Origin of the sequence: Mycobacterium sp. PSTR-4-N (assembly GCF_022348085.1) — a bacterium.
Lineage (GTDB): Bacteria > Actinomycetota > Actinomycetes > Mycobacteriales > Mycobacteriaceae > Mycobacterium.
This window is the reverse complement of record NZ_JAKRFN010000004.1, coordinates 1-112,831: the sequence shown is the minus strand read 5'-3', so window position 1 is coordinate 112,831 and position 112,831 is coordinate 1. Positions and strand designations below refer to the sequence as shown.

Annotated in this window: 106 protein-coding genes (1 of these 106 cut by a window edge); 49 read left to right on the top strand and 57 right to left on the bottom strand. The window is 67.3% G+C overall.

Annotated elements, in window-relative coordinates; genetic code table 11:
* Nucleotides 1–3,344, bottom strand: partial view of a TIR domain-containing protein gene (locus tag MHN84_RS07375; RefSeq protein ID WP_241203988.1) — the 5' portion only. Its footprint begins 835 nt before the window's first position; only the first 3,344 of its 4,179 coding nucleotides appear in the window; the start codon lies at nucleotides 3,342–3,344; its stop codon lies beyond the left edge, outside the window.
* Nucleotides 3,345–3,463: 119 nt separating this feature from the next.
* Here MHN84_RS07375 and MHN84_RS07370 point away from each other — a divergent pair, with 119 nt between their 5' ends.
* Nucleotides 3,464–3,880, top strand: coding sequence for a VOC family protein (locus MHN84_RS07370; RefSeq protein ID WP_241203987.1), 417 nt, complete (start codon nucleotides 3,464–3,466; stop codon nucleotides 3,878–3,880).
* Here the strand turns inward: MHN84_RS07370 and MHN84_RS07365 are convergent.
* Nucleotides 3,877–4,722, bottom strand: a complete 846-nt coding sequence (locus MHN84_RS07365) for an LLM class flavin-dependent oxidoreductase (protein ID WP_241203986.1) — start codon at nucleotides 4,720–4,722, stop codon at nucleotides 3,877–3,879. The two genes, MHN84_RS07370 and MHN84_RS07365, sit on opposite strands and share 4 nt — an antisense overlap.
* 142 nt (nucleotides 4,723–4,864) lie before the next feature.
* Between MHN84_RS07365 and MHN84_RS07360 the strand changes: the two genes are divergently transcribed.
* Nucleotides 4,865–5,446, top strand: coding sequence for a TetR/AcrR family transcriptional regulator (locus MHN84_RS07360; protein ID WP_241203985.1), 582 nt, complete (start codon nucleotides 4,865–4,867; stop codon nucleotides 5,444–5,446).
* Between the two features lie 14 nt (nucleotides 5,447–5,460).
* On the opposite strand, the gene MHN84_RS07355 is transcribed toward MHN84_RS07360, so the two are convergent.
* Nucleotides 5,461–6,201, bottom strand: coding sequence for a LysR family substrate-binding domain-containing protein (locus tag MHN84_RS07355; RefSeq protein WP_241203984.1), 741 nt, complete (start codon nucleotides 6,199–6,201; stop codon nucleotides 5,461–5,463).
* Between the two features lie 29 nt (nucleotides 6,202–6,230).
* On the opposite strand from MHN84_RS07355, the gene MHN84_RS07350 reads away from it, so the two are divergent.
* Complete coding sequence (locus tag MHN84_RS07350; RefSeq protein WP_241203983.1) at nucleotides 6,231–6,617, top strand: DUF5997 family protein; 387 nt, start codon at nucleotides 6,231–6,233, stop codon at nucleotides 6,615–6,617.
* A gap of 72 nt (nucleotides 6,618–6,689) precedes the next feature.
* Here the strand turns inward: MHN84_RS07350 and nrdE are convergent, their stop codons facing one another.
* From nrdE to MHN84_RS07330, 4 genes are all read right to left on the bottom strand, one after another.
* Entirely contained in the window at nucleotides 6,690–8,858 is a 2,169-nt protein-coding gene (gene nrdE, locus MHN84_RS07345; RefSeq protein ID WP_241203982.1) for a class 1b ribonucleoside-diphosphate reductase subunit alpha, read from the bottom strand.
* Nucleotides 8,825–9,271 (bottom strand): class Ib ribonucleoside-diphosphate reductase assembly flavoprotein NrdI, encoded by a 447-nt coding sequence (gene nrdI / locus MHN84_RS07340; protein WP_241203981.1) that lies wholly within the window; start codon nucleotides 9,269–9,271, stop codon nucleotides 8,825–8,827. The genes nrdE and nrdI overlap by 34 nt, the downstream gene beginning before the upstream one ends.
* Nucleotides 9,272–9,310: 39 nt before the next feature.
* A complete protein-coding gene (gene nrdH, locus MHN84_RS07335) occupies nucleotides 9,311–9,553 on the bottom strand; it encodes a glutaredoxin-like protein NrdH (RefSeq protein ID WP_241203980.1) in 243 nt (80 codons plus the stop codon).
* 440 nt (nucleotides 9,554–9,993) lie between these two features.
* A complete protein-coding gene (locus tag MHN84_RS07330; RefSeq protein WP_241203979.1) occupies nucleotides 9,994–10,560 on the bottom strand; it encodes an NAD(P)H-dependent oxidoreductase in 567 nt (188 codons plus the stop codon).
* A gap of 98 nt (nucleotides 10,561–10,658) precedes the next feature.
* Here MHN84_RS07330 and MHN84_RS07325 point away from each other — a divergent pair, with 98 nt between their 5' ends.
* From MHN84_RS07325 to MHN84_RS07315, 3 genes are read left to right on the top strand one after another with little or no spacing between them, the layout of a single operon-like run.
* A complete protein-coding gene (locus tag MHN84_RS07325) occupies nucleotides 10,659–11,267 on the top strand; it encodes a TetR/AcrR family transcriptional regulator (protein WP_241203978.1) in 609 nt (202 codons plus the stop codon).
* Nucleotides 11,264–12,349, top strand: coding sequence for a DNA polymerase IV (locus MHN84_RS07320; RefSeq protein ID WP_241203977.1), 1,086 nt, complete (start codon nucleotides 11,264–11,266; stop codon nucleotides 12,347–12,349). Before MHN84_RS07325 ends, MHN84_RS07320 begins: the two co-directional genes overlap by 4 nt.
* An 11-nt stretch (nucleotides 12,350–12,360) precedes the next feature.
* The gene (locus MHN84_RS07315) at nucleotides 12,361–13,524 is read left to right on the top strand and encodes an AAA family ATPase (protein ID WP_241203976.1); all 1,164 of its coding nucleotides are present in this window, start codon (nucleotides 12,361–12,363) and stop codon (nucleotides 13,522–13,524) included.
* 3 nt (nucleotides 13,525–13,527) lie between these two features.
* Here MHN84_RS07315 and MHN84_RS07310 read toward each other — a convergent pair whose 3' ends face one another.
* Entirely contained in the window at nucleotides 13,528–14,391 is an 864-nt protein-coding gene (locus MHN84_RS07310; protein WP_241203975.1) for an SDR family oxidoreductase, read from the bottom strand.
* Between the two features lie 28 nt (nucleotides 14,392–14,419).
* Entirely contained in the window at nucleotides 14,420–15,055 is a 636-nt protein-coding gene (locus tag MHN84_RS07305; protein WP_241203974.1) for a TetR/AcrR family transcriptional regulator, read from the bottom strand.
* Nucleotides 15,056–15,182: 127 nt separating this feature from the next.
* Between MHN84_RS07305 and MHN84_RS07300 the strand changes: the two genes are divergently transcribed.
* Nucleotides 15,183–16,664, top strand: coding sequence for a cytochrome P450 (locus MHN84_RS07300; protein ID WP_241203973.1), 1,482 nt, complete (start codon nucleotides 15,183–15,185; stop codon nucleotides 16,662–16,664).
* A 10-nt stretch (nucleotides 16,665–16,674) separates the two neighbouring features.
* Here MHN84_RS07300 and MHN84_RS07295 read toward each other — a convergent pair whose 3' ends face one another.
* On the bottom strand, nucleotides 16,675–17,166 hold the full coding sequence (locus tag MHN84_RS07295) for a homocitrate synthase (RefSeq protein WP_241203972.1): 492 nt from the start codon (nucleotides 17,164–17,166) through the stop codon (nucleotides 16,675–16,677).
* A gap of 451 nt (nucleotides 17,167–17,617) precedes the next feature.
* Here MHN84_RS07295 and MHN84_RS07290 point away from each other — a divergent pair, with 451 nt between their 5' ends.
* On the top strand, nucleotides 17,618–18,376 hold the full coding sequence (locus MHN84_RS07290; protein ID WP_241203971.1) for a sulfite exporter TauE/SafE family protein: 759 nt from the start codon (nucleotides 17,618–17,620) through the stop codon (nucleotides 18,374–18,376).
* A gap of 10 nt (nucleotides 18,377–18,386) precedes the next feature.
* On the opposite strand, the gene MHN84_RS07285 is transcribed toward MHN84_RS07290, so the two are convergent.
* Nucleotides 18,387–19,439 carry a phosphotransferase family protein gene (locus tag MHN84_RS07285; RefSeq protein WP_241203970.1) on the bottom strand — a complete coding sequence of 351 codons (1,053 nt, stop codon included), beginning with the start codon at nucleotides 19,437–19,439 and terminating at the stop codon, nucleotides 18,387–18,389.
* A 196-nt stretch (nucleotides 19,440–19,635) separates the two neighbouring features.
* Here MHN84_RS07285 and MHN84_RS07280 point away from each other — a divergent pair, with 196 nt between their 5' ends.
* The 4 genes from MHN84_RS07280 to MHN84_RS07265 all read left to right on the top strand — a co-directional run bounded on the left by MHN84_RS07280 (nucleotide 19,636) and on the right by MHN84_RS07265 (nucleotide 25,316).
* Nucleotides 19,636–21,159, top strand: coding sequence for a molybdopterin-dependent oxidoreductase (locus tag MHN84_RS07280; protein WP_241203969.1), 1,524 nt, complete (start codon nucleotides 19,636–19,638; stop codon nucleotides 21,157–21,159).
* 52 nt (nucleotides 21,160–21,211) lie between these two features.
* Nucleotides 21,212–22,744, top strand: coding sequence for an ATP-dependent DNA ligase (locus MHN84_RS07275; protein ID WP_241204200.1), 1,533 nt, complete (start codon nucleotides 21,212–21,214; stop codon nucleotides 22,742–22,744).
* Between the two features lie 128 nt (nucleotides 22,745–22,872).
* On the top strand, nucleotides 22,873–25,179 hold the full coding sequence (locus MHN84_RS07270; protein WP_241203968.1) for a carbon starvation CstA family protein: 2,307 nt from the start codon (nucleotides 22,873–22,875) through the stop codon (nucleotides 25,177–25,179).
* The gene (locus MHN84_RS07265) at nucleotides 25,179–25,316 is read left to right on the top strand and encodes a YbdD/YjiX family protein (RefSeq protein ID WP_374238334.1); all 138 of its coding nucleotides are present in this window, start codon (nucleotides 25,179–25,181) and stop codon (nucleotides 25,314–25,316) included. Before MHN84_RS07270 ends, MHN84_RS07265 begins: the two co-directional genes overlap by 1 nt.
* Nucleotides 25,317–25,335: 19 nt before the next feature.
* Here MHN84_RS07265 and MHN84_RS07260 read toward each other — a convergent pair whose 3' ends face one another.
* On the bottom strand, nucleotides 25,336–26,376 hold the full coding sequence (locus MHN84_RS07260) for a TIGR03857 family LLM class F420-dependent oxidoreductase (protein ID WP_241203966.1): 1,041 nt from the start codon (nucleotides 26,374–26,376) through the stop codon (nucleotides 25,336–25,338).
* A gap of 65 nt (nucleotides 26,377–26,441) precedes the next feature.
* Here MHN84_RS07260 and MHN84_RS07255 point away from each other — a divergent pair, with 65 nt between their 5' ends.
* On the top strand, nucleotides 26,442–28,106 hold the full coding sequence (locus MHN84_RS07255) for an acyl-CoA synthetase (RefSeq protein ID WP_241203965.1): 1,665 nt from the start codon (nucleotides 26,442–26,444) through the stop codon (nucleotides 28,104–28,106).
* 75 nt (nucleotides 28,107–28,181) lie between these two features.
* Here the strand turns inward: MHN84_RS07255 and MHN84_RS07250 are convergent, their stop codons facing one another.
* The 3 genes from MHN84_RS07250 to MHN84_RS07240 form a co-directional block, all read right to left on the bottom strand.
* Nucleotides 28,182–30,539: a hypothetical protein gene (locus MHN84_RS07250; RefSeq protein ID WP_241203964.1), complete on the bottom strand. Its 2,358-nt coding sequence runs from the start codon at nucleotides 30,537–30,539 to the stop codon at nucleotides 28,182–28,184.
* A gap of 142 nt (nucleotides 30,540–30,681) precedes the next feature.
* Nucleotides 30,682–31,797 (bottom strand): sulfotransferase, encoded by a 1,116-nt coding sequence (locus MHN84_RS07245; protein ID WP_241203963.1) that lies wholly within the window; start codon nucleotides 31,795–31,797, stop codon nucleotides 30,682–30,684.
* A complete protein-coding gene (locus MHN84_RS07240; protein WP_241203962.1) occupies nucleotides 31,798–32,823 on the bottom strand; it encodes a 3-oxoacyl-ACP synthase III family protein in 1,026 nt (341 codons plus the stop codon).
* 373 nt (nucleotides 32,824–33,196) lie between these two features.
* Between MHN84_RS07240 and MHN84_RS07235 the strand changes: the two genes are divergently transcribed.
* Entirely contained in the window at nucleotides 33,197–33,571 is a 375-nt protein-coding gene (locus MHN84_RS07235) for an NYN domain-containing protein (RefSeq protein WP_241203961.1), read from the top strand.
* Nucleotides 33,572–33,581: 10 nt separating this feature from the next.
* Here the strand turns inward: MHN84_RS07235 and MHN84_RS07230 are convergent, their stop codons facing one another.
* Genes MHN84_RS07230 through fabG form a run of 4 tightly spaced genes read right to left on the bottom strand, consistent with a single transcriptional unit; the run spans nucleotide 33,582 to nucleotide 37,415 of the window.
* A complete protein-coding gene (locus MHN84_RS07230) occupies nucleotides 33,582–34,250 on the bottom strand; it encodes a GntR family transcriptional regulator (RefSeq protein ID WP_241203960.1) in 669 nt (222 codons plus the stop codon).
* 2 nt (nucleotides 34,251–34,252) lie between these two features.
* A complete protein-coding gene (locus MHN84_RS07225; RefSeq protein WP_241203959.1) occupies nucleotides 34,253–35,446 on the bottom strand; it encodes an acyl-CoA dehydrogenase family protein in 1,194 nt (397 codons plus the stop codon).
* Nucleotides 35,443–36,675 (bottom strand): acetyl-CoA C-acetyltransferase, encoded by a 1,233-nt coding sequence (locus MHN84_RS07220; protein ID WP_241203958.1) that lies wholly within the window; start codon nucleotides 36,673–36,675, stop codon nucleotides 35,443–35,445. Before MHN84_RS07220 ends, MHN84_RS07225 begins: the two co-directional genes overlap by 4 nt.
* Nucleotides 36,675–37,415 carry a 3-oxoacyl-ACP reductase FabG gene (fabG, locus tag MHN84_RS07215; protein WP_241203957.1) on the bottom strand — a complete coding sequence of 247 codons (741 nt, stop codon included), beginning with the start codon at nucleotides 37,413–37,415 and terminating at the stop codon, nucleotides 36,675–36,677. The genes MHN84_RS07220 and fabG overlap by 1 nt, the downstream gene beginning before the upstream one ends.
* 80 nt (nucleotides 37,416–37,495) lie before the next feature.
* Between fabG and MHN84_RS07210 the strand changes: the two genes are divergently transcribed.
* On the top strand, nucleotides 37,496–38,680 hold the full coding sequence (locus tag MHN84_RS07210; RefSeq protein ID WP_241203956.1) for an acyl-CoA dehydrogenase family protein: 1,185 nt from the start codon (nucleotides 37,496–37,498) through the stop codon (nucleotides 38,678–38,680).
* Here MHN84_RS07210 and MHN84_RS07205 read toward each other — a convergent pair whose 3' ends face one another.
* Nucleotides 38,681–39,133 (bottom strand): MaoC family dehydratase, encoded by a 453-nt coding sequence (locus MHN84_RS07205; protein ID WP_241203955.1) that lies wholly within the window; start codon nucleotides 39,131–39,133, stop codon nucleotides 38,681–38,683.
* An 829-nt stretch (nucleotides 39,134–39,962) separates the two neighbouring features.
* On the opposite strand from MHN84_RS07205, the gene MHN84_RS07200 reads away from it, so the two are divergent.
* The 3 genes from MHN84_RS07200 to MHN84_RS07190 all read left to right on the top strand — a co-directional run bounded on the left by MHN84_RS07200 (nucleotide 39,963) and on the right by MHN84_RS07190 (nucleotide 44,722).
* Nucleotides 39,963–40,709, top strand: a complete 747-nt coding sequence (locus tag MHN84_RS07200; RefSeq protein ID WP_241203954.1) for a hypothetical protein — start codon at nucleotides 39,963–39,965, stop codon at nucleotides 40,707–40,709.
* A complete protein-coding gene (locus MHN84_RS07195; RefSeq protein WP_241203953.1) occupies nucleotides 40,706–42,871 on the top strand; it encodes an Rv1355c family protein in 2,166 nt (721 codons plus the stop codon). The genes MHN84_RS07200 and MHN84_RS07195 overlap by 4 nt, the downstream gene beginning before the upstream one ends.
* Nucleotides 42,872–42,940: 69 nt before the next feature.
* A complete protein-coding gene (locus MHN84_RS07190) occupies nucleotides 42,941–44,722 on the top strand; it encodes a putative bifunctional diguanylate cyclase/phosphodiesterase (RefSeq protein WP_374238339.1) in 1,782 nt (593 codons plus the stop codon).
* Nucleotides 44,723–44,740: 18 nt separating this feature from the next.
* On the opposite strand, the gene MHN84_RS07185 is transcribed toward MHN84_RS07190, so the two are convergent.
* Nucleotides 44,741–45,493, bottom strand: a complete 753-nt coding sequence (locus tag MHN84_RS07185; protein WP_241203951.1) for a hypothetical protein — start codon at nucleotides 45,491–45,493, stop codon at nucleotides 44,741–44,743.
* 204 nt (nucleotides 45,494–45,697) lie between these two features.
* Here MHN84_RS07185 and MHN84_RS07180 point away from each other — a divergent pair, with 204 nt between their 5' ends.
* Nucleotides 45,698–46,930 (top strand): acyl-CoA dehydrogenase family protein, encoded by a 1,233-nt coding sequence (locus tag MHN84_RS07180; protein ID WP_241203950.1) that lies wholly within the window; start codon nucleotides 45,698–45,700, stop codon nucleotides 46,928–46,930.
* A 22-nt stretch (nucleotides 46,931–46,952) separates the two neighbouring features.
* Nucleotides 46,953–48,086 (top strand): acyl-CoA dehydrogenase family protein, encoded by a 1,134-nt coding sequence (locus tag MHN84_RS07175; protein ID WP_241203949.1) that lies wholly within the window; start codon nucleotides 46,953–46,955, stop codon nucleotides 48,084–48,086.
* Here MHN84_RS07175 and MHN84_RS07170 read toward each other — a convergent pair.
* Nucleotides 48,083–48,964 carry a universal stress protein gene (locus tag MHN84_RS07170; protein WP_241203948.1) on the bottom strand — a complete coding sequence of 294 codons (882 nt, stop codon included), beginning with the start codon at nucleotides 48,962–48,964 and terminating at the stop codon, nucleotides 48,083–48,085. The two genes, MHN84_RS07175 and MHN84_RS07170, sit on opposite strands and share 4 nt — an antisense overlap.
* A gap of 130 nt (nucleotides 48,965–49,094) precedes the next feature.
* Nucleotides 49,095–49,859, bottom strand: a complete 765-nt coding sequence (locus MHN84_RS07165) for an endonuclease/exonuclease/phosphatase family protein (protein ID WP_241203947.1) — start codon at nucleotides 49,857–49,859, stop codon at nucleotides 49,095–49,097.
* A 46-nt stretch (nucleotides 49,860–49,905) separates the two neighbouring features.
* On the opposite strand from MHN84_RS07165, the gene MHN84_RS07160 reads away from it, so the two are divergent.
* Both MHN84_RS07160 and MHN84_RS07155 read left to right on the top strand, forming a co-directional pair.
* Nucleotides 49,906–50,529, top strand: coding sequence for a hypothetical protein (locus MHN84_RS07160; RefSeq protein WP_241203946.1), 624 nt, complete (start codon nucleotides 49,906–49,908; stop codon nucleotides 50,527–50,529).
* A 31-nt stretch (nucleotides 50,530–50,560) separates the two neighbouring features.
* The gene (locus MHN84_RS07155) at nucleotides 50,561–51,346 is read left to right on the top strand and encodes a PE-PPE domain-containing protein (RefSeq protein WP_241203945.1); all 786 of its coding nucleotides are present in this window, start codon (nucleotides 50,561–50,563) and stop codon (nucleotides 51,344–51,346) included.
* A 1-nt stretch (nucleotide 51,347) separates the two neighbouring features.
* Here the strand turns inward: MHN84_RS07155 and MHN84_RS07150 are convergent, their stop codons facing one another.
* Nucleotides 51,348–51,965, bottom strand: coding sequence for a TetR/AcrR family transcriptional regulator (locus tag MHN84_RS07150; protein ID WP_241203944.1), 618 nt, complete (start codon nucleotides 51,963–51,965; stop codon nucleotides 51,348–51,350).
* A 110-nt stretch (nucleotides 51,966–52,075) separates the two neighbouring features.
* Here MHN84_RS07150 and MHN84_RS07145 point away from each other — a divergent pair, with 110 nt between their 5' ends.
* Nucleotides 52,076–53,185, top strand: coding sequence for a P1 family peptidase (locus MHN84_RS07145; RefSeq protein WP_241203943.1), 1,110 nt, complete (start codon nucleotides 52,076–52,078; stop codon nucleotides 53,183–53,185).
* 65 nt (nucleotides 53,186–53,250) lie between these two features.
* Nucleotides 53,251–54,588, top strand: a complete 1,338-nt coding sequence (locus MHN84_RS07140; RefSeq protein ID WP_241204199.1) for an APC family permease — start codon at nucleotides 53,251–53,253, stop codon at nucleotides 54,586–54,588.
* On the opposite strand, the gene MHN84_RS07135 is transcribed toward MHN84_RS07140, so the two are convergent.
* The gene (locus MHN84_RS07135; RefSeq protein WP_241203942.1) at nucleotides 54,577–56,175 is read right to left on the bottom strand and encodes a PucR family transcriptional regulator; all 1,599 of its coding nucleotides are present in this window, start codon (nucleotides 56,173–56,175) and stop codon (nucleotides 54,577–54,579) included. The two genes, MHN84_RS07140 and MHN84_RS07135, sit on opposite strands and share 12 nt — an antisense overlap.
* Before the next feature lie 80 nt (nucleotides 56,176–56,255).
* On the opposite strand from MHN84_RS07135, the gene MHN84_RS07130 reads away from it, so the two are divergent.
* The 3 genes from MHN84_RS07130 (at nucleotide 56,256) to MHN84_RS07120 (ending at nucleotide 61,062) form a co-directional block, all read left to right on the top strand.
* Nucleotides 56,256–57,746 (top strand): CoA-acylating methylmalonate-semialdehyde dehydrogenase, encoded by a 1,491-nt coding sequence (locus MHN84_RS07130; RefSeq protein WP_241203941.1) that lies wholly within the window; start codon nucleotides 56,256–56,258, stop codon nucleotides 57,744–57,746.
* Nucleotides 57,747–57,843: 97 nt separating this feature from the next.
* Nucleotides 57,844–59,223: an aspartate aminotransferase family protein gene (locus tag MHN84_RS07125; RefSeq protein ID WP_241203940.1), complete on the top strand. Its 1,380-nt coding sequence runs from the start codon at nucleotides 57,844–57,846 to the stop codon at nucleotides 59,221–59,223.
* 96 nt (nucleotides 59,224–59,319) lie between these two features.
* Entirely contained in the window at nucleotides 59,320–61,062 is a 1,743-nt protein-coding gene (locus MHN84_RS07120; protein ID WP_241203939.1) for a chloride channel protein, read from the top strand.
* Here the strand turns inward: MHN84_RS07120 and MHN84_RS07115 are convergent.
* From MHN84_RS07115 to MHN84_RS07100, 4 genes are read right to left on the bottom strand one after another with little or no spacing between them, the layout of a single operon-like run.
* Entirely contained in the window at nucleotides 61,016–61,510 is a 495-nt protein-coding gene (locus tag MHN84_RS07115) for a hypothetical protein (RefSeq protein ID WP_241203938.1), read from the bottom strand. The two genes, MHN84_RS07120 and MHN84_RS07115, sit on opposite strands and share 47 nt — an antisense overlap.
* Nucleotides 61,507–63,276 carry a glycoside hydrolase family 15 protein gene (locus MHN84_RS07110; protein WP_241203937.1) on the bottom strand — a complete coding sequence of 590 codons (1,770 nt, stop codon included), beginning with the start codon at nucleotides 63,274–63,276 and terminating at the stop codon, nucleotides 61,507–61,509. The genes MHN84_RS07115 and MHN84_RS07110 overlap by 4 nt, the downstream gene beginning before the upstream one ends.
* The gene (locus tag MHN84_RS07105; RefSeq protein ID WP_241203936.1) at nucleotides 63,276–63,758 is read right to left on the bottom strand and encodes a hypothetical protein; all 483 of its coding nucleotides are present in this window, start codon (nucleotides 63,756–63,758) and stop codon (nucleotides 63,276–63,278) included. Before MHN84_RS07105 ends, MHN84_RS07110 begins: the two co-directional genes overlap by 1 nt.
* A gap of 10 nt (nucleotides 63,759–63,768) precedes the next feature.
* Nucleotides 63,769–64,788 carry an SDR family oxidoreductase gene (locus MHN84_RS07100; protein WP_241204198.1) on the bottom strand — a complete coding sequence of 340 codons (1,020 nt, stop codon included), beginning with the start codon at nucleotides 64,786–64,788 and terminating at the stop codon, nucleotides 63,769–63,771.
* Between the two features lie 195 nt (nucleotides 64,789–64,983).
* On the opposite strand from MHN84_RS07100, the gene MHN84_RS07095 reads away from it, so the two are divergent.
* Nucleotides 64,984–65,781, top strand: coding sequence for a SigB/SigF/SigG family RNA polymerase sigma factor (locus MHN84_RS07095; RefSeq protein WP_241203935.1), 798 nt, complete (start codon nucleotides 64,984–64,986; stop codon nucleotides 65,779–65,781).
* Nucleotides 65,782–65,792: 11 nt separating this feature from the next.
* Here MHN84_RS07095 and MHN84_RS07090 read toward each other — a convergent pair whose 3' ends face one another.
* The 3 genes from MHN84_RS07090 to MHN84_RS07080 are packed head-to-tail and all read right to left on the bottom strand — an operon-like array spanning nucleotide 65,793 to nucleotide 71,645.
* Entirely contained in the window at nucleotides 65,793–68,708 is a 2,916-nt protein-coding gene (locus MHN84_RS07090; RefSeq protein ID WP_241203934.1) for an FAD-binding and (Fe-S)-binding domain-containing protein, read from the bottom strand.
* Between the two features lie 15 nt (nucleotides 68,709–68,723).
* Entirely contained in the window at nucleotides 68,724–69,833 is a 1,110-nt protein-coding gene (locus MHN84_RS07085; RefSeq protein WP_241203933.1) for an enolase C-terminal domain-like protein, read from the bottom strand.
* 18 nt (nucleotides 69,834–69,851) lie between these two features.
* A complete protein-coding gene (locus tag MHN84_RS07080; protein ID WP_241203932.1) occupies nucleotides 69,852–71,645 on the bottom strand; it encodes a thiamine pyrophosphate-requiring protein in 1,794 nt (597 codons plus the stop codon).
* A gap of 173 nt (nucleotides 71,646–71,818) precedes the next feature.
* On the opposite strand from MHN84_RS07080, the gene MHN84_RS07075 reads away from it, so the two are divergent.
* From MHN84_RS07075 to nrfD, 5 genes are all read left to right on the top strand, one after another.
* Nucleotides 71,819–72,328: a MarR family winged helix-turn-helix transcriptional regulator gene (locus tag MHN84_RS07075; protein ID WP_241203931.1), complete on the top strand. Its 510-nt coding sequence runs from the start codon at nucleotides 71,819–71,821 to the stop codon at nucleotides 72,326–72,328.
* A gap of 76 nt (nucleotides 72,329–72,404) precedes the next feature.
* Nucleotides 72,405–73,889, top strand: coding sequence for a phytoene desaturase family protein (locus MHN84_RS07070; RefSeq protein ID WP_374238333.1), 1,485 nt, complete (start codon nucleotides 72,405–72,407; stop codon nucleotides 73,887–73,889).
* A 127-nt stretch (nucleotides 73,890–74,016) separates the two neighbouring features.
* The gene (fdh, locus tag MHN84_RS07065; RefSeq protein WP_308192921.1) at nucleotides 74,017–77,268 is read left to right on the top strand and encodes a formate dehydrogenase; all 3,252 of its coding nucleotides are present in this window, start codon (nucleotides 74,017–74,019) and stop codon (nucleotides 77,266–77,268) included.
* Nucleotides 77,269–77,270: 2 nt separating this feature from the next.
* The gene (locus MHN84_RS07060; protein ID WP_374238332.1) at nucleotides 77,271–78,173 is read left to right on the top strand and encodes a 4Fe-4S dicluster domain-containing protein; all 903 of its coding nucleotides are present in this window, start codon (nucleotides 77,271–77,273) and stop codon (nucleotides 78,171–78,173) included.
* The gene (gene nrfD / locus MHN84_RS07055) at nucleotides 78,173–79,204 is read left to right on the top strand and encodes an NrfD/PsrC family molybdoenzyme membrane anchor subunit (RefSeq protein ID WP_241203929.1); all 1,032 of its coding nucleotides are present in this window, start codon (nucleotides 78,173–78,175) and stop codon (nucleotides 79,202–79,204) included. The genes MHN84_RS07060 and nrfD overlap by 1 nt, the downstream gene beginning before the upstream one ends.
* An 18-nt stretch (nucleotides 79,205–79,222) precedes the next feature.
* On the opposite strand, the gene MHN84_RS07050 is transcribed toward nrfD, so the two are convergent.
* Genes MHN84_RS07050 through coxB form a run of 8 tightly spaced genes read right to left on the bottom strand, consistent with a single transcriptional unit; the run spans nucleotide 79,223 to nucleotide 87,343 of the window.
* Nucleotides 79,223–80,887, bottom strand: a complete 1,665-nt coding sequence (locus tag MHN84_RS07050; RefSeq protein ID WP_241203928.1) for a ubiquinol-cytochrome c reductase cytochrome b subunit — start codon at nucleotides 80,885–80,887, stop codon at nucleotides 79,223–79,225.
* Nucleotides 80,884–81,741, bottom strand: a complete 858-nt coding sequence (locus MHN84_RS07045; RefSeq protein ID WP_241203927.1) for a ubiquinol-cytochrome c reductase iron-sulfur subunit — start codon at nucleotides 81,739–81,741, stop codon at nucleotides 80,884–80,886. Before MHN84_RS07045 ends, MHN84_RS07050 begins: the two co-directional genes overlap by 4 nt.
* Nucleotides 81,738–82,493: a c-type cytochrome gene (locus MHN84_RS07040; RefSeq protein WP_241203926.1), complete on the bottom strand. Its 756-nt coding sequence runs from the start codon at nucleotides 82,491–82,493 to the stop codon at nucleotides 81,738–81,740. The genes MHN84_RS07045 and MHN84_RS07040 overlap by 4 nt, the downstream gene beginning before the upstream one ends.
* Nucleotides 82,490–83,377 carry a cytochrome c oxidase assembly protein gene (locus MHN84_RS07035; protein ID WP_241203925.1) on the bottom strand — a complete coding sequence of 296 codons (888 nt, stop codon included), beginning with the start codon at nucleotides 83,375–83,377 and terminating at the stop codon, nucleotides 82,490–82,492. Before MHN84_RS07035 ends, MHN84_RS07040 begins: the two co-directional genes overlap by 4 nt.
* Nucleotides 83,365–83,763, bottom strand: coding sequence for a hypothetical protein (locus MHN84_RS07030; protein WP_241203924.1), 399 nt, complete (start codon nucleotides 83,761–83,763; stop codon nucleotides 83,365–83,367). The genes MHN84_RS07035 and MHN84_RS07030 overlap by 13 nt, the downstream gene beginning before the upstream one ends.
* Nucleotides 83,764–84,378: a heme-copper oxidase subunit III gene (locus tag MHN84_RS07025; RefSeq protein WP_241203923.1), complete on the bottom strand. Its 615-nt coding sequence runs from the start codon at nucleotides 84,376–84,378 to the stop codon at nucleotides 83,764–83,766.
* Entirely contained in the window at nucleotides 84,375–86,312 is a 1,938-nt protein-coding gene (gene ctaD, locus MHN84_RS07020) for a cytochrome c oxidase subunit I (protein WP_241203922.1), read from the bottom strand. The genes MHN84_RS07025 and ctaD overlap by 4 nt, the downstream gene beginning before the upstream one ends.
* Nucleotides 86,309–87,343: a cytochrome c oxidase subunit II gene (coxB, locus tag MHN84_RS07015; RefSeq protein WP_241203921.1), complete on the bottom strand. Its 1,035-nt coding sequence runs from the start codon at nucleotides 87,341–87,343 to the stop codon at nucleotides 86,309–86,311. Before coxB ends, ctaD begins: the two co-directional genes overlap by 4 nt.
* Nucleotides 87,344–87,523: 180 nt before the next feature.
* Between coxB and ccsA the strand changes: the two genes are divergently transcribed.
* The 7 genes from ccsA (at nucleotide 87,524) to MHN84_RS06980 (ending at nucleotide 93,874) form a co-directional block, all read left to right on the top strand.
* Nucleotides 87,524–88,222: a cytochrome c biogenesis protein CcsA gene (gene ccsA / locus MHN84_RS07010; RefSeq protein WP_241203920.1), complete on the top strand. Its 699-nt coding sequence runs from the start codon at nucleotides 87,524–87,526 to the stop codon at nucleotides 88,220–88,222.
* A gap of 85 nt (nucleotides 88,223–88,307) precedes the next feature.
* A complete protein-coding gene (locus MHN84_RS07005; RefSeq protein WP_241203919.1) occupies nucleotides 88,308–88,715 on the top strand; it encodes a cytochrome c maturation protein CcmE in 408 nt (135 codons plus the stop codon).
* The gene (locus MHN84_RS07000) at nucleotides 88,712–90,634 is read left to right on the top strand and encodes a heme lyase CcmF/NrfE family subunit (RefSeq protein WP_241203918.1); all 1,923 of its coding nucleotides are present in this window, start codon (nucleotides 88,712–88,714) and stop codon (nucleotides 90,632–90,634) included. The genes MHN84_RS07005 and MHN84_RS07000 overlap by 4 nt, the downstream gene beginning before the upstream one ends.
* On the top strand, nucleotides 90,631–91,188 hold the full coding sequence (locus MHN84_RS06995) for a TlpA disulfide reductase family protein (protein WP_241203917.1): 558 nt from the start codon (nucleotides 90,631–90,633) through the stop codon (nucleotides 91,186–91,188). Before MHN84_RS07000 ends, MHN84_RS06995 begins: the two co-directional genes overlap by 4 nt.
* Complete coding sequence (locus MHN84_RS06990; RefSeq protein WP_241203916.1) at nucleotides 91,185–92,027, top strand: cytochrome c-type biogenesis protein CcmH; 843 nt, start codon at nucleotides 91,185–91,187, stop codon at nucleotides 92,025–92,027. Before MHN84_RS06995 ends, MHN84_RS06990 begins: the two co-directional genes overlap by 4 nt.
* 130 nt (nucleotides 92,028–92,157) lie before the next feature.
* Nucleotides 92,158–93,378, top strand: a complete 1,221-nt coding sequence (locus MHN84_RS06985; RefSeq protein WP_241203915.1) for a sodium:proton antiporter — start codon at nucleotides 92,158–92,160, stop codon at nucleotides 93,376–93,378.
* A 16-nt stretch (nucleotides 93,379–93,394) separates the two neighbouring features.
* A complete protein-coding gene (locus MHN84_RS06980; RefSeq protein ID WP_241203914.1) occupies nucleotides 93,395–93,874 on the top strand; it encodes a YetF domain-containing protein in 480 nt (159 codons plus the stop codon).
* Nucleotides 93,875–93,884: 10 nt separating this feature from the next.
* Here MHN84_RS06980 and MHN84_RS06975 read toward each other — a convergent pair whose 3' ends face one another.
* Nucleotides 93,885–94,298 (bottom strand): hypothetical protein, encoded by a 414-nt coding sequence (locus tag MHN84_RS06975; RefSeq protein ID WP_241203913.1) that lies wholly within the window; start codon nucleotides 94,296–94,298, stop codon nucleotides 93,885–93,887.
* A gap of 34 nt (nucleotides 94,299–94,332) precedes the next feature.
* A complete protein-coding gene (locus MHN84_RS06970) occupies nucleotides 94,333–95,130 on the bottom strand; it encodes a sigma-70 family RNA polymerase sigma factor (protein WP_241203912.1) in 798 nt (265 codons plus the stop codon).
* A 254-nt stretch (nucleotides 95,131–95,384) separates the two neighbouring features.
* On the opposite strand from MHN84_RS06970, the gene MHN84_RS06965 reads away from it, so the two are divergent.
* Both MHN84_RS06965 and MHN84_RS06960 read left to right on the top strand, forming a co-directional pair.
* The gene (locus tag MHN84_RS06965) at nucleotides 95,385–95,894 is read left to right on the top strand and encodes a hypothetical protein (RefSeq protein WP_241203911.1); all 510 of its coding nucleotides are present in this window, start codon (nucleotides 95,385–95,387) and stop codon (nucleotides 95,892–95,894) included.
* 27 nt (nucleotides 95,895–95,921) lie between these two features.
* On the top strand, nucleotides 95,922–96,305 hold the full coding sequence (locus MHN84_RS06960) for a hypothetical protein (protein WP_241203910.1): 384 nt from the start codon (nucleotides 95,922–95,924) through the stop codon (nucleotides 96,303–96,305).
* Nucleotides 96,306–96,314: 9 nt separating this feature from the next.
* Here MHN84_RS06960 and MHN84_RS06955 read toward each other — a convergent pair whose 3' ends face one another.
* From MHN84_RS06955 to MHN84_RS06945, 3 genes are all read right to left on the bottom strand, one after another.
* Nucleotides 96,315–97,709: an acyl-CoA desaturase gene (locus MHN84_RS06955; protein ID WP_241203909.1), complete on the bottom strand. Its 1,395-nt coding sequence runs from the start codon at nucleotides 97,707–97,709 to the stop codon at nucleotides 96,315–96,317.
* 15 nt (nucleotides 97,710–97,724) lie between these two features.
* Entirely contained in the window at nucleotides 97,725–98,822 is a 1,098-nt protein-coding gene (locus MHN84_RS06950) for a ferredoxin reductase (protein WP_241203908.1), read from the bottom strand.
* Nucleotides 98,823–98,972: 150 nt separating this feature from the next.
* A complete protein-coding gene (locus tag MHN84_RS06945) occupies nucleotides 98,973–99,461 on the bottom strand; it encodes a hypothetical protein (protein ID WP_241203907.1) in 489 nt (162 codons plus the stop codon).
* A gap of 380 nt (nucleotides 99,462–99,841) precedes the next feature.
* Here MHN84_RS06945 and MHN84_RS06940 point away from each other — a divergent pair, with 380 nt between their 5' ends.
* The 3 genes from MHN84_RS06940 (at nucleotide 99,842) to MHN84_RS06930 (ending at nucleotide 103,691) form a co-directional block, all read left to right on the top strand.
* Nucleotides 99,842–99,985, top strand: coding sequence for a hypothetical protein (locus MHN84_RS06940; protein WP_241203906.1), 144 nt, complete (start codon nucleotides 99,842–99,844; stop codon nucleotides 99,983–99,985).
* A gap of 976 nt (nucleotides 99,986–100,961) precedes the next feature.
* Entirely contained in the window at nucleotides 100,962–102,452 is a 1,491-nt protein-coding gene (locus MHN84_RS06935; protein WP_241203905.1) for an HNH endonuclease signature motif containing protein, read from the top strand.
* 585 nt (nucleotides 102,453–103,037) lie between these two features.
* Nucleotides 103,038–103,691: a hypothetical protein gene (locus tag MHN84_RS06930; protein WP_241203904.1), complete on the top strand. Its 654-nt coding sequence runs from the start codon at nucleotides 103,038–103,040 to the stop codon at nucleotides 103,689–103,691.
* A 17-nt stretch (nucleotides 103,692–103,708) separates the two neighbouring features.
* Here the strand turns inward: MHN84_RS06930 and MHN84_RS06925 are convergent, their stop codons facing one another.
* The gene (locus tag MHN84_RS06925; protein ID WP_221355396.1) at nucleotides 103,709–103,966 is read right to left on the bottom strand and encodes a DUF3297 family protein; all 258 of its coding nucleotides are present in this window, start codon (nucleotides 103,964–103,966) and stop codon (nucleotides 103,709–103,711) included.
* A gap of 208 nt (nucleotides 103,967–104,174) precedes the next feature.
* On the opposite strand from MHN84_RS06925, the gene MHN84_RS06920 reads away from it, so the two are divergent.
* From MHN84_RS06920 to MHN84_RS06905, 4 genes are all read left to right on the top strand, one after another.
* Nucleotides 104,175–104,414: an AlpA family transcriptional regulator gene (locus tag MHN84_RS06920; RefSeq protein ID WP_241204195.1), complete on the top strand. Its 240-nt coding sequence runs from the start codon at nucleotides 104,175–104,177 to the stop codon at nucleotides 104,412–104,414.
* A gap of 4 nt (nucleotides 104,415–104,418) precedes the next feature.
* Nucleotides 104,419–104,685, top strand: a complete 267-nt coding sequence (locus MHN84_RS06915) for a hypothetical protein (RefSeq protein WP_241203903.1) — start codon at nucleotides 104,419–104,421, stop codon at nucleotides 104,683–104,685.
* A gap of 484 nt (nucleotides 104,686–105,169) precedes the next feature.
* Nucleotides 105,170–105,877, top strand: coding sequence for an SLATT domain-containing protein (locus MHN84_RS06910; protein WP_241203902.1), 708 nt, complete (start codon nucleotides 105,170–105,172; stop codon nucleotides 105,875–105,877).
* 91 nt (nucleotides 105,878–105,968) lie between these two features.
* Entirely contained in the window at nucleotides 105,969–106,505 is a 537-nt protein-coding gene (locus MHN84_RS06905; RefSeq protein ID WP_241203901.1) for a hypothetical protein, read from the top strand.
* A gap of 102 nt (nucleotides 106,506–106,607) precedes the next feature.
* Here MHN84_RS06905 and MHN84_RS06900 read toward each other — a convergent pair whose 3' ends face one another.
* The 11 genes from MHN84_RS06900 to MHN84_RS06845 form a co-directional block, all read right to left on the bottom strand.
* The gene (locus tag MHN84_RS06900) at nucleotides 106,608–107,408 is read right to left on the bottom strand and encodes an HNH endonuclease (protein WP_241203900.1); all 801 of its coding nucleotides are present in this window, start codon (nucleotides 107,406–107,408) and stop codon (nucleotides 106,608–106,610) included.
* 33 nt (nucleotides 107,409–107,441) lie between these two features.
* Nucleotides 107,442–107,606, bottom strand: a complete 165-nt coding sequence (locus MHN84_RS06895; RefSeq protein ID WP_241203899.1) for a hypothetical protein — start codon at nucleotides 107,604–107,606, stop codon at nucleotides 107,442–107,444.
* Nucleotides 107,607–107,615: 9 nt separating this feature from the next.
* Nucleotides 107,616–107,879, bottom strand: coding sequence for a hypothetical protein (locus MHN84_RS06890; RefSeq protein ID WP_241203898.1), 264 nt, complete (start codon nucleotides 107,877–107,879; stop codon nucleotides 107,616–107,618).
* Nucleotides 107,880–107,954: 75 nt separating this feature from the next.
* Nucleotides 107,955–108,395, bottom strand: coding sequence for a hypothetical protein (locus MHN84_RS06885; protein ID WP_241203897.1), 441 nt, complete (start codon nucleotides 108,393–108,395; stop codon nucleotides 107,955–107,957).
* Nucleotides 108,392–108,610, bottom strand: a complete 219-nt coding sequence (locus MHN84_RS06880; protein ID WP_241203896.1) for a hypothetical protein — start codon at nucleotides 108,608–108,610, stop codon at nucleotides 108,392–108,394. The genes MHN84_RS06885 and MHN84_RS06880 overlap by 4 nt, the downstream gene beginning before the upstream one ends.
* The gene (locus MHN84_RS06875; protein WP_241203895.1) at nucleotides 108,610–108,912 is read right to left on the bottom strand and encodes a hypothetical protein; all 303 of its coding nucleotides are present in this window, start codon (nucleotides 108,910–108,912) and stop codon (nucleotides 108,610–108,612) included. The genes MHN84_RS06880 and MHN84_RS06875 overlap by 1 nt, the downstream gene beginning before the upstream one ends.
* The gene (locus MHN84_RS06870; RefSeq protein ID WP_241203894.1) at nucleotides 108,909–109,217 is read right to left on the bottom strand and encodes a holin; all 309 of its coding nucleotides are present in this window, start codon (nucleotides 109,215–109,217) and stop codon (nucleotides 108,909–108,911) included. The genes MHN84_RS06875 and MHN84_RS06870 overlap by 4 nt, the downstream gene beginning before the upstream one ends.
* 78 nt (nucleotides 109,218–109,295) lie before the next feature.
* The gene (locus MHN84_RS06865) at nucleotides 109,296–110,378 is read right to left on the bottom strand and encodes a hypothetical protein (protein ID WP_241203893.1); all 1,083 of its coding nucleotides are present in this window, start codon (nucleotides 110,376–110,378) and stop codon (nucleotides 109,296–109,298) included.
* Entirely contained in the window at nucleotides 110,378–111,676 is a 1,299-nt protein-coding gene (locus tag MHN84_RS29970; RefSeq protein WP_374238331.1) for a peptidoglycan-binding protein, read from the bottom strand. Before MHN84_RS29970 ends, MHN84_RS06865 begins: the two co-directional genes overlap by 1 nt.
* Nucleotides 111,677–111,742: 66 nt before the next feature.
* Nucleotides 111,743–111,997 carry a hypothetical protein gene (locus tag MHN84_RS06850; protein ID WP_241203892.1) on the bottom strand — a complete coding sequence of 85 codons (255 nt, stop codon included), beginning with the start codon at nucleotides 111,995–111,997 and terminating at the stop codon, nucleotides 111,743–111,745.
* Entirely contained in the window at nucleotides 111,994–112,590 is a 597-nt protein-coding gene (locus tag MHN84_RS06845; protein ID WP_241203891.1) for a PE-PPE domain-containing protein, read from the bottom strand. The genes MHN84_RS06850 and MHN84_RS06845 overlap by 4 nt, the downstream gene beginning before the upstream one ends.
* Nucleotides 112,591–112,831: the final 241 nt, after the last annotated feature.

The window sequence follows — 112,831 nt, the reverse complement described above, 5'->3', positions numbered from 1 at the left end:
GCCAACGCGTACAACGGGACTCCGACATCGAGGGGTCGGCCCAGCAGCTGATGGCTGACGGGATCCCACAGCCGGACGGTGCCGTCCTCGCTCGCGCTGGCCAGGAATTCGCCGTCGGGGCTGTAGCCGATGTCGCGAACTGCGGCGGTGTGCCCCAGCAGCGGTTGGCTTTTCATCGGGTCCCAGATGCGCACCGTGCCGTCGCGGCTGGCGCTGGCGATGTGTCGACCGTCGGGGCTGAAGCGGATACCCCAGACTCTGCCTTCGTGGCCGAACAGGGCGTTCCATTCGAATGCCCCGGTCTCGGCGTCCCACAACCGCAGTGAGGAGTCGGCGCTGCCGGTGGCCAGCACCTGGCTGTCGGGACTGAACGACACCGCCGTCACCGAGTTGAAGTGACCTTCCATCGGTTCACCGACAGGTTCGCGCGTCTGGGCATCCCAGAGCATGAGTGAATCGCCGCCGCTGGCGAACCGACGGCCGTCGGGCCGAAATGCCACATCGTTGACCAAGCCCCCGGCGTCGATTCGTGGCCCCACCGCCGTTCCTGTCGCGGCGTCCCACATCTGCAGGGTGCCGTCCTCACTTCCGGAGAGCAGTTGGCGGCCGTCGGGGCTGAATGCGAGCGCACTCACGTACTCGCCATGCCCGCTCGGGATTTCGCGTACTGCGGAACCGCTGGCCGTATCGATGATCTGGATCACCCGATTCTCGCCCACGGTGGCGAACCGATCACCGTCCGAGGTGAACGCGATCGTGGTGAGAATCTCGGTGTCGCTGTCGATCTCGTGTGTCAGTGACAAGCCGTCCGCTGCGAAGATGCGTATGGTCCCGGCCCCGTCGACCGTCACCAGGGAATCACCGTCCGGGCTGTAGGCCACATGCGCCATGCCGGTGTGATCGGGCATCGGATCACCGATCGGCTGCCCGGAATCGGCATCCCAGACTCGCACGTATCCGTCGACCCCCGAAGCGGCGATGCGTCTGTTGTCGGGACTGTAGGAGACATCGACCATGAGCCCCTGTGCAGGGATGATCTTGGCGGTGTTGCCGTCCTGTTCGACGATGGTCGTCAGCGCATAGTCATCAGGTGTAGCCGCCAGCTCGCGTGCGACCAGCAGCTGCTGCAGTGCCCGGGTGTCGGTGCCCCCACGGGTGCCTTGCATCATCGCCAGGGCGTCGCTGGTCAACCGGGCACTCGTCGCTTCGCGGAACTGCCGCTGCGCTTCGTTGCTGGCGGAGTTCGCCCTAACGAAACCGATCGCGGCGATCACCGCGACGATGGCGGTGACCGCCACCACGGCACGCAGTACGCGGCTGCGCTTGCGCAGAGTTGCGGTGTGGCGCTCGGCCACCGCCTGCTGCTCCTGGGCGTAGCGGGCTCGTTCCTGGGCTGCGGCCAGCTCATCCTGACGGCGGCGCTCCTCGGCCTCGCGGCGTTGCGCCTCGCGCGCATGGGACGCATCGAGGTAGTCGTGGATCTCGGCGAGTCGTTGCCTGAACTCCGGTTTGTTCGCCAGCACGGTGGCGTCTGCGAGCCGGGTGCCCTCCAGCAACCAGGCGGGGTCGTGTCCGCTCGTTCGCCAGGACTGGGCGCTGCGGATCACGTCGTCGGCGTCGCGCAGGTCCTTGTGCTCCTCGCGGAGCCAAGCCGCAAGCTGCCCCCACTGTCGCAGGAGGCTTTCCAGGGCGACCTCGACCACCGGGGTTCCACCACGAACGTCTTTGACCATCAACCGTTCTGCGACCATCGCGTCGATCAGCGGGCGGCTCTGCGGTGGCAGATCCGACACCTTCGCCACCCGCCGCATGGGCTGCCCGCTGTCGGGGTTGATCGTCGCGAGCCATGGGATGAACGCCTGCCGCAGGATCTGAAGTTGTCGGGTGCGCTCGTTCGGGTCACGCGACAGGACCTGGTCGATCTCGGTTTCCACCACGCGCAGCATCCCGCCCAGGCTGTCGTAGTGACTGGAGGTCAGTTCGCCTGTGCTCCCGTAGTCGGCGTAGAGGCGCGCGAGGGTCAACGCCAGCATCGGCAGGGTGTCTGCGCCGACTCCGGCGTCCGTCAGCAACCGATCCACCAGCTCGGGATCGATCCGTAAGGGCCGCCCGTTGCCGCTGGCGCGTTCCGCGGGTCCGACGATGACCTCTTTGAACTGGGTGGGCGGCATCGGTTTGAGTTCGTCGAACAGGGCGGTACCCAACCCGCTCAATTGCGGGTGCGTCTGCAGGGTCTCGAATCGGTCCGTGCGGATCGTGGCCGCGACGAGGAGCCCGAGGTCGGCGCGGTTGACGCTGTCGATCACCTGCCGCAGCAGAGCCAGGAACCTCTCCCCGCTGTCGCTGGTCTCGGCGTTGAACAGTTCTTCGGCCTGATCCAGCGGCAGCACCAGCGTGGGAGCCGAAGCGTCCCTGTCGTCACCGCGCTCGAGCAGTCTGTCGGCCGCGACCTGCCGAATCTCGGACACCCATTGCGCGACCGCAGCCGCATCGCCCGCTGCGCAGGCCGCCTTGATCTCACCGAGGCTGGGCGCTGAGAGACCGAGCTGGGCGCGGGTCGAGCAGATCGATGCCGCGAAGCCCGCGTCCCCGGAGAGCACGTCACGTTCGGGGCGCACGATGTCCATCACGACGAATCTGCGGTCTTCGCGCCGCAACCGCGGCAGCAGTCCGGCGCGCAGGAAGGACGACTTGCCGGTGCCCGACGGTCCCAGGACCACGAACAACGACGTCACGGCGGACAATCGCATACCGCGCAGGGTGTCCAGGGCGCGCACGATCTGGGCGTCGCGGCCGAAGAACACCGCTGCGTCGGCTTCGTCGAGCGGTTCCCATCCGCGGTAGGGCGCCCGGCCGGGATCCCCCGGTGGCGGCCACACGAACGAGTCCGCTCCGATGCCGGCGCCCCGGATTCCGTCGCGCAAGCGATAGAGCCCCGCGGTGGAGAACTCGACCGGGTCGCCGTCACCGACATCGATCGACGTCTTGGGCCCGTCGCCGAAAAGGTCGCAGCGTTGCCATTCTGACGTGAGGTCGTTCCCCGTGGACGGTTCGAGACGCACGACGAAGATCTGCTTGTTGAGATTCTCGGCGGTGCGGTATTCGACCTTGCACTCGTGGGAGGCTTCCCAGTTGCGCGAGAGCAGGCAGACGACCGCCTCACACCTGTTGTTAGCTTGCCGTAGCGCGTCTTTCCAGCGCGTGCCTGTCTGAAGACCTGTCTGGGCATCGACATCGAGAAAGATCTCGTTTGCCAGTGGGGGCGCCTGGTCGACCAGCCACTGCTTGAGTGCGATCGCCTCGCGGGTGTCTCGACTCGAATGACTGAGAAAGATGCGTGACACGTGCTCGCCCCCCCGACAGGATTTGACGTTCAGGTAAGGCTAGTGCAGTCGTCGTTGCTGCGATCGATGATCGAGGTGCGAAAGCTGGTCCTGTCGGGGTGCGGCGTTACCGTCGCGACATGGAGCAACGCATCAGCTTGATCACGCTCGGTGTCGACGATCTCGCGCGGGCCCGCCGGTTCTACGAAGACGGCCTGGGCTGGCAGCCCCACGACGCCCCCGAGGGCGTGGTGTTCTATCAGCTGCCCGGTATCGCGTTGGCGTTGTTCGGCCGCGCTGATCTCGCCGAGGACGCCCACCATCCCGTCGACGGCCGGTTCAGCGGCATCACCATTGCGATCAATCAGCGCTCCGAAGCCGACGTCGACGCCGTGCTCGAGCAGGCCGTCGCCGCGGGTGCGACGCTGCTCAAGCCGGCCGAACGAGTGATCTGGGGTGGCTACTCGGGCTACTTCGCCGACCCCGACGGGCACGTCTGGGAGGTGGCACTCAACCCGGCGTGGACGATCAACACCGACGGCACGCTGACGATCTAGCGCACCGAGGCACCGATGATCTCGTCCGCCACCCAGCGCGCGACGCCCTGCGGGTAGGGCGCCGAGAGCATCAGCACGAGGTGCTCGAAGCCGGCATCGACCGCTTCGACGATTGCTTTCCGGGTGTCCGCGGGGCGCTCGTAGGACACCGGCAACGCGATGGAGCGGCGAATCTCGGCCGGGTCCCTCCCGATGTCCGCGCAGTAGCGATCCAGCATCGCGCTACGGTCGGCGGCGTCGGCGATGTCACCGCCTGGAATGTTCCAGATGTCCGCGTGCTCGGCGACCACCCGCAGTGTCGCAGCGGCTCTGCCACCGATGACGATCGGCGGGTGGGGCCGCTGGACGGGCTTCGGGTTGCCGAACGCTCCGGTCACCCGGTGGTGGGCGCCGGCGAAGTCGAATGGGGCATCAGCGGTCCACAGCCGTCGCATCATGGCGCAGGCCTCGGCCAGGCTCGCCACCGCATCGTCGGCGTCTGAGTACGGCAGGCCGTGCGCGTCGTATTCACGCCGAGCGAGGGGGTGGCTGGGCCGCGAACCGGCGCCGATCCCGAAGTCGAGCCGCCCGGCGGACACCACGTCGACCGTCGTCGCGATTTTCGCGAGCATTGCCGGAGGCCGGAAGCGGTTGCTTGTCACGAGCAGCCCGACCCGTAATCGCTCGGTCTGCGCGGCAAGCGCCGACAACAGAGTCCATCCCTCGAAGATCGGGCCGTCGAGGCTGCCCGCGATCGGCAGGAGGTGGTCGAACAACCACGCCGAGGCGATGTCGGGCACGCCATCGGCCTCGAGCCACACCCGCAGTACGTCGCGGTAGTCGACCTGTTGCGGGGCGGTCATGAGTCCGAACTCTGGGTGCGACACGGCGTCGGTCCTTTGTCTCGTGGCCCGGTCGGGCTGGCATGATCGGAAACGGAACACTGTTCCCGTTCGAACGATACGGAGCGATGTTCCGTTTTCGCAACCCCGACGAGGGAGGGCCATGGCCGAGGCAGAGGGGCCACGCAAGCGGGCCGATGCGAGGCGCAACGAGCGCACCCTGCTCGACGCCGCCGCAGCGGCCTTCGTCGAGTCCGGCGTCGAGGCACCCGTGCGGGCCGTCGCCGCCCGCGCCGGTGTCGGCGTGGGCACCATCTACCGCCATTTCCCCACTCGGGCAGACCTGGTCATCGCCGTCTTCCGGCATCAGATGGAGGGCTGCGCTGTGGCGGGAAGCGCTCTGCTACAACAGCATTCGCCATATACGGCGCTGCAACTGTGGATCGACATGTTCGTCGACTTCCTCGTCACCAAGCACGGCCTGGCAGCGGCCCTGCAGTCGGACAACGCCCAGTTCGAGGCTCTGCACACCTATTTTCTCGACCGTCTACTGCCCGTCGCGACCCGACTGCTGGAGGAGGCAGCCGTCGCGGGCGAGATCCGGGCAGACGTCGATGCGTATGAATTCCTGAGGGGCGTCGGCAATTTGTGTGTCGGAGCGGAGAAGGATGAGCGGTATGACGCACGCCGGGTGGTCGGCTTGCTCGTCGCAGGCCTCACCGCGTCGCGCGCGCCGATGGTCTGAGTGCGCGCCCGACGTCAGCGACCCCGGCGGCCCGGCTTGCCGGGCTTGCCCGGCTTGACGGGCTTGTCGGGCTTGCGGGCGACCTTGCCCGCAGCGGCCCGCGCGGCTTGCTTGGCCAAGGTCTTCTCGCGCGCGGTCCGCTTGGGGGCCGGCTCCGTCTGACCGCGCGAGGAGCCCGGCTTGCGGCCGCGAACGACGCCGATGAAATCGTCGACGAGTGCCGATTGCGGCCCCTCGGGCACGGCGAGCGCGACGGCACAGGTGGGCGCGTCGGCGATGGGCCGGAAGGTGACGTCGCGGCGGTGGTGCAGCCGCGCCAGCGATTGCGGGACTATCAGCACGCCCGTTCCGGCGGCGACGAGTTCGATTGCCGCTGCGGTGTTCTCGGGTCGATGGGCGGCGGGGTCACCGGGTGCGTCGGGCCAGTCGACGACGTCGTCGTGAGGCACGAGCCGTGGTTCGTCGGCGAGGTCGGCGGCGGTGATCTCGTCCGCGGCGCTCAGCAGGTGATCCGCTGCGACGACGGCCACGGTGGTCTCCTCGTAGAGCGGAATGACCGCGAGCCCTACGGTGTCGGTGGGCAGGCGGAGCACCGCGACGTCGACGGCACCGGCGCGCACCGCGTCGGCGGCGTCGGCCGCGGGGATCGTCGTGAGCTCGAGCCGGACTCGCGGATGGCGCTGCGCCCACTTACGAGCCCATTTCGCCGGCGTCCCTCCTGGGACGTAACCGACGGTGAGCGAGGGCGGATGCACGGCCTCAGGCTACCGATACCCTGAGCGGCATGAGCAGGCCCAATTCGCAGTCGATGAAGCCCGCCACGGCGGCCAAGAAGTTGGACGTCTACCTGCCGGCGACGCCCGAGGACTTCCAGAGCAGCGCCATCACCCGCGACGAGCTCGCGGCGCTGCAGGCCGATCCACCGCCATGGCTGCAGGAGCTGCGCAAGAACGGCCCGCACCCGAAGAACCTGGTGGCGGCCAAGCTCGGTGTGTCGATCGCGGGGCTGGCCCGCGGCGGGGTCACCGAGGCGCTGACCACCGAGCAGATCGACGCGTTGCTGGCCGACAAGCCGGACTGGCTGGTGGCCGAACGCGAGAGCTACCAGAACGTGCTGCGCGAGGAACGACGGCTCAAGGCGTTGCGCGCGGAGCAGGCCGCCGGCGATTGACCGCCGAAAGTGAAGTGTCATACGCCCGTCGCGGCGTGTCGCGTATGACACCGCACTGTGGTCGGGCGTCAGCTACAGCATGCAGCTGACGCAACCTTCCACCTCAGTGCCCTCCAAGGCCATCTGCCGTAGCCGGATGTAGTAGAGCGTCTTGATCCCCTTGCGCCAGGCGTAGATCTGCGCCTTGTTCACATCGCGCGTGGTGGCGGTGTCCTTGAAGAACAGCGTCAGGCTCAGCCCCTGATCCACGTGCTGCGTGGCCGCGGCATAGGTGTCGATGATCTTCTCGTATCCGATCTCATAGGCATCCTGGTAGTACTCCAGGTTGTCGTTGGTCAGATACGGCGCCGGGTAGTAAACGCGACCGATCTTGCCTTCCTTGCGGATCTCGATCTTGCTCGCCACCGGGTGGATCGAGCTGGTCGAGTGGTTGATGTAGCTGATGGACCCGGTCGGCGGAACGGCCTGCAGATTCTGGTTGTAGATGCCGTGCTCCTGCACCGACTCCTTGAGCCGCTTCCAGTCGTCCTGGTTCGGGATCCGGATGCCGGCGTCGGCGAAGATCTGCCGCACCTTGTCGGTGGACGGCTCCCACACCTGGTCGGTGTACTTGTCGAAGAACTCCCCCGATGCGTACTTGGAGCGCTCGAACCCGCCGAACGCCCGACCCCGTTCGATCGCAATGCGATTCGATGCCCGCAGCGCGTGGTAGAGCACCGTGTAGAAGTACATGTTGGTGAAGTCCACGCCTTCTTCGGACCCGTAGAAGATCCGCTCGCGGGCCAGATACCCGTGCAGGTTCATCTGCCCCAGACCGATGGCGTGGGATTCGTTGTTGCCCTGTTCGATCGACGGCACCGACGTGATCGACGTCTGGTCGCTGACCGCGGTCAACGCGCGAATCGAGACCTCGATGGTCTGCGCGAAGTCCGGCGAATCCATGGCCTTGGCGATGTTCAGCGAGCCGAGGTTGCAGGAGATGTCCTTGCCGACCTTGGAATACGAGAGGTCGTCGTTGAACTCCGACGGCGTGGACACCTGCAGGATCTCCGAGCACAGGTTGCTGTGGGTGATCTTGCCGTCGATCGGGTTGGCCCGGTTCACCGTGTCCTCGTACATGATGTACGGGTAGCCGGATTCGAACTGGAGCTCGGCGAGGGTCTGGAAGAACTCGCGTGCCTTGATCTTGGTCTTGCGAATCCGCGCGTCGTCGACCATCTCGTAGTACTTCTCGGTCACCGAGATGTCGGCGAAACCGACGCCGTAGACCTTCTCCACGTCGTAGGGCGAGAAGAGGTACATGTCCTCGTTCTTCTTCGCCAGCTCGAACGTGATGTCGGGGATGACGACACCGAGCGACAGCGTCTTGATGCGGATCTTCTCGTCGGCGTTCTCGCGCTTGGTGTCGAGGAACCGGTAGATGTCGGGATGGTGGGCGTGCAGGTACACCGCACCGGCGCCCTGGCGGGCACCCAGCTGATTGGCGTAGGAGAACGAATCCTCGAGCAACTTCATGATCGGGATGACGCCCGAGCTCTGGTTCTCGATGTTCTTGATCGGCGCGCCGTGCTCGCGAATGTTGCTCAACAGCAACGCCACTCCGCCACCGCGCTTCGACAGCTGCAGTGCCGAGTTGATGGAGCGACCGATCGACTCCATGTTGTCCTCGATGCGCAGCAGGAAGCAGCTCACCGGCTCGCCGCGCTGCTTCTTGCCCGAGTTCAGGAACGTGGGGGTGGCCGGTTGGAAGCGGCCGTCCATGATCTCGTCGACCAGCTTCTCGGCCAGCGTGGTGTCGCCGGACGCCAGCGTCAGCGCCACCATCACCACACGGTCCTCGAAGCGCTCGAGGTAGCGCTTCCCGTCGAACGTCTTGAGCGTGTAGGAGGTGTAGTACTTGAACGCGCCCAGGAACGTCGGGAACCGGAACTTCTTGGCGTACGCGCGGTCCAGCAGCGTCTTGACGAAATTGCGCGAGTACTGGTCGAGCACCTCGCGCTCGTAGTACTCCTTCTCGATCAGGTAATCGAGCTTCTCGTCCTGACTGTGGAAGAACACCGTGTTCTGGTTGACGTGCTGCAGGAAGTACTCCCGCGCCGCCTGCACATCCTTGTCGAACTGGATCTTGCCGTCGGCGTCGTACAGATTGAGCATCGCGTTCAGGGCGTGGTAGTCCATCTCGCCCGGAAGCGCGTGCACGCCGGTGGTTACAGGTTCTGCAGCTGTGACGGTTGGTGGCACGTCTGGTCCTTCCAGAAGTCTTGTAATCCTGCGCGAACGGCGAACACATCGTCCGTCGTCCCCATGAGTTCGAACCTGTAGAGAAACGGGACGCCGCACTTACGTGAGACGACGACCCCGGCGTAACCGAATTCGGCGCCGAAATTGGTGTTACCCGCGGCGATGACGCCGCGGATCAACGACCGGTTGTGTTCGTTGTTGAGAAAAGCGATCACCTGTTTGGGGACGTATCCCCCGCAATCGGGATCGGGGCCGTTGGCGTGCCCGCCGCCATAGGTGGGCAAGACCAGCACGTACGGCTCGTCGACCTGGATGCGCTCCTTGAGAGGGATCCGGATGGCGGGCAGTTCCAGCTTCTGCACGAACCGATGCGTGTTCTCCGACACGCTCGAGAAGTAGACGAGGTTGCTCACGCCTCTGCTCCTCTCGGTCGATTCGTCGGACAGGGGTCTCTAGGCGGTGACGGCGGATGCGCCGGCGAGCGCCTTGATGCGGTCGGGACGGAACCCCGACCAGTGGTCGTTACCGGCCACGACGACCGGCGCCTGCAGGTAGCCGAGGGCCATCACATAGTCCCGCGCTTCCGAATCCACGCTGATGTCGACCACGTCGTAGGCCACGCCCGCCTTGTCGAGTGCCTTGTACGTGGCGTTGCACTGCACACAAGCCGGCTTGGTGTACACGGTGACAGTCATTTGCGGGCTCCCTCAGCGAAAGTTTTCATCAACAACGGGCGTTTTCCTGGTCACTACGCACCCCAGCCGGCCGGGCGATTCACCCTCCCTGGTCTCAACGTCGATCCGGGAGGGGAACTTCCCCCCGGAACCCCGCCGAGCGCAGATCGCGTCTCTCGTCGCTCTCCACCCTAGGGCACTAGATGTTGTGCCTCGTTAGTAGAGCACACACAAGATGATCGTAATAACACGTTTGGAATTTTGCCTGGTCACCGCGGTGTGTCGCGGCGATTCTGGCGTGTCGCAGATCACATGAAGGGCCTAGCGCATCCATGCGACAGGTCTACCAGCACCCACCGACAACACCGGCATTTCCGGAGCAAGGCCGACGACACTTCAGCAAACGACGCCGCCCGGCTTTGCATAGGGAGCAAAGCCGGGCGGCGTCGGTGACGTGTGACTCAGCCGATCTCGGCGACCAGCTTGCCGACGATGTCGCGCAATTTGGCCACGACCTCTGCACTCTCCCGCGGATGCTTGCCGTCGAGCGACGCCGCGGGCAGCGACAATTCGAGATCCTCCACGACGCGCGGCCCGGCGATCCCGAACGACTTGCGCGTCTCGTCGTGGGCCCACACGCCCCCGTACTGGCCCAGAGCGGCACCGATGACAGCGACCGGCTTGTCCTTGAGGGCGCCGTTGCCGTACGGCCGCGACAGCCAGTCGATCGCGTTCTTGAGCACGCCCGGGATGCTCCCGTTGTACTCGGGGGTGACGACCAGTGCCGCGTCCGCACCGGCCGCCGCCTCCCGCAGCGCCGCGACCGGCTCCGGCACCGGCACCGGCACCGACTCAGGCTCCGATGCACTGTCGATGTCCTCGTTGTAGAACGGCAGCTCGCCGAGACGATCGAACCGCTGCAGCGTGACCCCCTCGGGTGCCGTCTCGGCCGCCAGATCGGCCAGCTGCCGGTTGATCGACTCCTTCCGCAAGCTGCCCACCAGGACCAGAACCGTGCTCGGCGCCATGTCATCTCCTTTGAGTTCTCGGTGATCGTCGACCTCGATACTTGCGCAGTGTAACCGGACCACGGTCCGATTAATTCCCGCTGAGTTAGAGTTGCCAGGTGAGCGGCTCTGATGGGCTGACGACGCTGTCGGTCAGCGATTCCGGCCCCCCTGAGCGGGGTGACGCCGCGCGGAACCGCGCGTTGCTGCTGGATGCTGCACGTCGCCTGGTGGCCCAGCACGGCGCCGAGGCCGTCACCACCGACGACATCGCCGCGGCCGCCGGCGTCGGAAAGGGGACGCTGTTCCGCCGGTTCGGCAGTCGCGCCGGATTGATGATCGTGCTGCTCGACGAGGACGAGAAGGCCCAGCAGCAGGCCATCCTGTTCGGTCCGCCGCCGCTGGGTCCCGGCGCCGCCCCGCTGGACCGGTTGATCGCCTACGGCCGCGAACGGCTGTGCTTCGTCAACAGCCACCACGCCCTGCTCTCCGACGTCGGCCGGGACCCCCAGATGCGCTTCAACGCGCCGATGATGTTGCACCATCGCCACGTCCGCGTACTGCTCGAGGAGGCCGGCACCACCGGTGACCTCGACGCCCAGGCCACCGCGCTGCTGGCACTCCTCGACGCCGATTACGTCCGCCACGAAACCACCGACCGTGGCCGCACGCTGGACCAGCTGGGCGACTCATGGGAGACGCTGGCCCGCAAGATCTGCGGGACATGACCGTCCGGGGACGATCCGGTGGGTGGATTCTGCACGTGGACGCCGACCAGTTCCTCGCCTCGGTCGAACTGCAGCGCCGCCCCGACCTGGTCGGGCTGCCCGTCATCGTCGGGGGCAACGGCGATCCGACAGAGGCCCGCAAGGTGGTCACCTGCGCGTCGTACGAGGCGCGCGCGCACGGCGTGCGCGCGGGGATGCCGCTGCGGGTGGCGGCGCGACGCTGCCCCGGGGCCACGTTCCTGCCGTCCGATCCCGATGCCTACGACGCCGCCTCCGAGCGGCTGATGACCGCGCTTCGCGATCTCGGCCTCCCTGTCGAGGTGTGGGGTTGGGACGAGGCCTACGTCGACGCAGGGCAGGCCGACCCGTTCGCGCTGGCCCGACGCATCCAGGAGACGATCGCCGCCGAGACCGGGCTGACGTGTTCGGTCGGCATCAGCGACAACAAGCAGCGAGCCAAGGTGGCCACCGGCTTCGGCAAGCCCGGCGGGATCGCGGCACTCACCGACGAGAACTGGATGGCGACGATGGGCGACCGACCCGTCGACGCGCTGTGGGGCATCGGTCCCAAGACGGCCAAAAAGCTTGCTGCGATGGACATCACGACTGTCGCCGAGCTGGCGGCGACCGACGCCCAGGTTCTGACCGCGACCTTCGGCCCGACCACCGGCCTGTGGATCCTGCTCCTGGCCAAAGGCGGTGGCGACACGACGGTCAGTGCCGCCCCGTGGATACCGCGCTCCCGCAGTCATGTCGTCACCTTCTCCGAGGACCTCACCGATCGGTCCGACATGGCCGCCGCGATCACCGACCTCGCGCAGCAGACGCTGGCCGAGATCGTCGAGCAACAGCGGGTGGTGATCCGGGTGGCGGTGACGGTGCGGACCGCGACGTTCTACACCCGCACCAAGATCCGCACGCTGCCGGCACCGACCGTCGACTCCGACACCGTGGTCGCCACCGCGCTGGCCCTACTGGGCGACTTCGACCTCGAGCGCCCGGTGCGACTCCTCGGCGTCCGCCTGGAGCTGTCGATGAGCGACATGGCAACCGGCGGAGCCCCTGTCGGTGCCGGGAACTAGCGTCGGTTCCGATGTTGCAGACCGTCGCGGTTCGCGGATACCGCTCACTTCGAGATCTCGTACTGCCCCTGCGTCGGCTGACCGTCGTCACGGGCGCCAACGGCACCGGCAAGTCCTCGCTCTACCGGGCGCTGCGTCTGCTGGCCGACTGTGGTCGCGGCGAGGTGATCGGCTCCTTCGCCCGGGAGGGCGGCGTCGAATCGGCGCTGTGGGCCGGGCCTGAACATCTCGCCGGCGCGCGACGCACCGGCGCCGCCCAGGGTGGGCCGCGCACCCGCTCGGTGTCCATCGAACTGGGTTATGCCGCCGATGATTTCGGCTACCTGGTGGATTTCGGCCTGCCCCAGGCGGTCGATTCGGCGTTCACCCGCGACCCGGAGATCAAACGCGAGTTGGTCTTCGCCGGCCCGGTCGCCCGCCCGACCACGACACTGGTGCGTCGCGTGCGAGGGATGGTCGAGGTCGCCTCCGACGACAGTCGCGGCTTCGACGAACTGTCGCGTAACCTGCCCGCGCACCGTAGCGTGCTCGCCGAATGGGCCGGCGCCGCACCCGAACTCGTCATGGTTCGGGAACGGCTGCGGGACTGGCGGTTCTACGACGGTTTCCGCGCCGACGCCAACGCCCCCGCACGGCGGCCCCACGTGGGAACACGCACCCCCGTCCTCGCCGATGACGGCTCGGATCTGGCAGCGGCGATACAGACGATCGCGGAGACCGGCGTCGACGACCTCGATCACGCCGTCGCCGCCGCGTTCGACGGCGCGACGGTCTCGGTATCGGTCACCGACGGACTGTTCGACCTCCGTGTGCACCAACGCGGCATGCTCCGGCCGCTGCGCAGCGCCGAGATCTCCGATGGAACACTGCGTTTCCTTCTCTGGACAGCTGCGCTGTTGAGTCCGCAGCCGCCGTCGCTGATGGTGCTCAACGAACCCGAGACCTCACTGCACCCCGACCTGCTCCCCCCGCTTGCCGATTTGATCTGCGCAGCCGCCGCGACGACCCAGGTGATCGTCGTGACCCATTCCGCAGCACTTCGAGAGCGGCTCGCCGCGGCGTCGGTCGGCGAAGACGAGACCACCGAAATAGAACTCGTGAAGGACTGGGGCGAGACCACGATCGACGGCCAGGACCTGCTGACCACTCCGCCGTGGGACTGGGGGCGCCGCTGAGGCTCAGCGGCGCCGGGCCGGCGGCCGCAGCGCCCGGGTGAACAGCACGTTCACCCGTGTCATCGCAAACGCGTACGGACCGAAGAAGAATCGCTTGGCGAAGTACAGCGCGCGGATGTCCACCGACGTGTAGATCAGGTACTGGTTGCGCACCACGCCTCGCAGGATCTTGTCGGCCGCCTTCTCCGGTGACACCGCATGCCCGCCGAAGCGGTCTGTCCACCACTGCACCCGCGGATCCTCACGGTCCACGCCGACGATCTGAACCGACTGCACCAGAGGGGTTTTCACGGCGCCGGGCACCACCACGGACACACCGATACGGTGGCGCGCCAGGTCGAAGCGAAGCACCTCGGACAGGCCGCGCAAGCCGTACTTGCTGGCCGAGTACGCCGCGTGCCACGGCAGGGCCACCAGACCGGCCGCCGACGAGACGTTGACGAGGTGGCCACCGCGCCCGGCCGCCACCATCGGCGGCACGAATGTCTCGATGACGTGGATCGGCCCCATCAGGTTGACGTCGATCATCGACTTCCAGTGCTGATGGGTGAGCTTACTGACAGTGCCCCACGCGGATACACCCGCGATGTTCATCACGACGTCCATGGCGCCGTGCGCGGTGTGGATGTCGGTGGCGAACGCCGTGACCGCGTCGAGGTCGGTGATGTCGAGCGCGCGGTGCGCCGCGACGACCGCACCCAGCGCCCGGGCATCGGAGACGGTGGCGGCCAATCCGTCGGCATTGCGGTCGGTGAGGTAGAGCTCGGCGCCCTGGGCGGCCAGTTTCAGTGCGGTTGCGCGTCCGATTCCGCTCGCCGCACCGGTGAGCAGGCACCGCTTGCCGGCAAAACCGTCGCCGAATCCCATGGCACGGACCTTACCGGCGGAGTCGGCCTCACCGATCCGACAGGTCGTCTCCGCCCCACAGTCCGTGACGCCACAACCGCTCGGCGATCTCCACAGCGCGGCCCGGCTCCGTGTCGCGTCCGACGAAAGCACTGTCGCGAGCGAGCGTCATCGAAGTGACGGCGACCAACGTCCGCACCAGCGCGGTCAGATCGTCGGACACGGGCCGCCGCCCCGCATCCTGTTCGACCAGTCCGACGATCTTGTTGACGACGGTGTCCTGGAAGTCGTCCATGATCTCGCGGATCTGCGCGTCGGTGCTGCGGGCGAGGTTGCACGCACTCATGATCGGGTCGTTCGACGCGAACACCGCTGCGGCGTACCCGACCATTCGCTTGGCGAAGGCCGACGGCGACTCCCCCGGCTCGCGCGGAGCGAAGTCGTGGGTGAGCTGGTCCAGTTCGGCCATCGCCTCGGCCACGATCACGGCGAGCACGGCGTACTTGGAATCGAAGTAGAAGTAGAAGCCCGACCGAGCCACGCCGGCGCGCTCACTGATCGTACTGACGGACAGATCGGCGAACGACCGTTCCTGCAGCAGCTGACGCACCGCGGAGATGATGGCCTCCCGCTGGCGGTCACCGCGAGTTCGGCGGGGATCGCTGCTGACAGGATCGGCGGTCATGGCCAACAACCTTGGCATCGCGATGCGCAGGACACAAACTCCGCCAAACTTGACAGCCGTCAAGTGGGTCCGACAGGATGGTCTGCAGTGATATCGACCACAGTCACCCTCATTCAGGAGTGCCAGGATGCCGACGATCAGCGCCACCGAATACTGGATCGACCAGGCCAAACGACGTCTGAAGCCCACGCCCGTGACGATGCCGGGAATGGGTGCTGTCGAGAAACGCCTCAAGAACAAGGAATGGGACCGCTTCGTCTTCGCCGAGCCGCCGGCGGGTAGCGGGCTGAAGGCCATCACCGGCGACTCCGGCCTGCCGATCATCGGTCACATGATCGAGACGTTCCGCGGCGGACCGGATTTCATCGTCGAGCAGTACCGCAAGCACGGTCCGATCTTCTACTCGCAATCCCCGGCGCTGTCCGCGGTGATGGCCCTCGGCCCCGATGCCACCCAGGCCGTGTTCACCAACCGCAACAAGGACTTCTCCCAGCGGGCCTGGGACCCCATCATCGGACCGTTCTTCGACGGCGGGCTGATGCTGCTGGACTTCGACGAGCACCTGTTCCACCGCCGCATCATGCAGGAGGCGTTCACCCGCACCCGGCTCTCCGGCTACGTCCCCCACGTCGACTCGGTGGCCACGCGCGTACTGAGCAACGACTGGGTCGCCGACGACCCGCGTTTCCTGTTCTATCCCGCCATCAAGGAGCTCACCCTCGACATCGCGTCGGAGGTCTTCATGGGCCACCCCGCCGGCACCGACCGCGAACTGGTCACGACGATCAACCAGGCCTTCACCACCACCACCCGCGCCGGCAATGCGATCGTCCGCAAGCCGGTGCCCCCGCTGACCTGGTGGCGCGGCATCAAGGCACGCGAGACCCTCGAGCGCTACTTCACGAGCCGCATCGGTGAGAAGCGCCGCTCGGAGAGCACCGACATGTTCAGCGTGCTGTGCCATTCGCAGGACGAGGACGGCGCCAGCTTCACCGACGATCAGATCGTCAGCCACATGATCTTCCTGATGATGGCGGCCCACGACACGTCCACCTCGACGATGACCACGATGGCCTATCACCTGGCTGCCAACCCCGAGTGGCAGGATCGCTTGCGCGAGGAGTCGCAGCGCATCGGTGACGGCCCGCTCGACATCGAGGCGCTGGAGAAGCTCGAGACCTACGATCTGGTGGTCAACGAGTCACTGCGGATGCAGACACCGCTGCCGTTCAACTTCCGCCAGACCGTCCGCGACACCGAGCTGCTCGGCTTCTACCTGCCCGCCGACACCCCCGTGGTGACGTGGCCGTCGATCAATCACCGGCTGCCCGAGCTGTGGACCGATCCGGAGAAGTTCGACCCGGCGCGCTTCTCGGAGCCCCGCAACGAGCACAAGCGGCACCGCTACGCGTTCGCCCCGTTCGGCGGCGGTGCGCACAAGTGTATCGGCATGGTGTTCGGACAGTTGGAGATCAAGACCGTCATGCACCGGCTTCTCACCCGGTACCGTCTCGAGCTCCCCAAGTCCGGGTACACGCCGCGCTACGACTACGGCGGCATGCCCGTGCCCCTCGACGGGATGCCGATCGTGCTGCGCCCCCTGCGCTGAGCCCGTCCCGTCAGGCCAGAAGGCGGTTCGCGCAGGCGACGACGGCCCGCAGGGCCGACTGCACGGGATCTGGTGCCACGCCCAGAGCCCACTCGACGCGGGTGCCGTTGCCGCCCTGGATGAACGTTGCGATGTCGCTGCCCGCGGCGCGCTGGTGGAACGCGGTCATCTCCACCGCGACGCCGCGCTCGTGGAGCATGGCGGTCAGCGCCGCGACGGGACCGCAAGCGCTCGCCTGCGCGGTCGCTATGCGGTCGCCCAGCGCCAGGGTGGCCCGGTAGGTCTGTGCCTGTGGTCCCCACCGGGTCGAAGGGCGGTCCGCCTCGGCGCAGGCCCACTGGCCCAGCCGGACCGGGCCGGTTGTCGGCGCGAACTCCGCGACGAAGTCGTCGTAGCTGCGGTTGTCTGCGCTGGTGCGCAGCGGCGCTGGAACGCGACCCGCCACGTGGGCGGCGAACGAGGACGCGTCGCGCGGTGCGATCGTGGCGATCGGAGAGTTCATGATGTGCCGGCCTTGTGGTCGAGGAGAGCGACCGACGAACGAGCAACGACCCACAGCGGGGGGTCGGTCTGGATCAGACCCCGCTGCGGGTTGCTACTACGAGTCGTTTCGGCACGTCGGCGATAGTAGCCCGGTGCGCTGCGCAGCGGCAAGCAGTATGAAGTCGGAGTTTGCCGTACCAGGTTCTGCCGCAACGTCGGCGAAATGCGCACCGCGAAATTACATACCGGCCATCCCAGGGATGGCGGTTATTCACACCGACGGTGAAAATCCGACTAGCAGAACGCATTAGCGTGTCCCAGCTCGACGACGGCCCAGCATCGGCGTCGCGTGCAGTAAACATCCTCGGACATGGCAGCAAAGTCAATTACCTACGCAATTATCAGAATGCCATTTGCTTGCAGAGGAGGTGCCGTCATGGAGCCACAGGGTCTGATGCACAATGGGCCCAATGTTGTGGTCGCAGACGCTGCTTCTCGTCGCGGCCGGCATCCTCGGCGGACTCACGGGGAGCATCGCTGGTCTGGCCTCGGTGGCCACCTATCCCGCGCTTCTGGTTGCAGGGCTGCCCCCGGTGACCGCCAACGTCACCAACACCGTCGCCCTGGTGTTCAACGGCATCGGGTCGATCCTGGGGTCGCGCCCCGAACTGGCGGGTCAACGCCGGCGCGTGACCCGACTGCTGCCGTGTGCGGTGCTCGGAGGTGTGGCCGGGGCGGTGTTACTGCTCTCCACACCAGCCGAGGGATTCGAGAAAGTGGTGCCGTTGCTGCTGGGCATCGCGTCACTGGCCATCCTGGCCCCGAGGAGACCTTCCTCGGACATGGGGACTGCCGCCCCTGGCCGCACGTCCCGCAGATTCGCCGAAGCCGTTGCCGTCGGCGGGATCTGCATCTACGGCGGATATTTCGGTGCAGCGGCCGGAGTGCTGCTACTCGCGATGCTGTTGCGTTCCGGCGCAGCGAATCTGGCCCACGCCAACGCCACCAAGAACGTCGTGCTCGGCGCGGCCAACCTCAGCGCCGCGGTGATCTTCGCGTGCGTGGCCCCGGTGCAGTGGACGGCGGTCGCGGCGCTGGGTCTGGGATGCCTTGTCGGGTCCCGCCTGGGTCCCGTCGTCGTCCGTCATGCACCTCAGACACCGATGCGGGTGGTCATCGGGGTGGCGGGCCTCGCCTTGACGATCAAGCTCGGCCTCGACGCCTACTAGCCGCCGGCGATCACAGGAACACGTTGTCGCCCTGGGTGACTCGAGTGCCCAACCGGATGAGGTTCTCCGCCGAGGTGTGCAACCGTTCGCCGGCTTCGGCGCTGGCCCTGCCGGCCAGGTACCGCGACCAGGTGCCCTCGATCACGATGCCCAGTTTGAAGCACGCCATCGCGACATACCAGTCGAGCTTCTCGGTTGTCCTGCCGCCGGCGTCGCGATAGGCGCCCAGCAGCTCGCCGCGACTCGGCAGGCCGCCGAGGTCGGCCAGCGCCGCGCCGGCCTGGATCGGGTTCGGACCGTCCGGCCAGCACACCAGCAGCCAGCCCAGATCCAGCAGCGGGTCGCCGATCGTGCACATCTCCCAGTCGATGAACGCCGCCAGTTCGGGCTTCTCGCGACGCAACAACACGTTGTTCAGATGGCAGTCGCCGTGCATCACGCCCGGCTCCGTCTCGGGCGGCAGGTTGGCCGTCAGCCACTGCGCGAGTCCGGCCACCGAGGGGAACGACTCCGGTGCGTACCGTTCGTGGCGGTAGCTCTCGAGCAGCCGCATGAACTGCGGAACCTGCCTGGCGACAAACGAACCCGGCCGTTTCAGCTCCCCCAGCGGGCTGCCGTGCCACGGCACCCGGCCCAGCTGCGCCAGGCTCGCCGCATAGGACAGGCCGACGTCGTGCCGCATGGTCGCATCACGCACGTAGGCCTCGTCGACGTCCGTACCGGGATTGAATCCGTCGACGCACTCCATCAGGTAGAACACCACCCCGAGGACGTCGAGATCGTGGCAGCCGGCGATCAATTCGGGATGAGGGACCGGTGACCCGGCGAGCGTGCCGAGCACCGCGATCTCGCGCCGCATGGTGTCGTCACTGGTCGGCCGGGGATGCTCGGGCGGGCGCCGCAGCACCATCGGACGCCCGTCGACCGTCAGCCGTACCACGATGTTCTGCGAGCCACCGGTCAGCGGTGCGACGTCGTCGACGGTGGACCCGAGCCCGATCCGGCGGACCCAGGCTTGCACCGCGGCGACGTCGGCGGCGGAGAGCATCACCTCGACTGGCATGCACGCCATAGTGGCAGGTGCGGCGCCCGCAGATCCGGACCTTCGACCAATCAAGAACGCGCCGCGTGACGTCGGTGGTGACGGGATCGAGCAGCTCGTCGGAACGGACGGCAGGCATCGTGCGGGCGCGGCGGATCTCGTCGATGACACCATTCGGTAAGGGTTGCCGGCGCTGGCCGCCGGTAGGTTGGGCGCCATGACCACGCAGGGCGAGAAGGCTGCCGGCGGGGTCGCCGCCGCCGCGGTGGCGGTCGGGGTGGCGCAGTTGGTCGGCGCAGCGTTCGGCCCGCAGGCCGACGTCCGCACGGCCGTCGGCTCCTCGGTCATCGAGAGGACGCCCGGCCCGCTCAAGGAATGGGCCATCCAGACTTTCGGCACGGCGGACAAGCTTTTCCTGACCGTCGCCGTGCTCGTCGTCGTCGCGGCGCTCGCCGTCATCGCGGGCATCGTGGAGACCCCGCGACGCCCCTGGGGCAGCGCGATGATTGTCGCCGCGGGCGTTCTCGGCTGCGCGGCGGTGCTGTCGCGACCGAACGCCGGCGCCCTCGACATCGTGCCCACGGTGGTGGGTGCCGCTTGCGGCGTGGCTGTGCTGCGGTTCCTGACGTCCCGCCGCTTCACGGGCCGCGACGGCGAGGGCTCCGGGGACACCCCCGACACGGGGAGGCGCCGCTCGCTGATCACGCTCGGGCTGCTGGTCGCGGGCGCGGCCAGCGGTGTCGCAGGAGTGGTGATCACCCGTCTGGCGTCATCGGTGTCGGGAGACCGCAACTCCTTCGCGCTCCCCCGCGTCGACAAGGCCGCCGCGCCGATCCCTCCTGACGTGCAGCCTCCCGATATCGCTCTGCCGTCGTTCGTCACCCGCAACGACGAGTTCTACCGCATCGACACCGCGCTGACCGTGCCGCAGCTCAGTCGCGAGGCGTGGAAGCTGCGCATCCACGGCATGGTCGACCGCGAGGTCACCGTCGACTTCGCCGATCTGGAGCGCTTCGACGTCGTCGAACGCGTGGTCACCCTGACGTGCGTGTCGAATCCGGTGGGCGGTGAACTGATCTCGAACGCCGTGTGGACCGGCTACCGCGTCGCCGATCTGCTGGCCGAGGCCGGTGTGCGACCCGACGCCGACATGGTGTTGTCGACGTCGGTGGACGGCTGGACGGCCGGCACCCCGGTCGAGGCGCTGACCGCCGACGACGCCCTGCTGGCGATCGGCATGAACGGGCAGCCGCTGCCCATCGAGCACGGCTACCCGGCGCGACTCGTGGTGCCCGGCCTCTACGGCTATGTGTCGGCGACGAAGTGGGTCGTCGACCTCGAACTCACCCGATTCGACCGCGCCGAGGCGTACTGGACCAAGTTGGGGTGGGCGGCACGCGGACCGATCAAGACCGAGTCGCGCATCGACATTCCGCGCGCCGGCGCGGATGTCACGGCCGGACCGAATCGGTTCGGCGGCGTGGCGTGGGCGCAGGACCGCGGCGTGCGGGCCGTCGAGGTCAAGATGGACGACGGCGATTGGCAGCAGGCCACGCTCGGTGCCGCGTACTCCGGCGACACCTGGCGGCTGTGGACCTTCGACTGGCAGGCCACCCCGGGATTCCACACCATCACCGTGCGGGCCACCGACAACAGCGGCTACACCCAGACGCCCGATCGCGCCGACCCGGTGCCCGACGGTGCCACGGGCTGGCATTCGATCACGTTCAACGTGAAGTGACCCCGTTGTCGGACCCTCGTGCCAGTGTGGCTGCGTGGTCGTGACAGAGGGCGTGCTCCTGGTCGATGTCGCGCAGGCGTCCGCCGACGTGGCGGCCTCGTCATCGCGGCTGGCCAAACGCGCGCGGATCGCCGAGCTGCTGAGCCGGGCCGGGAACTCCGACACGGTGGCCGTGGTGGTGTCGTGGTTGTCCGGCGAACTCACACAACGCCAGATCGGCGTCGGGTGGGCGGCGCTGCGGGCGTTGCCGGCTCCCGCCGCTGCGCCGGTGCTGACGGTGGCCGAGGTGGAGGCCACGTTCACCACGATCGGCACCACTGCCGGGAAGGGATCGCAAGCGCGTCGCGCGGAGTTGCTGCACGGGCTGTTCTCCGCCGCCACCGACGTCGAGCAGGCGTTCTTGCGCCGCCTGCTCGGCGGGGAACTGCGTCAGGGCGCTCTGATCGGGGTGATGGTCGACGCGGTCGCCGCGGCCTCCGACATACCCGTTGCCACAGTGCGCCGCGCCGCGATGCTCAGCGGTGATCTGCCGTCGGTGGCCGCCGCAGCCCTGTCCGAAGGGCGGTCCGCGCTCGAGGAGTTCACATTGCGGGTCGGCACTCCGGTCGGCCCCATGCTCGCGCAGACCGCGACCGACGTCACCGATGCACTGGCGCGGCTGGGCGGCACCGCGATCTTCGAGGCGAAACTCGACGGTGCCCGCGTGCAGATCCACCGTGACGGCGAACGGGTGTCGATCTTCACCCGCAGCCTCGACGACGTGACGTCACGCCTTCCCGAAGTCGTCGACGCGGTGCTGGCCCTGCCGGTGACCGACCTGATCGCCGACGCGGAGGCCATTGCGCTCAAACCCGACGGGCGGCCGCAGCGATTCCAGGTCACCGCGTCGCGGTTCGGGCGCCGGGCCGGCTCAGGCCCGCACGAGCAGCAACTCTCGGTGTTCTTCTTCGATCTGCTGCGTGCCGACGGAACCGACCTGCTGGACCGCCCCGCGCACGAGCGCATTGCGGTCATGGACGCTGTCGTGCCGCCTGGTCACCGAGTCGACCGGCTGGTGACAACCGATCCCGTTGAGGCGCAGCGCTTCCTGGACGCCACCCTGGCGGCGGGCCATGAAGGTGTCATGGCGAAGTCCCTCGAGGCCGCCTACGAAGCCGGGCGCCGCGGCGCCGGCTGGCTGAAGATCAAGCCGGTGCACACCCTCGATCTGGTCGTGCTGGCCGTGGAATGGGGTTCGGGGCGGCGCACCGGCAAGCTGTCGAACATCCATCTCGGCGCCCGGGACGAGGCAACGGGCGAGCTGGCGATGTTGGGCAAGACCTTCAAGGGCATGACCGACGAGATGTTGGCCTGGCAGACCGAGAGATTCCTGTCGCTGGCCGACGGTCCGACCGACGGATATGTGGTCAAGCTGCGCCCGGAGCAGGTCGTCGAGATCGCGTTCGACGGCATTCAGACCTCGACCCGCTACCCCGCGGGAATGGCCCTGCGCTTCGCCCGGGTGGTGCGCTACCGCGACGACAAGACCGCGCAGGAGGCCGACACCGTCGCGACCGTGCGTGCGTTCCACGAGCGCGCCGGGTGACCGTCCGTCTCCGACGGGGATAAACCGGGGTTCGGCCGCGAGTCCGGCTCATCCGGTGCGACGATCGACACGTTCAGTAATGCCTCTTGCGAGGGGGGCGAGCCGACGAGGGAGGGATGGGCAGGCTGATGGCCACACCGACCGCTGCACCATGGGACCGCATCGAAGAATCCGACGGGGACATCACCTACGTCCGCACCGACAAGGATCTGCCGCCGGTCGCGATCATCGACCGCTCGCCGATCACCACGACACACAAGATCGTCTTCGCAGTGGTGGCCGTCCTGGCTGCGGTCGCATGGGCGATGATCGCGTTCTTCCGCGGCGAAACGGTGAACGCGGTCTGGTTCGTCATCGCCGCGGTCTGCACCTATGTGATCGGCTACCGGTTCTACGCACGCCTGATCGAGATGAAGGTGGTGCGGCCACGCGATGACATCGCCGCGCCGGCAGAGGTTTTCGAGAACGGTACCGACTACCTGCCCACGGATCGGCGGGTGCTCTACGGCCACCACTTCGCCGCGATCGCCGGAGCGGGCCCGCTCGTGGGGCCCGTGCTGGCCACGCAGATGGGCTATCTGCCCGGCGCGATCTGGATCATCATCGGCGCGGTCGTCGCCGGTTGTGTCCAGGACTACCTGGTGCTGTCGATCTCCGTGCGCCGCCGCGGCCGTTCTCTCGGCCAGATGGCCCGCGACGAACTCGGCGTGGTCGGCGGCATCGCCGCGATCGTGGGCGTGCTGGTGATCATGGTGATCCTGCTGGCCGTGCTGGCACTCGTGGTGGTAGGCGCCCTGGCCGAGAGTCCGTGGGGGGTGTTCTCGATCGCGATGACGATTCCGATCGCGATCTTCATGGGCCTCTATCTGCGTTTCCTGCGCCCCGGCCGGGTCTCGGAGGTGTCGGTGATCGGCGTCGCCCTGCTGCTGCTCGCTGTCGTCTCCGGCGGTTGGGTGGCCGAAACATCGTGGGGTGTCGAGTGGTTCACGCTGTCGAAGGTCGCGCTGTCGTGGTGCATCATCCTGTACGGACTGGCCGCATCGGTCCTGCCGGTGTGGCTGCTGCTAGCCCCCCGTGACTACCTGTCGACGTTCATGAAGGTCGGCACCATCGCGTTGCTTGCGGTGGGCATCCTGCTCGCCCGCCCGGTGATGGAGGCCCCCGCGATCTCGTCGTTCGCCGCCAGCGGCTCAGGGCCGGTGTTCGCCGGTTCGCTGTTCCCCTTCCTGTTCATCACGATCGCCTGCGGCGCCCTGTCGGGGTTCCATGCGCTGATCTCGTCGGGCACCACACCCAAGCTCCTCGAGAAGGAAAGCCAGATGCGGCTGATCGGGTACGGCGGCATGCTGACCGAATCGTTCGTCGCGATAATGGCGCTGATCACCGCGGCGATCATCAACCAGCACCTGTACTTCACGATGAACGCCCCGACCGCGTCCACCGGCACCACCGCCCAGAGCGCAGCCGACTACGTCAACGGGCTCGGGCTCTCCGGTGCGCCGATCAGTGCCCAGGAGATCTCGGATGCCGCGCGCAGCGTCGGCGAGGAGACGATTGTGTCCCGCACCGGCGGCGCACCCACCCTGGCGTTCGGCATGTCCGAGGTGCTGCACAAGGTCTTCGGCGGAACCGGGCTCAAGGCCTTCTGGTACCACTTCGCGATCATGTTCGAAGCATTGTTCATCCTCACCACAGTCGATGCGGGCACCCGGGTCGCGCGCTTCATGCTCTCCGACGGACTGGGCAACCTGGGTGGGCCGTTGAAGAAATTCCGCAACCCGAGCTGGCGCGTCGGCGCGTGGGGGTGCAGCATCGTCGTCGTCGCCGCCTGGGGCAGCATCCTGCTGATGGGTGTCACCGATCCGCTGGGCGGGATCAACACGCTGTTCCCACTGTTCGGAATCGCCAACCAGCTGTTGGCCGCGATCGCACTGACGGTCGTCACTGTGGTCGTCATCAAGCGTGGATTGGTGAAATGGGCCTGGATTCCGGGTGTTCCGCTGATGTGGGACCTCATCGTGACGATGACGGCGTCCTGGCAGAAGATCTTCTCCGGGGACCCCAAAGTGGGTTACTGGACGCAGCACTTCGCATACCGCAACGCCAGGGAGGCCGGCGAGACGTCGTTCGGCGCCGCCAAGAACGCCGACCAACTCGACGCCGTCATCCGCAACACGTTCATCCAGGGCACATTGTCGATCGTCTTCGCGGCGCTGGTGATCATCGTGTTCGTCGCCGGCGTGGTGGTCGCGCTGCGGGCGATCCGCGGGCATGGTGCGCCGCTGACCGAGGACGAGCCGGTACCGTCGCGGATCTTCGCGCCCTCGGGGATGTTCGCCACGACCGCCGAGAAGGAGGTGCAGAAGCAATGGGACGCCGTGGCAAAGGAACACTCCGGGCACTCCGCCACATCAGCTGGTACTGGCAGTCACTGATGGGTGACAACCACTACCAGCGCTACGTCGAACACCGGGCGCGGCGGCACGCCGGTGAGGCCGTGATGTCGGAACGCGAATACTGGCGACACCGGCATGCGGCGGCCGACGCCGATCCCGGCGCGCGCTGCTGCTGACATCTGCCCGGACAGCGCGTCAGCCCTGCGCACGGTAGGCCGCGACCACCGGTGCCAGCTCGTCGGGCGTTGCGCCGTGCATGATCACCGCGTCGGCACCGTAGTCGAACTCCGCGCGGACCCGGGTAGCGCACTGTTGCGCCGAACCCGTCGCGGCGGGCTCCAACCACTCGTCGGGAATGAGCGTCGCGATGTGTTCGATCTGGTCGGCAGTGGCCTTGTGGTCGATGCCGCCGGCCACCGACTGCACCACGGCGTCAGCGCGGAAGCGTTGCAGCACAGCCGGATCCCATTCGTTGGTGCGGACCAGCAGGTCGCCGTATCCCTGGAGATAGGTCGCCAGGCGTGCCACGGTCTTCTTCAGCCGCAGCTCCTCGGGCAGGTGATCGCCGACGGTGGCGAGGCACGACCAGACGCGCACCTGCCCGGGATCCCGGCCGGCCTGCTCGGCTGCGTCCTTGACGATGCGGACCGCTCGCTGCAGCGTCCGAGGCGTGAAATAGGTGTGAAGGATGACGTCGTCGAATCGGCGTCCGCCCAACGCCAGCGTCTGCGGACCGAAAGCGACGAGCGCCAACCGGATGTCTTCGTGGAAATCGCCGTCGAGGTAGAGCACCGGGTACTGCCCGATCGGCCCGTGATGGCCGATGATGGCCTCGCCGCGCCACAGCCTGCGCATCACCTGCGCGAAGTCCTCCATCTGCGCGGTGGTCACCGCGGGAACTCCGAAACCCTGGTAGATGGCCGCGATCCCGCGCCCGATGCCGAGGGTGAACCTGCCGCCGGAGAGCCGGTGCATCGTCGTCGCCCACGATCCGGTGATCAACGGGTGCCGAGTGTTGTGGTTGGTCGCCGCCGTTGCGATCTGCATGCGCTCGGTCACCGCCAGCGCTGCACCGGTCAGCGAGGCGGCCTCCTTGGTGTTCCACCGTTCGGAGAGGAACGCGGTGCCGACGCCGAGCGCCTCGCCCTGCCGCGCTTCCTCGAGGAGGCTCGCCGGTCCGTCGCCTCCTGCGCCGGCCAACAGGTAGCACCCCAGCTCGTCGAGCACCCGGTCCATGGCACGACCATACAACTTCTCGGCATGTGTTCACTCGACCGCCGGTGCGGTCTAGAGTCCACATCATGTCAGAGCCGACGTCAGAGCCGATCCACTTCAGCGTTCCCGGGGCCGTCGACGCCATCGCCGCAGCCATCGGCGATCGCGAATTCATCGTTCAGGGCGACCGGCGGTTCACCTACACGCAGATCGCCGAACGGTCGAACCGGCTGGCCCGCTATCTCCACGGGCAGGGATTGGGGTGCCACACCGAGCGCTCGGGCCTGGCCGGCCACGAGGTGGGACAGGACCTGCTCGGCATCTACGCCCACAACGGCTCCGAATACGTCGAAGGCATGCTCGGTGCGTGGCGGGCCCGCGTGGCCCCGTTCAACGTGAACTACCGCTACGTCACGAGCGAACTGCAGTACCTGCTCTCGGACGCGGGCGCCACCGCGATGCTCTACCACGCCGCCTTCGCCCCGCGCCTGGCCGAGGTACTCCCCGACCTGCCCTCGGTGAAGGTGCTCATTCAGATCGCCGACGACTCCGGCAACCAATTGCTGCCCGGCGCAGTGGATTACGAGTCGATCGTGGCCGACGGCCCGGCCGATCCCCCACCGGTCGAACCGTCCCCCGACGACCTCTACGTGCTCTACACCGGCGGCACCACCGGAATGCCCAAGGGTGTGCTGTGGCGCTCCCACGACATCTTCATGGCGTCGTTCGGCGGGCGCAGCCTCTACACCGGCGAGACCGCGACCAGTTACGACGACCTGGCCGCGCGATGCGCCGAATCGCCGGGGACCAAACTGCTGGTGCTGCCGCCGCTGATGCACGGCGCCGCGCAGTGGGCCGTGATGACGTCACTGACCATGGGCCAGACCGTGGTCTTCTCGGCGGTCACCGATCACCTCGACGTCGACGACGTCGTGCGCACCATCGAGCGCGAGAAGGTGCTGACGGTGACCGTGGTCGGCGACGCGATGGCGCGGCCACTGGCGGAGGCATTCGAACGCACCGACGCCGATCTGTCCTCCCTCGCCGTGGTGGCCAGCGGTGGCGCCCGGCTGACGCCGACCGCCAAGCAGCGTTTGATCGACACCAAACCGGGCCTGATGGTGGTCGACAGCGTGGGGTCCTCGGAGACCGGCGCGCAGATGACCCACATGTCGGCACCCGGCGCGGTGTCGACGGGCACCTTCACCGCGGGACCCGACACTCTCGTCGCCGCAGAGGATCTCGGCTCGATCCTCGAACCGGGCCACGACGGCATCGGCTGGCTGGCGCAGCGCGGCTACGTCCCTCTCGGCTACAAGGGCGATGCGACGAAGACGGCGGCCACGTTTCCGGTCATCGCCGGTGTGCGCTACTCCGTGCCGGGCGATCGGGCCCGCCACCTCGCCGATGGCGTGATCGAACTGCTCGGCCGGGACTCGGTGACCATCAATTCCGGTGGGGAGAAGATCTTCGCCGAGGAAGTGGAGTCCGCGGTCGCGTCGCATCCCGCCGTCGCCGACGTCGTCGTGGCGAGCAGGCCGAGTGACCGATGGGGGCAGGAGGTGGTCGCCGTCGTCGCGCTGGCCGACGGTGTCGAGGCGACCGCCCAGGAACTCATCGACCACGCCGGTACGGTGCTCGCCCGCTACAAATTGCCGAAGGCGGTGGTGTTCCGGCCGGTCATCGAGCGCAGCCCGGCCGGCAAGGCCGACTATCGCTGGGCCCGCGAGCAGGCGAGCAGCGAAAGCTGAACTGGCGCAACCTTTTCCACACACAGCAGCGGTGCGCCGCCTGAAGTCAGGCGACGCACCGCTGGTGTGACGAGATCAGGCGACGTCGCAGGCCGAGCCGTCGAGCAGGCACAGATCCTGATTGGCGCCGAGCAGGCCGCCGGACTGCGCACCCGTAAAGCTCAACAGGTTGCTCTGCGCGCTGTCCTCGCCGTAGGGCGTGTAGAAGTCGTAGTCCGCCAACCCCTTCGACGCGTTGTAGATGTTGGGCAGCGGGATCGTCCCGAACAAGGTGCGCAGTTCGTAGCGCGTCTTGTCGCCGTCCGGGTCGGGCATCGAGTAGTACCCCTCACCGAACGGGGAGTTGCCCATGTACTTCATGTTGAAGATGGAACCGACCGGCGGCACCTCGCCCTTACCGGTGCCGACCCCGTTGACCGAGCTGTTCACGTCGGTCACCAAGATCGCCTTGGAGTAGCCGCGGGAGATGTCCCACTGGGTGCTGACATCGGCATCGACGGTTCCGATCTTGACGCCCTTGGAGTAGACGTCGAACTGCTGGTAGCCCTGGACGATGACCTCGCGCGGCGGCAGGCCGTTCACCCCGGTGTAGATGATGTCCGACGTCGGTTTGAAGGTGTAGTCACCGACCGTGTATTCATCCCGGTCCGGCTCGTCGGAGGCGTTGAAGTTCAGCGGCAGCTCGTCGACGACCTGGCCCTTGCGGGTCTGCGAGATGAGCAGTGTCTTGGTGATGTCCTTGCCCTCCTGCGGCTTGGAGTAGTACAGCGCGTAGGAGAACTCGTCCTTCCAGTAGATGATGTTGTACACGGTTCCCACCGGCGGGATGTCGCCGGCGTTGACGCCGGAAGCCCCGTCGGTGGACGTGACGATGATCGCCTCACTGGTGGTGCCCCAGAAGTCCGACGTCACGGTCGCTACGCCGTCGAACGTGCCCATCAGCTCGTCCGTGCCTTCTTTGTAGACGCCGAACTTCTGCGTGCCCTGGATTGCGTTGAACAGTGGTTCGTATCCCACGAATCCGGTGAAGTTCAACGTGTCGTCGGTGACCGGCTTGATGTAGTAGCCGTCCTGAGTGTGGATCGGCCGGTTGATTCCCTCGTAGTCGGTGAGGAAATCGGCTCCGCTGTAATTGATCCGGAACGGGTCGGGGTTCATCCGGAACGACCCGAAGCGGGTGATGTACTTGTACGTCACCACGTCCTTGCCGTCTTGGGCGAGCGCCGAGTACTGCGTGCCCCCACGGCCGTTGGTGACGACCGCGAAGATCGAACCGTCCGGCGGGATGTCCTTGTTGTCGACGCCTTGCTCGTAGCCCTCGGCGACGTTCTTGACGTCGAGGACGACGATCTGCAGCGACCGGTTGCCCGAACCGATGTCGTTGTTCATGGCGACCAGACCGCTGATGGTGGCCACCGTGTCGCCCGTCGTGGGATCGACGAGATCGAAGTCCTGCTTGCCCTGCAGGACGCCCGGGAACGCCGGCACCATCGTGTACTTGCCGTAGAACGAGGTGATCGTGGGCTCGCCCACTGGACGAACCTCGAGGCCGTTCCACACCATGGTCGGATCGCTCTGCTGGGCCTGCGAGTCGAGTTCGCGGCGTGAGGCCGCCGCGACCAGCCACGCGAACGGGGAGTTCGCGCCGGGGGCGGCCGGCGAGTTACCGGTGAACACGTCGAGGAAGCGCTTGAACAGCGTTGCGAGCGGGCCCTGGGACACGGTCGTGGTCGACGCCTCTTCGGTGTCCGCGGCGACCTCGGTGGTCGTCTTCGCCACGGTGTCTGCGGTCGAGACCGTGACCAGCGTCTTGGGTGTCGTCGCCGCCTCCGGGGCGTCGACGGTGATCGATGACAGCAGCCCCTTCAGGCCCTTGGTGTCCTTGGTGGTCTTCGACGGCGACACCTCGTCGGTGTCAGTGGGCGTATCGCTGTCGCCACCGGTCGAGGCGCCGGCATCGGCGGGCTTCCAGGACCAGCGCGGCTTCTTCGTCGGTGTCGTCGCCGAGTCGTCGTCCCCGGGGGTCGCGGTCTCGTCGTTGGAGGGCACCTGCGGGGTGTCGGACGGTTGCTCGGTCTCGGTACCCGGCTTCGGCTTGTGACCGCCGAACAGGTTCGACCAGACGTCCTTCAGGTCCTTCTTGCCGGACCCCTTGTCCGCGTCGGTGTCGTCGTCGGCCCCCTTGCCGCTTCCGGTGTTCTTGGCGACCTTGTCACTCTTGTCGCTCTTGGCGTCCTTGTCGCTCTTGGCCGTGACCTTGGTTGCCTCGTTGCCCGAGGCGCCGCCGGTGGTCTGGCTTCCGCCGGTGTCTGATGTCGATCCCGAGTCCGCGGAGTCCGCATAGGCGACCCCTTGGCCCGCGAAGACCGCGGCACCCACACCCAGGGCGACCGCCAGGCCTCCGATACGACCGACGTAACAACCAGCGTTCATTGCTCTCCCCAGGGGCTACACAGCGACTTGTGACCGAAACTATACAAATTGCGGACCGCTTCCACAGCCCTTTCCAGCGTGAGCCAGAAAACTTTCATTTTTTTGCTGAACGACGAACGACAACCGCCTCGCCCACCGTCGGTCAGCTGACCTTTCTCGGCAGGTCGAAGGTGTCGTACACGTAGGACAGGTCGTTCTGGATCCGCTCGGCGCTCAACCCGAAACGGTCCGGCGCGTGCTGGTGCTTGCTCTTGTACGAGCGTTGCTTCTCCGCCTGGGCGCGCACCTCGGCCAGGAACGACGCGGTTGGCTCGATCTCGGCGAACTCGCAGATGCGCTCGATCGTCGGCTCCAGGTTGTGGATCAGGTCGGGATAGCGCACCACGCAGAGGTTCTTCTCCGGGATCCGGCCGGACACATAGGCGTCGTGGAACACCTTCAACATCGCGCAGGACGCCTGGTAGAGGTTCTCCACCCAGCGCTGCTGGTCCTCGGCCGAGGTACGGTTGAACGCGTCGTAGCCGTTCTCCAGCACACTCGCGATCAACGACATCCCCGACGGGATGACCTCGACCGGGTCGCGCACGATGTAGATGAGCTTGGCATCCGGATAGCGCTCGAGGACCTCGTCGAGGCGGAAGGTCAGCATGCTCGTCTTGGCGAGGATGCGACGATCGTTCTTGTAGTAGAGATTCCTTCGCCAGAGCTCCTCGTAGTAACGGAAGAAGCGTTCCCGTTCCTGGGGTGCCGCCCCGTCGATCCCGAAGCAGCGCCGGGACAGGTCACTGCCCCAGGTGTCCTGCCAGGCCAGGAAATACGCCCAGGCGAAGGGGCCGTCGAGGGTGTGGAAGAACCATGCCGGGTCGTCGGTTTCGATGCCGCGCAGACTCGTGTCGTGCACATCCGACGGGTGATACCGCGCCGGAGAGAGCCGGTCCAGCTTCGGCACGATCCGACCGAGCAACTTTCGCGCGGTGATCGCGGGAAACAGCATTTCCCAGAGCTCGAACGCGGACAATCCGCCATTGCTCAGCAGGAAGCGGTGCAGGAACGTGGTGCCACTGCGCGGGTTGCCGATGATGAAGATCGGGCGATCGAGCGGTTCGTCCTTGTAGCGCGGGAACACCACGCGATCCAGGCGCATGGTCACCGCCGAGATGCCGCCCCGCAGTTGCAGGACCGCGAAAGTACCGAGCGGCCGCAGCCACAACCCGAACGTCTTGTTGATGACCCGGTAGACGCGCAGGTACCGCTCCATTCAGCCCTCCCACACGGCTGCGGCACCCACGATGGTGAAACCGGCGGCGGCACTGGCCATCACGATCTTGTCGCCCGGCTCGACCGTGCCGTGCTCGAGGCGGTATTCGAGCGCCAACGCCCACGCGGTACTCGCGGTGTTGCCGAACAGTGAGTGGGTGTGCACACACGCCTGGGGGCGTGCCCCGAGTTCGGTGAACACCCTCTCGAGCACCGCCTCACTGGGCTGATGCAACGCGTAGTGGTCGATCTCCTCCGAGGACCAGCCGAGCTCGCCGAGCATCTCGCGAAGCGCGGGCGGCACGTGGACCGACAACGCGAACAGTTCCTTGGACTTCGAGGTGAAGTGGCCGTCGATCGGGGTCTTGCACAGGTCGTAGTGCTCACACAGGGTCTTGTGGAAGATGCCTTCCAGCCGAGCACTTCCGCCCTGCAGCGGTTCCCGCGACACGACCAGCGCGGCAGCGGCGTTTCCGAGCGTCAGCCCGGCCGCGAACACGGCCACGTCCTGCAACGACCCCATGTCATAGGCGATGCGGTCACGAGTCAGCTCACCCGCGCAGATGAGCGCAGTGTTCATCTCCGGATGCAGTGCGAAATACCCGGCGACGGTGTGCATCGCCTCGATCAGGCCGGCACACGCGCAGGTCACGTCGACGGCGTGCAAGGGGCGGGCGCCCAGCATCCCCGCGACCTCGGCAGCCGTCGCCGGCTCGAAATTGCCGCGGGCGATGCCGCCGTACACCACGAGATCGAGATCGGTCGCCGACACTCCGGTGCGCTGCAGGCACGCCTGTGCAGCCTGCGTTGCAAACTCGGCCGGCATCAGCGTTGTGCTCTGATCCAGGTAGCGCGTCTTGGTGTTGCACCGGTCGAACACGTAGCGGATGGTTTGCTCCACCGAGTCCCACTCCGCGGCCGGACCTGAGAATTCGTTGCGAACGAGAGCGAGGACCTCGTCGTTGTCCATCGCGGTTTCCGGCAGCACGGTGGCGGGCCGCGAGAAGTAAAGAGTTGGAAGCGTCATGAGCCGATCCCCCTGTTCAGTGGTGGCGCGATCGTTGCGTGAGCAGGTCATAACCTATGAGCCACGGGGCGGCTCCGCAATCGCAGCACACGAAACATAGCGTTTCGCTACTGCGCATTGGAAGCTACCCCGCCGTTCGACACCTGTCAGCGCTTTGGGCAAGTCTGTGGATTCGGCACGACCTTCTACCAGGCCGCTCCTAGCTATCCCCCGACGCGGCCCTTTATATTGACAGTTCCGTCATATTTTTTCCTGGGCAGAGATTAGCTGATGATTTCCTGTGTGGGGCGCGAATCGTCATCAGTGTTTTCCTGCCGATCATGTTTCCGCTACCGGCCAGCAACATCGGTCAGCGCGCCGATAGCCTGAGCGCGTGCGCTGGATCATCGACGGGATGAACGTGATCGGCGCCAGCCCGGACGGTTGGTGGCGGGACCGGCACGCAGCGATGGTGAGGCTGGTGCACGCGCTCGAACGATGGGCGGAAGCCGACGACGTCGAGGTGACCGTGGTGTTCGAACAGCCGCCGCGTCCGCCGATCGGCTCCGCGGTGGTCACCGTCGCTCATGCGCCCGCGGCAGCACCCGATTCCGCGGACGACGAGATCCTCAGGGTGATCCGCGACGACGACCGCCCCGACGATCTCGTGGTCGTCACGTCCGACCGCGGCTTGGCCGATCGGGTCCGCTGCGCCGGGGCCACCGTGGCACCTCCCCGACACCTGCGCACGCTCCTGCAGCAATGGTGATTCTCGGCGATCACTCGATCACACCGCGACCCGCCAGGTGGTCGATCAGCGGGGCCGCCGCTGCGGTGAGGTGCTCGGCCATCGCGGCGCGGGCCTGCTCCTGGTCGTGGGCGGCGAGGGCGGCCAGCACGCGCCGGTGATGCCGATTCGACTCCTCCGGCCAGCCGCCGACCGCGGGAAACACCGCTTCGGGTGCATACCGGGTGATCTGCGACATCAGCTGCGCCAGTTTCGGCGAATGCGCGGCGACGTTGATCGCGCGGTGGAACTCGTGATTGCACCGGACCGCGCGTTCACCATCGCCGGCGGCGTACGCCGCCTCCAGATCGGCCTGCACCGCGGCCAGGTCGGCCAACGCGGCATCGGTGATCGCGCCGGCTGCGCGGGCGGCCAGTTCTCCTCCGATGAAGGCCTGCACCTCCGCGACATCGGTGATGTCTCGCCGGGTGACCCGTCGGATGACGAAGCCGCGCCGCGGTTGTTGATCGAGCAGACCTTCGGCCTTCAGCTCGAACAGCGCCTCACGCACGGGGGTCACGCTGATGCCGAGTTCGGCGGCGAGTTGATCGAGACGCACGTAGCTTCCTGCGGCGTACGTCCCGTCGAAGATCCTGCGTCGCACCACCGCCGCCACATCGTCGGCGAGTTGCGGCCTGCTCGCGAAGTCGGGTGCGCTCACGGTCACACCCGGTAATCGGCGAGCAGCCGCTTGCTGATGATGTTCTTCTGGATCTCGCTGGTGCCCTCGCCGATCAACAGGAACGGTGCGTCGCGCATGAGCCGTTCGATCTCGTACTCGCTCGAGTACCCGTAGCCGCCGTGGATCCGGAAGCTCTGTTGAGTGACCTCGGCGCACATCTCGCTGGTGAAGTACTTCGCCATACCGGCCGCCACGTCGTTGCGGTCACCGGAGTCCTTGAGGCGCGCCGCGTTGACCATCATCAGATGGGCCGCTTCGACTTTGGTGGCCATCTCGGCCAGCGCGAAAGCGATCGCCTGATGCTCGGCGATCGGTTTGCCGAAGGTGCTGCGCTGCTGTGCGTAGCGGACCGCGAGTTCAAATGCGCGGATTCCGACGCCGCACGCACGGGCGGAGACGTTGACGCGGCCGATCTCGACGCCGTCCATCATCTGGAAGAACCCCTGCCCGGGAGCCTCGCCGAGGATGTCGGTCGCCTCGGCGCGATAGCCGTCGAAGATCAGCTCCGTGGTGTCGATGCCCTTGTAGCCGAGCTTGTTCAGCTTGCCGGGAATGGTGAGGCCGGGCACCACTTCGCCGAAGCCGGCGGGCTTTTCGATCAGGAAGGCGGTCAGATTGCGATGTGGGCGCTCCGCCCCCTCGTCGGTGCGCACCAGCGCGGCGACCAGCGTGGAGCTGGCCCCGTTGGTCAGCCACATCTTCTGTCCGTCGATCGTGTAGGTGCCGTCGCCGTTGTCGACGGCCCTGGTCCGGATCGCCGCCACATCGGAGCCCAGTTCGGGCTCCGACATCGAGAACGCACCGCGGGTCTGACCGGTTGCCATGCGGGGCAGGAGATTTCGCTTCTGCGCCTCGGTGCCGTGCTGGCGGATCATGTAGGCGACGATGAAGTGTGTGTTGATCACGCCGGACACGCTCATCCAGCCGCGGGCCAGTTCCTCGACGCACAGCGCATAGGTCAGCAGCGATTCGCCGAGACCGCCGTACTGCTCGGGAATCATCAGCCCGAACAATCCCATGTCCCGCATGCCGTCGACGATGGCCTGCGGATAGGTGTCGGAATGCTCGAGCTCCTGAGCCGCCGGAATGACCTCTCTGTCGACGAATGTCCGTACTGTCGAGACGATCTCGGTCTGGAACTCGGTCAGCCCCAGGGTTTGCGCCAGTCTGGTCAAGGCATCGTCCTTTGAACGACGGTGATCCTTTCGAAGACGGCCGCCATGCCCTGCCCACCGCCGATGCACATGGTCACCAACCCGTACCGACCGCCGCGCCGCTCCAGTTCCCGGGCCAGCGTCGCGAGCATCCGACCGCCGGTGGCGCCGACCGGATGTCCGAGGGAGATGCCCGATCCGTGGACGTTCGTCCGATCGGCATCGCCGGCACTGAACTCCCATTCGCGCATACATGCCAGCGCCTGGGCGGCGAACGCCTCGTTCAGCTCGATGAGGTCCACATCCGCCAGCCTCAGCCCGGCTTTGGCGAGCGCCTCGCGGGTCGCCGGCACGGGGCCGATGCCCATCACTTCGGGACCGACGCCGGCGACCGCCCACGACTTCAGCGTGACCAGCGGGGTGAGGCCGAGCTGCTCGGCCTTGTCTGCGGTGGTGACCAGACACATCGACGCCGCGTCGTTCTGTCCGCTCGAATTACCTGCTGTCACAGTCGCTTCCGGGTCTGAGGCAGCAAGGATCGGCCGGAGCTGGGCCAGCTTGTCGACAGAGGTGTCGGCTCTGGGGTGTTCGTCGGTGTCGATGACCTGCGGACCGCCACGGGAGGTGACGGTCACCGGGATGATGGTCTGCGCGAGCAGGCCCTCCGCGCGGGCCGCGACCGCGCGCTGGTGTGAGCGCACCGCGAGCTCGTCCTGTTCCCGGCGCCCGATTCCGTATCGCCGGCGCAGATTCTCGGCGGTCTCGAGCATGCCGCCGGGCACGGGATGATGCTTGCCGCCCGCGGTCGTCCTGCCTCGCACCAGGGCGTCGTGCACCGTCACGCCGCCACGGGCGCCACCCCAGCGCATGTCGGTGGAGTGGAAGACCGCGTTGCTCATCGACTCCGCCCCGCCGGCCACCACCAGATCGTGGTCGCCGGCGCCGACCTGTTGACAGGCCTGGATCACCGCTTGGAGACCGCTTCCGCAGCGCCGGTCGATCTGCATGCCCGGCACGGTCACCGGAAGACCGGCGTCGAGGGCGATGACGCGACCGATCGCCGGTGCTTCCATGGACGGATAGCAGTGTCCGACGATGACGTCGTCGATCGCATCGGAGGGCACACCGGTGCGCGCGAGCAGGCCCTGCAACGCCGCGACCCCGAGGTCGACCGCTGTCAGCGATGCGAACATGCCGCCGTAGCGACCAATGGGTGTGCGCACTGGCTCGCAGATCACCGCGTCGCGCATCACAGGTGGCGGCCGCCGGTCACTTCGAGAACCGTTCCGGTCATGTAGGAGGACAGATCGCTGGCCAGGAACAGCGCGACGCCTGCGACCTCGTCGGGCTCGCCCGCCCGGCCCATCGGCACTTCGGCCACTTTCGAGTCCCAGATGTGTTGCGGCATGGCCTCGGTCATCGCCGACCGGATCAGCCCGGGTTGGATCGCGTTGACCCGCACCCCCAGATAGGCGAGTTCTTTCGCCGCAGCCTTCGTCATCCCGACGATGCCCGCCTTGGCCGCGGAGTAATTCGTCTGACCGATCATGCCGACCTTGCCCGAGATCGACGACATGTTCACGATCGCTCCGCGCTTGTTCTCCCGCATCACCGCCGAGGCGGCCCGGAGCCCGTTCCACGTGCCTTTGAGGTGCACGGCGATCACTTGGTCGAACTGCTCCTCGGTCATCTTGCGCATGGTCGCGTCGCGGGTGATGCCCGCGTTGTTGACCATCACGTCCAGGCCCCCGAACTGCTCGACCGCGGCCGCCACCAATGCGTCGACCTGCTCGGCGCGGGTGACGTCGCACTGCACCGCACGGGCCACCTCTGCCCCGCCGAGTGCATCGGCCGCGGCCTGCGTCGCGTCGAGATTCACGTCGCCGAGCACCACGCGGGCCCCCTCATCGACGAAACGCCGGGCGATCGCCAGACCCAGCCCCTGTGCGCCGCCGGTGATCACGGCGACCCGCCCGTTCAGTAATCCCATGTGCCCATCCTCACGTCGTCGGACTTCGAGGCGATATCGTATTTCATATATCAAATTACCGATGCGACCCGAGGAGACCCATGACGAGCGCCGAGGTGAATGACGAAGACTTCCGCGAGATCCTGGCGCAGACGCGTCATTTCGTGCGGACCGTGGTCGTGCCCCGCGAGCAGGAGATCCTGACCGAGGATCGGGTGCCCGACGACCTTCGCGAGCAAGCCAAGAAGATGGGCCTGTTCGGTTACGCCATCCCCCAGAAGTGGGGCGGCCTCGGCCTCGACCTGAGTCAGGATGTCGAGCTCGCCATGGAGCTCGGCTACACATCGCTGGCGTTGCGGTCCATGTTCGGCACCAACAACGGCATCGCAGGACAGGTGCTGGTCGGTTACGGCACCGACGAGCAGAAGTCCGCCTGGCTGGCACCGATCGCAGCGGGCGACGTCGTCGCGTCGTTCGCGTTGACCGAGCCCGGCGCAGGATCGAACCCGGCGGGCTTGCGCACCAAGGCAACTCGCGACGGCAGCGGTCCGGATTCGGGGTGGATCATCAACGGCGCCAAGCAGTACATCACCAATGCCCCGACCGCGGACCTGTTCATCACCTTCGCCCGCACGCGTCCCGCCGACGAGCAGGGCGCCGGTATCGCGGTGTTCCTGGTTCCCGCCGACGCGCCCGGCGTGACGGTCGGCGCAAAGGACAAGAAGATGGGACAGGAGGGCGCTTGGACCGCCGACGTCACTTTCTCCGATGTGCGGGTGGGCCACACCGCGCTGGTCGGGGGTACCGAGGACGTCGGCTACCGAGCGGCGCTGTCGTCGCTGGCCAGGGGCCGGGTCCACATCGCGGCGCTCGCGGTGGGCACCGCCATGCGCGCCCTCGACGAATCCGTCGCCTACGCCGCGACCGCGACCCAGGGCGGCACACCGATCGGCGAGTTCCAGCTCGTGCAGGCCATGCTCGCCGATCAGTACACCGGAGTCATGGCAGGCCGGGCCATGGTCCGCGATGCCGCCCGGCTGTGGATGAGCGGCGAGGACCGCCGGCTGGCGCCTTCGGCGGTCAAGTTGTTCTGCACCGAGATGGTGGGCCGCGTGGCCGACCTCGCCGTCCAGATCCACGGCGGCGCGGGTTACATGCGGGACGTGCCGGTGGAGCGGATCTACCGCGACGTGCGGTTGCTCAGGCTCTACGAGGGCACCAGCGAGATCCAGCGGCTCATCGTCGGCGGCGGCCTCGTCCGAGCGGCCACTGCAGGCCGCCGCTGATCAGCCGACGAAGCGCACGATGGACTCGGCGATCGCGGCGGGTTTCTCGGAGCCCTCGATCTCCACGGTGACCGCGAGCGCGGCCTGCACCGCGTTGTCGAGTTGGTTGACCGTCGAGATCTGCGCCCGCGCGCGCAAGCGTGCGCCCACTCGCACCGGAGTGATGAACCGGACCTTGTTGTAGCCGTAGTTGATCGCCATCGCCACGTTGTCGACGGTGTAGAGCTGGTGGGTGAAGTGCGGCAGCAGCGAGAGTGTCAGCAGCCCGTGCGCGATGGTCCCGCCGAAGGGCCCGCCGGCCGCGCGTTCCGGGTCCACGTGGATCCATTGGTGATCGTCGGTGGCGTCGGCGAACAGATCCACCCGGCTCTGCGTGATCTCGAGCCATTCGGTGGGTCCGAGCTGCGACCCCTCCGCCGCGACGAACTCAGCCAGATCCTTGAACTTCTTCACCCTGCGTCTCCTTCGACCCCGTAGCCCTGATGGCGCTCCTCACAGTGCCACAGCACGGTCGCGCGGCACCGCGTCGGATCGCTGCCGCCGAATTCTGTCAGCTCGTGCCGATGATTGGTTCTCATCGTGGTGGAATTGCACAATGCCGTCGGTGATTTCGTTTTCTGGATTGTTCACGCGCTAATTCATCAAATCGACGCGGGACCGACTGCAGTTCTGTCGCTTATGTCAATAATTGGTGCGGCGATATCCCGTCGCCATCGCCATTTGCGGATTTGGCAAACAGCCCTACCGAGCGGAATCGATCCGCTGACCGCTCGGCTCAGCTCCCCCGCGGCGCCGTACGCGCGCGGACAGAGGTTTCGCGCAACGCTCGGGCCTCAGACCGGCACCAGATGGCGAGCCGCGTTGCCGACCGGGGTCGAACCACCCCGAAACGGCCGCGTTACTGGACGGTAACCGCACTGACGGCGTCGTCAGCGTCACGAGGCCCACCGGCGAATCGCCCCCGGCTCGGCGAAAAGAGCAAAGGAGGCGACGGCCGACGTCCCGGTCTGTTGCGATCGAAACCAGATCGGCCCAAAGTTCGCCGTGGCAACCGTATGACGTCCTGACCTGCGCCGACTCCGCTTCGAACAATTGCCGAGCGCGGCCGCGTCACGATCGTTACCTGATCGTGACCTTTACCGGAATCGGATTGTTTGGATGACTTCATCCGGCTAGCTGGAATTTGGCTGTGTGAGAGCGAGATACTCGAGAATGAACGTGTTTTAACGCGTTCTGCGCAGTACCCGCCCCCGCCATTGCGCCGCCTGACGAATGGATCGAAATGACCCAACCCGACTTTGCCTTTGCTGACTTCGATGCCGACCAGCTCGACGCCAGTCCGCGCTATTGGGACCCCGTCACCGAGTGCACCGTCGTCTACGCGCGGCCCTCGACCGAACCCGAGTTGTGGTCCGACTTCATCGCCGGGGCCGCACGCAGCTATCAACAACACGGCATCGGTGCGGCCATCGACACGCCCGCCTTGCGCCGCGGCGACGACACCGCCCTATTCGCCGCATGCGTCAATCAGCGTGGCAGAGTTGTTGGCGGACTCCGCGCAAAGGGGCCCTATAGGTCGATAGCCGAATGCCACGCCGTCGAGGAATGGGCGGGGCAGGACGGAGAGGAGGCGGTGCGGAAAATGGTTGCTGACCGCCTGCCGTTCGGGGTGGCCGAGATGAAGACCGCGTGGGTCGCCGACGACCCCGAGCTGAGCCGCCGACTCACCACCAGCATCGCCCGCACCCCCCTGCACGCGATGGACCTGCTCGGCATCCAATTCGTCGTCGCGACGGCGGCGTCCTATGTGCTGAAGCGGTGGCTCACCTCGGGAGGCGTGCTGGCCGCGAAGATCCCCCCGACGCCCTACCCGGACATTCGGTATCAGACCAGGATCGCCTGGTGGGACCGCCTCACGTTCGCCAATCACGCCCAACCACGGCAGCTGGCCGCCTTCCTGGCCGACAAGCGGGCCATGACGCCCGGTTCCGACCTCATCGACGACACGGCGCAGCGGCGGCTGGGATGAGTGAGCCCACCGCTGCGGTCTACACGGTGTCGGTGCTCGACCCCACCGACCCCGAGGACTCCGAGCGGTGGACTGCGCTGCGCGACGATCCACGCATCGAGATGGTGGACACGATCTCCGCACAGCGGGCCGAGCTCGCGGCGGTGCGCCCCGCCCCTCCCACCGAGGTCGCCGACGAAGCCGATCGCTGGGCGTACTACCCGTGGCGGCGCGTGCTCGTCCGCGTCCTGGGCCCCCGCGCGTACCGCCTGCTGCGCTTGGACCGCAATCGCAATCTGATCACCGGCGACGACATGACCACGCTGGGCCGGCTGCGGATCGGCGTCGTGGGCCTCAGCGTCGGGCATGCGATCGCGCACACGCTCGCCACCCAGGGGTTGTGCGGTGAACTGCGTCTCGCCGACTTCGACGCGATCGACGTCTCGAATCTGAACCGCGTACCGGCCACCCTCCTCGACGTCGGAGTGAACAAAGCGGTGGTGTGCGCGAGGCGCCTCGCCGAACTCGACCCCTACCTCCCCGTCGTCGTGGAGCCGAACGGACTGACGACGGAAACCGTCGACGCGTTTCTCGACGGGCTCGATGTCCTCGTCGAAGAATGCGACTCCCTGGACGCCAAGGTGCTCGTCCGGGGCGCGGCGCGGGCGCGGGGCATTCCCGTGCTGATGGCCACCAGCAGCGGCGGCCTGCTGGACGTCGAACGCTTCGACCTCGAACCCGACCGACCGCTGCTGCACGGACTGCTGGGCGACCTCGCGGAGATGGATGCCGACGCGCTGGCCGGCCTGAGCACCAAGGAGAAGGTGCCGCGGGTCCTGCGCATCATCGACGCCTCCGGACTGCCGTCGCGGATGGCGGCCTCACTGCTCGAGGTGGGCACAACGCTGACGACGTGGCCGCAGCTGTCCTCGGAGGTCGCCGTCGGCGCCGCGTCGGTGGCCGAGGCGGTACGACGGATCGGACTCGGCGAACCACTGGCCTCGGGCAGGGTCAAGGTGGATGTTCCCGCGCTGCTCGATCAGGTCGGTGAACCCCGCCTCGCCCTCCCGAGCGTCGCCGACGAGCGGCCCGGCGATCAGGCCCCACCGGTCACAGCGGACGGTGCGGTCATCGACGTGGTCGCGGCGGCAGCACGGCGGGCCCCGTCCGGCGGAAACACGCAACCCTGGATCGTCGAGAAGCGCGCCGGGGCCGCGGATCGCTGCCTGGACATCCATCTGGATCCGAACCTCACCTCGGCCATGGACGTCGGATTCCGCGGCAGCGCGGTGGCTGTCGGCGCGGCGACCTTCAACGCGCGGGTGGCCGCCGCGGCGCGGGGAGTCGGTGTGCGCGTGGACTTCCGAATCGGCGATGAGCGCTTCCCGCTGAGCGCCGTGGTCACACTCGACGACACCGAACCCGACCCCGCGCTGGCCGGGCTCTACCCCGCGATGATGCGGCGGGAGACCAATCGACGCCTCGGCACCCGCATCGAGCTCGACGACACCGTCGTCGCCGACCTGCACGCGGCGGCTGACCGCGAGGGCGCGCGGGTCTGTCTGTTGACCGATCCGCCCGACATCGAACGTGCGGCCACGATCCTCGCCGCAGCCGACCGCATCCGCTATCTCACGCCGCATCTGCACGCGCAGATGATCGACGAGTTGCGGTGGCCCGGCGATCCGTCGCCGGACACCGGGATCGAGGTGCGCAGCCTCGAACTCGACGACGCCGACGTCGTTCTCCTCGACATCCTGCGCCGGGGCGACGTGATGGCGAATCTGGCGGCGTGGAATGCCGGCACCGCGCTCGGCGACGACAGCCGCACGAAGGTCGCCGCGGCCGCAGGTGTGGCAATCATCACCGTTGACGGGCACACGCTCACCGACTACGCCCGCGCCGGGGCGGCGGTGGAATCGGTGTGGATACGCGCCCAGCAGCACGGATTAGCCGTCCAGCCGGTCTCCCCGGCCTTCCTCTACGCCGCCGATGACGATGACTTCGCCGCGCTGTCGCCGCGCTTCGCGAAAGCGCTGGCTGACCTGCAATACACTTTTCGGACGTTGGTATCCGCGAATCCCGCTGAGTCACTGGCGTTGGTGCTGAGGTTGTCCCGGGCGCCGAGACCGTCGGTCGTCAGCCGGCGTCGCGGCGGGAAAGACAGCTCGGCACCGAACTGACGCGGATACGGAGAGGGTCGCTTGCCCGAGAGCCTGGACCTGGTGGTGACATCGGTCGCGACGCAACTCATGGGTGCCACGTCGGCGACGGCCAAAGAGGTGTGCCAGAACGTGCTGGCGGATCTGGTGGCGTACTTCGGCGTCGACGTCAGCTTCCTGCGGCGCAACGACCACACGATCCGGGCGTCCGTCCTCGTGGCCGAGTGGCCGGTGCGGCCCGGCATCCCGGACCCGGATCCGCTGGCCGTCGTGTACTTCACCGACGCCGATCCCGTCTTCGCCATGGCCGAGCACCAGAAGGAGCCCGTGGTCTTCCGGCCGGAACCGGCCACCGACGACTACCAACGCACGATCAACGAGGGCCGGCAGGTCGCGGCGACCTCGATGGCCTGCGTGCCGCTGCTCTCCGGCGAGGTGACGTCCGGAGTGCTGGGCTTCGTGAAGTTCGGCGACCGTAACTGGACAGAGGCCGAGCTCAACGCGCTCAAAGCGATCGCATCCCTGCTCGCACAGGTCCAGGCGCGCGTCGACGCCGAAGAGCAGCTGCGCTATCTCGCCGACCATGACGATCTGACCGGGCTCTTCAACCGGCGCGCTCTGCTCAGCCATTTGGACGCACGTCTGGCCGACGGTCAGCCCGGACCGGTGTCGGCCCTGTTCTTCGACCTCGACCGACTCAAGGCGATCAACGACTACCTGGGCCACACTGCGGGTGATTGGTTCATCAGGGTGCTCGCCGAGCGGCTCCGGCGCAGCGCCGACGGGCCCACCCTGATCGCGCGACTCGGCGGCGACGAGTTCGTCGTGGTGCCCGCCGATCCGATGGACGCAGATGCCGCAGAGGCGCTCGCAGTGCGGTTGCAGGCAGCCCTGCGGGAGCGGGTGTCCATCGACGGCGAGATGCTGACGCGCACCGTGAGCATCGGGGTCGCACTGGGGGTGCCCGGACACGACAGCACCTCCGATCTGCTGCGCCGGGCCGATCAGGCCGTGCTGACCGCGAAAAACTCTGGCGGCAACCAGGTTTCGGTGTTCACCGACGACATGTCGCTGGAGAACGAGTTCCGCAACGACATCGAGCTGCATCTGCAGACCGTGGTCGAAAGTGGTGCACTACTGCTGCACTATCTGCCCGAGATCGACATGAGGACCGGCGACATCGTCGCGATGGAAGCGCTGGTGCGCTGGCAGCACCCGACGCGGGGCCTGCTGACCCCCGATTCGTTCATCGGTGTGGCGGAGTCGATCAACATGGCCGGCGAACTGGGCCGGTGGGTGCTGCGTACCGCGTGCGCGGAGTTCGCGGCCTGGCGGTCCCGCGGCCACGGCGGAGAATCGGTGATGCGGATCAACGTGTCCCCCGTTCAGCTGGTCACCGACGGATTCGTGGAGACCGTCAAAGGCGCGATGGCGGACAACGGCCTGCCGCCGGGTTCGGTGTGCCTGGAGATCACCGAGACGGTGGTGGTCCAGGACATCGAGACGACGCGCATCACGCTCGCAGGCCTGAAAGAGGCCGGTGTCCTGGTCGCCATCGACGACTTCGGCACCGGGTACAGCGCCCTGTCGCAGTTGAAATCGCTGCCGGTCGACACCCTCAAGATCGACCGTAGCTTTGTGACCGAATTAGGTTCTGACCCAGGCGATCTGGCCATCGTGCGAGCCATCATCGCGCTGGCCGAGGCGTTCGGCCTCGAGTTGGTCGCCGAGGGGGTCGAAACCCAGGCCGCGGCGCTGACGCTGCTGCGCCACGGATGCCATCGCGCTCAAGGATTCCTGCTGTCGCGGCCGATCGCCGCCGGGCCGATGGAGTCTCTGCTGGCCAAGGGCCGCATCGACGTCTCCTTCTGAGCCGACGCAGAAACCGGCTCAGCCGTCGGTGAGCAACTCGACCCGGCCGAAGCGACTGGCCGAGCGGCCGACGAGGGCCACCGTTCCGGCCGGGCCGTCGGTCTGCACGGCCACCCCGGGCGGGCCGCACACCAGCACGCCGTGCCGGACGCGGACGGCCAGGGGGCCGTCCGCGGTGGCGAAGACCACCCCGACCACCGTCGAGTCGTCGAACACCAGTCGGTCGATGGCGTCGACCGGCTGTGCGACGAGGTCGCGCGCCTGGGCCTGTCCGGTCAACCAGGAGTCGAGTCCCCCGGGCTCGGCGACCGCGTCGGCCGGGACGTCGGCGGTGATCACGTCCACGATGTCACCGTCGGCGGACTGCACGCGGGTGGACGGCCACCCGTTGACTTGCGTGTAGAGGTACCCCGACGGCGAGGCGATGCACTCCCCTGTCCACCGTCGAAGCCTGCCGCCGTCGAACGGCGGGACCGTACGCCGCTTGCGCCCGTTGGACGCACTCTCCACGGGGCTGACGGCGCGGACCGCCAACTCGGGTTGGTGGGGCAATGCCTTGACGTCGATGTCGTCGATCAGCGCCGCGGTGTACGCCGAGGTGGCCGCGTCCCCGCGCAGCGTCTCGAACCAGGTCCGTGCGCGGCGCCGCTGCGCGACGATCAGGACGTCACCACCCCGGGCAGACGCAGCCAGCGCGCACAGCAGGCCCGCTGGGCCGACGTCGGTGCACACCACGTCGACCTCGTCCTGCCACACCACATCCGGATACACCGTTATCTGCCTTTGGTTTGCCGAGAGCGTCGGCGAGTCCACATTGTCCTGACAGCTGGGTCGCCACTAGCCGAGTGGGGCGTTGCGAGGATTCATCATCACTGCACGCGGCAACACGATCAACGTACCACCGGTCGCGCGCCGGCCGGCACGGCCGACGGCGGGCGGGTTCCTCACCTAACTAACTAGGTTTACTCTCTTGGCATGAACCTGACCTGGTCGCCCGCCGATCTCGCCTTCCGCGACGAGGTACGGTCCTTCCTCGACGAACGCCTCACCCCGCATCTGCGCCGCGCGGGCCGGCTGATGACCAGCGTGTACGCCGACCACGACGCCAGCATGGAGTGGCAGGCCATCCTGCACGAGAGGGGCTGGGCCGCCCCGGCATGGCCCGTCGCGTACGGCGGCTGCGACTGGACGCTGACGCAGCACTACATCTTCAGCAGGGAGTCGACACTCGCCGGTGCGCCGTCGCTGTCCCCGATGGGCATCCGCATGGTCGCTCACGCCATCATCGAGTTCGGCACGGACACCCAGAAGGACTACTTCCTGCCGCGAATCCTCACCGGCGAGGTGTTCTTCTGCCAGGGCTACTCGGAGCCGGAGGCTGGTTCGGACCTCGCCGCACTGTCGATGGCCGCCCGCGACGACGGCGAGCACCTGGTGTGCACGGGCAGCAAGATCTGGACCACCCATGCCCGGGAAGCCAACTGGATGTTCGCCCTGGTACGCACGTCCCGATCGGAGAAGAAGCAACGTGGCATCACGTTCGTGCTGATCGATCTGACGGCACCGGGAATCGAGATCCGGCCGCTGGTGATGACCTCCGGAGAAGAGGTGCAGAACCAGGTGTTCTTCGACGAGGTCCGGGTGCCCAAGACCAATGTCGTCGGTGCGATCGACGACGGCTGGACGGTGGCGAAGTATCTGCTGGAGTTCGAGCGGGGCGGCGGCGCGGCGGCGCCGGCCCTGCAGGTCATGGCCGAGAACATCGCCGCGGTCGCCGCCGAACAACCCGGACCGACCGGCGGGCGACTACTCGATCACCCGGCGTTCGCCCGCAAGCTCGCCGACGTCCGGATCCGCACCGATGTCCTGGAGATCCTCGAGTACCAGGTGCTCGCGGTGGTGGCTGCGGGCGGCAATCCGGGCGCCAAGTCCTCCATGCTCAAGGTGCTCAGCACCGAGTTGAGCCAGCACATCACCGAATTGGCCATGGAGGCAGCCGGACCCCGGGGGCGGGCGTATCAGCCGCACGCCGCGTGTCCGGGCGGTCCGATCGCCCACTTCGAGCCGCCGGCAGACGGCTACGTGTCCGGCGAGCCGTGGCAGGCGGTGGCTCCCCTGCGGTATCTCAACGATCGCGCCGGCTCGATCTACGCAGGCAGCAACGAGATCCAACGCAACATCCTGGCCAAAGCGGCGCTGGGACTGTAGAGGGGCTCGAGAGAGGCAGAGAATGGACTTCACGTTCGACGACGAGCAGCAGCTGTTGTGCACCGGCCTGACGCGGTTCCTGGCCACGCGTTACGATCTCGAAAAGAGCCGCGCTGCAGTCACATCCGGAGCAGGTTGGCAGCCCGAGATCTGGCGCGCATTCGCCCAGGAGTTGGGCATCCTGGGCGCCTTGTTGCCCGAGGACTGTGGCGGGATCGGCGGCGGTCCTGTCGAGATGATGTTGATCTGCGAGGCGCTGGGCCACGCGCTGGCGGTCGAGCCCTACGTCGACACCGCGGTGGTGGCGGCCGGGCTGCTGCGCCGCGCGGGTGGATCGACCGCTGCCGCCCTTCTCGACGGAATCGTCTCGGGGACAACGGTGGTCACGGTGGCAGCCACCGAACCGACGTCGGGTGAGCATTGGCAGGACGTATCGACCGTGGCGGAGTGCGAGGGAGACGGCTGGGTGCTGACGGGAACGAAGATCGTCTCGGTGAGCACGCCGCTGGCCGACAGCGTGCTCGTCACCGCGCGCACCTCGGGTGCCCGTGCCGACAGCGACGGTGTCTCGCTGTTCGTCGTCGACATCACCTCAGATCCCGACGGGTTGCAGATGCACCATTACCGCACGATCGACGACAGATACGCCTCGGACATCACGATGACGCGGGTGCGGGCCACGCTGCTGGGCGAGGAGGGTCGCGCCTGGCCGTCGCTCTCCCGGGCCCGTGACGAGGGAGCAGCCGCGGTGTGCGCCGAAGCGGTCGGCGCGATGCGCAAGGTCCTTGCCGACACGGTCGACTATGCCAAGCAGCGCACGCAGTTCGGGCAGCCGATTGGCTCGTTCCAGGTGCTGCAGCATCGGATGGTCGACATGTACATGGAGCTCGAGCAGGCTGCCGCCGCTGTCCATCTCGCGGTCCTGCATCTCGATGACGACGACGCCGCCACGCGCGCCAGGGCGGTCTCGGCGGCCAAGGCGACCGTGGGGCGCGCGGCCCGCTTCGTCGGCCAGCAGGCGGTCCAAGTGCACGGCGGCATGGGCATGACCGAGGAATTGGCGATAGGCCACTATTTCAAGCGGTTGACCGCCCTGCAGTTCGAGTTCGGCTCAACAGACTTCCACGTCGACCGGTATGCGGCGCTGACCACCTAACGGCGCGCGACGATCACCGGGGTGCGGGCGGACTGCACCACCTGGGTGCTCACCGAACCCAGCAGCATGCCGGCGAATCCGCCGCGGCCGTGACTGCCGACGACCACCAACTGGGCGGTCGCGGCCTCGTCGAGAAGCCGGCGAGCCGGCTGGTCTCGACAGACCACCCGGCGCACCGTGACGTCGGGGTAGCGCTCCTGCCAGCCCGCGAGCCGCTCGGCCAGCAGCATGTCCTCTTCCGGCTGCACCTCGGTCCAGGGCTGCGCGGGCAGTTCGTATCCCGCGTCGCTCCACGTGTGCACCGCCACGAGGTCGACACCGCGCCGCGACGCCTCGTCGAAGGCGATCTCGGTGGCGTGTTCGCTGGCCGGGGATCCGTCGATGCCCACCACCACCGGCGCCTCGTCCGGATGGGCGATGAGCGGATCTTCGTCGCGGATCACGGCCACCGGGCAGCGGGCGTGGTGCACCAGCCCCGTGCTGACCGATCCCAGAAGCCGCCGCTCCCAGGTGCCGAGCCCCCGGCTCCCGATCACGATCATCTCGGCGTCGGCGCTCAACTCGGCCAGCGCGGCCACGGGCTGACCGGAGAGGACCTTCTCGCCCAGTCCGCCCAGGCTCTCGCCGGCCGCCGCCCGCGCGACCGCGGAGGCGTCGTCCAGGATCGTGCGGGCCGCCTCCTGCTCGTCCTTCAAGAACGCCGGCGGAAGGGGAACCTGGACCCACGACTGCAGGCTCGCCGAGGGCAGTACGTGGGCCAGCGTCAGCGTCGCGCGGCGGCGCGCCGCGCTGCGCGCAGCCCAGTCGACGGCCGCCCTGGCCGCCGCGGAGCCGTCCACGCAGACGACGATGCCGAGCGACGCGGCGGGTTGGGACATGACAGGCGCCTCCTCAGCGAGCGGCGTCGGTGCAGGGTGTTCGCCGCTCTTGTCCCCGACGCTACCTGCGCCGATCCCGCCGTTCAGTGGTCTGCCGGCATCACGCAGAGGGTCGAAAGTCCCTCCCCGTTCAGCCGCGCTGCAGGTCGACCACGAGCGGACGGTGATCGGAGATCGCGACCGCCGGTGTCCGGCAGGCGCGCACCTGCAGACCGGGATCGTCGGTCAGGACATGGTCGAGCTGCTGGGTCGGCACGTCGGCGGGGAACGTCGCCGCCGAGGCGAGTGCCCGCAGCCCGGTGTGCCGCCGCACCGCCGCAGGCGACATGTTCAGATCACCGGTCACGATACGCGGCGCCGGCATTCCCTCGACGTCGCGCAGGAGCCGCCGCAGCTGTAGCCGATTCCATCCCGGCACGAAGGACAGATGCGTGTTGGCCACGGTGAGCGCGCCGAGCGGGGTGTCGAAGTGTCCGATCACCGCGGCTCTCGGCTCCTCGTGGATGATCTGCACACGGTTGGGTGCGCGCAGGTACATCGGGAATCGAACCGGGATTCGGGGCAGGCGCACCACCTGCCAGCTGGCGGCGGGATAGCGCGACAGCAGGGCGACTCCGTAGGCCGCGGTGCCCGGCTGCTCCTCCCCCGTGGCGGCCATCCACGTCGCCCCGGGCGTGCCCGAGATGGCGGCGACGAACCGGTGGCTGCGGGCACCCATGGCCTCGGCGGCCAGTGCTGTCAGATCGGCCATACCGGACCGCTGCTGCACCGAGTCCACCTCCTGCAGAGCGAGAATGTCGGCGTCCAACCCTGCGATGCAGTCGGCGAAGCGGTCCAGGTCAACACCGCCCCCCACGGTGCGCCCGTGGAGGATGTTGAAGGTCACCAACTTCATGGGTAGTCCACTACCCACCCTGCAGACGAAACCCACGGCGGTGCGAATGTCCCCTGATGACCTGCGTCACGCGTTGCGCCGTGCGGCGTCCGCGCTCAAAGCCGACGGGCCGCCGTTCGCGCTCGCCGGAAGTTTCGCGCTGTGGGCCCACGGCGCCCCCGAACCGACCCACGACGTGGATTTCGTGGTCGCCGAATCCGACGTCGAGGCGGCGGCCGCGGCGCTGGCAAACGCAGGGTTCGACATCCGGCGGCCTCCCGAGGACTGGTTGTTCAAAGCGGGGCTGAGCGTCGACGGGCCCGCCGTCGTCGACGTGCTGCACCAGATCAACCGGGTGCCCGTTGACAGCGGCATGATCGCAGGCGCACCGGTCCTCGATGTCTTCGCTCTGTCGATGCCGGTGCTCCCGCCGAGTGAGGTGATGCTGCAGAAGCTGCGCTCGCTGCACGAACACCACTGCGATTTCGCGAAGCTGCTTCCGGTGGCGCGAGGGGTTCGCGAGCAGCTCGACTGGGTCGCGCTGCGCGAACAGGTCGCGGACAACCCATTCGCGACGACGTTCCTCGATCTGTGCGCTCGGCTGGGGATCGACGAATCCACGCCGGACTCACAGCTGACGGGCAGCACGGACATGTTGTGCCAGAGGTACAGTCGCGCGGGCCCGGAATAGCCTCAGAAGACACGGACAAAGGCGGGCCATCGTGAAACGTCGCGCGGTCGTCCTGATCATCCTCGCGCTGCTGTGTGCGGGGTGCCTCGCCCATCGGCTCGCGGCCCGCCACGACGCGACCGCACCGTCGGCCGGCCTGACGGCGGCGACCACCACCCGGCTCGGGATCCCGTCCAGCGGCACCGTTCTCGCACTGCCCGGTGCCGATCTGCACGTCAAGAACGACATGGATGAAGAGTTCCGCGGAGTGTTCAGCACTGCGCCCTACACGATGAAAGTGGTCGACTACCCCCGCAACCTGGCACTGGATTCGATTCCCACCGGCGTCGCCAACCTCGACGCCGCGATTCGCGCCACCCCCGGCACCATCATCGTGCTGGCCTACAGCCAAGGGGCCCAGGTGGCCTCGGAGTGGATGCGCCAGCACGCTGCGGACCCGACGGCGCCGACGCCCGATCGCCTGACCTTCGTCCTGTTCGGGAACCCGCTGCGCGCCTCCGGAGGGTCGAAGGTGGGGGATCCGACGCTGCGCACCACCGGGCTCGCCACCCCGACCGACACACCCTGGCACGTCGTGGACGTGGCGCGCCGCTACGACGGTTACGCGGACTCGCCGAGCGACAAGAGCAACGCCGACGCGGTGCGCAACGCCGATCTGGGCAAGCTCTTCATCCACCCGCACTACGAGGGTGTCGATCTGAACGACCCGTCGCTGACCATCTGGCACCGCGGGAACACCACGTTCGTGCTGACCAACGGTGAGCCGCTGCTGCCGAAACCGGCCGCGCAGATCGAATCGGCCTATCGGCGCGAATGACTCACACCCCTGCGCAATCGGGAAGTGTTGTCCCCGTTGCCGATTGCGCGTACTGCCGCATCAGGCGCAGCGCCGTCGCGCGGTCCATCTCGGGATCGCGCGCCACGATGCGGTAGCCGAGATAGTCCTCCATCGCCATCAGGGTCATCGCGATGTCGCCGGCGGGCGCACCGAGGGTGAACACCCCAGCATCGGCGCCCGTGGTGAGCAGATCCCGGTAGAGGCCGACCTGGCGATGGTAGATGCCCTGGACGTCGCGGCGCTGATCCAGTTCGAAGCCCGCGGCGAGCACGGCTCGCCAGATGGCCCGCCATTCGGCGTCTTCGGGACCGTTCGGCAGGCCGGCCGCGATCGTCATCGCCAACTGCAGCGCCACGTCGTCGGTCAGGTCACCGAAGCGGCGACGCTGCTCGTAGAAACGCACGTCCGAGCGTAGGGCCAGCTGCGAGAGCAGCTCGGTCATGTCCTTGAAGTAGTACCGCACCGCATTGGTGGTCAGGCCGAGCTCGGCGGCCACGTCGGCCAGCTTGAGGGTGGCCAGATCATGGCGCTCGATCAGCGTGATCGCCGCGTCCATGATGTCGGCGCGCCGTTGCGCCTGCGTGTTCGGCCGCCCCATCCCGGCCACCTCCTCACTCGTGCCGCGAGGTCGATTCTGCCCTTCCTCTTGCGTGACGCCCGACACGGGCGCATAGTTCTTTTCCAATTCGGAAAACAACGGAGCGTGTCATGAGGGCAAGAGACCTCGGCGTCATCATCGGCGACCACCCCACCGGCGCCGACAACGCCATCACCGATGTGCCGGGCGTACGCGTCGGGCACGTCACCCTCGACGCCGAGGGGCCACCGGCCGTGCACACCGGCGTCACCGTCGTCGTCCCACACGACGACATCTGGACCGAACCCCTCTTCGCGGGGGCGCATCGCCTCAACGGCAGTGGTGAACTCACCGGGCTGGAATGGATCCGCGAGTCCGGCGAACTGACGACCGCCATCGGGCTGACCAACACCCACAGTGTCGGCGTCGTTCGCGACGAGCTGGTCGCCGCGCAGGTGCGCGCCCGCGGTGACGGTGTCTACTGGTCACTGCCCGTGGTCGGGGAAACCTATGACGGACTGCTCAACGACATCAACGGATTCCACGTCCGGCCCGAACACGCGCGCACTGCGTTGGAGAATGCGTCGGCGCAGCCACCGGCCGAAGGCAACGTGGGCGGCGGCACCGGGATGATCTGTCACGGCTTCAAGGGCGGCATCGGTACCTCGTCGCGCACGACCGACACCGCCGCGGGCCGATACACGGTCGGCGTCCTGGTGCAGGCCAACCACGGACGGCGAGAACGGCTGCGCATCAACGGCGTTCACATCGGCGAGCTGATCGGAACGGAGGCGGTGCCGCTGCCCGATCTGCCGCCCGGCTACGAACCCGGGTCGGGCTCGATCATCGTGATCGTCGCGACCGATGCCCCCCTGCTCCCCCATCAGTGCACACGAATGGCGCAGCGCGCCGCACTGGCCGTCGGTCGGCTCGGCGGCACGGGCGAGCAGTACAGCGGGGACCTCATGCTGGCCTTCTCGACGTCGAACCGCGGTATCCCCCCGTATGCCTGGGACGAGGACGTGAACACCGCCCGGACCGAGGTCGATGTCCGCATGGTCGCACCCCAGCTGATGACGCGACTGTTCGACCTGACGATCGACGCCACCGAAGAGGCCATCGTCAACGCGATGGTCGCCGCGACCACGATGACCGGCCGCAACGGGTTCACCGCCCACGCGATCGATCACGATCTGCTCCGCACCGCTATGTCCGCCTCTTCACCCCAGGAGACCCCGTGACCACCTCCACCACGCCTGAGACCCGGCGATTGACAGGACATCTCGGTCCGGTCGGCATCGTCTTCATGGTCGTCGCCGCGGCCGCCCCGCTGACCGTGATCGGCGGCAACATGCCGCTGGCGATGGGCCTGGGCAACGGCGCGGGTGCACCGGTCGGGTTCGTCATCGCCGCGCTCGTGCTGCTGGTGTTCAGCATCGGGTTCGTGACGATGACGCCCCATGTCCCCGAGGCCGGTGCGTTCTTCTCCTACGTCACGGTCGGGCTCGGCGAACGGATGGGCAAGGGCATCGCGGTGGTCGCGCTGATCGCCTACACCGCGATACAGATCGGCATCTACGGATACATCGGCTGGGCCATCGCCGACACGGTCGCACACTATGACGGCCCCGAGATCCCCTGGCCCGTCTACTCGTTCGCGATCCTGGCGATCGTCGCAGTCCTCGGCTACCGGCACATCGAGCTGAGCGCGAAGGTGCTCGGGGTGGCGCTGGCCCTCGAGATCGGCATCGTGGTCGTCCTCGACGTGGTGATGGTCGCCAAGCCCGGCCCGGCGGGCGTCACGTTCACCTCGTTCGATCCGGCGACGTTCACCCAGGGCACCATCGGGATCGCGATACTGTTCGCGCTCACCGGATTCATCGGATTCGAGGCGACGGCGGTGTTCCGGGACGAGGCGCGTGACCCCGAACGGACCATCCCCCGCGCCACGTACGCCGCGGTCGTCATCATCGGCGCGTTCTACGCGATCACCGTGTGGGCGTTCGTGGTGGCGTTGGGCCCCGACCAGGTGACCGGGGTGGCGCAGCGAACCCTCGACGGTGAGGGCAACATGCTCCTCGACACCACCGGCGACATGCTCGGCACCGTGGGCCGCGACATCGTCAACGTGCTGCTGCTGAGCAGCCTGTTCGCCTGCGTGTTGTCCTTCCACAACGTAATCGCGCGCTATCAGTTCGTGCTGGCGGGCAAGGGATTGCTGCCCGCGCGACTGGCGACCGTGCACGACGGCCATGCATCACCGTCGTTCTCGTCGCTCGTCCAGACCGCGACGGCCGCGATCATCGTCGCGGTTCTCGCGCTGCTCGGCATCGATCCGCTGGTCGGTGTCTTCGGGTCGATGGCCGGTGTCGCGACCGTCGGGATGGTCGTGCTGATGCTGACCACGTCGATCGCGGTGCTGGTGTTCTTCCTCCGCCACCGTGGCCGCGGCGGGATCGCGACGACGCGGATCGCGCCCGCGCTCGCCGTACTCGGGCTGCTGGCCAGCCTCTGGCTGGTGCTCTCGAACTTCACCCTGGTGACCGGTGGCAGCGTCATGCTGAGCACGGTGCTCGCCGCGATCCCGTTCGCGGGCCTGGTGATCGGCTTCCTGGCGTGGCGCCCGTCGCGGTCACTGGCGTGACCCGGCCGCCCCATCGACGATCATCAGCGCGACGTGCAGTGAGGTCATCGACTCCCCGTCGTCGAGATCGACACCCAGCGCGTCACGGATAGCGTCCAGGCGCTTGTACAGGGCCGGCCTGCTCATGTGCAGACGCTGGGCGAGCGCGGCCTTGTTGCCAGCCAACCGGAGGTACTCGCGCAGCACTGTCAGGTTGGGGGGTGTGCCCGCGGACTCCTCGGACAGCAGCGTCTTCAGCTCGGTCTCGGCGAACTGCTGGACCCGCCGGTCGTCGCGCAGCAGCGACAGCAGACCGCGGAGCCGGACGTCGGCGGCCCGGAAGTACGGCCGGGATCGATCCCCTTGCGCCAGAGCGACTTCGGCGATGTGCGCGGCCTCGGCCAGGCCCGACACGGCATCGGTGATCTGGTCGGCCGGCGGACCCAGCGCCAGCACCGACGCGCTCACCCCGTCGACGCGTCGCACCTGGTCGCGCAGCCGGCCACCCAGTGCTGCCAGTGCGCCGTCGACGTCGCGAGTGTCCTTCAACGCCAACACCATCACGACTTCGGCGTCGCCCTGGAGAGAGAACAATCCGGTGTGGCCGGCGGCCTTGACGGTGTGGGCGACGGCATCGAGTAAGGCGATGGCGCGCCGGTGACCGGCCACGGGATCCGACGACGGGGACGGCCGCCGGGCGCGCACCGTCGCCGGCAGGTACGCGGGAGCGCGCCGCAGACCCAGTGCCTGGGCGCGCACCGTCAGTTCGCGTTCGTCGGTGAGGCGGCCCCGCAGGACGTCGTCGATCAGTCCGCTCTGCGCCTGGTGCTGCAAGCCCGTCCGGTCCTGCTCGATCATCCGGTGCATGGCCAGCGCCGCGGCCGCCCGTTCGAGAACCATCTTGGTGCGGTGCTCGTCTGCCGGTGCGCGGGGCACCACGAGCCGGCCCCACTGCTGGGTGCGGGGTCCGACACCGGTGACCGCCCACGGTTCGGCGAGCTCGCTGCGCCCCGGGCTGCGGCGGGAGCGTCGCTCCCAGTTCTCGAGGAGATCGGCGGGAGTGCCCGCCGACATCGCGATCGCCTGGTGGGAAAGGTCTTCCAGCACAACGGGCTCGGCCAGGATCTGCGCCGCCGCGTCGACGATGCCACTGAGCGAGGCGCGCTTCATGGACAGCTCGGTGAAGGTTTCGTGGACGCGGCGGTCGAACGCCACCTCGTCGTACTGGTCGGCGACGATGCGGCGGTGCACCGCTTCGGTGATCTCGACGAACCGGACCGTGCGATGGAGCACGACCAGGGCGAGTGCGAGTTCCTCGGCGATGGCGCCGATCCCCTCCGGCAGTGCGGGCACCTGCGTGCCCACCTCCACGATGACGCCGAGGGCCCCCGCGTCGGCGAGGCCGCGCAGGTACCTGCGCGGGTGGCGGGCCAATGCCCGACCGGTGGTCAACACGAGCTCACCGCCCTGCAGCAGGCTCGACAGGTCGGCCAGGTCGCTACCGTGCACCCAGCGGATGGTTTCCGCCCACCGCTGGGCGCTGAGCACCTCGGGGTCCCCTCGTTGCACGGCGGGCAGGGCGACCACCTCACCCACGGTCAACGGCATTGACACAGTGTATTCGCACGGCCTCATTCGTTGACAGTGTGTATCGACGTCGGCGGCCTGGCGCGCGAAAGACTCTCGGTATGGCTGCGCAGATTTCGCATTGGGTCAACGGCGAGGTGTTCGAGGGTGCATCGGGTGCGTCAGCACCGGTGACGAATCCGGCGACCGGCCAGGTGACGGGTCAGGTGGCGTTGGCGTCCGAGGACGACGCCCGGGTCGTGATCGACGCCGCAGCCGCGGCGTTTCCCGCCTGGCGCGACACGAGCCTGGCCAAACGCACCCAGGTGCTGTTCCGGTTCCGTGAGCTGCTCAACGAGCGCAAGGGCGAACTGGCCGAGATCATCACCAGCGAGCACGGCAAGGTCGTCTCCGATGCGCTGGGCGAGGTGGCCCGCGGCCAGGAAGTCGTCGAGTTCGCTTGCGGCATCCCCCATTTGCTCAAGGGCGGGTTCACCGAGAACGCGTCGACCAACATCGACGTGCACTCGATCCGTCAGCCCCTCGGCCCGGTCGGCATCATCTCCCCGTTCAACTTCCCCGCGATGGTCCCGATGTGGTTCTTCCCCGTCGCCATCGCCTGCGGCAACACCGTCGTGCTGAAGCCGTCCGAAAAGGATCCCTCGGCGTCGCTGTGGCTGGCGAAGCTGTGGACCGAGGCCGGTCTGCCCGCCGGTGTGTTCAACGTCCTGCAGGGCGACAAGACCGCCGTCGACGAGCTGCTCACCAACCCGAAGATCAAGAGCGTCTCGTTCGTCGGGTCGACCCCGATCGCGCAGTACGTCTATGCCACCGGCACCGCCGCCGGCAAGCGCGTGCAGGCTCTCGGCGGCGCGAAGAACCACGCGGTGATCCTGCCCGACGCCGATCTCGACCTGGCCGCCGACGCGATGGTCAACGCCGGCTTCGGCTCCGCGGGCGAGCGCTGCATGGCCATCTCCGCGTGCGTGGCGGTCGGCCCGATCGCCGACGATCTGGTGGCCAAGATCGCCGAGCGCGCCGCCACCATCAAGACCGGTGACGGCACACGCGATTCCGACATGGGTCCGCTGGTCACCAAGGCGCACCGCGACAAGGTCGCCTCCTACGTCGACGCGGGCGAAAGCGCCGGCGCCAAGGTCGTCCTCGACGGCCGCACCGTGACCGCTGACGGTGGGGAGGACGGGTTCTGGTTGGGCCCCACCCTGCTCGACAACGTCACCCCGGACATGAGCGTCTACACCGACGAGATCTTCGGCCCCGTGCTGTCGGTCGTGCGCGTCGAGACCTACGACGAGGCCCTCGACCTGATCAACAGCAACCCCTACGGCAACGGCACCGCGATCTTCACCAATGACGGCGGCGCAGCCCGGCGCTTCCAGAACGAGGTGGAGGTCGGCATGGTCGGCATCAACGTGCCCATCCCGGTTCCGATGGCGTACTACAGCTTCGGCGGCTGGAAGGCCTCCCTGTTCGGCGACAGCCACGCCCACGGCATGGACGGCGTGCAGTTCTTCACCCGCCAGAAGGCCATCACCACCCGCTGGCTGGACCCCAGCCACGGCGGCATCAACCTCGGCTTCCCCACCAACTAGCCCCGTCCCGCGAGCGCGCGCGTCTGCACACGACACACCGGCGTCAGCTGTGCAGTAGCGCGCGCTCGTGCCCTACCCAGAGAGCGCAGACAGCACCATGACGTCAACAGTGAGCGCCCTGCCCACCGGCGAAGACCTCGACACCGCGATCGCCCGCGGACAACGCGCCTACGATCTGGACCGCGCCCACGTCTTCCATTCCTGGTCGGCCCAGGCCCAGATCACGCCGATGACCGTGCTCGCGGCGCAGGGCTCGTACCTGTGGGACGGTGAGGGCAACCGGCTGCTGGATTTCTCCTCACAGCTGGTCAACACCAACATCGGCCACCAGCACCCCAAAGTCGTTGCCGCCATTGCCGAGCAAGCTGCGACGCTGTGCACGATCGCACCCCAGCACGTCAATGATGCGCGCTCCGAGGCCGCCCGGCTGGTCGCCGAGCGCACCCCCGGTGACCTGAACCGGATCTTCTTCACCAACGGCGGCGCCGACGCCGTCGAGCACGCGGTACGCATGGCCCGCCTGCACACCGGTCGCTACAAGGTGCTCTCCCGCTACCGCTCCTACCACGGCGGCACCGAGACCGCGATCAACCTGACCGGCGACCCGCGCCGCTGGCCCAACGACCATGGCAACGCCGGCATCGTCCACTTCACCGGACCGTTCCTGTACCGCTCGGCCTTCCACGCCGAGACCGAGGCCCAGGAGACCGAGCGTGCGCTCGAGCACCTGGACCGTCTGGTGCAGATGGAAGGTCCTTCGACGATCGCGGCGATCATCCTCGAGTCGATCCCCGGCACCGCCGGCATCATGGTGCCGCCGCCCGGGTACATGGCCGGCGTCCGCGACATCTGCGACCGCCACGGCATCGTGTTCATCGCCGACGAGGTGATGGCCGGTTTCGGCCGCACCGGTCGCTGGTTCGCAATCGACAACTTCGACGTCGTGCCCGACCTGATCACGTTCGCCAAAGGTGTCACCTCCGGCTACGTACCGCTCGGCGGCGTGGCGATCAACGAGGCCATCTACTCGACGTTCGCCGACCGCGCATACCCGGGCGGACTGACGTACTCGGGCCATCCGCTCGCGACCGCCTGCGCCGTGGCGACCATCACTGCGATGGAGGACGAGGGCATGGTCGGCAATGCGGCGCGCATCGGCACCGACGTGCTCGGCCCGGGACTTCGCGAATTGGCTGCGCGGCATCGCAGTGTCGGCGAGGTACGCGGTCTCGGGGTGTTCTGGGCGATCGAGCTGGTCGCCGACCAGAAGACCCGTGAACCGCTGGCTCCGTACGGTGGCTCCAGCCCGGCGATGGCCGCAGTACTCGGGGCGTGCAAGTCCGGGGGCCTGCTCCCGTTCGCGAACTTCAACCGCATTCATGCGGTACCCCCGTGCAACGTGACCGACGACGAGGTGACCGAGGGTCTGCGCATTCTCGACGCCGCATTGGACGTCGCCGACGAGTACGCGGGCTGAGAGCCGCCGCAGGAAGCGGATGCGTGCGCTGCGCAACGATTGCGGAGTGCAATAGTGGTACCCATGCAGCAGCCAGGGTCGTCGCGGTGGATCCCCATGCCCACTCGCCGGTCGTGGGTGCAATGGCTCGGGCAGAGTTCGGCCGCCATCGTGCCTCTGGCCGTGGTCGTCGGGGCGCTGACGGGCCTGGGCGCGGTCGGGTTTCGCGAGCTCATCACCGGCTTCACCAAGCTCTTCACCGGATTCGACGACTATTCCGCGATGGGGCGGATCGCCAGCCCGCACTGGCCGTTTTTGGGTATCTGGTTCCTTCTGGTGGTGCCGGTGATCGCCGGCGCCCTGTACGGACCGATCGTTCACCGATTCGCACCGGAAGCCCGGGGGCACGGTGTTCCGGAGGTCATGTACGCGGTCGCCCACCGCAACGGCCGGATCGCACCGCGGGTGACTCTGGTCAAGGCATTCGCATCGGCGTTGTGTATCGGCGGCGGCGGATCGGTGGGCCGGGAGGGCCCGATCGTGCAGATCGGGTCGGCGGCCGGGTCGACGGTGGCCCAGCTGCTGCGACTCCCGACCAGCAGGGTGCGCCTGCTGGTCGCCTGCGGGGCGGCAGCAGGCATCTCTGCCACGTTCAACGCGCCGCTGGCAGGCCCGTTCTTCGCGATGGAGTTGATCCTCCGCAACCTGGCTGCGGAGTCCTTCGGAGCAGTGTTGTTGTCCAGCGTGGTCGCCGACATCATCGGGCGCGCGATCATGGGCGACGAATCTTTCCTGTCATTGCCGAGTTTCGCGGTCCACAGTCCCGTCGAGTACCTCCTCTACGCGTCGCTGGGCGTGCTCGTCGGCGCTGTCGGGGTGTTGTTCAGCAAAGTGCTGTATCTGGTCGAGGACGTCTGCGACTGGTTGTGGCGCGGCCCGGAATGGGCGCGCCCTGCAGTGGGCGGCCTGCTGCTGGGAGGATTGCTGATCGCGCTTCCGCAGATGTACGGCGTGGGGTACCCGGTTCTCGAGCACGCCGTGCGGGGTGACTACGTCATCCCCATGCTGCTGATCCTGCTCGTGGGCAAGATGGTGGCCACCAGCCTGACGATCGGGATCGGCGGATCGGGTGGTGTGTTCGCACCGACGCTGTTCATCGGCGCCATGGCGGGCTCTGCCGTGGGGGAGGTCGCCCACACTCTGCTGCCGACGATCACCGAATCCGCCGGGGCGTACGGGCTGATCGGCATGGGGGCGGCGCTCGCCGGCGCCACCCGCGCGCCGATGACCGCGGTGATCATCCTGTTCGAGTTGACGGGTCAGTATTCGATCATCCTGCCTCTGATGGCGGCCGTGGCGATGGCCGCCGGCACCGGTCATCTGCTGTCGCGGGAGACGATCTACACGGCGAAACTGTGGCGGCGCGGCGTCGACCTGGACGCGCCGCTCAAAGACGCCCCCACCATCGTCGCCCGCGACGTCGTGCGGCCTGCGCCACCGGCTCTGGCCGAACACGCTTCGCTGGTCGAGGCAGCCACCGCGCTGGCGCAGACGCCGGTCGGCATGGTGCCCACCGTCGACGCCGAGGGCACGTACCGCGGATGCGTCACCGCCGAGGACGTCGCGGAAGCGCTCAACGACGAGGCACCCCCGTCGACGATCCGCGATCTGATCAACAGACCGCCGGATCTCGACGTCGAGGCCGACTCCACGCGGATCATCGCGGCGCTGTCCGGCCGGGGCGCCACCGGAGTGCCTGTGCTCAACGCCGAGCACACCGCGGTCATCGGCTGGATCACCTACGAAGCTCTGCTCACGGCCCTGCATCCGACGACGTCGTCACCGAGGAGCCCGGGCTGACGGCGCCCCGGTCGATGCGCTGCAACAACGCCGGGCCGGCAGGAACATGCCGCAGCACCGTCTGCGCCAGCCGGTCGCGTAACCGGTCGTCGTGCACCGAGACTCGACCTCCCAGGTCGCGCCACCCCGCGCCGCCCCACGCCGCTGCGACGGCCGCATCGGTCACGCCCAACCGCGCGCGGCGCCGGTCGACGATCGCCAGCACCAGCGCCGTCGCGGCGTGCACGCCATCGACCCACACCCCCATCGCGAGCACATCGCCCGTGGGGCGCCGGCCCGACAGTATCGACTGGGCCAGATGACGGGCACCGAGGACACGGGTCACGTTGATCGCCCAGCGGTCAGGATCATCGTCTCGGGCAACGGTTTTCAGAATCGCCTCGGGTGCGGCCAATAGAGCGGCACCCCACCCCGCACGCACGAGTTCGATGGCCCGGACGGCGCTCACTGTCGTCGACCTCCGGAGAGCGAGGAGTTCCCGGCCCGTGAATCTGCCAGCGCCAGAGAGGATTCGATCAACAGCGCGTGGACGAAGGCTTGCGGCAGGTTTCCGCGCATCTGTCGCTGGATGACGTCGTACTCCTCGGACAACAACCCCGGCGGACCACAGGCCGCGCGATTGCGCTCGAAGTACCGCACCGCCGAGACGACGTCACCCTGCTGATGCGCCGCCTGTGCCATCAGGAAACCGCAGAGAGCGAACGCGCCCTCCGCGTCGTGCAGCGGCCGCCCGTCGTGATGGAACCGGTAGACGAAGAAGTCGCGGGCAAGGTCGTCGGCGACCGCGGCGACCGTGGCGCGCGTGCGCGGGTGATCAGCGGGAATCGCTCCACGCAGCGCCGGCAGGAGCAGCGCCGCGTCGACGCGTGAGTCGTCGGGGGCACGCTGCCAGCGGCCACTGGGATGTCCGCAGTCGGCGGCGTCGGCCAGGATCGCGTCGGCCAGCACGTTCCATTCGGCGCCGTCGGTACGCGGCGCGCAGGCAGCCGCTGCGCGCAGTCCGCCTACGCACGCCAACCGGGATTGCGCCCAACGCCGCTGGTCGAGCTCCCAGATGCCGGCGTCCGGATCGCGCCATCGCTGCGCGATCGCCCGCGCGGCGGTGGACATGGCCTGATATCCGGCGGTGTCGAGGTGGTCGAAGCGGGCCGCGGCGGCGAGCAACTGCAGCGCCTCGCCGAAGGCGTCGAGCTGGAATTGCTTACCCGCGTGGTTGCCGACGATGTCGGCGCCGCCCGGATAGCCGGGCAGATTCAGTGCCTGCTCTGCCGGCAGGTTCCCGCCGTCCACCGTGTAGGCCGGGCGCAGATCCGGCCCGTCGTCGAGCAACCGGGCGCTGACGAACGCGACCGCCTCGTCGAGAAGCGGCAGCGGTTCGGCCACGGCGACCGCCATCCCCGCATAGCAGAGATCACGGATCCACACGTAGCGGTAGTCGTAGTCGCGTCCCGCGCGGGCCCGCTCGGGAAGACCGAGGGTGGCGGCCGCGGCCAGCCCCCCGCCGGGCGCCGTCATTCCGCGCAGCACGGCGTAAGACTGCCGGGTGTCCTCGACGGCGATTCCTCCGTTCAATGCGGGAACCGCTGTGTGCCAGGCTTCTTCGGTGCTGCGCCACAGGTGGTCGACGTCGGGCGGCGCAGGGAGCGCCACATCGGAGATCTCCACCACGATGTCGTGGTGAGCGCCTTCGGCGAGCGAGACGTCCGCGCACAGACCCTCCCCGTCGCGAAACCGCGCGTGCGGCAGACCGGTCACCCGGATCCGCAGATCTCCCGTCTCGGCGCACCACCTGCCGCCGGTCGTCGCCTGCACCTCACGCATGGTCTCGACACCGAAGCTCGCTGCCGGGAAGAGTTGTACCGCAACATCAGTGGGGCCGCGCACGGCCATGATCCGGCGCATCAGGATCAGGCGATGGGGGTCACCGGGATAGGCGAGCGCCTCCCGACACTCGGTGATGCCGTCGTCGGTCACCCACCGGGAGCGCCAGATCAACCCGGCACGTTCGTAATGACCGCCCCAGACGAACCGGGACGTCGGCGCGATCGTGAACACCCCACGGCCGCCGATGAGTTCGCTGAACACGGCGTCGTCGTGCCAGTGCGGCGCGCACAGCCACGAGATGTCACCGCGGGGCCCCACCAGCGCGCCGCGATGCCCGTCCGCGAGCAGTGCATACTCGCGCAGCACATGCGGACTCGGCCGGTCGGCCATCACTTGCTCCCACGGTCGCTGGAGGCCCGGCGCGGCACCCAGGCAGGTCCTTCGATGTGGTCGGCGTTGAACCACAGCAGAAGCGCGAAGTTGTAGGCGCTCAGGACGCCGTAGAGCAATGTGTCGCGCAGATCGAAGCCCATCGGGCTCGGGTGGCCGTGGACGGCCGCCACCGCCGACACCATCGTCAGGCCCAGCGCCGCCACCGCCGCCGCGGCGCTGAACCAGACTGCCGCCGAACGGTGGATCGCGCACACCAGGGCCGCGGCGCCCCAGACCACCAGGACCACCCCCTGGCTCGTGGTGATCAGGAGGCCCAGCAGGTCAGCCCCGCGTGGTGAGGTCGCACCCGCTGCGGCGAACGTCAGCGCCGCCACGCCCAGTGCCACGAGGACCGCACCCTGCGCGATCGGGAACGGCCGGCCCGAGCGGAAGTGTTCCGGGTCGAGTGAGACTCGCCGCAATGCATCTTTCAGTGCCATCGCAAGCCCCTCAGTGTCCCTGCGTGCCCGCCGCGACGGCGACGGACACCGCGGCGAGACCGGCAGCCGCGGTTGCGACGGGGTGACTGCGCAGCCACCAGGCGGGACTGTGCGGCAGCGAGCGGTCGTCGAACACACCGTGCGCTCCGAAGTCCTTCTCGTCGTCGACCGGGTGGAACAGGTTCCCGTCCTCGCGGTCCACCCGCTCGGTTGTCTGCTGGGATTCGATTCCGGTCTTGGCCAGGTATCGATCGAGCACTGGTGCGCACAGGCGCTGACCGATCAGGGTGGCCACGGTGCTGCCGCCCACCCAGTACTGCTTCTGGGCGGGATGATCCGCGGCGAAAGAGATCGCTCGAGCGCACACCTCGGGCTGGTAGACCGGCGCGACGGGCTGCGGGTGGCGCGGGAGCCGCGAACGGACCCAGGAGAACTGAGGGGTGTTGACCCCTGGCATCTGCACGACGGTCACGTGCACTCCGCTGTTGTCGTGCAGCAGCTCCGTGCGCAGGGACTCGGTGAACCCGTTGATGGCGTGTTTGGCTCCGCAGTACGCCGACTGCAGGGGCACCGACCGTTCCCCCAGTGCCGAGCCGACCTGGATGATCGCACCGCGATCACGCGGGCGCATGCGGCGCAGTGCCACCATCGTGCCGTGCACGAAACCCAGGTAACTGACGTCGGTGGCACGGCGGAATTCCTGGGGTTCGATCTCGTGGAAACGCGCGAAGATCGTGGCGAATGCGGCGTTGACCCACACGTCGATGGGCCCTAGGGTCCGCTCGATCTCGTCGGCCGCTGCATCGAGCGCATCGAAGTCGGTCACATCTGCGGGCACGACCAGTGGCGTGCCTCCGCAGCGTGCCACTTCGGCGGCCGCCGCCTCCAACCCGGCGTGTCCCCGCGCGATCAGGGCCACCCGCCAACCGCGGCGGCCGAACTCGCGTGCCGCGGCACGACCGATACCGGCGCTGGCCCCCGTCACGACGACGGTTCTCACGGGATCCCGGCCTGTCGTCGCACCGGTCATCCGCCCGACGGCTCTGAGCACTTCTTTTCTCATCGATCCTCCTCGTTGTCGAGTCCGCGATCCAGGGATGCCACCACCTTCAGCATCGAAAACGTGGGATGACACATTCACAGCAATTGTTGCGCCGATGTGATACTTGCGCATTAGCATCTATTGTCGACGCCACATCGACAGGCCGCAGCGGAGGGATCTCTGATGACCGGGACCTGCGAACAGCAGGTGAACACACCGAAAGCGACCGAAGACGACGATTATGCAGACGTCGTGGCTCTGGTGGAGGACTTGCGCGCCGCCTCACCGGATTCCCCGGAGTTCGTGAGCCTGCGCGAGCACATCGTCCGACGATGCCTGCCGCTGGCCGACCACGTCGCCGCCCGGTACCGAAACCGCGGGCAGGAGATGGAGGATCTGGTCCAGGTGGCGCGTGTCGGATTGGTCAACGCCGTCAACCGGTTCGATCCCTCGCGCGGTTCACCGTTCGTGGCCTTCGCGGTACCCACGATCATCGGCGAAGTGCGGCGCTACTTCCGCGACCGCACCTGGATGATGTCGGTACCCCGGCGGATCAAGGATCTCCACAGCGAAGCGGCGTCGGCGATGTCCGAGCTGACGCACACGTTGGGGCGCGCCCCGACCGCCAAAGAGATCGGCTCCTACCTGGGGGTCGGGGACGAGGAGGTGCGGGATGCGTTGATCGCCTACGAGGCCCGCAGTTTGCACTCGTTGGACAAACCGGCGGCCTTCTACGACGACGCGCCTCCCCTCGGGGAATCGATGGGAGAGGAGGATCCCCGGTTCGAGGCCGTCACCGACCGCGAGGCACTACGGCCCCTTCTCGGCGCTTTGCCCCCGCGGGAGAAGACCATCCTGATGCTGCGATTCTTCGAAGGGCGGACTCAGAGCGATATCGCGGGGGAACTGGGGATCTCGCAGATGCACGTCTCGCGCCTGCTGCAATCCACCCTCACGAAGCTTCGAGAGCAACTGGCCTGACGAAACGGCGGTCATGACGCCGCCTCACGCAGCGCCGCTGCGATCACCTGCACAGTGTGCAGAGGTCGCGGACCCGCCAGCAGTTCGTCGACCTGCGTCCGACAGCTGAACCCGTCCGCGACGACGACGGTGCCGGCGTCGGCCGAGCGGATCGCAGGCAGCAACTTGTCCTCGGCACACGCCACCGAGACGTCGTGATGACCACGCTCGAATCCGAAGTTGCCCGCCAGACCGCAGCATCCGGCGTCGAGGACATCGACGTCGACACCGGCGTCTTCGAGGAGCCTCTTCTCCTCGGTGTAATGCAGCACAGCGTGTTGGTGGCAGTGCGGTTGCACCATCGCCTGCCCGGACCGGTGCGGGATCTTCCAGTCAGGCGCCCGGCGGCTCAGCACCTCGCCGATCGTGTAGGTCTGTGCGGCCAATCGGTGCGCGTCCTCGTCCCCGGCGAGCAGATTCACCACATCCGCGCGGAAGACCGCGGCGCAACTGGGTTCGAGCACGACCACGGGAGTGCCGGCGCGCAGAGCCGGGGCCAGGATGCGCAGCGTCCGCCGCAGCACGGTCTTCGCCACACCGAGCTGGCCGGTCGAGATCCATGTGAGGCCGCAGCACACCGTACGCTGCGGGATCTGGACCTCGAAGCCTGCTGCTTCCAGCACAGCGACGGCGTCGCGGGCGATGTCTGGGTCGAAGTAGTTGGTGAAGGTGTCGGGCCACAACAGCACCGGCCCGCGCGGGGCCGGACGGTCAGCCGCGGTGTGACCGGCGAACCACCGGGTGAAGCGCGCAGCGGCGAACCTCGGCACGGCCCGCTGTTGATCGATGCCTCCGACCGCCTTCAGCGCCGTGCTGAGCCCGCGGGCCTGGGTCACTGCGTTGACCACACCCGGCATCGCCGAAGCGACTCGGGCCGCCGCCGGTATCCACCCCATCGAGTAGTGCGCCATCGGCCGCAGCCTGTGCCGGTAATGGTGGTGCAGGAACTCGGCCTTATAGCTCGCCATGTCGACGTTGACCGGGCAGTCGGACAGACATCCCTTGCAGGCCAGGCACAGATCGAGCGCATCGCGCACGTCGGTCGACCGCCACCCGTCGGTGATAACGTCGCCCTGCAACATCTCGAAGAGCAGCCGGGCCCGGCCTCGGGTCGAGTGCTCCTCCTCCCCCGTGGCGCGATAGCTCGGGCACATCACACCGTCGGCCTCACCACGGCATTTGCCCACGCCGACACAGCGATTGGCAGCCTGGCTGAAGCGGTGACCGTCCTCGGGGAACGCGAAGGAGGTCTTCGGCTCGATCGGCAGGTAGCCGGTTCCGAGCCGCAGGTTGTCGGTGATCTTCGCGGGCCGCACCACCTTGCCGGGATTCATCCGGTCACGCGGGTCGAACAGGTCTTTCATCTGTTCGAAGGCCTCGATGATGCGCTCGCCGAACATGATCGGCAGCAACTGCCCTCGGGCCTGGCCGTCTCCGTGCTCCCCGGACAGCGAGCCGCCGTAATCGACCACGAGATGTGCTGCGTCTGAGACGAAGCGCCGATAGTGGGCGATGCCGTCTGCGGTACGGAGATCGAACGGGATGCGGGTGTGTACGCAGCCCTGCCCGAAGTGGCCGTAGAGCGCTGCGTCGCCGTAGTCGTACCGGGCCAGCAGCGCGCGGAAGTCGCGGAGGTAATCGCCGAGGCGGTCGGGCGGGACCGCCGCGTCCTCCCAGCCGGCGTGGGTGGGCGGCCCTTGCGGCGGAAAGGCGGTGGCGCCCAGACCCGCTTCCCGGGCCGCCCAGATCTCCTCCTTGCGGGCCGGATCGTCGATCACCGCGGCGGTGACGTCGACCGCTCCGCGCAGGTCGTCGACCATGGTCTTCGACTTGTGATCGGCATCGTCTTGACTGGTCCCGTCGATCTGCACCATTAGCCAGGCCCGGCCCTCCGGCAGCTCGTCGAGCGTACGCTGCGCCAAGTGCTGGCTGTGCTCGAGATTCACCAGTCGATGGTCGATGCCCTCGAGAGCGGCAGGCCGGTGAGGCAGGATCGACGGCACCGCGTCCGCTGCGGCGGCGACGTCGGAGAAGCCCACGATGGTCAGCGTGCTCGCCGCGGGCACCGGCACCAGATCGATCTCGGCGCGCAGGACGGTCACCAACGTGCTCTCGCTGCCGACGAGTGCCTTGGCGAGCTGGAAGCCGTGCTCGGGCAGCAGCGAGTCCAGGTTGAAACCCGAGACACGACGCGGGATGTCGGGATAGCGGGCCCGGATCTCCTCGGCATGGCGGTCGACGATCTCTCTGAGCCCGCGGTAGATCTCGGCGCGGCGGCCACCGTCGGCGACGATGCGCTCGAACTCGTCGTCGCCGGTGTCCCCCACCCACATTCGCAGGCCGTCGTAGGTCAGTATCTCGAGCCTGCGCACCGAGTCCACCGTCTTCCCGTACGCCTGGGCCGTCGAGCCACAGGAGTTGTTGCCGATCATCCCGCCGATCGTGCAGTTGTAGTGGGTGGACGGCTTGGGCCCGACCATCAGCCCGTGCTCGCGCAGAACCGAATTGAGTCGGTCGAGCTTGATCCCGGGCTCCACGATCGCGGTTCGGGCGTCCGCATCGACCGAGTGCACCGCGGTGCAGTACTTGCTCCAATCGATCACGACCGCGGCGTTGCAACACTGGCCCGCCAAGCTGGTGCCGCCTCCCCGGGACAGCACCGGCACGTCGTGGTCACGGCACACCATCACCGCGTCCGCGGCGGCGTCCACCGATCGCGGCACCACGACTCCGATCGGAATCTGGCGGTAGTTGGACGAATCGGTGGAATAGGCGGCGCGAGAACCGGGGTCGAAACGGACCTCTCCGTCGACGCGGCTCTCGAGATCGCTCGCGAGGGCCTCGTAGGGCAGGACGGTCCGCTCATGGCGGGGCGTGGTGCTCGTCATGGTGTCTCCTGGTGCTCAGCGAACCCGGTAGGGCTCGGCGTCGGCGCTTTTGAACTCGAGTCCGTTACCGAGCACGGCAGGGTCCATTCGGACCTCTCCGCCGTCCGGCTGACCGGCCCCGTCGAAGAACATGTGCTCGATGCGTGTGTGGTCGTGAAACCATTCCAGGTGGCGGAAATTCGGCGTCGCGGCCGCGACCTGCAGATGCAGGTTGGGCGCGCAGTGCCCGGACACGTCGAGGTTGTGGGCGGCGGCCACGGCCGCCGCCCGCAGGAACTCGGTCACGCCGCCACATCTGGATGCGTCGACCTGCACACAGTCGACCGCACCGGCGGCGCACAGCCTGCGGACGTCGTAGAGGTCGTAACCGTATTCACCGGCCGCGACATCGGCGCCGACCGCATCCCGCACGGCCCGCAGTCCCTCCACATCGTCCGACGACACCGGCTCCTCGTACCACGTGACACCGAGGTCGGCTGCGGCCTGCCAGATCCGCACCGCCTGCTTTCGTCCGTAGGCCCCGTTGGCGTCGACGAACAGCTCGACATCGTCCCCGATGACAGCACGGGCGTGTGTCATGCGGTCGAGATCCCGGTTTTCACGACGGCCCCACGATTCGCCGATCTTGATCTTCACCCGCGGGATGCGCAGCTGCTCGGTCCAGAACGCCAGCTGGTCGCGCAATCGGCGGTCGTCGTAGGTGGTGAATCCCCCACTGCCGTAGACCGCGACGGTGTCGCGCACCGCACCGAGCAGGCGATAGAGCGGTACCCCCAACAGCCGTGCCTTGAGGTCCCACAGCGCGGTGTCCACGGCCGAGATCGCCTGCCCGGCCACTCCCGAGCGCCCGATGTTGCGCACCGCGCGCACCATCTCGCAGAACGTGCCCGTCACGTCCAGGGCATCGGAACCGCGTACGACGTCGGCCAAGGTGCCACGCACCATGTCCGCCACCACTGCGGCGCCGTAGGTCCATCCCAGTCCCGTACGAGACCCCGCCCGGACCGAGACGACGATGATCGTGGTCGAGTCCCAACTCAGCGTCCCGTCTGCCTCCGGGGCATCGGTGGGAACGGAATATGCTGCTGCGTCGATCGTTTCGACGTCCACACCTGATGTGTTCATTGCGCGCGGAGTGTCCACTCACCCGTTGCGGTGGGGCATGAACTCCTGCGCTTTGGTCTTGGCTCCCGTGATGATGAAACCCCAGCTGTCCTCATCGCCCTTGAGCACCGCGGCGGCCGCCGACTTGGCCTGCTCCCATTCCGCATGGGGTGGGATCGGCGGCATGTTCGGATCGGTGAACACGTCGAGGACTGTCGGACGGTCGGCCGACAACGCTCGACTCCACGCGCCGTTGAGCTCGTCCGGGTCCTTGATCGCCACCCCGTTGAACCCCAGGCTCCGAGCGAAGGCGGCGTAGTCGACGTCGGGAAGCGTCTGCGATTCGGCGAATTTCGGCGAGCCGCCCATCGCGCGCATCTCCCACGTCACCTGGTTGAGGTCGTTGTTGTGCAAGATCGCGACGATCAGGCGCGGATCGGACCATTCCTGCCAGTAGCGCGCAATGGTGATCAGTTCGGCCATCCCGTTCATCTGCATCGCGCCATCGCCTTCGAAAACGATCACGGGACGGTCCGGATGACCGAACTTGGCGCCGATGCCGTACGGGACCGCCGGGCCCATCGTGGCCAGCGTGCCGGACAGGGAGCCGCGAATATCCCGACGGAAGCGCAGCAGCCGCGCATACCAGTTGGCCGCGGAGCCGGAATCCGCCGCGACGATGGCGTTGTCGGGCAGTTGCGGCGAGAGCTCGGAGAACAATCGCAGGGGGTTCACAGGATGGGCTTTCACCATCGCCTCTTTGTGCATCGTCTCCCACCAGCGAGTGACGTTCGACTCGATCGTCTCGCGCCACGACCGGTCGGGTTTGCGCTCGAGCTTGGGGATCAGCGCCCTCAACGCCGCCTTGGCGTCGGAGACGATGTTGACCTCGTAGGGGTAACGCATCCCGATCATCTTCGGGTCGATGTCGATCTGCACCGCGCGTGCCTGGTCGAGTTCGGGCAGGAACTGCGTGTACGGGAAGCTCGACCCGATGGTGAGCAGCGTGTCGCAGTCGCGCATCATCTCATAACTCGGCCGGGTGCCGAGAAGGCCGATCGACCCGGTGACCCAGGGCAATTCGTCGGAGAGAACATCCTTTCCCAGCAGGGCCTTGGCGACGCCTGCGCCCAGCAATGCAGCGGCTTCGGCGATCTCGTCCTGTGCGCCGCGCGCCCCCGTGCCCACGAGGATCGCGACCTTGTCGCCGGCGTTGAGCACCTCGGCGGCGCGCGCGATGGCGGCGTCGTCCGGCGCCGGCGTGGGCCACTCGACACCGACGCTGGACGGCACCATCTTGAACGCGTGCGTCGGTGGTGAGTACTCGAGCTCTTGGACATCGGACGGGATGATGACCGCGGTGGGAGCACGCTCACTGAGCGCGATACGGATCGCCCGGTCCAACACGTTCGGCAGCTGCTCGGGCACCATCACCATCTGCACGTACTCACTGGCGACGTCCTTGAACAGACTGATCAGATCGACTTCTTGCTGATACGACCCACCCATCGCGCTGCGGTTCGTCTGGCCGACGATCGCCACCACGGGAACGTGATCGAGTTTCGCGTCGTAGAGACCGTTGAGAAGGTGAATGGCTCCCGGTCCCGACGTCGCCATGCAGACACCGACCCGGTCGGTGAACTTGGCGTAGCCGACGGCTTCGAACGCCGCCATCTCCTCGTGCCGGGCCTGAATGAACTGCGGTTGATTGTCGGCCCGACCGAACGCGCCGAGAATGCCGTTGATGCCGTCCCCCGGATAGCCGAAGACGCGCTCGACGTCCCAGGCCCGAAGGCGTTCCAGGACGTAGTCGGCGACGGTCTGGTGTGACATGTGCTTCTCCCGGATATCGAATGTGCGTGTGGACGTCAGCGGGCCGAACGCCCCGCGGCCGACTGCGGTACTACCCGCAATCGTTGCGTCTACACAATCAATAATCCGGGCACGTCGCGCCCGCCACGGCGCGGCTGATTGCAGTGGAGCCGCCGGTGAGCGAGAATGCCGCAATGACGACCGTTCCACCCGCCCGCGCACCACGCAAGACTGTGTTGTCCACCCAAGTGGACGGTGTTCTGCGGGCGTCACGCGCCCTGGTCGGGATCGCGGCCGAATCGTTGTCCGAGGTCGACGACGTCGTGACGGTGCCGCAGTTCCGTGTCCTGGTGCTGCTGCACACACGAGGTCCGATGAACCTGGCATCGGTGGCAGCCGAACTGGGGGTCAATCCGTCCAACGCCAGCCGGACATGTGACCGACTGATCAAGGCGCGCTTGCTCGACCGGCGGGAATCCGAAGTGGACCGGCGCAACATCACCCTCACCTTGAAACCGGCGGGTCGACGGTTGGTGGAAAAGGTCACCGAACATCGCCGTGGCGCGATCGAGCGGGTTCTTCGATCCATGAAAGCCAACGAGCGGCAGTCGGTGGCGGCCGCGCTGGCAATGTTCGCATCGGCGGCCGGCGAACCGGCGGAGGGCACGGCCATCAGCCTTCTGTGGCCCCCGGAGTCCGCCTGACGGTTCCGCGTTTATCCGTTGCCCACCGTGGAATCAGCCTCCACAGGCAACCACGACAGGGGCAGGGATGACTCGGGTGAATGACGTGACCGTCGTCGGCACCGGCCCCAACGGGCTCGCGGCCGCCGTCATCCTCGCTGCTGCCGGGCTGTCGGTGTCGGTCGTGGAGGCGCAACCGGTCGCAGGGGGCGGGGCACGCACCGAGACGCTCGATCTCGGTGTCCCCCTCCTCCACGATCTGTGCTCGGCGGTGCATCCCATGGCGGCCGCGTCGCCGTTCTTCCAGCAGTTCGGCCTCACCCGCCGCGTCGAACTGAACTATCCCGAGGTGTCGTTCGCCCATCCCCTCGACGACGGGCCCGCGGGCGTCGCCTACCGCGACCTCGACCGCACCGTGCGTGAGCTCTCCGACCACAACACCTCCGACGGTCGTCAGTACGCCGCCGTCATGCGCCCGCTGGTGGAGACGGTCAGCGTGGTGCGCGACATCGGATTGTCCGACCTGCGCCACCCGCCGGCGTCGGTGCTGTCCCGCGACGGAGTCGTGGGGGCCGGCGCGCTGGCCGGCCGGGCCGTCGAGCTCGGCACCAGGGCATGGCAGCTGCTCACCGATGCCGAGAGGTGCGGGGCGATGCTCAGTGGCGTTGGCGCGCACGCGAACACCCCGATTCCCTCGCTGGCCGGTGCCGCGACGGCCCTGCTCCTCGGGGCACTCGCCCACGCCCCCGGATGGCCCCTGCCCACCGGGGGCAGTCAGGCGATCACCGACGCGCTGATCGCCGATCTGCACAGCCGGGGAGTCAGCGTCACCTGTGATCGACCGATCACCGATACGTCGTCATTGCCCGATTCCCGCGCGTACGTGCTCGACGTCGCGCCCTGGACCCTGAACACCGTGTTCGGAGACCGGCTGCCCGGACACTATCGGCGGGCGCTGGCGCGGTTCACCCCCGGCAACGGCGTGGCGAAGGTGGATTTCGCTCTGCGCGAGCCGATTCCGTGGTCAGACGTCCGTCTGCGCGGCGCCGGAACGGTGCATCTCGGTGGCACCAGAGCGCAGATGAAGCGCGCCGAAGCGGACACCTCCTCGGGCCGCCACAGCCCCACGCCGATGATGCTGCTGAGCCAGCCGACGGTGGTGGACCCCACCCGACTGGGACCGGATGGGGAGCATCCTCTGTGGACGTACCTGCATGTGCCCAACGGCTCTCCGCGCGACATGACCGCCACGGCCACCGCCCAGATCGAACGTTTCGCACCGGGCTTCCGCGACGTGGTGATCGGCTCTCGCTGCATCCCCGCAGCCGACATGGCCCACCACAACGCCAACTACCGGGGTGGTGACATCGCGGCGGGCAAGGTGTCGATGTACCGAATGGCCGCTCGTCCGGTGGCCCGGTGGGATCCCTACCGGACACCTCTGGGCAACGTCTATCTGTGTTCGGCGGCGACCCCACCAGGCCCCGGCGTCCACGGCATGTGCGGCATGCATGCCGCCCGCAGAGTGCTTTCCCAGCAATTCGGCATTCGGCGCATGCCGGACATCGGTCCGCAGGCATGACGTCGTTGCGCTAGTACACACATTTCACCACCGCATGTTTATCCACCCCCGGCGAGGGTAGCGGGGGTGTCATCGCGGCGCGCCCGAGCGCGTCGCTCCGTGCGGCAGCGGCGGTGAGGAGCCAATGGTGGGTGTACGTCGGTGGATCGACCAGTGGCCCGTGTATCGGCAACTCACCGGGCCCGATCCGTTGGGGAAGGCCGCGGCCGCTCAATCGGCACACAGTGCGTCACTGCGACCGCGGACCGCGACCGCCGACCGCGTCGTCACGTCGGTGTGCCCCTATTGCGGTGTCGGTTGCTCTCAGAAGGTGTACGTCAAGGACGAGAAAGTGGTCCAGATCGAGGGCAACCCCGATTCGCCGGTCAGCCGCGGCCGACTGTGCCCGAAGGGCGCCGCCAGCCTCCAACTGACAACCGGTTCGTCGCGGCGCCACCAGGTGCTGTATCGACCGCCGCGCGCGGCGGATTGGCAGCCGATCTCACTCGACCGGGCGCTCGACATGGTGGCCGACCGGGTCATCGCGACGCGCCGGGAGACGTGGCAGGAACACGTCGACGGTAAGCGAACGGCCCGAACCATGGGCATCGCCAGCCTCGGCGGCGCGACGCTCGACAACGAGGAGAACTACCTCATCAAGAAGCTCTTCACCGCTCTGGGTGTGGTACAGATCGAGAACCAGGCTCGGGTCTGCCACAGCTCGACCGTGGTGGGGCTCGGCACGTCGTTCGGCCGCGGCGGAGCGACGACCTTCATGCAGGACCTGCAGCACGCCGACTGCATCATCATCGAGGGTTCCAACTTCGCCGAATGTCACCCCGTCGGATTCCAGTGGGTGATGGAGGGCAAAGCGCGCGGAGCCGTCGTGATCCACGTGGACCCGCGCTTCACCCGCACCAGCGCGCTGGCCGACCTCCACGTTCCGATCCGTGCGGGAACCGATGTCGCGTTTCTCGGCGGGATCATCAATCACGTTCTGGCCGAGGACAAGTACTTCCGCGAGTTCGTGATCAACTACACCAACGCCGCGACGATCGTCGACGACGAGTTCGCCGACACCGACGATCTGGACGGCCTGTTCTCCGGGTTCGAACCCGAGGCACGCAATTACAAGACCGCCGAGTGGCAGTACGAGGGAGTGCAGGTCGCGTCGGCGTCCGGTAAGCGCGGCCGCGGCTCCGGGGAAGCGCACGAGGAGGACGACGTCCGCGCGGCGGGCCGTGCCGAGCAACACGGGATGGGAGGGGCGGCGCTCGAGGGCAGCATCGATCGAGACGACACGCTGCAGCATCCGAGGTGCGTCTTCCAGATCCTCAAGCGCCACTACGCCCGCTACACCCCCGAGATGGTGCACCGCATCTGCGGCATCCCGCCGGAGACGTTCGCAGAAGTCTGCCGGCACTTGACCGAGAACTCCGGACCCGAGCGCACCAGTGAATTCGTGTACGCGGTCGGCTGGACGCAGCACAGCACCGGCAGTCAGTTCATCCGAGCGGCGTGCGTGTTGCAGTTGTTGCTGGGGAACATGGGCCGGCCCGGCGGGGGCATCCAGGCTCTCCGCGGCCACGCCAGCATCCAGGGTTCGAGCGACATCCCGACTCTGTTCAATCTGCTGCCCGGCTACATCCCCATGCCGTACGCAATGCCGGAACAGTCTCGTGCGCACTTCATCGACGAGAACGCCGCGCGAATCGGCTTCTGGGCGAACATGGATGACTACCTCGTCAGCCTGCTGAAAGCCTGGTGGGGGGACGCGGCGACTGCGGACAACGACTTCTGTTTCGACTATCTGCCCCGGCTCACCGGTTCCCACAGCACCTACGACACCGTGTTCGAGCAGTTGCAGGGTCGGTGTAAGGGGTACTTCCTGCTCGGCGAGAACCCCGCCGTCGGCTCCGCGAACGCCAAAATGCAACGACTCGGCATGGCCAATCTGGATTGGCTTGTGGTGCGCGACTTCTCGTTGATCGAGAGTGCCACCTGGTGGAAGGACGGACCAGAGACCGAATCGGGCGAGATCCGCACCGACGAGAACGACACCGAGGTGTTCTTCTTCCCAGCCGCGGCACACACCGAGAAGTCGGGCAGCTTCACCAACACCAATCGCCTGTTGCAGTGGCACGATCAAGCGGTCGAACCCGATGGCGATGCACGCAGCGACCTGTGGTTCATGTATCACCTGGGCCGCATCATCCGGCAGAAGCTGGCCGGCTCGACCGATCCGAAGGACCGTCCGATCCTCGATCTCACATGGGACTACCCGACCATCGGGGACACCGCCGAACCGGACGCCGACGCCGTACTGGCCGAGATCAACGGCTTCGACGAGCACGGCAACCCACTGGACAGCTACACGCAGCTGCGTGACGACGGTTCCACCTCGTGCGGCTGCTGGATCTACTGCGGCGTCCGCAAGGACGGAGTGAACCAGGCCGCCCGCCGCAAACCGCAGAGCGAGCAGGACTGGGTGGCGCTCGAATGGGCGTGGGCGTGGCCCGACAACCGGCGCATCATGTACAACCGGTGCTCGGCCAAACCCGATGGCACCCCTTGGAGTGAGCGCAAGAAGCTGGTGTGGTGGGACGCCGAGCAGCGCACGTGGACCGGGCTGGACGTCCCCGACCTGCAGGCGACGAAACCGCCGGACTACCGGCCGCCCGACGGCGCGACCGGAGTCGATGCGCTGTCCGGCATCGACCCCTTCATCATGCAGGCAGACGGTAAAGGCTGGCTCTACGTGCCGTCCGGGCTGGCCGACGGTCCCCTGCCCACCCACTACGAGCCCCAGGACTCACCGGTGCAGAACGCGCTGTACGCCCAACAGCGCAGCCCGGCGCGAATGGTCTTCTCCGATGCCCACAATCGGTACGCACCCGACGCCGGTGACGCGGGTTCGCGGGTGTACCCGTACGTGGCGACGACCTACCGACTCACCGAACAGTTCACCGCCGGCGGAATGTCACGCTGGACTCCTTATCTGGCGGAGCTGCAACCGGAGATGTTCTGCGAGGTGTCCCCGGAACTGGCCGCCGAACGCGGTTTGGTCAACGGCGAGTGGGCCACCATCGTCAGCCCACGGGCGGTGATCGAAGCGCGCGTTCTGGTCACCGATCGGATGACGCCGCTGCACGTTGCCGATCGCACCGTGCACCATGTGGGACTGCCCTATCACTGGGGGCCCAACGGCCTCAGTACCGGCGACGCCGCCAACGAGCTGTCTTCGATTGTGCTGGACCCGAATTCGCACATCCAGGAAGTCAAGGCCTTCACCGTGGACATCCGGCCCGGGCGGCGGCCACGCGGCGCCGAGGCCAACGCCATGGTCGCCGAGTATCAACGGCGCGCGGGCGTCACCGACAAAACCGGTACAGGAGTGTGACCATGGACATGCATCAGGGCCTCGACGCTGACGATCCGCCCCACGGTGGTGGTTACGACCAGCAGCAGCCGCGGATGGGGTTCTTCACCGACACCTCCGTCTGTATCGGGTGCAAGGCGTGCGAGGTGGCCTGCAAGGAGTGGAACCACGTACCCGACGACGGCCTGAACTTCACCGGGATGTCCTACGACAACACCGGTGGCCTGGGCGCCGACACCTGGCGGCACGTGGCGTTCATCGAACAGCGCAAGCCGCTGGGCGCTCAGGCAGACACCGCCGAAGTCGTCGACATCGGAATGCCGGCCTTCGCCAAACCCGGTGACGGCGACGGCCAGCGCAGCGAGTTCCGCTGGCTGATGTCATCGGATGTGTGCAAGCACTGCACCCATGCCGCGTGCCTGGACGTCTGCCCGACGGGTGCGTTGTTCCGCACCGAGTTCGACACCGTCGTGGTGCAGGAGGACATCTGCAACGGCTGCGGCTATTGCGTCCCCGCGTGCCCCTACGGCGTGATCGACCAGCGCAAGGACGACGGGAGGGTCTGGAAGTGCACGCTGTGCTACGACCGGCTCCACGACGGCATGGAACCGGCCTGCGCGAAGGCGTGCCCCACCGACTCGATCCAATTCGGCGAGTTGTCGGAACTGCGCGCCCGCGCACAGGATCGCGTCGACAAGCTCCATTCGGCAGGTATCGCCGACGCCCGACTGTACGGCGAGGATCCTGGTGATGGGGTCGGCGGCACCGGTGCGTTCTTCCTCTTGCTCGACAAGCCCGAGGTGTACGGTCTGCCGCCCGATCCGATCGTCACCACGCGCGACCTTCCCGCGATGTGGCGCAATGTCGCCATCGCGGCAACGGGCATGCTCGCCGGGCTGGCGGCGACGTTCCTGGGCGGACGCTGATGGACGATCGCCAGACCGGCATCCCGGCGGACACCTCGGCCCCGCCCGACCGTGCCGCGATCACCTGCGACGTCGGTCGATTGCCCAACCGCCGGCGTCGCCGGGGACGGGGCGAGAAGAAGATGGTGCCGGATGCGCACTTCGAGTCGTACTACGGCAAGCCGGTGTTGAACAAGCCGACCTGGGAAGCCCGTGACATCGCGGGATACCTGTTCCTCGGCGGATTGGCGGGCGGGTGCTCGGTTCTGGCCGCTGGTGCCGAGCTGTCCGGACGACCGAACATGGCTCGCGCCACGAAGTTCGGCGCGCTGGTCGCGATCAGCGGATCACTGGCGGCATTGATTCACGACCTCGGCCGGCCGGCCCGGTTCGTCCGGATGCTGCGGGTCTTCAAGCCCAGCTCGCCGATGAGTGTCGGATCGTGGATTCTGGCCACCTACGGCCCTCTCGCCGGCGCCGCCGCGGTCACCGACGCGCTTCGAGTGCTTCCGCGTATCGGCACGCTCGCCACGGTCGGCGCCGGTGTGGTCGGCCCTGCGGTGGCGTCCTACACCGCAGCGCTGATGTCGGACACCGCCGTGCCGACGTGGCATGACGGTCACCGGCAGATGCCGTTCGTGTTCGTCGGTTCGGCTGCCACCGCGGCAGGTGGCCTGGCGGTGCTGACCTCCCCGAGAAGTGAAGCCGGCCCGGCCAGACGCGCCCTGATGGCCGGTGCAGCAACGGAATTGATCGCCAGCGAGGTGATGAGCCGACGGATGGGTCTGTCGGCCGAACCATTGCACCGAGGACAGGCGGGCAGGCTCATGCGGGTCGCGAAGCTGCTCACCGTCGTCGGGGCAGCGCTCGGCGGCATCGGTGGTCGCCGATCGCGCGCGGCCGCAGTCGCCGGAGGCGCAGCCGCGCTGGCTGCCTCTGCCTGCACCCGGTTCGGCATCTTCCATGCCGGCGTCGCGTCGGCCGAGGACCCGAAATACACGGTTGTCCCGCAACGGAACCGGCTCGACCGACGGGACCGCTCCACGGTCTGAGCGCACGCCCTCCGCATCTCAGCGACGGTTGCGTACCGCCCCGATCGCCCATGCCGCCACTACCGCGGCTCCTGCGACCGTCAGCAGACGGTGGTTCTTCTCATCGGTGGCGGGTTCTGTTTCCTCGTCGCTCGGTGTCGAGGGTCGGTCGATGTCCGGATACGCCGTTCGCGCCCCCGCCCAGGCGGCGTCCTCGGTGACATAGTCGTTGGTGCTGTCGAGAACGACATCGGTCTCGCCGGCGGACTCCCGGTACCGCCAGCGCCATCGATCGCCGGAGGTCGGCGTCACCTCGATGCGCCGCGGTCTGCCGGCAGCTGCGTCCCCCGTGCGTGGTGTCCGGCGCAGCGCCGCCTTGACGTCGGCAACGGTGACATCGGCGAAGCCGCCCTGCACCCGCTGCAGGGCGCGGGCCAGGACGAAGGCGGCGAACGCGCTCACCAGCGGCACGGCGACCGCCGCGATGCGCAGCACCCAGACCACCGCCTCGATGGACAGGCCGAACCACTCGGCGATGACGTCGTCACCGCCCGCCATCACCAGCACCGCGAAGAAACTGAGCCCCGCGAAACCGACCGCCATCCGCACCGGGTGGTCGCGCGGGCGGTCCAGCAGCTGATGTGCGTCGGTGTCTTTCGTCGCCCACTGCTCGAGGAACGGCCAGGCATAGAGCAGTACGAAGGCGAGGCCGCCCAGCCCCGCACCTGGCCAGAACTGGGTGGGGATCAGGTGGCCGAAGACGTGCACATCGGCAGGCGGGAACAACCGGAGCGCACCGTCACCCCAGGCGACGTACCAGTCCGGCTGTGCGGGCACCGTCGACTGGGACGGATCGAAGGGTCCATAGATCCAGACCGGGTTGATCTGCGCCAGACCGCCCAGCGCGAACAGCACGGCCAGCACGGCCGCGAGAAGGCCGAGCGTGCGGATCGTGTAACTCGGCCACAGCCGGGAGCCGACGACATTACGCTCGGTCCTTCCCGGGGCGGGGAACTGAGAGTGCTTCTGCCGCACCAAGATCAGCAGATGCAACCCGATCAAGACGGCCAGCAGGGCGGGGACGACGAACACGTGCGCGGTGAACATCCGGGGAATCGTCTGTTCGGCCGGGAACTCCCCACCGAAGATCAGGAAGACGACCCAGGGACCGACGACGGGCAGCGACTCGACGACCGAGTAGATGATGCGCAAGCCGGTCCCGGACAGTTGATCGTCGGGCATCGAATAGCCGGTGAAACCGTTGACCAGGGCCAGCACCAGCATCGTCACACCGATCACCCAGTTGATCTCCCGGGGTCGGCGGAACGCGCCGGTGAAGAAGATCCGGCAGAGGTGCACGACGATCGCTCCGACGAAGATCAGTGCCGCCCAGTGGTGTGTCTGGCGCATCAACAGGCCTGCCCGGACGTCGAAGCTGAGCTCGAGCGCCGAGGAGAACGCCCCCGAGGTGGTCACCCCGTCCATCGGGGTGAATGCCCCGTGATAGGTGGTCTCGGCCGAGCTCGGGTCGAAGAACAGCGCGAGGAACACTCCGGTCAGGACCAGGACGACGAAGCTGTAGAGCGCGATCTCGCCGAACATGAAGGTCCAGTGGTCGGGAAAGATCTTGTTCAACGCCGTGCGCAGGGGCGACGCGACACGCAGTCGGCTGTCGAGGGTTCGGACGAGGCGGCGGGTGATCATGGCCTGCTCCAGTAGCCTGCGCCTGGCGGCCCGGTGAAATCATCTGTGCCGTAGAGGAACCCGTCCTCGTCGACGGCGATGGGCAGTCCGGGCAGCCCTCGCGCGGCTGGTCCCTGCACTGCTCGGCCACCCGAGAGGAGATCGAACACGGATTGGTGACACGGGCACAGCATCCGTCCCGTCGACTGCTCGTACATGCTGACCGGACAGCCGGCGTGGGTGCACAGCAGCGAGTAGGCGACGACACCGTCGACAGTTCCGCCCGGTGGTGGCGACATGAACCGTGATGGCGCGATCCGTACCACGAATGCCGGAACGTCACCCCCTTCTGTGTGACCTTCGGGGAAGACGGTGATCATGGTTTCGTCGGTGACGTCGTCGATGCGTACGGGACGCTTCTCGGCATCGACGAGGCGGATCGGGCCGGTGCGCCACACCGTTCTCCCCAGCTGTCGGGCCGGGTGTTCGCCCCGCGGCTGCATCAGCGACCGCAGCGGGAACAGCGCTGCCGCACCCAGTGAGGTGGCGGCCAGCGCCAGCAGCGCGAGCAGCCCACGCCGGTGCGGGTGAGCGATCTCGCTGAGTTGCTCGACCGCCGCGTCGGTCTGGCGGGGCGGCGAGGAGAACCCCTCGTGCTCTTCGACGTAACCTCCCTGGCCCGTCAGGTGACGCGCCCACACGGTCAGTCCGACTGCGATGCCGCCGAACCCCACGGCGAGTGCGCCGCCGAGCACCTGGGTGGACCAGTTCAGCGTGTACGCGGCGGCGAAGCAGATCGCGGCGGCCACCGAGACCCCGAACGACGCCACGATCGCGACGTGCGGCCGGTCGGTGTCCTTGTCGACCGGGCTCATCGGGATCTGCTCCCCAGTCGACGAGACACGATCAGCAGCAGGGGGATTCCGACTCCCAGCGCGAGCAGTCCCTCTGTCATCGGACCGATGCGGCCAAGGCTCGCGCCGCCCTTGTCGAGGTCCTCTCCCCTGTCGGCGAGCGTGCCCACGTAGGCGGCGATCGCGTCGACATCGCGCGGGTTCAGAACACTGGGCGGGAAGGCGGGCATGAAGCCCGGACCGACCCTGATCGCCTCCCCCACCTGGGTGGCAGTGGCTTTTCGGAGGTCCGGTGCGTGATGTCCGTCGGTCAGCGCACCTCCGGTGCCACCTGCCGAGTGACATGCTGCGCAGTTCTGGGCGAACAGCTTGCGGCCTCGTTGCACGTCGCGCGGCTCCACTCGGGGGATCGGCGGCCCGCCGGGGTGAAGATCGGCGAGATACCCGACCACAGCGTCGATCTGGTCCTGGCTCAGCTTCGCCTCCTGGTGTTCGGAACGGTAGGACTCCTGGGGGCCCAGCGGCATGCGGCCGGTGCCGAGTTGGAAGTCGACGGACGCGCTGCCGACATCGGCCAGCGAGGGACCGCGGTCCGTACCCTCGGCGGTCGGTCCGTGGCAGCCGGCGCAGGTCTGCGCGTAGAGGCTGCGTCCGACATCGTGGGTTCCCTGCGGCACTTCGGGTTTCGGCTCCGGTGGCGGTTGATACGACGAACACCCTGCGGTGAGTGCCACCGCCGCCAGGCACCGCGCCACGCGCGTCCATGTCGTCATGAGATCCCCTCGGGAACCGGGCCGGGACGCACCAGGACCTCGTCACGCGACGAGCCCCCGTCCATGCCTGTCAGCCAGCGACCGAAAGCATGCACGGCGAAACCCAGCAGGACGACATCCATCGGGATCCACATGACGAGCCCGGCGAGCTGTTGATCGGCCAACGGGTCGGCGGTGCCGTAGACCACCGACGGATACAGCGGTTGCGGCGCGAACGTCAGGACCGCTCCGAGCGCGGCGCTGGTCATCCCGACCCCGAACAGGAGGAGAAAACCGAGCGGTCCGGTGAGACGATGACGGTCGGGGCTGAGCACCGCGGCCCACAACATCCACGCGATCACCACGAACGACAGGTGCTCCACCGCGTGAACCACCTCGACGCGTTCGGCGAAGGCGAACATCGACGGCAGGTGCCACACCCAGAGGACGCCGGTGAACACCAGCCCGCCGGCCACGAGTCTGTGGGCCGGCCGACGCAGCCACCGCGCGAACGGCGCGGCTCGGTAGCGGTTGACGACACGGCGCAGCCGGCGCGGCAGGGCGAGAGACAGCGGCAGCGCTGCTCCCCCTGCGCCCAGCAGGGGGCCGACGACGACCACGAGCAGCATGTGCTGCGCCATGTGGCCGGCGAAGGAGCCGGCCGCGAACTCCGCGACCGGCGAACTGTCCGCAGCCCCGATGGCGGCCAGCCCGAGACCGAATCCGACAGCCCTCGGCACCGAGATGACGGCCCCCGTACCGCGGCGCTGCCACAGATTCTGTACACCGCACCCGTAGAGGGCCGCGAGCCCGCATAAGACGACGATCGTCGCCATCATCGACCACGCTTCACCGGGCTGCGCGGCGCTGTGAGCCAGCACGGCCTCGCGAGCTACGCCTGACATGGCGAGAACACCAACAGGGCGACACCGTCGAAGACGATGATCGCGGCGAACAGAAGGTTGGCCCACAGACCGATACCGGCCACCAGGTGAGCGCGTCCCGCGCGCTCGGTACTGATGTCGAGGTGGCTCGGGCCGGTGTGGCGTCGCATCCACCACGCTGCGCCCAATGAGGTGAGGCACACTGCCAGCGGGATCAGTGTCGACAGTGCGACCGCGATCTTCAGCGGCAGTTCGCCCACGGTCGAATGCCCACCGAGACAGACGGTTTCGGTCATCCCCCACGACGAACCCAGATGAACCGCCCATGCGACCGCCCCGCCGATCGCGGCGAACCACATCCACAGCGCACCCACCAACGGGCGCTTTCGATCAGTCGTCTCGGCCATCTAGAGCCGCCCCGACAGGTAGATGGTGAACAGGATCGCCACCCACACGAGGTCGACGAAGTGCCAATAGATCGCGGCCAGCCGTACCCGTTCGTGACGGCGGTAGCCGAAGCTGCCCCGCAGCGAGGCCGCCAGCAACCAGCCGACCATCAGCAGCCCGACGGTGACGTGCAAGCCGTGGAACCCGGTGATGGTGTAGAAGAACGAACCATAGACATTGGTGGTGAAGGTGAACTTCTCGAGTTTGCTCGAGTATTCGAGACCCTGCAGGATCAGGAAGGCCACTCCCATGATCAGGGTCGCGAGCAATCCGAGCCGCAGCCGCCAGAGCTGTCCCTTGCGGATGCCGCGCTCGGCCCACATCACCGGAAGACTGCTGGGCAGGAGGATCGCCGTCATGATCAACGGGCGTCTCAGCTCCGGTTGCTCGATCCCGCCCAGCGGCCACGTGTCCACCTGGAAACGCACGTAGAAGTAACTGGACAGCAACACCGCGAAGACGGTTGCCTCCGTGGTGACGAACATGACCATGCCCCACCAGCCGACGGTGCGCCCGGCCGGCGCTTCGGCGAGGAACGTCGACGGACGACTGATGGCGCTCTCGTGGACGGTCATCGACTGCCTCCCGAGACGCCGGCCTCACGGGGGCTGCGCTCCGGCGGCCACAGCCAACCGGCCAGCGTCAGGAACACCGCACCGATACCGACGATCGCCACCCAGTACCACGCGACGAGCATGCCGAGGAAGAACACGAGCAGGCCCACGGCGAGGAGGAACGGGCGGACCGACTCCTCGACGACCTCGATCGCTTGATCGAACGTGCCGTCCAATTCGGTGGTGGTCGCCGTCATCCGGGACTCGTCGAGGATCTGCTCGGGGTCCGGGTCGGCGATGGACTTCGCGGTGCGCTCGTCCCAGACCGGGTGCGCGCTGTAGACGCGCGGGAGCACGGCGAAGTTGTAGTGATCCGGCGGTGATGCGGTGGCCCATTCGAGGGTGTCGCCGTTCCACGGATCGGGCGGAGCCGGGGGCCCGTACCGGATCGCGTGGACCAGCACCCCGAGCAGGAGTGCCAGACCCAGCGCGAGAACTGCAGAACCGATGCTGGACAACAGATTCCACACATCCCAACCGAGATGCGGCCGATAGGTGTAGATGCGGCGCGGCATGCCGAGCAGCCCCGATACGTGCATGGGGAAGAACGTGAGATTCATGCCGATGAACACGAGCCAGAAAGCGAGCACCGCCGCCTTCTCGTGGTACATCCGCCCGGAGATCTTCGGCATCCAGTACAACAAACCGGCCATGATCGGGAACACGGCGCCGCCGAAGAGGACATAGTGGAAATGCGCCACGACGAAGTACGAGTCGGTGACCTGCTGATCGAAAGCGACGACCGCGAACATCACCCCGGTGACGCCGCCGAGGACGAACACCACGATGAACCCCACGGCGAACAACATCGGGGCGCGCAGTTTGATCTTGCCCTGCCACATCGTCGCCAACCACGCGAACATCTGGACCCCGGACGGGATGGTGATCAGCAGGCTCGCCGCGCTGAAGAAGCTCAGCGACAGCCGCGGCAGTCCGGTGGCGAACATGTGGTGCACCCACACGCCGAAGGACACGATGCCGATGGTCACGACGCTGAGCACGATCAGCGGGTAGCCGACGATGCCGCGCCGGGAGAACACCGGGATGATGGCCGAGACGATGCCGAGGGCCGGCATCACGATGATGTAGACGTCGGGATGCCCGAACAGCCAGAACAAGTGTTGCCACAGCAGAACGTTCCCGCCGTTGGCCGGATCGAAGAAGTGGCTGCCGAACCGACGATCCATGAACAGCAGGGCATTGGCCAGGTTCAGCGGCGGGAGAGCGAAGACCACCATCATCGACGTCGCCACCAGCGCCCAGACGAAGATCGGCACCCTGTTCATCGACATTCCGGGTGCGCGCATCTTGAGCGCGGTCACGATGAAGTTGATCGCCCCCGAGGTGGTGGAGATCCCGAGGAACAACAGACCCAGCGAGTACACGTCCAGACCCAGCCCCGGCGAGTAGGGCTCGGTGGTCAGCGGGACGTAGGCGAACCAGCCACCGTTGGGCCCGTTGCCGGCCAGCATGCTGGAGAACATCATCACGCCGGAGAACAAAAAGACCCAGTAACCGAACGCATTCAGGCGCGGAAATGCCATGTCCCGGGTGCCGAGCATGAGGGGGAAGAGCAGATTCCCGAACCCGAACAGCATGGGCGTGGCGAACAGGAAGATCATCGAGGTGCCGTGCATGGTGAAGAACTGGTTGAACACACCCGGCGGCACCAGGTCGGACTCCGGACGCGCGAGCTGGGCCCGCAACGACATCGCCAGCACGCCCGAGATGACGAAGAACGCCGAGGCGGTCACCAGGTACCGTCGGCCGACTCGCTTGTGGTCCACGGAGGTGAAGAACGTCTTCAGGGAATGTTGTTCGCCCCATTGCTTTTCGAGACGTTCGTCGATCTCCTCGCGGTCCGCGGTACGTTCGGTCAGCGGAGCGGCGGTCACGGCGCCTCCCTATCGGACGGCTGCAGCGAGCGCAGGTAGGCGATCAGATCCGGCATGTCGGCGGGCGCGACGGCCTGCGGCGGCATCTCGTTACCGGGCTTGGCTTGCTGCGGATCGGTGATCCACTGCCGCAGGTGCTCGTTGTCATTGGTCAGGGTGCCGGCGCCGATGCTCCAGCGGTCGCCGATGGTGGTCAGATCGGGCCCGACCACTCCGTCTGCCGGTGTCCCCCGAATGGAATGACAGGCAGCGCACCCGGTCTGGAGAAAAACCTGCTCGCCGCGCCGCTGCGCATCGGTCGTCGTCGTGGCCGGCGCCCCCGCCCAACGCAACCACGCGTCGAAATCGGCCCGTGGTTGCGCGACCACCATGAACGCCATGTGTGCGTGTTGCATCCCGCAGTACTCGGCGCATTGACCGCGATACGTACCGACCCGATCGGCGCGGAGCCACATCGTGTTGGTGCGTCCGGCGATGAGATCGGTCTTCGCCGACAGCTGCGGCACCCAGAAGCTGTGCAGGACGTCGTCGGTGCGCAGCTTGACCTCGACGTCGGTGTCGACGGGGATGTGGATCTCGTTGGCGGTGACGGCCGGCTGACCGGGATAGCGCACCTCCCACCACCACTGGTGCCCGATGACCTCGACCGTGATCGGCGGCGAGTCGGACGCGCCCGAGGGACGCTCACTCAGCGCCAGCGTGTCCCGCAGACCGAAGCCGTAGACCGTCGCCAGCACCACGAACGGCGCCACGGCGCCGGCGATCAGGACGAACGTCGTCGGGTTGGAGTGTTCGACGTCGCTCTTCCGTCGGCGGCGAGCCACCACGAGCACGACCCCGATCACCACGATCACGCAGACGACCGCGGCGATCCAGAACAGCAGCCACCAGAGTTGCTCGATGCGACGGGATGGCGGTCCGCCCGGATCCAGAGCGGACGGCGAGGAGTCCGAGCACGCGACGGCGAGCATCGTCGCAGCACCGACGGCCGCAGCCGTTACGGCACGCGCGCTCTTGCGCACGGCGCCCACGATCACCTCCTCGACGACGCGGGCCGATCTACCCCGGCAGATCGGAGGTAAACGCCGCCGCGCAACAATTTCCTGAGTGCAACGTTTCAGGCGATGGCCTCGGGGTAGCAGGCATTCGGTCGCGGGCAGCGTCGTGTCTTTCGGTGCCCGCTCGTGATGGTCGTCGCTCAGGAGGGTGGCATGGTGAGAGAATCGGTACCCGGCGGGTCGCCGCGGCGAGCCGTCGGGTGGTCGGCGGCGGCCTGCGCCGTCTCCGCCGCAACGATCGGACTGCTGGTGGCCCCGCCTGATCAGATGCAGGGTGACGCCGCTCGGTTGATGTACCTGCACGTGCCGGCGGCATGGACTGCCTACCTGTGCTACCTCCTCGTTCTCGTCGCATCGGCGCAATACCTGCGCACAGGCCACGATTCGTGGCACCGTCGTGCCCGAGTCGCCGCCGAGATCGGCGTGCCGCTCACCGCGTTGACCATCGCGCTCGGCAGCATCTGGGGTCGCGCCGTGTGGGGCGTGTGGTGGGCGTGGGACCCGCGCCTGGTGAGCACCGCGTTGCTGGGTGTGATCTATTGCGGATACCTGGCACTGCACCATCTCGGTGCCGACGAGCGGGGCCGCCGACGGGCCGCCTGGTGCGGCATCGTGTCCGCAGCGGTGATCCCCGTGGTTCACTTCTCGGTCGTGTGGTGGCGATCGCTGCACCAGCCGGCAACTCTGTTGGCCCCGTCGGCGAACCCGCCGATCGACGGGATGATGGCCGCGACCCTTGCCTTGGCCGTGGTCGCGTTCACCTTGGCCGCGACGTGGCTGGGTTTACGCCGCCTCGCTGCGCTCGACGGTCAGATCCGCGGCACCTCCGCGGTGGCCTCGGTGGCGCGATGACCGGTTGGACCGCGGTGCTGACCGGGCTGGCTCTCACGGCGGCGACGTTCGCAGCGCTCGTCGCGTTCACCCGGAAGCGACCGTGATGAGGCCGCGACCCGCGATGCTCGTCTTGCTTGCGGTCGCGGGCGCCGTTGTGGCGCTGTTGGTCACAGCCGGACTCTCCGGCACGCTGGTCTACTACAAGACACCGACAGAGGTCGCGCAGTCGACGGCCAACACAGGACACGCCGTCCGGCTGGGCGGTCGCGTGGTGCCCGGCACGCTTCACGAGAGCGCCGGCGAAGCACGGTTCCGGATCGCCGACGGGCACGGTGATGTCCCCGTCGTGGTGCACACGGCGTTGCCCGACACGTTTCGCGAGGGGCAGGATGCTGTCGTCGACGGCATCCTGGGTCAGGACGGGGTGCTGCGCGCTGACACCGTCGCGGTGAAACACTCCAACGAGTATCGCGCGCCGACTTCGGGCGTCCCGTCGGAGCCGCAGACGTGACCGGCGCGCTCGGCAACCTCTCGATCGGCGCCGGGCTGGCCGCGGCCCTCATCGCATGCATCCTGTGGTGGGCCGCTGCTCTGTCGGACAAGTACGTCAGAGCCGCCCGCTGGGCGACAGGCACGATGGTGCTGGCGGCGGCGCTGGGTCTGGGCGCGCTCGAATGGGCTTTGATCACCCACGATTTCAGTGTCGGATTCGTCGCCGAGAACGGTGGGCGTCATGTGCCGCTGTACTTCACGATCACCAGCGTGTGGTCGGCACTGGACGGCTCGATCATGCTGTGGGTGTTCGTCCTCAGCGCTGCGGCCGCGCTACTCGCGGCAGGAACCGGCCGGCGGCCGACGCGCGAACGTGCGTGGGCGCTGGCTGTCGTGACTCTCGTGGCGGTGTTCTTCTTCGCTCTGATCCTGTTCGCCGCCAATCCCTTCGAGCGAACGGGCGCTGTGCCGGCAGACGGCCCCGGCCCCAATCCGTTGTTGCGTGAGCATCCGGCGATGGGTGTGCATCCGCCTCTGCTCTATGCGGGGTATGTGGGCATGGTGGTTCCGTTCGGCCTCGCCGTGGCCGCGTTGATCACCGGTGGCAACGACGATGCCTGGCTTCGATCTGCCCGGCGCTGGGCGCTCGGTGCCTGGGTGCTGTTGACGGCCGGCATCGTGCTCGGCGCGTGGTGGTCGTATGCCGTGCTCGGCTGGGGCGGGTACTGGGCCTGGGATCCTGTCGAAAACGCTTCGCTGTTGCCGTGGCTGACCAGTACCGCGGCGTTGCACGTCACCATGGTCCGCCATCGATCCGATCGCCGCGGGTGGGCGGTCGCCCTGTTCTGCGCGACGTTCCTTCTCGTTCTGCTGGGCACGTTCCTCACCCGCTCCGGAGTGATCGCCAGCATCCACAGCTTCACCGAATCGCCGCTGGGCCCCATGCTTCTCGCGTTCACCATCCTGATCGCGGCGATCGTGACGGCGCTGTTGATCAGGGGCCCCGGTCACGATCCGCCGCCATCGGCACCGCCGTGGCGCTGGTGGGCGCGCGACACGGCACTTCTGTATCAGGCTGCGCTGCTGCTCACGATCACCGCCGTCGTCCTCGTCGGCACCCTCTATCCGCTGATCAGCCAACTGATGTCGGGCAGCCAGGCCGCCGTCGACACGGCGTATTTCACTCGCACGGCAGTCCCGCTCTTCCTCGCGGTCCTGCTCCTGATGGGTGTGTGGCAGCTGTCCACGACCGACGGCGGCCTCGCGTCGCGGACGCTGATCGTGCCCGTGTCGGCCGGCCTGCTCACGGTGGTCGTCGTCGGGATCTTCTGGCCGACAACGATGCTCGCGTTGACGACGTTCGGGCTGGCCGCGTTCGTGTCGGCCGGCGTTGTCACGACCGCACGACGAGGAGGCCGGGCCGGTCTGGCGGCACACCTGGGTGTCGCCGTGATCGCAATCGGTATCGCGGCGTCCGCATCCTACGGTCAGGCGAACACCGGGCAGCTGCGCCCCGGTGATGCGATCAGCGTGGGGGGCGTCACCGCCACGCTGACCGGCGTGGACCGCGAGGCCGGCCCGGACCGGACGACGGTGTCGGCCCGTCTGTCGCTCGCGGACGCGGGCGGATCATTCGGGGCGGCCGCCCCTCTGCTGCACCACTACCCGGGTCGCGACAGCACTGTCGGCGCGCCGGCCATCATCACCCGGCCGACCGGAGACGTCTACGTGACGCTGACGGCCGTCGATCCGGCCGGTCCGACGGCGACGGTACGACTCGCGGTCAACCCGTTCGTCTGGCTGTTGTGGTTGGGCGGGTTGATCGTCGCGGGCGCAGGTGCGACGGCGCTTCTGCAGAGCCGCCTCCGTGGTGAGGGCGGCTCCCCGAGTGCAGACGGCAGCGATGTCACACGTGAACCTGCCGGGGTGGGGTCATGACCGATCGCCGGGGCCGCAGAGTCGGCACGATGATCGGCGGTCTCGTTGCCGTCGTCGCGCTCGGCGCCGTGCTCGCAGCCGGCCTCGACCGGCCGGCGGGAACCGAAGGCACCTCGCTGCCGATAACCCAGCACCCCGACCGGCAGGCGCCGCCGCTGGCGGGGACGACACTGTCGGGTCAGGAGTTCCGCCTGGAGCAATATCGGGGCCAGATCGTCGTCCTCAACGTGATGGCATCGTGGTGTTCGCCCTGTCGCGACGAGGTTCCGCTCATCGCGCAGGCTGCTCGTGACTTCGCCGGTCAGGGCGTGGAGTTCGTCGGTATCGCGATGCGCGACGAGCCCGAATCCACCCGGGCCCTCCTCGCCGCGGCGGACGCCGAACACCTCACTGTCGTCGAGGATCCCGATGGTGTGTCGTCCATCGACCTCGGTGTGCGCGGCGTGCCCGAGACCTTCGTCGTCGACCGCTCCGGCATGCTGAGGTTGCACGCATTCGGTCCGATCACCGTCGACTGGCTCGATGAATGGGTGGCGCCCATGGTGCAGTCGTGACGCGCCGCCGTGGCTGGCTGACCGTGATGCTGCTCGCCGCCGCCGCAGTGGCGGTGATCGTCGCCACCTCCACCGGGTCAGACGCGCCGGATCCGGCCACCGAGGTGGCAGCATCGCTGACATGCCCGTCGTGCGCGGGTCAGTCGGTGGCGCAATCGGATTCCCCTGTCGCGGCCGGTATGCGGCAGGTGATCCGGGACCGGCTGGACACCGGAGAGACCCCGGAACAGGTGCGTGCGTGGTTCGCCGATCGCTACGGGTCCGACGTTCTCCGTGACGGAGGACGCGCCGCACGGGCCATGCTGTGGGTGTTGCCGATCCTCGGTGCCGCGGCGATCGCGGCGGCGGTCGTCGTGACCCGTCACCGACGACGAGACCGGGAGGTGGTCCCGGCGTCGCCGCGGAACATCGCACCCACGAGGGTGTTCGCGGTCGGAAGTGTCCTCGCCATGGCGATCGTCGCTGGTGTCATGGCCGCGTCGTGGTGGTCGCCGTGGCGGATCTCAGACCAGGGGGGATCCGCCGACGCCGCGGCCACTCGGGGCGAGCCCGCGGCGCAACTCGAGCATGCCTTCGCGCTCCTGAAAGCCGGACGCGCGGACGAGGCTGCGGCACTGGCCGCGCAGGCCAGGGCGCAAGCCCCGGACGATCCGGATGCACTACTGATCCTCGGACTGGCACAGCGAGTTTCAGCGCCCCGCGACGGGGAAGTGACTCTTGACCGCTTCCTCGCGATCGCCCCTCACCATCCGGCGGCCGCGGAGGTCCGTCGACTGTTGGGCGTCGGCACGATGCCCACCACACCACACGAGGAGGTTCCTTGGCCGCCCACTGGCTGACCGCACCGACCTGGGTGACCCCGGTCGTTACCCTGTCTGCGGTCACCATCATGGTAGCCGCGGTGGGCCGCGCCTCGTCACCTGCCGACGCCTGTCTCATCCGTCGGCGCCTTCCGGACGGCCGGTAGTCATGGCGTTGGTGCTGGCATTCGGACTCGTGTTGTTGATCAGCGTGTCACTGTCCGGACTGGCCGCTCGCACCGTGTTGTCGACCGCGCTGCTGTTCCTGGCTGCCGGAGCGCTGCTCGGGCCGGGCGGATTCGGCGTGGACGACATCCATGCCGACGACGAGATCGTGTCCGTACTGGCTGATCTGGCACTGTTCGTGGTGCTGTTCACCGACGGCCAACGCGCGTGTCTTCCCGCGCTGCGCGAGAACTGGCGATTGTCCGGGCGTGCGCTCGGTCTCGGCATGCCTCTGACGATGGTCGGTATCGCCGTGCCGGCGCACTTTCTGCTCGGACTGGATTGGACGACCTCCTTTCTCATCGGTGCGATCCTCTCCCCGACGGACCCGGTCTTCGCGTCGGCCCTCGTCGGGCGGGACGACGTGCCACTTCGGCTGCGCCGACTGCTCAACGTGGAGTCGGGCCTCAACGACGGCCTCGCGCTTCCGTTCGTGTTGATTTTTCTGGCCACCGCGCAGCACCAGGAAGCCGAATTGTGGAATGTCGGGACCGAATTGGTGTCGGGACTGGTGCTGGGGGCTGCCATCGCCGCGGCGGTGGCCTTGCTGTGGCGGCTGCCGGTGTTCTCGGCGGAGCCACGACTGCAGCCGTTGGGCCCGGCCGCGATCGCGATCGTCGTGTACGCGACATGCCATCTCACCCATGCCAACGCCTATCTGGCTGCATTCGCCGCCGGTTCCACACTGGCGACCATGCACGGAGCGGCGGCCGAGCGATTCGAACGCTTCGGTGATCTGGTCTCCGAGCTGGCCAAGTTCGCTGCGCTCATCGTCTTCGGGGCGCTGATCACGCCAGATCTGCTGTTCGGCCTCAGCTGGCGGGACTGGTTGGTGCCCGTCATCGCCATCCTGCTTGTACGGCCTGCCGCACTGCTGCTGTCGATGCTACGCACACGACTGCCGGCCCAAGAGCGCTGGACCGCAGCGTGGTTCGGCCCCAAGGGATTCGCGTCGGTGGTCTACGGCCTGCTGGTGCTACAGTCCGGCATCCCGGACGGGGAACGGGTTTTCGCGATCGTCGCAGCCACCATCGCGTTGTCGATCGTCCTGCACTCCACCACGGACGTACCTGTTGCGAAGATGCTCCACGTCGAACCGCCCACCGATCTGCCGGGTGGCGCGACCGACCCGCAACCCGAGACGGCGGACGCGCCGACGAAGTGATCTCAGGAGAATCGCGATGAGCAACGAGATTTTCGACGGCTGGCAACACCCTGCGTTCGCGGCGCTCAAGGCGCTGGCCCTGTTCATCACGGCCGCGGCCGCGTTCCGGTTCGGGCAGCGGCGCACGCTTGCGGAGTTCACTCCGTTCGACTGGGTGGCCGCCGTCGCGGTCGGTGCCATCGTCGGGCGGACGTCGACAGCCGCGGACACCTCGTTCGTCACCGGCGCGGCCGCACTGCTGACCCTCATCGCCGCACACGGGGTGGTGTCGCGCCTGCGGTTCTTCGACGGAATTCGCCGGCTCGTCGATCCGCCTGTGCGCGTACTGATCTCGGACGGCGAACTCGATCACCGCAACATGCGCCGCGCCGGATTGACACGCGCCGACATCGACGCCATCCTCCGGCAGCACGGGTTACGCGACCCGGCCGAGGTCGATCTCGCCCTCTTCGAAGCCAAGGGCTCGGTGTCGGTGTTCAGTGAGCGCAGGGCCTGACGTCGGCTCCTCAGCCGGTCGCGGTCATGCTGATCCGCGCCACCGGGATCGCTCGGCCGTTCTGAGCGGTGTCGGCGAGGATGTCGGCGCGCCACGGCTGGACCGACAGACTGTCGGCATACACCTTGATCCGATCCACGGCGTTCTCCCTGAAGATCCGTTCCTCCCGATCCGAGGACACTGCGACCACGAATGTGTTGACGGCGGGATGCTCGACGACATCGAGCAATGCATAGCGAGGACCGTGCACCGCAGAGCCCGGACCGACGCCGTCGAGCTGCTCCACGAGCACCACACGACGACCCCACAGATGCCTCAGCCGCGATTTGAGAAGCGGTACCAGTACATCGGCAATGCGCGGCGCGCCGAGTGCGCCGCGCAGGGCCCGCGACAGTGGTCGCGTCCTCGACGTGGTGACCTCCATCGTGCCTCCTTTCGCTCCTACGTCATTGCGACGCTTACCCCTGTTCGTTCTCTCCATGCGCGGCGCGCGCCCGGATCCGGTCGAGTGTGTCGTTGAGAAGCCGCGACACATGCACCTGGGAGATGTCGAGCCGACGTGCCGCCTCCCGCTGAGTGAGACCTTCGAAGAAGATCAATCGCAGGATCGACCTGCGCCGGTGGTCGAGTTCTGCGATCGCGCTGGCGACCGTCGCCATGTCGTCGACTCTGTCGAACCCGGGATCGTCGACTCCGTGGAGCGCTCCGACGGTGGCGCTCGCCTCCCCCGCCGCCGCGTCGACGGGTCCGTCGAGGGACACCGGGTGGTAGGCGGACGCCACGTCGAGTCCCTCGACCATGTCGTCGCCGTCGACGCCCAGTTCTGTGGCCACTTGTCTCGGGGTCGGCGTGGAGCCCAGCCGCTGGCACAGCACATCGCTCATCGCGCGCGAGCGAAGGTGCATCTCCTGTACCGCGCGGGGGACGTGGACCATCCAGCCGTGATCCCGGAAGTGCCGCAGCAGCTCTCCGCGAATCGTGGGGACGGCGAAGGCCAGGAAGTGCCCGCGGCCGGCCTCGAAGCGGTCCACCGCCTTGACCAGCCCCAGACGAGCCACCTGCATGAGGTCGTCGGCGGGTTCCCCACGGCCGACGAATCGGGAGGCGATGTTGTCGGCGACGGGGAGGCACGTCGTCACCACTCGGTTGCGCCACATCGCGCGCTGACCGGCGTTCTCGGCCTGCGAGAGCCGCGTGACGAGGTGGTCGATCTGCTCTGGTCTGACATGGCGGGGCCGGCCCGTCCGACGCGGCACCCGGCCGACTCGTGCAGATTTCTCGCTGCCGAGTGGCGAACCGACACGAGGAGTGTCGATGACGGTCAACGCGATCTTCCTCCGGTCGCTCGGATGTCATCGAACGAGTACCCCGGTAGACGACGCCGGCGCCGACTCGCCGCAATCGTTGCCGTTTTGCAATAAATGCTGTGAAGTGTCCATTGCGCGACGGCGGATGAATCGTTTTCGCCAGTCCGGGAACCCTCGTGTCGACAGCTGCAGAAGGAGATCGAATGCTCACCAACGTTTCCGTACGCACACCGGCCACCATCGCTGCCGCCGCGTTGACACTGCTGACCGGGTGCAGCGACGACGACGCTGCACTTCGGTCCCCCAACCGCGGAACCGGCTCGACGACCGAGGCCACCACTGTGGAGAACGCCTTCATCGTGCCCGCCTTCGTCCCCGGTCGCTGTGCCCTCCAACTGAATGCCGGCGCAGCGCTGCGGTTCACCGTCACCAACAACCGCGATGCGGAATCGGAGACGTTGCTCGCCGTCTCCACCGACTCTGCCCGTCAGGCCCGCGTTCCAGCCGACGCCGTCATACCACCGGAGTCGACGGTCGCCTACGGCCAGCCCGCCGGCCCGGACGCCTCGGGGACTCTGGCGCCGGTTCGCCTGGACGGGTTGGACCCCGGCCTGAAGCCGGCGAAGACCGCTGATGTGACGTTCTCGTTCGAGCGCGCGGGCGACATCACGATTCCGGTCCCGGTGAACGCCTGTCCTGTGCAGACCCCCTGATCAGCGCGACGCGGCGGCACCCCACGAATGCCGACGGATCATCTGCGCGCCGCTGGGTACAGATACCGGATGATCGTGAAGAGAATCGTCATGTCACTCGGTGCCGTCGCCATCATCGTCGGCGTCGTCGGTCTGCTGACCGGCGTGTCGATCGACCCGGAGGGTCGTAGCGTCAGCTGTGGGAGCGCCGTGGCCGCCGATCTGTCAGAAGCGCGTGCCCTGCAACCGGAAACCACCGAGAATGCCAGGATCGACGGCGAGCTGGTGGTACGCCCGGATTATGTGGCCCTGTGCCAGAAAGAACTCGAGGATCGCCGATTGGGGACTCTCTTTTTGTGCGGCCTGGGTGTGGTGGCGGTCGCGGTGCCAGCGGTCATGACACTGGCATCGCGACGCCGCACATCTGCGTGACGTGTTCGGTCAGTCGTCTCCGCGAGGGGGCGGATCGACCGACACACCCGAGGACTGATGCTCAGGACCGGCATCCGGGTGCTCGGCCGGCACCCTCTCGCGGAATCGGGCAGCCTCGCTGACCCCCTGCGGGCGACGCTCGACATCGTTGCCGCGGTAGGGACCCGGCTTGGGGCGGGGCTTTCCGCCCGGCAGAGCGAGCCGAAAGATGGTGCGATGCACCGTGAACCACTGCTTGCCGAACCGACCGGTGTTGTACGGCAACTCGTAGCGCTCGCAGATGTCCTTGACCTTCGGGGCGATCTCCGAGTATCGGCTGCTCGGCATGTCCGGGTACAGATGGTGCTCGACCTGGTAGCCGAGGTTCCCGCTGATCACGTGGAACAGCGGGCTGCCCTCGATGTTCGCCGCACCGACGAGCTGGCGGACATACCATCCGCCGCGCGTCTCGTCGGCGACTTCTTCCTCGCTGAACGTGTACGTCTGGTCGGGGAAATGACCGCAGAAGATGATCGCGTGTGCCCAGACGTTGCGGACGAGGTTGGCCACCGCGTCCGCGGCGAGGGTACGCAGGAAGGTGCTTTCGACCCCGGGCGCCACCCGGTCCAGCACGGCGGCGATGGCTGAGGCGCGACGGCCCTTGGACGCCTGGCGCACGCGACGGCCGATGCGGGAGGTCGCAGGCTGGTCGATCCGGTCGCGCAGCGCGAGCTTCGCCAACGCGAACGCGCCCGCACTGATCACCGGCCAGCCGATGTAGTCCTTGACGATCTGCTGGCGCGCCTTACCGGCGATGCTCTTGAAGTCGTCTTTGAGGTCGGCCATCGTCTTCTCGCCCCGCCACAGCGCCTCGACGTCGGTGTCGTGCAGCGCCACACCCCATTCGAACAGGATGGTGAGGAGGAGGTTGTAGAGCGGCTGCCCCAGATTCGCCTTGCGCCACTTCTGATTCGGGTCGATCCGCATGATCTCGTAGCCGAGATCCTTGTCCTTGCCCCGGATGTTGGTGAAGGTGTGATGGATGTAGTTGTGCGAGTGCTTCCAGGCCTCCGCGCTCGAGGCGGTGTCCCAGTCCCAGACCGAGGAATGGATGTCCGGATCGTTCATCCAATCCCATTGGCCGTGCATGATGTTGTGACCGAGTTCCATGTTCTCCAAGATCTTGGCCATGCTGAGACAGGCGGTGCCGAGCACCCAGGCGGTGCGCGATCGTGACGCCAGCAGCAGCACGCGTCCGGCCACCACGATCTGTCTCTGCACCGAGATCACGGTCTTGATGTACTGGCGGTCGCGGTCACCCAGTTCGGCGAAGACCTCGTCATGGATCGCGTCGAATTCCTTGGCGAGCTTCTCGAGCTCCTGCTCGGTCAGCCGCGAAAGCGGAGTCTCGATCGATGTGGTCACGTCAAATCCTTCCCATCACAATGCAACTTCGATATCGCCTTCGGGGGCATGAATGCAGATCCGCACGTCCTGCTCCGTCGGCTCCGTCACTTCCCCCGAGCGCAGATCGCGGATACGCCCCGACTTGAGCGTCCCCACGCACGTATGGCAGATGCCGATCCGGCATCCGTACGCGAGATTGAGGCCCGCCTGCTCGCCGGCCTCGAGAATCGGTGTCCCCCCATCACAGTCGACGGTCTCTTCGCTGTCGAGAAAGGTGATCTGACCGCCCTCTCCCTCACCGGCGTCGCCGCCGATCTTCGGCTGGAAGCGCTCGTAGTGCAGCCGGTCCGGGTCGCCGTGCTGCTCCCAGTGCTCGATGAGGTCGTCGAGCAGTCCTTCCGGACCCGAGCAGAAGGCCTCGCGGTCACGCCAATCCGGGCAGAGCTCGTCGAGGTCGGCCGCAGACATACGCCCCTGCTCGGACGTCAGCCGCAAGTCCAGCCGCATCGTGTCGTAGCGGCGGTCGAAGTCCTCGAGCACCGGCAGGAACATCACCTGCTCACGCTCGTGATCGGAGTGGATGACTACCGCATCGTTCAACGCACCGCGCCGATCCAGGCTGCGCAGCATGCTCATGATCGGGGTGATTCCGCTGCCGGCGCTGATGAAGAGCGTTTTCGCAGGCAGCGGGTCCGGCAGGATGAACACGCCTTCGATCTCACTGAGCCGCACGACCTCGCCGGGCTGGATCTTCTCCACCAGGTACGGCGAGACGACGCCCCCGTCCACCTTCTTCGGGGTGACGCTGATCAAGCCGTCCTCCGGGTGTGGGTCCGACGTGAGCGAATAGGCACGCCAGTGGTAGCGACCGTCGATCACCAAACCGAGCCGAACATATTGGCCGGGCTTGTGACCGGGCCATTCGTAGCCTGGACGGATCAACACGCTGGCCGCCTCGGAACCCTGCGGCTCGACGCGCTCGACCTTTCCGCGCAGCTCCTTGGTGGTCCACAGCGGGTTGACCATCTCCAGATAGTCATCCGGGCGCAACGGTTTGAAGAGATGAGTGATCGCCTTCAAGAACAATCGCCGTCCGCGCGGCACGACCGGCTGCGCGCCCCGTTCTGCCATTCCGTCCCCTTCGAGTGACGACCATCACGTCCGGCACCGGGGTTTCCCCGCGTCACGTATGCGAAACCTCGGGTACCGGAAAAGTCACACGCCCCCGATGCACCGCCGCAACGGTTGCCACGCGCGGTCGATGAACGGGCCGCGGGGCCCTCAGACCGCGAGGTGAGCGAACGACGCCTCGTCGCGATCCCTGACCCACGTCCGCGCCCGGAACACCGGGACGTTGCCCAACGGTGTGGCGATCCAGGCACGCTTGATGTCCTTGTTCCCGTCGGGCATCACGAACGAGACGGTGCCGAAGCCGCTGTCGCCGAGCTGGACGACATTGACGATCGAACCGACGGGCGGCACGTCCCCCTTTGCGATTCCCGCGACACCGTCGACGATGCCGGTGACGAGCACCGCCTCGCTGCGGATGCCGAAGAGGTCGCGCTGGGTCATCACGTGGGCATCGACGCGTCCGATGCGGGCGCCCTCGGCGCCGTGGACATCGAACTGCTGGTGGCCCTGGTACTGAATCTCCCTGGGCGGCAACCCGTTCACACCCACCGGCTGCAGCGCGGAGACCGGCACCAGCGTCAGGCCGCGGGCCACCGGTAGCGGTTGCGTCGACGGCGGCTCCGAGGAAGGTCTTGCCACTGACCCGCACCGTCCCCGGCCCGACCTGTTCGACGATGACGACGTCACCGGCCGGCGAGGGAAGCGACTGGTACAGCACGTAGTTGTCGTCGCCGCCTGCGTAGACGACGTTGTAGACAGAACCGACGGGCGGAGTCTGCCCGTCGCCGGTGCCCACGTCGACGCCGTCGTTGGCGGTCACGAGGATCGCTTGGGTGTATGTACCCAGAATGTCGGACGTGGTCGTGAACACGCCCTCGAAGGCACCCACCTGGGCGCCCTGTGCGTCATTGATCCCGAACATCTGGCGCCCTTGGACACTCGTGAACAGGGGTGCGATTCCGCTTGTGGCCGTGATGATTTCGGCGTCTGGGTCGGCGGGCGCGATGCGGTAGCCGTTGGTGAGTCGGACGGGTCTGTTGTCGAAGGTGTGGTCGGAGATGCCGACGGCGGCGTCGAACGTCACAGGCAGTGGGATGCTGCCGAACGGCGTCACGATCTCGAAGGAGACCACGTCTCCGGATGTCGTCGGCATCGCCGAGTAGGCCCAGCCGACCGGTCCGATCCTGAAGGTTGCGATCAGCGAGCCGACCGGGGGCACCTGCCCGGGCCCGGTGCCGACGTCGCTTCCCCCGTTGTCGGTGACCAGCAGCGATGTGTAGTTGTACCCGAGCCCGCGGCTGACCAGGGCGTCGAACTCGCCCATCGACGCTTTCGTCCGAGGGTCGACGATGTCGAACTTCTGTTGTCCCTGAAGAAGACTCGGAGCGCCGGGAAGGTAGGTCCACCGACCGTAGAAGGAGGTGATTTCCTCTTCGGAGTCCGGCACCAGGCTGTAGCCGTTGAGCTTCAGCTGGGGCGTTGCGGCGGTGGCGCTCGGCATGCCGATGTTGAGCACGGACGCTGCGGCCGCGAACCCGACCTCGAGGACGGACGTGAGAGCGAGGCTCACCACCCCCGGTGGCACATTCGGTGCGGCGCGCATCTGTGCACGAGTGACCGGTGGATCGGATGAGACGGTGACGGTTGCTGCTACCGCCTTCCCAGGGAGCCGATCCTTTGCCGAAGGCTCTGCCGCCCTGCGCTTTTCGCCCAGGACGGGCCGCGGCGTACGCGCAACGGCACGCACCCGCTGTCGCGGCGCGACGTCAGCCGGCTCGTCAGTCTGATGCTTGATGCCCTGACGCGCCTGCGCGCGTCGTTGCCGTGCTTCGCGGTGACGAGATCTGGACTTTTCGGCCTCGTTGCCGCGATCACGCACGCTCTCCTTTCGGAGCGTGCTTTTCTCCGCCGCCTGCGACGAGTCCTTTGATGAGGAGTCCGGCGCCGCTGACGCCATCGGGCAACTCGTCATGACCGCGGCGCCCACCCCGAAGAACACCGCCAGCGCGCCGACCCGTCCGACAACCCGCGAAGCATTCATCGCGTCCGAAAGTAGCCGGTCATCAGCTCACGCGCGCAGTTTCCAGAGCTCTGTTCCGGGGTTCGGGAGTTGTCGGTGGTCGCACGTATGTTCGAAATATGGATGAGGCGCGGGAGGCAGTGGCGGGGTTACGGGCCGCCGTGGATGCCGTGCTGGCCTGCGCCCTCGACCGATCCACCGCCGCGGACGTGGTGGAGCTGCTCGACGAGCTCGAAGCCGCGGGGTGCCGGTTGCCCGCGGCCCGGCATCGGGCGTTGGCGCGACTGCAGGTCGAGACCACCCCCCAGAAGATGGGCGCCAAGAGCTGGAAAGACGTCCTGGCGATCCGCTACCGCATCAGCGGTGCCGAAGCGCATCGCCGATTGACCGAAGCTGCGCTGCTCGCGCCGCGCCAATCGATGACCGGAGAACCGCTGCCGCCGGTATTGGAGGCAACCGCCGCTGCGCAAGCGGAAGGCCGGATCACGCCCGAGCATGTGGAGGTCATCCGGAAAGCGGTCAAGAAACTTCCCGGGTTCGTAGACACCGTGACGCGGGAGCAGTTCGAGGCTGACGTGGTGCGCATCGCCCGTGGTGCCGGCCCGAAGGCCACCGACGACGCAGCAGAATTGGAGTTGTTCCTCCTCGATCAGGACGGGCCCGAACCCGACGACACTGAACGGGTCCGCAAACGATCCTTGAGTAGGGGGCGGCAGGGCCGGGATGGGATGACGGCGTGGCGGGCGGACCTGACCCCCGAAGCTGCGGCGGTGTGGGAGGCGATCTTCGCCAAATATGCCGCCCCGGGGATGTGCAACCCCGACGACGAGCAGCCGTGCACCTCCGGCACACCAAGCCAGGCGCAGATCGATGCTGATCACCGCAGCCTGGCCCAACGCCAGCACGACGCTCTGCTCGCAGTCGGGCGCATCGCCCTGATGAGCGGCGAGCTGGGCCAACTCAATGGGTTACCGGTGACGGTGATCGTGCGAACCACGCTGCAGGACCTGGAATCGCGCGCCGGGATCGGGACCACCGGCGGCGGTACCCGGCTCCCAATCCGCGACGTGATCCGGATGGGCGCCCACGCGAGCCACTATCTGGCGGTCTTCGACCGGGCCACCGGCTCCGCCCTCGATCTCTTCCGGACACGGCGGGTCGCCTCAGCGGCGCAACGGATCATGCTGATCGCCCGCGAGGGCGGCTGCACCAAACCCGGCTGCCCCGTCGGCGCCTACGGCTGCCAGGTCCACCACGTCACCACCGACTGGGCCCAAGGCGGGCTCACCAACATCGACGATCTGGGTCTGGCCTGCCCACCCGACAACCGCTCCGTCACCCCCGACGGTTGGACCACGTCGATGAACGCCCGCCACGACGTGGAATGGGCCCCACCGCCGAACCTCGACACCGGCCAAACCCGCGTCAACACCCACCACACCCCCGAACGACTCCTCCGACCACCAGACGAGGGAGACGAGGGAGACGAGGGGAACGGCGCTGCCGCGCACACCGATCCGATCGGCGAGACCGACGGGTGTGCCTCGCCGTCGAACGGCGACCCCTCAGAACCCGGCGGACCCGCACCACCCGACAACCAAGTCGCCTGAGGTTCGGGCACGCATAGCCGACGAGCACTGAGGCCGGGCGGTTGTCTCGTTGGGCCGAATGGCTCTCCCCGGCCGGCGGGGCACAGACCTTTGTGATCGCAGGGTGATGACTTCGGTCCCTGTTGAGGCCACAACCCCGGTCGGAGACTGGTGCCTACCTGCACATCAACCCGGACCCCACCGATCCGAGACAAGGGAGATGCGATGAAACGCGAACTGTACACATTCTTTTCGGGATCGTTTGCCGCGCTGGCGTACGCGCACGCTGCGTACGCGGTCGCCACATCACGCGGAATGATCGACGAACCTGTCTTTCTCGGTAGACGGTGGGGTGTCGGCTACATGTGGACCGAAGCCGCCGTCTATTCCGCAGTCAGCGTCGCTCTGGGGTACGCCGGATGGAGAAACCGGCCCCCGCAGCGACAGGATGATCCAGCGACAGCACCGGCTGTGGAGCACACGGCGACAGCAGAACCCCACCTCGTTTCGCAGTGACCCCCGCCAGATGACGGAGCCGTCTCGGTCGGGTGGCGATGTGGTGTCACGGAGTATGTGAGGAAGCGGTGTACTGACATCATCTGACGAGTGGCGCCGTACACCGTCAAGACGACGGACAGCAGACTGGCAGTTCGCCTCGCGGCGTTGGCATCCCTCGGTGCCGCGATCGTTCACGTCGCGGTCGTTCCCACGCACTGGCAGCAGTGGGCCCCTTCTGGCATCTTCTTCCTGTCCCTCGCGCTCTTCCAGGCGGCGTGGGCCTGGAAGGTGCTCGTGCACACGACCATTGCGCTACTGAGCGCCGGCGTCGTGGCGAACACCGGCGCGCTCGCCCTGTGGGCGATGTCGCGCACCGCGGGCGCCCCATTCGGTCCCAACGCCGGCCATGTCGAGCTGATCGCAGGCGCCGACGTATGCGCGGTCCTGCTCCAGCTGTACGTCGTGATGGGCGCCGGCTGGGTCTGGTACCGCGGTCTACGTGGGGCGCCCGTGCCCGCGTTGGCGAGTGCGGCCATCCTCGTCGGCGCTGTGGGTGTGGTCACGATGGCATCGACGGTGGGAGTGGCGTCCGGTCTGCAGCACGGCGACCATCACACCGGCGGCCATGCGCCGGCCGGCCGCGCAGGCAACCATCACGGCGACGTGCCCGACGCCGCGACTCCCCCGCCGGCACTACGTCAGACTCACACCCCCGTGGCCGAACCCCCGACCGTTCACCAAGTCCACGATCACGCGCACTGAGATCGCGGAAGGTCTGGCTACTCCGCCTCGCGGAAATACGGCTCGACTGTGCCGCTGAGCTTCACGACCATCGGATTACCGCGGCGATCTCTGGCAGTGGGGACCTCCACACGCACCCAGCCCTCGGCCACGTCGTACTCGTGCACGTTGGTCCTCTCGACACCGTTGAAGCGAATGCCAACGTCACGAGTGAGCACCTCTTCGTCGTAGAAGGGGCTGCGCGGGTCGATGGACAAATGATTCGGCGGGACGTCTGGGGTCTGATCCTCTGACATGGCCCAAGAACCTACGCGATCCCGCGAACACGGTCGTCGCCGCAGTGCAGCGCGATGGATGTCAGCGTCCCGAAATGAAACCGCGGTCGCGTCGTTCGAAAGTGGAGCTAAGGGGATTCGAACCCCATGAGGAACTGCGGAAATGCCTGCTGACCAGCACACGAGCGGTTCGCTACCTATCACCGGCGATCAGTCGCGACCAGCGGATATGCAAACCGGTGCTGTCACCGACAGCACGCCAGCCACTGGTCGCAGGTATGCCAGCCTGAAGGACGCCGCTGAGTACGTCGGCGTCACGACGAGGACCATCCGCACATGGATCAGCGAAGGGCTGATTACCGGCTACCGCATCAACCAACGACTAGTTCGCGTCGATCTCAACGAACTTGACCAGGCCATGGAACCGTTCGGCGGCAGCGCCTTGAACCAGCCCGTATCTCAGGAGTAACACCATGGCGCTTATCGGCTGGTTCCTCGCTGCGCTGTTCGTCGCTGAGTTCTGGTGGGCCATCCTCGCGATTGCCATCGTCACGCTGACGGTCGTTCTCGTCAGGCGGGCGAAGCGACGCCGCGACGCGGCCGCAGCCGCGCTGATCCGTCGCGCCGATCAGCAGCAGGCGTGGGCGCTGGCCGGCGATCCTCGCGGCACGTACGGGATTTGGCCGCCGGTGGAACCGCCCGTCACCGCCGTGCGTCCAACAGAGTGTGTGGATTCTTGAAGAGATTGACCACGAACTCGCTTCGGTGGCCGCGGCCCGTGCGTTCTACGGAGGGTCGATCGATCTAGTCGACCAGTTGCTCGACGAGCGGTTGGCCTTCACCCGACTTTTGCTGAGGCCCGGTGACCTTGCAGACTACGGTGGGCACAACGACCGAGACCATGCGTGGGGTCTACCAGGGAGATAGCAACTCCGGTACGAAGTTCGCTATCCCGAGCACCACAATCGCTGTCGCACCGAACGCACAGAGCATCCGATCCGTGTCTCTAGCCCGGGCTAGCAGGCACGACACGATCTGTCTGGCCGCCGTCGACCGGTGACCTATTACGCGCCTGCCTGAAGGAAGCTCAATGCACCGACCGGCTCGCGGGCCAGTTGAGCTTTTCGAAGTCCTGCCACGGTTCCAGATCCCCCGGCCATTTCACATCGACCTCGAGCGCGTTAACGAGCGGAATCGGCCAGGCTCTGGCCACTACAATCACCGATGAGTCAGATGCTGACGCGGTCGTTTGTCTGCAGCACTGGTCAAGGTTCAGTCAATGGGGAGGCGCGACCGGTGAACGCATCAACGTGGACAAGTGTTGGTTTGCTGATAGCAATCGGCATTACCGTGCTCATACTGATCGCCATCCGACTGTGGCGACACCTCGACCACACCGAGAATCTCGATATCGATTTCGCCGCGATCATGCAAGGTTCCGACGCCCGCATGGTGATTGTGCAACAGCAGATCGACAAAGCGTGCGAGTTCTTCCGACTTAAGCGACTGCGGGCCAAACGAGCCTCTGAGGGTGTCGTTCTCGGAACATTGCTCGCGAACGGCATTATCGGTGTGATCGGCGTTGTCGTCACTTTCAGCGATTGGTCGAATTTAGGCATCGTGTCCACCGCTCTTGCTGGCCTCGTCAGCGGGATTACGACGTGGGAAGCGCACAGCCGTAACCGCGATTTGTGGGTAGAGCGGACAGTGATCATGAGCAGGTTCGAGAGTCTGAGACGAGAAACGTATTACCGGTTGGCAGCCGGAGACGACCCCGACAAGGTTGCTGATCATGCGATGCAGCAGATCGAAGAGCTGCTCGGAAAGGACATGACTGAATGGGCATCTCTACGAGACCTGAAACCGGACAAGGAAAAGACAACCGATCTTCGTCACGGAGACGAAAGTCAACCGCAGAACTCCACTCCTTAGCAGTGTGTCGCAAGAGGCCATAATGCATTTCGGTTCAGCTCCCGTTTGAACGCTTCTCGCTAATGTATGACCCCGCGTACGATTCGTGCGCATGGGGGATGCAACACCGGGGTGTTATTTCGACCCGAGCGGCGAGCCAGGTAACCAATATCGGGACGGCCGCAAGTGGCGGGGTGGTACAACGCCGCTGGCCGAGCCGCGCAAGAGTCGGAGGGGCCTCTCTGTCGCTCTCGCAGTTGTCGCCGTGCCTCTGGCCTTCGTGGTGGGTTTCATGACCATGAGGTCCGCACTCGGAGACGACGTCAACTTCAGGTCGCACACTGCGAATGTCATCGCCACGTGTCAGAACGCAGTGCGCGAGAGTCTGCGCGACCCCGGCAGCGCCCGGTTCAGCGAGTGGATTGCACGGAAGTCAGACGGCGGCCGGCCGCCCAGCAACATGGAGATCGGCACTGACGATGAGCTGTATCTGGCGTCTGGCTCGGTCGACGCCAAGAACGGCTTCGGCGGCTACGCAGAAGATCTGTATTACACCTGCACCGCAGTGGTCAGTGAAGACGGTCAGATCCACGCACGGGCCGCCTCGGCACCGGATTTGCCCTGCCATGAACGCAGGCCGACATGCTAATGATCTGGCGGCCGACTGAGTTGCGAGCTTGAGCTAACAGCCGCGGCCCGCCCGCTCTACGACGGGTCGAGGACGCTCACCGACGAGCTGCTCGACGAACGATTAGCAGTGCGTGATGCGCAGTCCGACGCCGTTCCTGATGAAGGCACTCGCACTGATGTTCATCGCGAAACCGACCTGCGTCATCGCGTCAGGGGTTAGTTCGAGGATTCCCTCGACCTGCAAATTTACCTCCACGGTCGTAACGGGGAATTCAAATCTGTTGACATACCTATAGATCCACGGCCAGCGGGCGATCAGGGTGTCCGCCGCATCCACGGTTCGGAACTTGATATACAGATTATCGCCGTTGGAGTAGCGGATGTTGAGTTCGGACCCGTTCGGCGGACTGATGACATCAACAGGCTCTCCCTCCAAAATCCAGTCGTTGTCGATCAGCGACGTTCGTGGCTCATCGCCCTGCGGTGGCATCCGAATGTTGAGGAGTCGACGATCGTCGTCGTCGCGTGTGAACCACAGGAGGGGGTTGTCCTGCCAGACGAGGTCATAAGTGTTGTCGTAGTACGCGTTACCACCGGCAATCATCAGGACGTTGTGTTTCATCCAGTCGAAGCGACCGGCGACCTCGCCGGCGCGTTCCTTCGCCGTTTCCTTCATTTCTCGGCAATTGCTTACGGAGAACGCGCGCGCTTTGTTGTGATGATCGGAACAGAGCGCGATCATGCGGTCCGGGTCGTTGTGCTGCTCGACATGCCACTCGGGATCAAAGTGGTGGTACGTCAGGTAAGGATTGCCGCAATTACGGCCGCCGCTGACAGGCACTGGGCACCCGAACCCGACTTCTCGGCGCAACTGACGGCGCACGTCCACCGGTATGTAGCGGCTAATTCCGCCAGTAGCCATATATCGATCTCCGCCCCCGGTAGGGCATTGACCTTACAGCTGTGCGCCGTCCGAATTGATAAAATTGGTGATAGCCAACACGGCGGCGGCCCAACCGCGGTCCCAGTCATCTTCGGGGGCGCGGCGTGGCGCGAAGACGGTGCGTATCTGAGCGGCGACCTCCTCACCTGTTCGCCGTTCGATCCAGCTGGCCGCCATAGTCTGATGCTAGCTGGCGCTGCCCTGACCGAAGCTGTTGCGGACGGCCGCGGGCCCGTTGAGAACCGAGCAGAGCGGGTCAATCGGCGGGCCGTAGATCACGACGTCGCAGTCTCGACATGTCCATGTGGTGTGGCCGCCTCGGTGGGTGGTGCAGGCGAGGTGCCCGACGAGCACCTGTTGCGGACCGAGCGGGTGCAGGTTCAGGCAGCGCGTGGGTGCAACGGTGATCCAGCCGCGTCGCGACGGCACGACGTCACCGACTTCGGGCATGCTCGCGACGATAGACCGCCCGACGACGAAACCGCCCCCGGCCGAAGCCGGGGGCGGTTTCTGCGATGCGTTGCGTTACAGCGGGGGCAGATCCTGCCGCGGCCGTCGCTTCGGTTCCTCGCGCCGATCGCGCTGCTGCTCGCGGGCCAGCGAAACGATCATCGGGATGTAAACCAGCGCGCCGACTGCGTAGATGGCGAACCGAATCTGTTGTCGGAACGGGTATTCCTGATCCCACCAGCTCGCCACGGTGGCCTGACTGAGCACCAGGGAAAGTGCGCCGCACTTCACTGCGTAGATTAGACCGATCTTATTGCTGCTCCACCGCGATCGAAATATGTAGAGCGTGGTGAAAAACACGACAAGGATCGCCATGGTCAGCAGCGCGATGTTGGCCAAGGTGCGGTAGTTCGGGTCGAACCACACGTCAGAGAGCACCGTGACGGCGATCGCAATAATCACCATGATGTTGACCCACGCCAGGAACCGGTGCCGGCTCAGGAGTTGACGGATCACGGCCGCCCTTTCCACGCTGCTTGCAGCATTTCGGTCCAGCCGTTGAGCCGGATGTGGTTCAGCACAATGTCGCTGTTCTGCCGGGACGCCATCTGGTCGAGCGTCGCCTCGAGAGTGCGTGTCCGCGCCGCCTCGACCCGCTGGTCGTCTTCCTTGAGCTTCGCGGTCAGTTCCGCGACTTCCTGTCGATGCTTCGTCCACGGCCACATCACCATTACGTACCCGCCTTCCGCTCGGCGAGTTCCCGTACCGACTCCAAAAGATGCGCGGCGGTGAGCTCGACGGCGTTCTTTTCCGCGATGGTCTGGGCTTGGATGCGGATCGTTTCGCCGTTCGCTTTGTCGCGATCGTCAGCCTTGGCGATCCTCGCTTCGAGGGCCTCGACGATCTCGCGGTGGTGCCGGCCGGGAACCAGCCAGCCGCGGATGTAGGCGACGGCGTGGTAGGCAACGACGAGGATCAGGATGGTGACGACCCCGACGCCGTTCCAGGCTTCCGGCGTGAGCCCGGCGATCACGCGAGGGTGCCGCCGTGGTCCGTGTGCTCAACGGCTGCCGGTGCGGGCTCAACAGCCTTGGTGAAGGACGCAGTGCCCCCGCCGACCGGCGCCGATAGCACCGATGAGATCACCGAGGCCAGCGCCATACCGCCAGCGGTGGACGCCGCGGCGGCCCACGGCATGCCGATGATCTCGACGTGCTCGGCGACGACGGTGCTGCCAAGTTTCAGGATGCCGGCGCCGACGGCGAAGCCCTGGACAGCGGACTTGAATGCGCGCTCGGCGGCGTCCTTCCAGAAGGCGGGCGTGGTGAGAGTGGACATGGCGCAGCACCTTTCGAGTGGGCGTGTTGACGCAGGTCAGTGCTGCAGACGGCTTTACAGCAGGTTTCGAGTAGTAAGTCAGGCGGCGAGCATGTAGGCGTCGGTGCGGGCGCGCGCCCAGTTCTGGCCGGGCTCGAGGATGTAGCCGCCGTGGGTGGTCATGTTCATCAGGAATAGGGCGCCGCGGCTGATCGCGACTGCGGTCTCGATGACCTGCTGGGTCGGTTCGATACCGAAGTTCAGCAGTTCCATCAGCAGCGGTCCCGGCCGGCCTTGGACGATGTCGTAGATCGCGGTCTGCTTCTTCCCGGCGTCGTCGTCGGGGGTTTCGGTGTACATGTCCTTGTGCCGGCAGACGTAGGAGATCTTGTCCTGAACGGGGACGAAGTTGCCGCGGCCGTCGGGGACGACCAGAGGCATGCGCTCGGAGCTGATGCCGCGGGTGCCTTGCTTCGGCGGGTCGCCGACCCACGGTGCGACGACGTCGAGCGGACGGAACGGGGCCCCGTATTCGAGGGCGCCGATCCAGTACGGCAGGTGCGCGTGGAACTCGCCGTCGGCCGGGAAGACGTGCCGCAGCAGGAACAGGCTGACGACGATGTCGCCCTGGCTGAATCCGGAGATCCACCATGGCCGGCCGACCCACATGCGGGTGGGGTCGCGGAAGAACGAGCAGATCATGTCGACGCCGGACTGGTTGTTGAACGGGACGCGGCCGTTGTCGTACCAGGTCGGCTGCAACTGAACCTTGTGCTCGGCTTCGAGGCGGCGGCCGACTTCGACGGCGGGCCCGATCCACATGTCCGACAGGTGGCCTTCGACGCTGATCCACAGCGGCCGATTGTTCGGTGTCGGTACGCCGGGCGGCGCGGGGATGATCGAGCGCGGGATCAATCCCATCTGGACCTTTGTGGCCCAGTCGAATTCAGTGTCGAAGTCGGTGAACGGGCCGGGCCGTTTACCGAGGCGGACGAGCTCGTTGACCGCCGTCTTGTATCGGACGATCGCACGACCGAACTCAACGGTGTACTTATCGGTGTAACCGCCAGACCGCTTCTCGGGCAACAGTTCCTGGCCGTAGCTGTAGTTGTCGAGGACTTCCTTGGCGTCGGAGATCAGAACGTCGAAGTCCTCTGCGGCTTTCGCCGGTGACCATGCCATCAGACCCTCCTGAGCTTCATTGCGGCTGCGGTCTGTGGGCCGACGACGCCGTCGACGTAGAGATGGGAGCGGCGCTGGAATTCACGGACCGCGGCGTCGGTGAGCGGGCCGAAGTCGCCGTCGACCGGCAAGTGGCCGGCGTAGCCGGCGAACGCGTCGCGCAGTCGGCGCTGCAGCTCGCGCACCTGCGGGCCGGTGCTGCCCTGCGCGAGGATGCCGGTGAAGTACGGGCTCGTCGCCGGGTCGACCGGGGCGCCGCCGCCGGGGCCGACGGGAACGGGTGTGGGCAGCGGTGTGGGCGCGGCTCCGGCGAGGAACGCCTTGACGCGGCGGATGAGTTCGTCCCATGGGAAGTTCGGGCCGGGATCGTGGTGGCCACCGCCCCAGGTGCCGAGGTCCATGTGGCCGCAGATGCCGTCGCGACCCCACGGAATACCCTTTCCGCCAATGTATTCGGCCGGGATTTTGTATTTGCGGCACCACCAGGCGATGATCTTGGCCGCGGCGGTGAGCTCGGCGTCCTCGTTTTTCCCGTCGGAGGCGTCGGTCTCGAGCCACTTCCCGCGCGACCACGCGGAGTAGCTGCCGGCGAGGCAGATGTGGAAGCCGTATTTGTTCGCCCCGGCTGCCGCCCACGGGGCGTCGTCTTCGCCGACACTCTTGAGAGATTCGTGGTCGTCGTTGACGGCGTGGTAGCTGACCTTGCTCGCCGGGTTGGCGAGGTATGCGGCGAGGTCGCGCGCCGTCCGGCCGCCCTCCTGGGTGTGCACGACGATCCACCGCGGAGCGGGCAGCCCACGCGGGTGGTAACGGTTCGGCGACCACAGCGCGCCGGTGAACGGATCGTTGAGGGTCACGGTGCCTCCCGTGTTGGGTTGCGAGGGAGCAGGATTCGCTGCGGGCAGGGGTATAGGCGCGCTTTGCCGCGTGTGAACGTGGTCGGTGTGGTTGCCGTAGTCGTCGCCGAAGTAAGCGGTGGCGGTGACATCGCGGCCACCGGCGACGCCGACGCGGCGCCCGGTGTTCGGGTTCTGCCAGATGACCTGCTCGAGCGACCCGCGCACCGACAGCAGGTACTCCGCGAACCGCTGCATCTTGTCGACGGGTCCGGCCCAGTCGATGCCGCGGTTCTGCCGCTGCGGGTTACGCGCATATCCGGCTTCGACGCGGTCGGTCTCCTGGTGGCCGGCGTAAGTGCTGGCTTTTAATCCGAACGTGTTGGCGACGTCGTAGACCCATTGCGGGAAGCCGGTTGAGCCGTAAGTGATGCGCGTTCCGGTGGGGAGCCCGTAGGTCATGGTTTGTCCTTTCGGGCATGCCAACGACCCGCGCGCCGAGCGGCGGGCGGGTCGTTGGTCGGCGGGTTACATGTGCCAGTGCATGTGCTGCTCGATGATGCGAGCGAGCCTGCGGTCGATCCGTTCGCAGACGAGGTCTACGAGTGCGGCGCGACGGTGGGGCCACTTCGCCGACCCGTCGCCGATCCCGCCGATCTCGTGGCCGGGATGGTCGACCACGCGACGGTCTCCGAAGCAGACGGTGCAGATGTCTTCGGGCTGGCCCTCGCGGTTGTCAGGGTCGTCGAATCCGAACGCGTCGAGCCGGTCGTTCAGCGTCACGGCACCACCCAGTAGGTCGTGCTGCCGACGCGCTCGGGCGGGGTGAGTGCGGTGCCTTTGAGGTTCTTGAGGTCGACGGCGAAGTAGTTCGAGTGGACGCCGCTGCTTGGCTTGCCGGCGGGGAATGCGTACTTGTCGTACTTGCGGGCGACGTCGTCGACTTTGTACCCGGTGTTGGTGGGCGTTGGCTGGACTGGTGCGCCGTTGAACCGGTCTAGCTTCGGCGCCCCGTGCGCGGTACCACGGATCGGGTTGGCGAGCAGGACACACCGCAACCGCGACGGACTGGGCCGGCCGGGCTGACGGCCGTACGAATCGAGCCAGCGGGAGATGATGACTGAGCCGAGGCTGGCGCCCATGACGACGATGTCGTCGGTGTCTGGGTCGGCGAGCACGCGTTTGATGGTGTTGTTCAGGATGTCGGCCCCGCTCGGGACGGCGGTGCGGGTCGCCGCAACCTGGGTCGGGACCGGAACGTGGCGGCGGCCGTCGGTGACGGCGTAACGCTTGCACACCATTGCCATCGCAATCGGGGCGGCCAGCCGGACACCGGCCAGCCACGGTGGGACGGTGAGGACGACGGTGGCGCTCATGGTTGCCTCGCTTTCACGACGGGACGTCGAAGAACTCGGACAGGCCGAATCCGATCGCGGCGGCGATAATGGCGCCGAGGGCGCCGCCTGCGGCGATGGCGACCACGCAGCGAGTCATCGGACGATCGCCGCCTTGAACGTGCCGGTGGGTGGGTCCAAAGCGCCTGCTGTGACGTTCGTGGCGCGCACTGTGACGGTGTCGGCCGCGGACACCCACATCGAGTAGATGATGCCCGCCATG

What these genes read in the sequence shown, in the direction of transcription:
- MHN84_RS06950 (WP_241203908.1), bottom strand. Translation starts at nt 98,822, where the DNA reads ATGGCAGAACGGGGCGCGCAGCCGGTCGTGCCGCGCGGACGGCGATTG.
- MHN84_RS07040 (WP_241203926.1), bottom strand. Translation starts at nt 82,493, where the DNA reads ATGACGACATGGACGCGCGTGGCGCGGTGCCTGGCGGCGGTGGCACTC.
- MHN84_RS07295 (WP_241203972.1), bottom strand. Translation starts at nt 17,166, where the DNA reads ATGAACTCTCCGATCGCCACGATCGCACCGCGCGACGCGTCCTCGTTC.
- fabG (WP_241203957.1), bottom strand. Translation starts at nt 37,415, where the DNA reads ATGGGATTACTGAACGGGCGGGTCGCCGTGATCACCGGCGGCGCACAG.
- MHN84_RS07260 (WP_241203966.1), bottom strand. Translation starts at nt 26,376, where the DNA reads ATGGACCGGGTGCTCGACGAGCTGGGGTGCTACCTGTTGGCCGGCGCA.
- MHN84_RS07060 (WP_374238332.1), top strand. Translation starts at nt 77,271, where the DNA reads ATGGACATGCATCAGGGCCTCGACGCTGACGATCCGCCCCACGGTGGT.
- MHN84_RS06870 (WP_241203894.1), bottom strand. Translation starts at nt 109,217, where the DNA reads ATGTCCACTCTCACCACGCCCGCCTTCTGGAAGGACGCCGCCGAGCGC.
- MHN84_RS06920 (WP_241204195.1), top strand. Translation starts at nt 104,175, where the DNA reads ATGCAAACCGGTGCTGTCACCGACAGCACGCCAGCCACTGGTCGCAGG.
- MHN84_RS07350 (WP_241203983.1), top strand. Translation starts at nt 6,231, where the DNA reads ATGAGCAGGCCCAATTCGCAGTCGATGAAGCCCGCCACGGCGGCCAAG.
- MHN84_RS07120 (WP_241203939.1), top strand. Translation starts at nt 59,320, where the DNA reads ATGCCCACTCGCCGGTCGTGGGTGCAATGGCTCGGGCAGAGTTCGGCC.
- MHN84_RS06975 (WP_241203913.1), bottom strand. Translation starts at nt 94,298, where the DNA reads ATGGAGGTCACCACGTCGAGGACGCGACCACTGTCGCGGGCCCTGCGC.
- MHN84_RS07090 (WP_241203934.1), bottom strand. Translation starts at nt 68,708, where the DNA reads ATGACGAGCACCACGCCCCGCCATGAGCGGACCGTCCTGCCCTACGAG.
- MHN84_RS07005 (WP_241203919.1), top strand. Translation starts at nt 88,308, where the DNA reads ATGAGGCCGCGACCCGCGATGCTCGTCTTGCTTGCGGTCGCGGGCGCC.
- MHN84_RS07035 (WP_241203925.1), bottom strand. Translation starts at nt 83,377, where the DNA reads ATGTCAGGCGTAGCTCGCGAGGCCGTGCTGGCTCACAGCGCCGCGCAG.
- MHN84_RS07220 (WP_241203958.1), bottom strand. Translation starts at nt 36,675, where the DNA reads ATGCGCGACGCGGTGATCTGCGAGCCAGTGCGCACACCCATTGGTCGC.
- MHN84_RS07025 (WP_241203923.1), bottom strand. Translation starts at nt 84,378, where the DNA reads ATGACCGTCCACGAGAGCGCCATCAGTCGTCCGTCGACGTTCCTCGCC.
- MHN84_RS07300 (WP_241203973.1), top strand. Translation starts at nt 15,183, where the DNA reads ATGCCGACGATCAGCGCCACCGAATACTGGATCGACCAGGCCAAACGA.
- MHN84_RS07130 (WP_241203941.1), top strand. Translation starts at nt 56,256, where the DNA reads ATGGCTGCGCAGATTTCGCATTGGGTCAACGGCGAGGTGTTCGAGGGT.
- MHN84_RS07135 (WP_241203942.1), bottom strand. Translation starts at nt 56,175, where the DNA reads ATGCCGTTGACCGTGGGTGAGGTGGTCGCCCTGCCCGCCGTGCAACGA.
- MHN84_RS07210 (WP_241203956.1), top strand. Translation starts at nt 37,496, where the DNA reads ATGACGAGCGCCGAGGTGAATGACGAAGACTTCCGCGAGATCCTGGCG.
- MHN84_RS07190 (WP_374238339.1), top strand. Translation starts at nt 42,941, where the DNA reads ATGGGTGCCACGTCGGCGACGGCCAAAGAGGTGTGCCAGAACGTGCTG.
- MHN84_RS07285 (WP_241203970.1), bottom strand. Translation starts at nt 19,439, where the DNA reads ATGCCAGTCGAGGTGATGCTCTCCGCCGCCGACGTCGCCGCGGTGCAA.
- ccsA (WP_241203920.1), top strand. Translation starts at nt 87,524, where the DNA reads ATGGTGAGAGAATCGGTACCCGGCGGGTCGCCGCGGCGAGCCGTCGGG.
- MHN84_RS07175 (WP_241203949.1), top strand. Translation starts at nt 46,953, where the DNA reads ATGGACTTCACGTTCGACGACGAGCAGCAGCTGTTGTGCACCGGCCTG.
- MHN84_RS06910 (WP_241203902.1), top strand. Translation starts at nt 105,170, where the DNA reads ATGAGTCAGATGCTGACGCGGTCGTTTGTCTGCAGCACTGGTCAAGGT.
- MHN84_RS07365 (WP_241203986.1), bottom strand. Translation starts at nt 4,722, where the DNA reads ATGACCGCCCCGCAACAGGTCGACTACCGCGACGTACTGCGGGTGTGG.
- MHN84_RS06895 (WP_241203899.1), bottom strand. Translation starts at nt 107,606, where the DNA reads ATGGCGGCCAGCTGGATCGAACGGCGAACAGGTGAGGAGGTCGCCGCT.
- MHN84_RS06890 (WP_241203898.1), bottom strand. Translation starts at nt 107,879, where the DNA reads ATGCCCGAAGTCGGTGACGTCGTGCCGTCGCGACGCGGCTGGATCACC.
- MHN84_RS07255 (WP_241203965.1), top strand. Translation starts at nt 26,442, where the DNA reads ATGTCAGAGCCGACGTCAGAGCCGATCCACTTCAGCGTTCCCGGGGCC.
- MHN84_RS07080 (WP_241203932.1), bottom strand. Translation starts at nt 71,645, where the DNA reads ATGTCACACCAGACCGTCGCCGACTACGTCCTGGAACGCCTTCGGGCC.
- MHN84_RS07170 (WP_241203948.1), bottom strand. Translation starts at nt 48,964, where the DNA reads ATGTCCCAACCCGCCGCGTCGCTCGGCATCGTCGTCTGCGTGGACGGC.
- MHN84_RS07240 (WP_241203962.1), bottom strand. Translation starts at nt 32,823, where the DNA reads ATGACGCTTCCAACTCTTTACTTCTCGCGGCCCGCCACCGTGCTGCCG.
- MHN84_RS06865 (WP_241203893.1), bottom strand. Translation starts at nt 110,378, where the DNA reads ATGGCATGGTCACCGGCGAAAGCCGCAGAGGACTTCGACGTTCTGATC.
- MHN84_RS07305 (WP_241203974.1), bottom strand. Translation starts at nt 15,055, where the DNA reads ATGACCGCCGATCCTGTCAGCAGCGATCCCCGCCGAACTCGCGGTGAC.
- MHN84_RS07330 (WP_241203979.1), bottom strand. Translation starts at nt 10,560, where the DNA reads ATGGCGCCGAGCACGGTTCTGGTCCTGGTGGGCAGCTTGCGGAAGGAG.
- MHN84_RS07105 (WP_241203936.1), bottom strand. Translation starts at nt 63,758, where the DNA reads ATGGCACTGAAAGATGCATTGCGGCGAGTCTCACTCGACCCGGAACAC.
- MHN84_RS06960 (WP_241203910.1), top strand. Translation starts at nt 95,922, where the DNA reads ATGCCGACGGATCATCTGCGCGCCGCTGGGTACAGATACCGGATGATC.
- MHN84_RS07150 (WP_241203944.1), bottom strand. Translation starts at nt 51,965, where the DNA reads ATGGGGCGGCCGAACACGCAGGCGCAACGGCGCGCCGACATCATGGAC.
- MHN84_RS06880 (WP_241203896.1), bottom strand. Translation starts at nt 108,610, where the DNA reads ATGGTGATGTGGCCGTGGACGAAGCATCGACAGGAAGTCGCGGAACTG.
- MHN84_RS07145 (WP_241203943.1), top strand. Translation starts at nt 52,076, where the DNA reads ATGAGGGCAAGAGACCTCGGCGTCATCATCGGCGACCACCCCACCGGC.
- MHN84_RS07315 (WP_241203976.1), top strand. Translation starts at nt 12,361, where the DNA reads ATGTTGCAGACCGTCGCGGTTCGCGGATACCGCTCACTTCGAGATCTC.
- MHN84_RS06935 (WP_241203905.1), top strand. Translation starts at nt 100,962, where the DNA reads ATGGATGAGGCGCGGGAGGCAGTGGCGGGGTTACGGGCCGCCGTGGAT.
- MHN84_RS07095 (WP_241203935.1), top strand. Translation starts at nt 64,984, where the DNA reads ATGACCGGGACCTGCGAACAGCAGGTGAACACACCGAAAGCGACCGAA.
- nrdH (WP_241203980.1), bottom strand. Translation starts at nt 9,553, where the DNA reads ATGACTGTCACCGTGTACACCAAGCCGGCTTGTGTGCAGTGCAACGCC.
- MHN84_RS07160 (WP_241203946.1), top strand. Translation starts at nt 49,906, where the DNA reads ATGTCCCCTGATGACCTGCGTCACGCGTTGCGCCGTGCGGCGTCCGCG.
- MHN84_RS06915 (WP_241203903.1), top strand. Translation starts at nt 104,419, where the DNA reads ATGGCGCTTATCGGCTGGTTCCTCGCTGCGCTGTTCGTCGCTGAGTTC.
- MHN84_RS07180 (WP_241203950.1), top strand. Translation starts at nt 45,698, where the DNA reads ATGAACCTGACCTGGTCGCCCGCCGATCTCGCCTTCCGCGACGAGGTA.
- nrfD (WP_241203929.1), top strand. Translation starts at nt 78,173, where the DNA reads ATGGACGATCGCCAGACCGGCATCCCGGCGGACACCTCGGCCCCGCCC.
- MHN84_RS06995 (WP_241203917.1), top strand. Translation starts at nt 90,631, where the DNA reads ATGACCGATCGCCGGGGCCGCAGAGTCGGCACGATGATCGGCGGTCTC.
- MHN84_RS07250 (WP_241203964.1), bottom strand. Translation starts at nt 30,539, where the DNA reads ATGAACGCTGGTTGTTACGTCGGTCGTATCGGAGGCCTGGCGGTCGCC.
- MHN84_RS07245 (WP_241203963.1), bottom strand. Translation starts at nt 31,797, where the DNA reads ATGGAGCGGTACCTGCGCGTCTACCGGGTCATCAACAAGACGTTCGGG.
- MHN84_RS07125 (WP_241203940.1), top strand. Translation starts at nt 57,844, where the DNA reads ATGACGTCAACAGTGAGCGCCCTGCCCACCGGCGAAGACCTCGACACC.
- MHN84_RS06980 (WP_241203914.1), top strand. Translation starts at nt 93,395, where the DNA reads ATGAGCAACGAGATTTTCGACGGCTGGCAACACCCTGCGTTCGCGGCG.
- MHN84_RS07110 (WP_241203937.1), bottom strand. Translation starts at nt 63,276, where the DNA reads ATGGCCGACCGGCCGAGTCCGCATGTGCTGCGCGAGTATGCACTGCTC.
- MHN84_RS07310 (WP_241203975.1), bottom strand. Translation starts at nt 14,391, where the DNA reads ATGGGATTCGGCGACGGTTTTGCCGGCAAGCGGTGCCTGCTCACCGGT.
- MHN84_RS07265 (WP_374238334.1), top strand. Translation starts at nt 25,179, where the DNA reads ATGGGTGACAACCACTACCAGCGCTACGTCGAACACCGGGCGCGGCGG.
- MHN84_RS07165 (WP_241203947.1), bottom strand. Translation starts at nt 49,859, where the DNA reads ATGAAGTTGGTGACCTTCAACATCCTCCACGGGCGCACCGTGGGGGGC.
- MHN84_RS07100 (WP_241204198.1), bottom strand. Translation starts at nt 64,788, where the DNA reads ATGACCGGTGCGACGACAGGCCGGGATCCCGTGAGAACCGTCGTCGTG.
- MHN84_RS07075 (WP_241203931.1), top strand. Translation starts at nt 71,819, where the DNA reads ATGACGACCGTTCCACCCGCCCGCGCACCACGCAAGACTGTGTTGTCC.
- MHN84_RS29970 (WP_374238331.1), bottom strand. Translation starts at nt 111,676, where the DNA reads ATGACCTACGGGCTCCCCACCGGAACGCGCATCACTTACGGCTCAACC.
- MHN84_RS06900 (WP_241203900.1), bottom strand. Translation starts at nt 107,408, where the DNA reads ATGGCTACTGGCGGAATTAGCCGCTACATACCGGTGGACGTGCGCCGT.
- MHN84_RS07045 (WP_241203927.1), bottom strand. Translation starts at nt 81,741, where the DNA reads ATGAGCCCGGTCGACAAGGACACCGACCGGCCGCACGTCGCGATCGTG.
- MHN84_RS06845 (WP_241203891.1), bottom strand. Translation starts at nt 112,590, where the DNA reads ATGAGCGCCACCGTCGTCCTCACCGTCCCACCGTGGCTGGCCGGTGTC.
- MHN84_RS07085 (WP_241203933.1), bottom strand. Translation starts at nt 69,833, where the DNA reads ATGAACACATCAGGTGTGGACGTCGAAACGATCGACGCAGCAGCATAT.
- MHN84_RS07320 (WP_241203977.1), top strand. Translation starts at nt 11,264, where the DNA reads ATGACCGTCCGGGGACGATCCGGTGGGTGGATTCTGCACGTGGACGCC.
- MHN84_RS07370 (WP_241203987.1), top strand. Translation starts at nt 3,464, where the DNA reads ATGGAGCAACGCATCAGCTTGATCACGCTCGGTGTCGACGATCTCGCG.
- MHN84_RS07030 (WP_241203924.1), bottom strand. Translation starts at nt 83,763, where the DNA reads ATGGCCGAGACGACTGATCGAAAGCGCCCGTTGGTGGGTGCGCTGTGG.
- MHN84_RS07270 (WP_241203968.1), top strand. Translation starts at nt 22,873, where the DNA reads ATGGCCACACCGACCGCTGCACCATGGGACCGCATCGAAGAATCCGAC.
- MHN84_RS07360 (WP_241203985.1), top strand. Translation starts at nt 4,865, where the DNA reads ATGGCCGAGGCAGAGGGGCCACGCAAGCGGGCCGATGCGAGGCGCAAC.
- MHN84_RS06965 (WP_241203911.1), top strand. Translation starts at nt 95,385, where the DNA reads ATGCTCACCAACGTTTCCGTACGCACACCGGCCACCATCGCTGCCGCC.
- MHN84_RS07200 (WP_241203954.1), top strand. Translation starts at nt 39,963, where the DNA reads ATGACCCAACCCGACTTTGCCTTTGCTGACTTCGATGCCGACCAGCTC.
- MHN84_RS07280 (WP_241203969.1), top strand. Translation starts at nt 19,636, where the DNA reads ATGACCACGCAGGGCGAGAAGGCTGCCGGCGGGGTCGCCGCCGCCGCG.
- MHN84_RS07195 (WP_241203953.1), top strand. Translation starts at nt 40,706, where the DNA reads ATGAGTGAGCCCACCGCTGCGGTCTACACGGTGTCGGTGCTCGACCCC.
- MHN84_RS07050 (WP_241203928.1), bottom strand. Translation starts at nt 80,887, where the DNA reads ATGATCACCCGCCGCCTCGTCCGAACCCTCGACAGCCGACTGCGTGTC.
- MHN84_RS06985 (WP_241203915.1), top strand. Translation starts at nt 92,158, where the DNA reads ATGGCGTTGGTGCTGGCATTCGGACTCGTGTTGTTGATCAGCGTGTCA.
- MHN84_RS07290 (WP_241203971.1), top strand. Translation starts at nt 17,618, where the DNA reads ATGTTGTGGTCGCAGACGCTGCTTCTCGTCGCGGCCGGCATCCTCGGC.
- MHN84_RS06905 (WP_241203901.1), top strand. Translation starts at nt 105,969, where the DNA reads ATGGGGGATGCAACACCGGGGTGTTATTTCGACCCGAGCGGCGAGCCA.
- MHN84_RS07140 (WP_241204199.1), top strand. Translation starts at nt 53,251, where the DNA reads ATGGTCGTCGCCGCGGCCGCCCCGCTGACCGTGATCGGCGGCAACATG.
- MHN84_RS06925 (WP_221355396.1), bottom strand. Translation starts at nt 103,966, where the DNA reads ATGTCAGAGGATCAGACCCCAGACGTCCCGCCGAATCATTTGTCCATC.